Consider the following 115343-nt stretch of genomic DNA (forward strand, 5'->3'; position numbering starts at 1 on the left):
GCTTCACCGAGCACGAAACCGACGCCGGCAATCTCGAATGGCTGATCCGCAAGGACGGCTGCATGCACTGCGCCGAACCCGGTTGCCTGGCGGCGTGCCCAAGCCCCGGAGCGATCATCAAGCACGCCAACGGCATCGTCGATTTCGATCAGGATCACTGCATCGGCTGCGGCTATTGCATCACCGGTTGCCCGTTCAACATTCCGCGCATTTCGCAGAAGGATCACAAAGCCTATAAATGCACCTTGTGTTCGGACCGGGTCGCGGTGGGCCTGGAGCCGGCCTGTGTGAAAACCTGTCCGACCGGGGCCATCGTGTTCGGCACTAAAGAAGACATGAAAACCCACGCCGCCGAACGCATTGTCGATCTGAAAAGCCGTGGCTTCGAGAATGCCGGCCTGTATGACCCGGCAGGCGTCGGCGGCACGCATGTCATGTACGTTCTGCACCACGCCGACACGCCGTCAATCTACGCCGCGCTGCCCAACGACCCGGCGATCAGTCCGCTGGTGGGGCTGTGGAAAGGCATCAGCAAACCGCTCGCCCTGCTGGCGATGGGCGCCGCGGTGTTGGCCGGATTCTTCCATTACGTGCGCATCGGGCCGAACCGCGTCGAGGAAGATGAGCATCCGACGCCGCCCGACACCTCGGTGCATGTCGTCGACCCGGCGGTGCACACCTTCGACCCACGCGGGGAAGACCGGCCATGAGCAACAAGACGATCCTGCGTTACACCGCCAACCAGCGCACCAATCACTGGCTGGTGGCGATCCTGTTTTTCATGGCCGGGCTGTCGGGGCTGGCGTTGTTTCATCCTTCGTTGTTCTGGCTGAGCAACCTGTTCGGCGGCGGGCCGTGGACGCGGATACTGCATCCGTTCATGGGCGTGGCGATGTTTGTATTGTTCCTGGGGCTGGTGGTGCAGTTCTGGCGCGCCAACTTTTTCATCGCCAATGACCGCACGTGGTTGCGCCGCATCAATCGGGTCATGGTCAACGACGAACAAAGCGTGCCACCGGTGAGCAAGTACAACGCCGGGCAGAAGCTGCTGTTCTGGACTTTACTGCTGTGCATGCTGGGTTTGCTGTTCAGCGGGCTGGTGATCTGGCGCGCGTATTTCAGCGAGTACTTTGGCATCGCCACGATCCGCTGGGCGATGTTGCTGCATGCGCTGGCGGGGTTTGTGCTGGTGTTGAGCATCATCGTGCACATCTACGCCGGGATCTGGATCAAGGGTTCGATTGACGCGATGTTGCATGGCTGGGTCAGTCGCGCCTGGGCGAGGAAGCACCATGCACTGTGGTATCGCGAAGTGACTCGCGAGCCGATTGATAAAGACCCGAAAAAGGGCTGACATGCCAACCATTCTTGAGCCTGGAGAAATCGAAGCGGCAGCCACTTCGCCGCCGTTTCTGTATCTGCCCCCGCGCAATCTGTTCACCTTGCGTGCCCAGCGCCTGGAGCAATTGGCGCAGGGTCATCCGTTGGCCGATTATCTGCTGCTGATTGCCGGGTTATGCCGCGTGCAACAGCAGATCTTCGATGATCCACCGGCCACAGAACCGTTTGATAAGCAGCGGCTGGAAGTGTGCCGACAACACGGCATGCCGCCGTTCGCTGCCGACACCTTGATCCGCGAAGACACTTGGCAGCTTTACCTCGACGCCTTGCTGCAACGCTACGTCGCGCCGCAGCAACCAGCGGTGCTCGACGCGCTGACCAGTTTGCGCGTGGCCAGCGTCGGACAACTGCGTGCCTGGGCCGTGGCGCTGGTCAGCGGTCAATATTCACTGCTGCCGGCGGCACTGGTGCCGTTTCTCGGCGCGGCGCTGCAGGTCGCCTGGAGCCATTGGCTGCTCAGCGTACCCAACCTGCAACTGACGCCCGGCGACAGCCTCAGCCAATGCCCGGCCTGCGGATCACCGGCAATGGCCGGGGTGATTCGCCATCGCGGCAAACACAACGGTTTGCGCTATCTGGTGTGTTCGCTGTGCGCCTGCGAATGGCATGTGGTGCGGGTCAAGTGTGTGTATTGCGAGCAGAGCAAAGGCCTGAATTACCTGAGCCTTGAGGACGATCGCTACGCGGCCAATCAGGCGCCGTTGCGCGCGGAGTTGTGCCCCGGTTGCAACAGCTATCTGAAATTGTTGTATCTGGAAAATGACGCCGAAGCGGAAGCGCTGTCGGCGGATCTGAGTAGCCTGTTGCTGGACATGCGCCTGTCGCAGGACGGTTATCAGCGACTGGCGCCGAATCTGTTGCTGGCACCCGGAGACGAATGAATCCGGGGGCCACAGTTTGATCAGCGTTGGGAGGTAACGATCGAGAAATTACCCGGCGCTTTTTCCAGCAAACCGAGAAAGCGCACCAGATCGATTTTGCTGCCGTCCACCCGCAACTCGTCGGATGTCAGCGCCTCTTTCAGCCCGGCGCTGCCACCGAGCAGTTGCACGAACAGATTCTTGGTCACCGTCAGCGTCGCATTGGCATCCGCCACCGGCGCGGCTTGGCGATAGTGCAGCACGGCGTTCTCGATCCACAGCACGAAGGATTCGTGGGTGTCGGTCAGCACCAGATTCAACGTCAGGTTTTTACCCGCAGCCGCTGGCCCGTCGAGACTGGCGGCCATGGCTTCGAGGAAGCGCTCGGTCGGCGTTTGTTTCATCAATTCGAGCAAATCCGAACGACGCACGCCTTTGCTGGGCGGGCCGTTGCGCAATTCATCGGCGGCCGTCAGGTAGCTGTTGCGCCAGGTCGCCGATTCCGCCTGATAGCCCATTTGCTCGTAGGCACGCGCCAGCAATTCCTTGGCGGATTTGTCGTCGGGCGCGTCCAGCACCGCTTGATTGAGCAATTCAGCGACCCAGCGGTAATCGCCTTTGTCGTAGGCCACTTGGGCTGCCTGAACCACCTTGGCCGTGCCACCCATCAATGCAACGTAGCGCTTGGCGGCGTCTTTCGGTGCCAGGGGATTGAGGTTCGCCGGGTTGCCATCGTAGGCGCCGAGGTACAGCTGATAGATCGCTTTGACGTTGTGCCGCAGGTCGCCGTAATAACCACGGGTGCCGAAGTACGAGGCCAGCGAGTCGGGCAACTGGATCTGGTCGGCGATTTCGTTGGGCGTGTAGCCGGCGTTCATCAGGCGCACGGTCTGGTCGTGCATGTATTTGTAGACGTCGCGGTGTTTAGTGATGAATTCACGAATTCGCTCGTTACCCCAGATTGGCCAGTTGTGTTGGCCGAAATACACTTCGGTGTCACCCAGCTGATCCAGCGCGGTTTGCGTGTAATTAGACCAGAGCAGCGCATCGCGCACCTTGGCGCCACGGATCGGCAGCAAGTTGTGCATGGTCTGCGCGAGAATCTCCGCGCCGCCATAGGCCTTGCGCGCGGGTACGGAAAAGGTCAGCTCCGCCGGCGCTTCGGCACCGGGCATGTTGTGGAAAATCATGCTCACGCCGTCGAGTACCAGCTCCTGAGTCGGCTGATCGATGATCTGCGTCGGTGCAAGAATGCCGATGCTGCCGTAAGCGACGGTTTTGCCCAGCCCGGTATCGACCATGCCTTTAGCACCCGGCACGAGGTTTTTGCCGAACTGGTACATCGAACGGCGCGACATCGCCGGGCCGGCCAGTACGTTTTCGCTGGTGGCTTCTTCCATGAAGCCGGCCGGGGCGACGATTGGCAGCTTGCGTTGCGCCGCGTCTTCAACCGAGGTGACGCCTAGCACACCGCCGAAATGGTCGGCATGGTCATGGGTGAAGATGATCGCGGTCACCGGTTTGTCGCCGAGTTGCTCGCGAGCGAAGGCCAGCGCAGCGGCGGCGGTTTCCCTTGAGGTCAGCGGATCGACCACGATCCAGCCGGTCTGGCCTTCGATCAGGGTCATGTTGGCGATGTCGAAGCCGCGCAGTTGATAAATACCGTCAGTGACTTTGAACAGGCCGATCTGCGCATTGAGCATCGCATGGCGCCACAGGCTTGGATTGACCGTGGGCGGGGCCTTGCCGGCGACGAAGGTGAACGCATCGAAATCGATCAGGACGCTGCCGTCCGAGCCGAGGATTTTCCCGGTCGGGCGTGCGATGAAACCACGTTTGGCGTCGTCGAAATCCTTGGTATCGGTCAGGTCCAGGCCTTTGACCGAAGCTTCGATCACTGCTGCGGTCGCGGGTGTGGCATCGCCATTGGCCACGCTCACTTTGTGGTTGTCGCAGCCGCCGAGTGCAAGCAGCGTCAATGCGATGAGGGCAGGGCGGGTCGATCTCATTATTGTTGTTCTCTGTGGTCGAGTACGGCCCAGCGTAGGGCGACAGGTGTGATGTGGCCAATGCATTGTTTACATCCAGACAATGCGTGGCTAGCATCGGCGCCATGGATCTCAAACGTCTCAATCATCTGTTAGCCCTCGCCGAAGAACGCCATTTCGGCCGCGCTGCCGAGCGCGTGCACCTCAGCCAACCGGCCCTGAGCCGCAGCATTCAGGCGCTGGAAAACCAGACCGGCCAGCGCCTGTTTGATCGCGACAGCGGAGATGTGCGACCGACGCCGGCCGGGGAATTTCTGATTCAGCGTGCGCGACAATTACTGTTCGATGCGCGTTCGCTTGAGCGCGACATGGCGCTGTATGGCGACAGCCAATTGGGCAGCATCGCCTTCGGCGTCGGACCGTTTCCGGCGGCGATGTTGATGCACCAAGTGCTGCCGCGATTGCGTCTGCAGCATCCGCAGGTTTCGTTGCGCGTAGAGGTAAACAACTGGCAGATTCTCGAAGCGCGGCTGCGCACTGAGGCAATCGAGTTTTTCGTCGCCGACATCCGCAACTTTTCGGCTGATGAGGACTTGCTGATTCGACCATTGGGCCAGGTCTCGGCGGGATTCTTCGTGCGACCGCAGCATCCGCTGGCCGGGCGCGAAGTAACGATGAGAGAACTGCCAACCTACGGCGTCGCGACCACACGCCTGCCGGCGGTGGTGAAGACCGAGGCGCTGCCGATCATGGTCGAGTGTGATGATGTGGCGTTGTTGAAGTCCGTGGCGGGGAGCACCGATACGATCCTCGGCGTCATTCACGGGGCTGTGCTTGAGGATGTGCAGGCGGGCAGGTTGGTCGAGCTGCGGATTGTCGATAAGCCGGAGCTGCACTCGGAGATTGGCTTGGTTAGTTTGCCGAACAGAAGCCTTTCTCCGAGTGCGCGGTGTGTGATTGAGGCGATTGTTGTAGAGGTGGAGGGGGCCGTTGCCACTGGAATCGGTTAGGCAACGGTGGGGTCCTCAAACGTGGGCGCGAGCCCAACGGCTCTTCAATAGCATTGTGGCTCGTACTGGACGATATCGTTTAGGGAAATGAACCGAGACTTTGATTTCTGCGCCTTTGGTACCCACGCATCCAACTCATCATCTTTGATTTCAACGAGCACAATCTGGCCGCGCTGCAGAGCTTGCATCACTTCTGGGGAGGAGAATACAGCCTCTGCATCCAGAAAACTGCCTCGAAAGATCCAGACACCTGACTTTGGAGTATTTTGCTTGTCTGGACGTATTACCCACATTTCAAGTTTTCGCTGCTCCTGGCCGGGGATTGTCGTGAATAAGCCTTCCCCGTAGTCGCGAAGTGTGGGCACGTCGAAGCAGGCCACCTTTAAACGGGCTGTCAGCTCCGCCTGCGTTCCTTTGGGGAAGATGAAAACGAATGCCATGAGATAGCTCCTCAAAATGGTAATAAGCGCCTGCGCCCACTCATGCGCGCGGCATTCCTTGCTTTCGCTACGCCGGGCTGCCACAACGACAATCACCCCGCACATTTCGATCGTGATCCCTGCGCCACTTCTTGGCTACTGTCAGAAATACCAGTCTTTTAGATCAATACGGCATTTGAAACCGCTGTTCAATCTCGAACCCGAGTACACGTCCGTCGCTGCCGAGATGACCTCAATCCTCGCCGGGCAACTCAACCCTCGCCACTAACCCCGCGCTCGAGCGATTACGCAACGTCAGCTCGCCACCCTGTTCGCGCACAATCGCGCGGGCAGCCGACAGCCCAAGGCCTACGCCGCCAGTGTCACGATTGCGCGAGGTTTCCAGGCGGAAGAACGGGTCGAACACTCGCTGCAAAAACTCCTCGGGAATCCCCGGCCCGGCGTCGCTGACCTCGATGCAGATCAAATGCCCGTCACGACTCAGAACCGTGCGTGGTTGCGTCCCGTATTTCACGGCGTTTTCCAGCAGGTTGACGATCACCCGTTTGATGCCCAGCGGCCGGCCGTAATACACCAGATGTGGCGGGCCGCTGAAGTCGATGGCGATGTTCTGGTCGCGGTAGTCGTCGATGATGGTTTGCAGCAACTCCGAGAGATCGAACGCGGTGCATGGCTCGAGGTGCGTGTCTTCGCGGAAAAAGGCGAGTGCGGCATTGATCATCGATTGCATCTCTTCGATGTCGCGAATCATCTTGCGCTGGTAATCGAGGTCTTCCATGAACTCGCTGCGCAGGCGCATGCGCGTCAACGGCGCGCGCAAATCGTGGGAGATGGAGGCGAGCATGTGCGTGCGCTCGGCGATGAAATGCTGGATCTGCGCCTGCATCGTATTGAAGGCGATGATTGCCTGACGGATCTCGTGCGGGCCTTCGATGTGGATCGCCGGTGCCTTGATATCGCCGCCAAACCGGCGTGCGGCGTGCGCAAAACGCTGCAACGGGTTGGCCAGTTGCCGCGTGGCGATCCACGCCACCAGCAACGTGGCGACCAGCCCGAGGCCGATGATCACGGCAATCCGCAGGTTAAAGCTCAGGCCCCAGCTGCGTTGCGGCGGGGTGAACGATAGCCAGCTGTCATCGGCCAGCCGCACCAGCGCAACGTAGTGCGCCTGCGGATTGCCTTGCGGCCAGTCGTCGGGGTTGAACGCGTCGATCTGCCGGTTATCGCCGAGCAACTGCCGCAACGCCGGCACTTTGCCTGCTTCAACCGGGGCGCCGGTGCCGGGCAGGTCGAAATCCGCTCGATGGGCTTTCCACAACACGACCAGCGTCGGGCTGCTGGCTGCGCTGGCCAACTGCGCGCGTAACTCAGCAGGCGCCGCTTCGATCACCCGGGTGGTGGCGGCGATCTGCTCCAGCAGGCCGCTGCGCTCGATGGGCGGACGCGCCCAGATGCCTGCGACCTGTACGAACATGGCGTTGAGGATCAGCGAGGCGAGCATGGCCGCGACAATCGTCAAGGCGATCCGCCGCCGCAGGCTGTCGTGGCGCAACAGGCGCAGGATCACGAGCGGCTGACCTTGGCGGTAAACATATAGCCTCCATTGCGCACGGTGCGGATCAAGTCCGGGCGCTTGCTGTCGGGTTCGATCTTGCGCCGCAGGCGACTGACCTGCACATCGATGCTGCGATCAAACGCCTCGTGGCCCTGGCCGTGCGTCAGGTCGATCAGTTGTTCGCGGGTGAGGATGCGTTGCGGGTGCTCGAGAAACACCAGCAACAGATCGAATTCGCCGGCCGACACAGGGATCATCACGTGTTCGGGCGAGCGCAGTTCGCGGCAGGTGATGTCCAGATGCCAACCGGCGAAAGCAATGATTGGCCGTGAGGATTGGGTACTGCGAGGCGCCTGATCAGCGGCCCGGCGCTGCAAGGCACGCACGCGCGCCAGCAACTCCTGCGGGGCGAAGGGTTTGGTCAAATAGTCGTCCGCCCCCAGCTCCAGACCGACAATCCGATCACTCAACTCGGCCATGGCCGTGAGCATGATGATCGGGATGCCCATCTGCGCCCGAACCTTCTGGCACAGGCTCAGGCCACCTTCACCGGGCAGCATCAGGTCGAGAATGATCGTGTCCGGCCGGGCCTGCGCGATCGCCGCCCACATCGCCTCGCCATGCGCGGCCACTTCGACCTCATAGGCGTGCTGCACGAAGAACTTCTTCAGCAGGGAGAGAATTTCCACGTCGTCATCGACGATCAGCAGTCTGCTCACGTTGGCGCGATCCAGGAACCGAAAAAGAACGCATCTAAAAGCATTTCGCCGCCCCGGTCATTTATTTCAATCCTGCAACATTCCTTCCGTGCGGACATCAACGCGACATCGCCGGGCAAAAAACCTCGGGCAATCTGCGGGCATTCCATCCAAAGGAGGCTCACATGAAGTACATGAATAGCAGCTTTGGCACCAACGGCCACGGCGCCACGCGTCCGCTGATCCTGACCCAGCGCACCACCGCGCCGGGCCACGACACGCCGATGTTTTTCCAGGAGATCGGCCTCGGGCTGACCAGCGATCAGAGCCAACTGGTCATGCGTCGCTACTTCGAGCGCTTCAGCCCGGCGGGGGCGCAATGGGTGGAATACATCCACTCGATTTCGACGGTTGAATTCATCCACTGGATCATGGCGCACGGCCAGTTGCGCATCGAGTGTTCCGACAATACCCCGCACAAGAAGGAAACACATTGATGAGTAGCCATCGCTCACTGGCGCTGTTGTTCGCCGCCACGCTCGTGTCGGCATGCAGCAGTAAAAAAGTCCCCGTCGAGCCGCATACGGGTTTTCTGTCCAATTACAGCGTACTCAAGGAAGGGCAGACACCCTCGGGGCAGAAGGTGTTGAGTTGGGTCAGCCCGGCATTGGCGAACGGCCATTACACGAGTGTTTACCTGGCACCGAGCGAGTTTTATCCGAGGGCAGAACCTACAGAGCGGATCCCACAAAGCACGCTGTCCGGCGTGACCAGTTACTACGATGCCACGCTCAAGCAGGCGCTGGGCAAAGTGGTGCCACTGGTGTCGAAACCCGGACCGTACACGCTGATTGTGCGACCGGCGATTACCCAGGTTGCGGCCAGCACTCAAGGGCTGCGCTTTTATGAATGGCTGCCGGTCACGCTGGTCGCGGCGGGCGTAAGCACGGCCACCGGCATTCGTGATCGGGACAGTGAAATTGCCACCGAAGTGTCATTCCATGACGGTGCGACCGGGGAGGTCGTTGCAGAGGTAGTGCGTGCGGGCCTGGGCGTGCCACTGGAAAACGACAAGCAAGTGATGACGCCGGACAACGTCAAAAGCGTGCTCGATGGCTGGGCCACTGACTTGAGTCAGTCTTATGTCGCCGTGCGCAAAGCACGGGTGGTCGACATCCACTAACAGCTGTTACCTGAGGAAGCCAATCGAAGCGGTAAAAATGACCGCGCGTTATGTCGACCGACCGGAACTGCGTTCGGAGATTGGCTTGGTTAGTTTGCCTGACAGAAGCCTTTCTCCGAGTGCGCGGTGTGTGATTACCTTTAAGGGAATGTTCAATCCCGACGATTAACGGGGCTTTGGGTGGAGACTCACAGTTCCCCTAATCTTCCGAAAAGCTTCCCGTGCTACCTCCTCGCAAGATAACCCGGAATCGTCAACGGTTAAAAAGATCAAATTAGGCTTAGCTCCATACTTAGATCGGATTGAATCGGTCGGCATACTTCTGTCGACGAAAATAAATCCATGTTCCAGTAACATCTCTAATTCCATCTCACGAGTCCACGCTGCATATTCTGCGTCGGATTCCAACAGCTCATATTCGTAATGATCGCTATAGTCTCTCCAAGAAAGAGGAGGTAATCGTAATTGTTTCAACTTTTCATCCACATGCGCACGCGTAACTTGGGCTGGGGGGATTAGCACCAATGCCAATTTCTTTTCCATGTTATGTCTCTCCTTTAGTGGTTCGTTTTGTGCAGCAAGCACTTCTTCTGCCCTAACGAGGCTGCGCCCCGCGATCCTTTCGAACAACTGTCAGAAGTGATAGTTCTTCAGATCATTCCGAAATACGAAATCGTATTCGATATTCGATCAACCCTAAGTGCAAGTAGGTCTAGAGCGCTTCTAGTGCGGGATGCTCGCCGAGGTAGCAAAGCACGGGTGGTCGGCATCCACTAACATCATCAGGCGGATCTTCGAAGCGAAGCTGCGCCAAGGCGCCAGCGAGTCTGGCGCCACGACGGTTATGTTCGGGAGTGCCTGATGTCTGTGAGTGTTGCGCCGCGTTTACCTTCCATCGACAGTTTATTGCGCCACGCGGCGTGTCAGCCGCTGGCCGAGCGTTATGGGCGCGAGGCGTTGCTTGGGTGTTTGCGTCAGTTGCTCAATGAACTTCGATCCGACGTGCAGCAAGGTCAATTGACGGCGATTGAAATCAGCCCCGAAGTCCTGGCCGGACGCGTTGGCGAACGCCTGGCGATGCAAACGCGCAGCAACGTGCGCCGGGTGTTCAACCTGACTGGCACGGTGTTGCACACCAATCTCGGCCGCGCCTTGTTGCCTGAGGAAGCCATCGAAGCGGTGCAGATGGCCGCGCGTTATCCGCTGAATCTCGAGTTCGATCTGGCCAGCGGCAAACGCGGCGACCGCGATGATCTGATCGAAGGTTTGATCCGCGAACTGACCGGCGCCGAAGCCGTGACCGTGGTCAATAACAACGCCGCCGCCGTGCTGCTGACGCTGAACAGCCTCGGCGCGCGCAAGGAAGGCATCATCTCGCGCGGCGAGCTGATCGAGATCGGCGGCGCATTTCGCATCCCCGACATCATGGCCCGCGCCGGCGTGCGCCTGCACGAGGTCGGCACCACCAATCGCACCCACGCGCGCGACTATGCAGCGGCGATCAATTCGCGCAGCGGTTTGATCATGCGCGTGCATGCGAGCAACTACAGCATCGAAGGTTTCACTGCGCGGGTGCCGACTGCGGAGCTGGCCGAGTTGGCGCACAGTCACGGTTTGCCGCTGCTTGAAGACCTCGGCAGCGGCAGTCTGCTGGATCTGACCCGCTGGGGTTTGCCGGCGGAACCGACGGTGCGTCAGGCATTGCTCGACGGGGCAGACATCGTCACTTTCAGTGGCGACAAATTGCTCGGCGGGCCGCAGGCCGGGTTGATCGTCGGGCGCAAAGAGCTGATCGCGAAGATCAAGAAAAACCCGCTGAAACGCGCGCTGCGGGTCGACAAGCTGACCTTGGCCGCGCTGGAAGCGGTGCTCGGGCTGTATCGCGATCCGGATCGATTGGCCGAGCGCTTGCCGAGTCTGCGCCTGTTGACCCGAGCGCAAGCGGAGATTCTCGAGCAAGCCCGGCGCCTGCAACCGCCAATGGCGCAGGCGTTAGGGGAATCGTGGAATGTCAGCGCAATCCCGGCACTGGGCATGATCGGCAGCGGCAGCCAACCGGTGGCGCGGCTGCCGAGTGCCGCGCTGTGTTTGCGCCCGCACGTGTCGAAACGCTTGCGCGGGCGCTGTCTGTTGAATCTTGAAGCGGCGTTGCGCGCATTGCCGATTCCGGTGCTCGGGCGCATCGACGATGACGCGTTGTGGCTGGATCTGCGTCAGCTCGATGATGAGCCGGCGTGGCTCGCGCAACTCGGGCAGTTACAGACGTGATCGTCGGTACGGCTGGGCACATCGACCACGGCAAGACCTCGCTGCTGCAAGTGTTGACCGGGCAGTCCGGCGACCGTCGCCCGCAAGAACGCGAACGCGGGATGACCATCGACCTAGGTTATCTCTACGCCGAGCTGGCGCCAGGTGCGGGGCTGAGCGGATTTATCGACGTGCCGGGGCATGAAAAATTCACCCACAACATGCTTGCGGGCGCGCAGGGCATTGACCTGGTGTTGCTGGTGGTCGCGGCGGATGACGGCGTAATGCCGCAGACGCGCGAGCATCTGGCGATTGTGCAATTGCTCGGGATTCCGCGGGCGCTGGTGGCGATTACCAAGTGTGATCGGGTCGAGGCGGGCAGGGTGGAGGAGGTGCAGCGCCAGGTGCTGGATCTGTTGGCTGCCGGACCGTTTGCCGACGCGCCGCTGATCGCGGTTTCGAGCGTGACGGGCGAGGGCGTTGATGCGTTACGCGAGGCCTTGCTTCAGGCGCAGGACGAAGTTGCTGCGCGAAGTGTGACGGGCGGATTTCGTTTGGCCATCGACCGGGCGTTCAGTGTGGCCGGCGCGGGAATCGTGGTGACGGGGACGGCGTTATCCGGCTCGGTTAGCGTGGGCGAAAAACTCATGCTCGCGCCGGCAGGCAAAGCCGTGCGGGTGCGCGGGCTGCATGCGCAAAATCAAGCGGCCGAACAGGCTGTCGCCGGACAACGCGTGGCACTGAATATCAGCGCCGAGCGTCTCGAACTCGAGCACATTCATCGCGGCCAGTGGTTGCTCGCCGAATGGCTGCATGCGCCAACGCAAAGGCTGGATATCGAGTTCCAGTTACTGCCTGAAGAGCCGCGCAACTTCGAACACTTCCAACCGGTGCATCTGCACCTCGGCACACAAGATGTGATCGCGCGCGTGGCGTTGCTTGAAGGATCACGCCTGAATCCCGGCGAGCGCATGTTCGCGCAATTGTTGACGAACGCGCCGGTCCACGCGGTGAAGGGCGACCGGCTGATCCTGCGTGACCACAGCGCACAACGCACCCTCGGCGGCGGCATCGTCCTCGATCCATTCGCCCCGGCCCGCCAGCGCCGCAGCCCGGAACGCCTAGCGCAGCTGAAAGCGCTGGCGATCACCGCTGATCTCGAACAAGCATTGCCGAGCTTGCTCGAACACAGTCCCGGTGGCCTCGATCCGCAACGGCTGGCGCGCCAGTTCAACCGCCCGCGTGACGGTTGGACACTGCCAGAAAACGTGCGACAGATCGAAACCCGCCAAGGCCCGGCGCTGTTCAATGCGCAGCGTTGGGGCATTCTCAAGTTCACGCTACTGGAGCAACTGGCGCGCCTGCATGAGCAGGAACCCGATCAGATGGGGCCGGATCGTGATCGCCTGCGGCGTTTCAGCGGCTTGAACCTTGAACGCGCGACTTTTATCAGTCTGCTCGACGAATTGCTGGTTGCCGGTTCGATCAGTGCGAGCGGCCCGTGGCTGCACTTGCCCGATCATCAAGTACGCTTGAATGCCGACGACGAAAACCTCTGGCAACTACTGCAACCGTTGTTCGAAGACGCCGGTTTCGATCCGCCGTGGGTGCGCGATGTGGCCCATGCCGTAGGCCAGGACGACGCCACTGTGCGTCTGCTCCTGCGCAAACTGGCGCGGCTCGGCCTGATGCATCAAGTGGTGCGCGATCTGTTCTTCAGCGATATCACGCTGCGGCAAATAGCGGCGGTGCTGCTGCGCCTGGCTGAAGAAAATCCGCAGATCCAGGTCACAGCGTTCCGCGATGCGCTAGGCTTGGGGCGCAAGCGCAGTATTCAGATTCTGGAATACTTGGATCGTCTGGGGCTGACCCGGCGCATCGGTGATCGTCGGCAGATTCGCCTGGACAGCGCGCTGGCAACGTCCGTGGTCAACTGAGTTCAAGGAAGGCAATCGCGCCCGGTGGCGCGGCCGGGCTTCAAACCCGGTTGGGGACGGCATCCGTTCCCGGGCAGGTTCGACTCCGGCTGCCTTCCGCCAATCCACCGTCAAGCGCGAGTTCTTCGAACAGCTGGACGAGTTGTTCTGACTCAGAACCCCAGCGGGTACTGAATCACCACATACACCCGATCAATATCATCGCCGGCCTGAGCACCGTTCGCACGGTGCGAAACATGCGACAACTGCACCGACAGATCCTTCGCCGGCCCCGACTGCACAACGTAGTGCAGATCAGTATCGCGCTCCCAATGCCGGCCGCCGTCGCCTTGCTGCGGTTGGTAGTCACCGCTGTCCGCATCGAACGGGTTGTAGGCGCCGCCCTTGGGTGCGCGGGTGCCGTCGATGTGGCTGCCGGAAACGTAGCGGGTCATGAATTTCAGGCCGGGAATGCCCAACGCACCGAAGTCGAGATCGTAACGGGCCTGCCAGGAACGTTCGTTGGCGCCGTTGAAGTCGGCGTATTTGATCGAGTTGGCGAGGTAGATCGAGTCGCCGCCAACGAAATCGAACGGCGTGTTGCCATCGATGCGCTGCCAGCCGAGCAGCACGGCCTGCGCGCCAAAAGTGTATTTGCCGGACAGACTGAACGCGGTGTTGTCGATGGCGCCGGCCAGCGCCTGCCCGGTATCGCGGGTGTGATAGACGTTGGCGTCGAGCAGCACGCCGGACTGCTTGAAGTGCAGGTTGGCGTAATACTGGTGCCAGGTATCGCTCAGATCCGAGGCGTACAGCGCACCGCCGAGCGGGCTGTCGCTGAACAGATCGGCGCCGACGAAACTGATGCCGCCGGCCTCGGTATTGGCGCCGTAGCCGTAGAAATCGCCTTTACCGGATGAACTGTCCTGATTTTTGAATGCAGTGAAATGACCCGCGACCAGGTTCAGATTGTCGATTTCATGGCTGGTGAGCAGTAAACCCGTAGCGTATTCGGGTTGCAGGCGTTTGTCGGAGGTGTCGAATACCGGCGTTTCGACGGTCATTTCGCCGAAGGCGAGGGTAGTGCGCGAGGCCTTGATCTTGAGCGCGCCACCGGCGCTGGAGTACTCACTTTCGCTGCGCCCGTCGCTGTCTACCGGTAGCAGTCCCGTGCCGGAATGGCCTTTGCCGCCATCCAGTTTCAATCCGTAAAAGGCGTGAGCGTCCACCCCGAATCCAACAGTTCCTTCGGTGAAACCGGATGCGAAACTTCCGATAAACCCCTGAGCCCACTCCTGTTTATAGTTTTTGCCTGTAGGCGAGGGCGAGCGGTAGTCGTTGTTCAGGTAGAAGTTGCGGCTGAGCACTGCGGTTTGCGCATCGTCGAGAAAGCCGCTGGCCGACGCCGCTTGGGTCAAACCCGAAACCAACAGCGCCAGCGTGACAGGCGAATACGAAAAAACCTTCATGGGGGCGTGACCAGCAGTGGGGAAGTGCGCTGATAGTCGGAGACATTATGGTTCGACGATTGAGCGGATGTGCTGAGTGATGTCCATTGCCGGTATTCGTAAGCGGTCGTGGCCTTCGACGCTGAAACCCGCCAGCCAGAAATCAAGTTAAAGTGCTGATCAATTTCTGTTGATGCCTGAATCATGAATCGTCAGCTATTTGTTTCTCTCGATGGACCCAAGGGCACGGGTAAAACCACGCTGTTGGAGGCTGTTACCAAAGCACTGAGGGCCGAGAACAAAAAGGTCATCCGGCTTTGCGAGAAAAAAAGCGATCCCTTCAGAGGGGAAACGATGGCCCTCGTTAACCAATTCGTCAGACATCCAACCCGGGATCTGGAATTGAGGGTGTGTGAGCGCTTTGCAGATAGCCGTGCCTGGATGTCCGAGCACGTGCTGACCAGGCAGCCAGCAGACAGCATCATCCTGATAGATCGCTGGTATCCCTCCGATGCCGCGTTTCGCCGGATAGTGCCGTTTGCAGAAACTCTGCAGTTGAACATCGATCGCAACGTGCGCGTGCCAGACCTGCATGTCGGGGTTGTCACCGCCCCTGAGATTTCCTGGGCAAGGGCAGCGGAACGACGGCGTGGACTGAGCAGTACCGTAATGCACAAACTGGAAGAACAGGTCGCGAGCACCGCAGCGTTCGAGCAAGCGATTGCGGATCATGGCTGGATATTGTGCCGCAACGAAGGAACGATCGAAGACGCAACGATGCAGGTGATTTCCGAGATCTATAAAGTCCTTTGATGCAGGGGCAGGGGCGCACAGCCATGCCCGTGAACATATTCGGATGCGGCACAGCTACTCACATTTATGCGAAAAGGGGCGAAATAATTGCCGATCAAATATGTTCGCAGCCTCACTGGACGAAGGCGCACCCCGGACGCTAATCGTCACCTTGGATTGGCCTTGGCCTTTGTCGCTGGGGCAATCAATGCAGGTGGTTTCCTGGCGGTAAATCAATACACCTCGCATATGACCGGCATCGTCTCCGCAATGGCGGACAACAGCGTATTGGGAGCATACGGTTTGGTGCTGAGTGGCGCCGGAGCCTTGTTATCCTTCATCGCCGGTGCTGCATGCTCTGCGGTCATGGTCAATTACTCCCGACGAAGGCGAATGCACAGTGAGTTTGCATTGCCACTGCTGTTTGAGGCGGTTTTATTGATTGCCTTCGGCTTTCTGGGGGCGCGGCTGTCGACGGTAGATGGTTTGTTCGTATCCGTCACGGTGATGTTGCTGTGCTTCATCATGGGTTTGCAGAACGCGGTGATTACAAAAATTTCCAGGGCAGAGATTCGTACAACGCACGTCACCGGAATCATTACGGACATTGGCATCGAGTTGGGAAAACTGGTCTATAGGAATGCCGTGGATACATCCGGGCAACCTAAAGTCCTCGCAGATCGGGCCCGACTGAAAATCCTGATATTGCTGGCGTTGAATTTCTTTGCAGGCGGCATGGCAGGTGCTTTCGGGTTCAACTACATCGGGTATATCGCAACCATTCCGCTTGCGATGGTTTTGTTGACGCTGGCGATCGTGCCGGTTCTGGATGACGTCATACGCTTTGTTCGCCGCGCGATGCGCAGGTAGTACGCAGAAGTAATAACAACGGATTTACTGAATACGAGGCTGCAGCTCAAGACCGAGCAGGAGCGTGTCGCGATCGAGGCCGGTGAACTGGCGCCCGATAGCGATCTGTCAGCGTTATTTGCGCTTGAGCAAGTTCGGGTCGTTGCAGCGCTGATGCAGTTGCGTCACCCGCGCGGGCAGACCCGCTCCAAGCGCACGTTTATCGAGCGGGCACAGATGCAACAACTCTTCTTCGACGATGCGATTGCTCAGACCCAACTCCAGTTCCGGGCAATCGAGATCGAGCCAGTCACCGTGTTGCAGCGGGGTTTCGCTGTCAGGATGGCCCAGGCCATGAAACACGTAGTGAACCATGCCTGGCTGCAGGAACTGTTCGTGTTGTTCGAGGAATGCTTGGGTGTATTTGCGCAGTGAGTGCCATTCCTTCAGATCGATATCGTACTCGCGATAGGAGATTTGCCTTTCCTGACGCTCGATACGAGCGTTGATCGACAATCGACACTGCAACTCTCCAAGAATCATTGCCGGAGCCAGTGCGCATTCGCGAAGATACGCCTGGTTGGCGTCCGGCGAGTCGAGGTTGCCGAGCAGTGGATCGTGCACTTCGTTACCGATGGTGAATCCGACAAAGTGCAGTTTGCCGAAGGAGTCGACCATATAAATGCAGACGATTCCCGGTTCACTGGCAATGCTCAGCGCCTGATAAGGGATGTTGAGCGCCTCACCCTGCGTCTTGAGCAGACTGCCGTTGCCTTTGTAACTCCACGCCTGCTTTTTCGACATCGTCAGGCTGACCGTGCTGACCTGGGCGAGCAAGTTATTGCCGGGTTTGAGTGGTGGCTGCAGGTCGATGTCCTGGCTGCTGTCACTGGCGGGCAGATGCTTGAGATGCTCGGCCCAGCCGCGATGCCAGCGACTGCAATACTGCAATGTTTCATACAGCCCGCCCTGTTCGGGAAACATGCGCAGGTTCTGGCCCGTCTGGAAGTCGAACACACCGATGCCTCGGTGTTCATGCTGGCGAAGGTCGAGCAACATCAAATAGTGTCCCATGATCTCTAATCCTTGAGCGGTAGGCTGATCGGCAATGCGTTCGCGGCTGACAGGGCAGGGAGGGGTTGCAGATTGTCGCGCAGACCCAGCGACAACAGCAGGCCGCCGATGCTCCCGGCCAGTGCGACGTACAAAATCGATGGCAGGCCGAAATGCATGGCGGCGTAACCGGCGACGGCGGGTGACACGCCACCGCCAAGGATCTCGCCGAACCCGACGACAATGCCGGTGGCAGTGGGAAGCAGTGCAGGTGGCACCGACTCGCTGGTCAACGGCCCGACGGTCATGCAGATCAGGCTGAAGTTGAAGAAAGACAAAAGGAACAGCAGCAGAAATAACAACCCGGTAATGGCCGGGCTGATGATTAACAGCCCCACCAACGTTGCGCTGGTCATGAAGGAAACAATGACCACCGGTTTGCGTCCCAGTCGGTCCGACATCGCCGGAATGATCAACTGACCGATAAAACCACCAACACCCAAGGCGGATATCACGAAGGCCATCGACAGCGTTTCAAGGTGCATGAAGTCCGTGAGGTAACTGGGCAACATGGCACACAGTACGAACTGGCAAGTAAGAATGCAGAACATGATCAGGATGTTCAGGCTGACATTGCCGCTTTTAAAGGCACTCAACCAGTTCGCCCAAACCCTGCCTGAAGCTGGTTGCTGTTGTGCCGGCAAGGGCGCCGGTGTATAGATTTTCCACAAATAGCCGGCCAGCAGTAGACCGGGCAACGAGATAATCGCGAAAACCATGCGCCACGAATCGAATAGCTCCAACAGACTGGCAGCCAGCAATGGCCCCAGGCACAGTCCGAGAATCGGGAATAACGCCTGCTGGAAACCCAGATTCTGTCCGCGGCGCTGCGGATGCGAAACCTCATCGGTGACTATGATACTGGTCGGTGTGAACGCACCTTCGCAGAGACCCATCAGCCCGCGGATGACGACCAGCCCGAAAAGTCCTCCGGCCAGAGCCGACATCCCCGAGAGCAGCGACAGCACTGCAATTGAAAGGACCAGCACGGTCTTGCGACCCAATCGATCAATCACGTAGCCCGCGCCCAGGGCTGAAAAGCCCCAGGCGAAGGCCAGTGCTGCCGAGAGCATGCCGAGGTCCTGATAATCCAGCTGCAAGTCACGCATGATCACGGGAAACAGCGGCAAAATGATAAAGCGATCGAGCCCGACGAGGCCGAAACTCAAGGACAGCAGCAAAACCATCCGTCGTTCATATTGCCGCTTGGGCGGCGTAGCGAGATTGTCTCTGATCATCGTTCATCCTCCATGTGAAACCATTAATCAGGTGCAATGAAGGGTTTCCGAAGGAGGTCGAGAAACCGTGGCGTCGTACAGACCGCCAAGGTTTCTTGCAGACTCAAACGTGGCCCCGGCAAAACACGGGAATCAGGCTACCCATTCACCCACGGCCATTTCGGCGGTGAAGCCTGGGCCGAAAGCTGCCAGCATGCCGACATCGCCGGAGTTAAGACCCGACTCGAACTGTCGCTTGAGCACGTCGAAAACCACAACGCTGGCAATGTTGCCGGCTTCGGCGAGGCTGTTACGCGACTGCGAAACACGGTTCGAGGCAAGGTCCAGCTGCAGGACCAATTCGTCAAGAATCTTGCGGCCGCCAGTGTGGAAGATGAAGAAGTCGTTCTGCGCACAGTTCTGTTCAAGAGTGTCGTAGTTGAGTTTCTCCATAATCGGCGCGACATCTTTAATCGAGTTCATGACGGCTTTGTCCAGCGTAAAGTGGAAGCCGGTGTCCTTTACATCGTATTTGATGTAGTGCTCGCTCTTCGGCAGGAAGAAAGAGTTGGTGGAGCGGATCTTGAATCCTGACGCTTGATCATCAGCGCGCAATACGCAGGCAGATACGGCATCGCCAAAAAGTGCAGCGGAAATGAACGCGTGCAACTTGGTATCGTCAGGCTGATAACACAGCGACGAGAACTCCAGCGAGACAATCAACACATGATTACGCGAATCCAGTTTGGCGAAGTCATTCGCCCGGTTAATTGCTGCAGCACCGGCGACGCAACCGAGCTGGGCGATCGGCAACTGCACCGTAGAAGTTGGCAAGTCCAGATCGTTGATCAGGTGTGCGGTGAGTGACGGCATCATGAAGCCGGTGCACGAGGTGACCACTACCATACGGATGTCATTGGTCGTCAAGCCAGCGTTTTCAATGGCTTGGCGGGCAGCCACGGAAGACATCTGGCGGGCTTCACGCTCATAGACAATGCTGCGGTGAGTGAAGCCGGTGTGCACCGCCAGCTCTTCGATCGGCAGGATCAAATGCCGTTCGTTGACTTCGGTATTCTGGATCATACGTTTGGCCAGGGCCATGCGCGGATGGTCGCCGTGCAAGCTCTCCAGATGTTCAATCATCTGTTGCTGAGTGATCTTGTTCTTCGGGAACATTACGTGCGGGAGACAAAGAGTCGACATGATGAATCCTCGGCCATATATAGCCAATAATTAGTTTGGGAGTAATTCCCGGTTTAAAGTAACGGCAGTTTGCTACCCCCGAAGCAACAGGGGGTTAAATGCTTTTGGCTAATAAGTTATTTTTATAAGCAACGCAATTCTTGTTTTAATATTCGAGCGGTCGAGCATCAGTAACTAACGCTCGACCGTTTTATCTATACGTCCAATACAAACTTGTAGGCGTATTGCCAGGCCAGATTGCTTTCGCGCACATGTTTGCGTACGACCATGCGTACCGGCGCGCCGGTTTTCAGTTTTTCCGGATGAGTGATGTCAACGATTTCCGACGCGATCACCAAGCCATCGTCCAGACGAACCATCGCCATGCAGCGAGGCACTGTTTCGCCGTAGCCCATGGCGGCAAGGATCGGATTCTCGGCGTGAGCCATGACTTCGATCTTGCCGCTGCGGGCGCAGCGGTATGGTTTTACGTTGAGCGAATTGCAGGCGCCGCAAACAGTACGACGTGGGAAAAAGATTTCCTTGCAGTCTTCGCATTGACTGCCTTCCAGACGATATTTGCCGCCGTGTTCGCGCCATTCGCGAAGCATGCTGGCAGTGGTCATCCGATGAATCTGTTCGGGGTACATAGACATGGTCCGGCTCCTTAGTCGTTGGAAAGAACGATCACTGAGTTGTGGGCGGCATAACCTCCCAGGTTTTGCGACACGCCGATGCGTGCGCCCTTGACCTGGTTGTCGGATTCACCACGCAACTGACGGAACAGTTCGGTGATGTGCAGAATGCCGTCACAACCGGACGCATGACCGCGGCCAATGTTGCCGCCGTCGGTGTTCAATGGCAGCGGACCGTCAATGCCGATGCCGCCCTCCAGGACAAAATCACCGGCCTGACCCTGTTTGCAGACACCCATCGATTCCATCTGGATCAGACCCGCGCCGAGCAAGTCGTAGACCTGCGCGACATCGATATCCTTCGCGGTGATGCCGGCCTTTTTATAGGCGATTTCAGCGCAAGCGATGGAGTTGGCCGAGACGGCCATGCCGACATTTTTTGGCAGGCCCGGGTGATGCAGGGTCGGGTTGTGAAAACGCGTGCCGAAGTAATGGGAAACGCCTGTATAGGCGCATCCGCGAACGAATACTGGTTTGTCGGTGTATTTGTGAGCCAGGTGTTCGGCGACCAGAATCGCGCAACCGCTCGCTTCACCCCAAGCCAGCATCGAGCCGAAGGCTTCGCTGTTTTTCAGGGTATCGATAGATGGAATCGCATGGCCGAAGCGTGTGGCATTCGGGGTGTTGTGCGCATAAATACGCATCTGCCGGCCAAAGGTCGCCAACACATCAGCTTCACGCCCGGCATAACCGAACTTTTCAAAATATTCCGCCGTCGCCAGGGCAAAAGCGTCGGTGTGGGAAATACCCAGGAAGTAGTCGTACTCACATTCGGTACTGGAACCGATGTATTCGGCATAGTTGAAGTGGTCGGTCATCTTCTCGAAGCCGCCGACCAGAACAATGTCGTATTCCCCGGAGGCAATCATTTGATGGCCCATCTGGAACGACACGGAACTGCTGGTGCAGTTGGCAGTGCTCATGAACGTCGGCGCCGGGCTGATGCCCAACGTGTCGGAGATGGTCGGGCCGAGACCGCCATATTCCGAAATGCCCTCGCCGTGATAACCGTAGGCCACACCCTGGATTTCCCGAGGATGCATCCTGGCGTCTTTAATAGCTTTATATGCCGACTCGACGATCATTTCCTTGAACGTCTGCCGGACCCTGGAACTTCCCGGTTTCGGCGTATAGGCGGCCGAAACGATTGCAACACGACGTGCGCACATGTACATGCTCCTTGCGTAGACAGGCGAAATCAGAGGTAGGCGGTGAGGGCGTAGTCAGGTCGCAAATACTTGAACTCGTATTTGATGGAAGTGCCGTAATCCACGTACAGCTTGTTTTCAAGCGATTCGCGCAGTGGCTTGTTGCGCTTTTGGTAGGCCTCGATGGCAGGGGTAACCGTCAAGGCGATTGCGTCGCTGCCGGCACCGAAACCGTAAGACACCAGCAGGATTTTTTGACCGGGACGCGCCTGGTCGAGCACGCTGATCAAACCGAGTAGGGGGCTGGCAGCACCGGTGTCACCAACGCTGCTCGCGTAGATGCCGGGCTCGACCTGTTTCGGATTGAAACCCAGATGCTTGGCGAGGGAGTAGGGCGTGGACACCAGATTCTGCTGGAACACGACATAGTCGTAGTCCTGCGGGCAGGTGCGCAATTTGGCCATAATGCCTTCCGCCGCCCGGCGAGTCTGGTCTTCCAGACCGATGCTGTTTTTGTCCGAGCCAAGTCCCATCCCGGAGCGAATATAACGATCGCCTTGCGGGCGAATGTTGTCGGCGACATCGGCTGCACAAGAGAAATTGCCATCGAATTCTGCGATGACATTCTCCGTGCCCACCAATAAAGCTGCCGCACCGGCGCCCGCATAGGATTCGGTCAGATCACCTGGGGCGGTGTTGCGATTGATAGTGTCGGCGCCGATTGCCAGGGCGCTGCCGGTCATGCCGGAAGCGACCAGTGCCTGGCAAATCTGCAGCGCAGAAGTGCCGGATTTGCCCGCGAACTGGACGTCGGCGCAATAGGCGTCATAGCCGCAACCGAGCATTTCGAGGATGACAGAGGCCGAGGCGCGGGAGTCATAGGGGTTGGTGCAAGTGCCCAGATACAAAGCCTCGACGCTACTGCCGGGGGCCATATCCAGTGCACGTTGGGCGGCCAATACACCGAGAGTGATCACATCTTCATCAGGTTGAAGAACTGCTCTTTCGGCCACCCCCAACTGGTTTTGCACGAGATGGAGATCGGTGTTCTTCCAGACGTTAATCACTTCTTCGACTTTCAAGCGACAAACGGGAACGCCAGTGCCGTAGCTCACTATTCCTGCTTTTTTCACGTTCATTTTCCTTTTGATTCCATTCGCTGTCAGAAAACAAGGGTGTTGCGTCGCCGTATATCCTGAAACATACGGAAAACTATCTTTAAAGCCTCGCATATCGGAGTTTTGTCGTTTAGCCAGCAAAATCAGCGGTTTGGAGTTTCCGGACGGTTACCCAAAAAAGGGTGCTGATACTGCCACTTTGCCTCTCTCACTGCTATGATACGGAACGTATCGTTTCAGAATTAAAACTGCAGGCTTGATGGTGGTAGAGGACGCTTCCTTGCTCAGACATCCTGCTTGAGCAGTCGGAAACCCCTAAATTAACCAAAAAAGCCTGAAGCGAATTGATTGGAGTCAATGCTCAGCGCGTTTACGTCACTCGAAACGAAACGGACCGTTTCGTTGCGATTTTCGGAAATCCTATACCTTGCATTGTATTTGTCAAGCACCCTGCCTGGAGAATTTACTGTGGCTCGTACACCCTCTCGCAGCTCCATCGGATCCCTACGGAATCCCCACACGCACAAGGCGATCATCAGTTCGACGATTGAGATCCTCAAGGAATGCGGTTATTCGGGACTCAGTATTGAGTCGGTTGCCCGACGGGCGGGAGCGAGTAAACCGACGATTTATCGATGGTGGAGCAACAAGGCTGCATTGATCGCAGAAGTCTACGAGAATGAAAGCGAGCAGGTCAGAAAGCTTCCTGATCTCGGCTCATTAAAAGCGGATCTCGACTTTTTGCTGCACAATCTCTGGAAAGTCTGGCGTGAAACGATTTGCGGCGAAGCATTTCGCTGCGTTATCGCGGAGGCTCAGTTGGACCCTGTGACATTGGTTCAGTTGAAGCACCAATTCATGGAGCGCAGAAGGGAAATGCCGAAGAAGTTGGTGGAAAATGCCATCAGCAGTGGTGAGCTACCGAAGGACACCAATCGCGAACTTTTGCTGGATATGATCTTTGGATTTTGCTGGTACCGGTTGCTGACCGAGCAGTTGGAGATGGAGCAAGATATCGAGGAATTTACGACTCTTTTACTAAACGGTATCAGTTCGAAGGGGTGATTCTGGTTTTCGAGATGTTCCCCTTAGCCTTGCGCTGGGGGGAACATTTTTTTGCGGGTTCAGTCAGTGCCGAACTCTCGATACAGCTCTGGCAGGAAACTGGCCAGATGGTTGAATTCGCACAGGTCATGAACGGCGAATTCGTAGGCGAGGGTTTCCAGTTCCGCTTCGCCGAAACCGTTGGCCTCCATCAGTGCGGCAGCCTTTTCGGCACCAGGAAAACGCGACATCGACGGATGACTGCCGACCCAGTAGCGACTGGTGAGATAGAGGCCTTCCGGAGTTTCTTTGAACAGGTGCACCATCAGCGACACCGGCACCTCGGGTTGTTCTGCCAGGCTCATCAACGCGCTGACGCTACCGTCGATTTTCGCGTCTCGGTACAGATCGGCACGCAAGCCCAGTTTTTCCGGGTCCTGGAAGTGGATATGCAGGTGCATCAGACGATCGCCGACATATTCCGAGGCGCAGAAGGTATTGCCGTACAAGCGCTGTTCGAAACTCAGCGACGTCTGCTTGAGGCGTTCGTGATTGACGCAGGGATTGCTGACATGGGCATAAGGAAACCACAGGGTATAGCGTTCGGCTTCCAGCGGGTGCCACATGAACCACCATTTCAGCATCGCTGCGGTCGAGCCCGGGAAAAACTTGCGGCTCTGGACATACGCCATTGGCCCGGGCAGCAGGGCGTATCCCGATTCCTCGCTGACGAAGTCTGCCTCCAGCAACCGATTGATGTCCTCGATGCTCGGCGTCATGGTCTGTTCCAGCGGCAGTGGTCCTTGCTGGATCTTGCACACGGCGGAAAGGGGGACATTCATCTGCGCAGAGAAATACTTGGCGTAGGGCTTGTCCTTGATCGCCTCGCGATTGCGCAGGAATTGCTTCTGCATCGGCAGAGAGAAGTAGGTGAACGGGGTCATTACGCGCGCATCCATTGCGGTGTTTTCCTTTGGCTAAATGGCCTTGGACCTGACAACATTCGTCGCCAATATCCGTACCTATCGAGGTATGTAGGTGATTTGAAGCTAAGCTTCATAAAAATAAAAGTCAAATTTGAATTTGAGTTAATAGGAGTTCATGCTCGTGTCCGGTCCAAATCAGGCAGCCTCTCTACGTGCTCAGCGACAAGATGGCCGGGTGACCCGCCAGCACATTCTGGAGACAGCAGGGCAGTTGTTTGCCGATCTGGGGTATGCCAACACCACCAGCAAACAGGTCTGCGAGAACTCCAACTCGAACGTGGCGTCGGTCAATTATCACTTCGAGAACAAGGAGGGCCTGTACCGTGCCGTGCTGCTCGAAGCCCATGACCGTCTGCTCAGCATCGATATATTGTTCAGCTTGAGCCAGAGCCCTGCCTCTGCTGAGGACAAATTGCGTTTGATCATCACCGTCCTGATCGAGCGCGTGCGCAATCATCGAGATGCCTGGGCGCTCAAGGTGTTGAGCCGGGAATTGCTGTCGCCTTCGAGTCTGCTGCCCTCGGTGCTGGAGCAGCAGGCCTATCCAAAAGCGAAGGTGTTTCGCGGCATTCTTGGGCAGATCCTGGGCTTGCCGGACGATCACCCGACCACGCTGCATTGTGCGCTGGGCGTATTTGCGCCTTGTCTTTTCCTGTTATTGGCCCACGAAGCGTTGAGCGAGAACGTGCTGCCGGGACTGGAAATGGAACCCGCCGGGCTGATCGAGCACATGATGACTTACGCTCTCGCGGGCCTCAAAGCCGTGTCGGCGCAATAGCGAACGCGATCAGCGCTGCGCATCGAGTCGAGATCCAATGGCGGCTGGACGCGAGCACGGGAAATGAATAAAACCGTGAGGCGAAGAGAGCAATAGGTACAACTCGACGAGCGCCGATTTTTCCAGCGCTCGGCGATTTGGAGTGTGCCGTCCCGCAGCGAAGGGAGTTCCCTTCAGACACATGATTTAACATAATATACATTACACGTAACAACGTATTACAGGATTAGCCCAGTTGCACAGCAGATTTGAATCTGCGAAACGACTTCTGTCCCAGCCTCACAGCTTTTCCTGTTCAACCATCCGCACGTGTCAGCTGTTCAATCACCGCCTGATGCTGTGGATACTGCGCAATCAATTTCCGCCGATCACCGATCTGCATATCCGCAAAATCAAATCCCGGTGACACCGCTTCGCTGATCAAGCCAAAACCATCCGGTCCGTCTAGCAACCGTGAAGCTTTCCAGATTCCGCCAGGCACGTGCAGTTGTAATTGCTGGCCAGCCAGAATGTCACTGCCCATGATCAACGTCTGCAATGAACCGTCGGCGAAGATCAGGCTGTATTCGACAGGATCGCCCAGATGGAAAAAATGCAGGATGTCTGACTGGTTGAAATGAAACTGACCAACCGGCGATTGCTCGGTCAGCAGATAGTAAATCGACGTCATCAGATAACGTGGTCCGCCAGCGGTTTCGAGCGTGGCGCGCTGATCAGCCTGAAAGGTTCTGCGGAAATAGCCGCCTTCAACGTGAGGCTGTAATTCCAGCGCTCTGATGACATCTCCAGCGCTTGCTTGCTGACTCATGAGTTCCCCCTCCAATTCTGCTGTATATGCATTAGCTACACTAAATCGCCATTTAGTATAGCTATTAGTTATATCACCACATGACGCGTAACGCCGGCCATGAACGAGGGTCACAACGTGTAAGAAATCCCGACCTGAACGGTTCTTGGCGCCCCCGGATAGGCATAAACGTTACCGAACGCGCCTTCTTCATAATCGCGGTCGAATACGTTTTTGAGGTCCAGGTTGAGCCGAACCTTATCGTTGACTTTGTAGAAGCCCAGCAAGTCCACGACCGTATAACTGCCCATCGAGAATGCAGTGTTGGCCGTCTGCCCTGCGCGTTCATCGATGTACTTCAGACCGGTGCCGAGACCGAGGCCTTTGAGCGTGCCATCCTGGAATTCATACATGTTGAGCAGGCTGAAGCTGTTCTTCGGGATGTTCAACAGCCGCGTGCCAGAGCGCAGCACGTTGTCTTTGGTGACTTCGGCGTCGACGTAGGCATAGCCGCCGATCACCCGCCATTCGGGGGTGAGATTGCCGGCGACGTTGACGTCAAAACCACGGCTGCGCACTTCACCGGCGGCGACATTGAAGGTCGAGTCCACAGGATCGGTGGTCAGCACATTGCGCTTCTCGATCTGGTAGATCGCCGCGTCAACGCTTAACTGCTGATCCAGCGCTTCCCACTTGATGCCCATCTCGTATGACTTGCCCTTTTCCGGCGCGAAACCACCGCCAACGCGACTGGCACCGGTGTTCGGTTTGAACGAGCGCGCCGTGTCGGCGTACACCGCCAGCGTCTCGGTCAAGTCGTAGGTCACGCCGATGCGCGGAGTGACTGCATTATCACTGGCCTGCCAGCTCTTACCGGTCGGCACGTAAGTTTCGTAGTCATGTTCGAAGCGTTCGAAACGTGCGCCGGCGAGCACTTTCAGCTTGTCGGTCAGGGCCACTTGATCCTGCACGAACGCGGCGTATGTCTTGAGGTTTTCCTTGTCGTGCGTTGGCGTGCGGGTCAATGCCGGGCGCGGCTGGCCGTAGACCGGATTGAAGATGTCGATCGGGTAGGCACCGACCGCACCGCTGGAACGTTGAATGATCGACTTGTAGTCGTAATCTTCGTACTCGATGCCGGTGAGCAAAGTGTGCTGCAAACCGCCGGTAGTGAAATGGCCGGTCAGGTTGAGCTGCGTGTCCTTGTCGGTCCACTCCAGCTTGCGATAGTTGAAGTTGCGTCCCAGGGTCCGCCCATCAGCAGCGATGCCGTTGGCCTCGATTGCGTCGCCCTTGAGCGAACCGTCGAGCCACTGGAAGCCGCCGCCCAGCGTCCAGTCGTCATTGAGCATATGCTCGAAACGCAGCTGCGCCATGTTGTTGTCATTGTGCAATTTGCCGACATCTTTCTCGCCGAAAAACGTGTCGCGCGAGGCCGTGCCGATCTGTCGCGGATAGCGCGTCACGCCACGATCCAGCGGCGCGTTGTTGCGCATGAAATCGCCTTCGAAAATCAGCTTGGTCGCGTCGGTGGCCTGCCACGTGAGTACCGGCGTGATGCCGTAACGTTCGGTTTCAACATGATCGCGGAAGGTGTCGCCGCCCTCGCCGATCACGTTCAGTCGATAAGCCAGGCGACCGTCTTCGTCGAGCGGGCCAGAGGCGTCGAGCGTGCCGCGCTGCATCCCTTGATCATTCAACTGGCTGCCCAGCGTGACGGTACGCTCGGGCAGCGGCTGCTTGGACACCACGTTGAACGTTCCACCCGGATCGCCGCGGCCATAGAGCATGGTCGCCGGACCGCGCAGCACTTCGAGTCGCTCGATCGAGTTGGCATCTGGCATGTTCGGGTAACCGCGGTTGATCGGAAAGCCGTTGCGGTAAAACTCGCCGGTGGTGAAGCCGCGAACGGTAAACGTGGTCAGGCCCTGCCCACCGAAGTTGTTTGCCCGCCCTACTCCCCCGGCGTAATCCAGCGCGTCCTGCAAGCGGGTGGCACCCAGATCCTCGACCACATCCTTCGGGACCACGCTGATCGATTGCGCAGTTTCATGGATCGAGGTGTCGGTGCGCGTGGCGCTGGCCGAGCGCGTCGCGCGATAACCCTGCACCGGGCCATCGGCCCTTTCATAATTCGCGGCGCCGACAATATCGGTTGCGTCCAACTCAAGGGTTGCGGGGGCCACGTCCGTTTGTTCAGCCCATGAGGAAGACGAAAACGCTTGCAGCATGCAAAAGGAAAGCAGGGTTCGACGCATGAAAGAGACAACCTTTACGAATAGGCCAATACAGGAGGTAAATACGCCAACAAATACCCGTGCATGCTATACAAAACCATTCGCAATTAAAACGTATTCCCATTAACGCGGTAAAACCCTGCGGCGTTTATATCTTGGCCACCAGCGCATCGGCGATGCGAATGCTCAGTGCCGCAGCCGCGCTTGAGCGCTCGATCAAAAATCAACCGTAGCCGAAAGCAGATATGTCCTTGGCGTCGACAGCGTCAACCCTGGCTCACTGTCATCAGAAGCCCCGGCAGAACTCCAGTAGCGTTTATCCGCCACGTTCTCGACATTTGCGCGCAAGGTGATGTTCTTCTCATCCACCTTGAACGCATACCGCGCGCCCACATCCAGCCGCTCCCAGGCGTCGATTTCCTTGTTGTTCGACTGATCCAGATACTGCGAGCTGGAATAGATCCCGCGCCCGGTCAGCGTCAAACCCTGCACGTTCGGCACATCCCACTCGGCACCCAGATTGACGTTGTACTTGGGCGTCGCCGGCGCACGATTTCCGTCGAACGTACCGTTTCTGGTGTTGGTCAGCTCGCTGTCGATGTACATCACGCCGCCGAGTAGGCGAAAACCTTGCAGCGGCTCGCCGAACACCGTCACTTCCACACCGTTGTTCTGGCGTTTGCCATTCGGGCCGAAGACCCGCGTGACGGCGTTGGTTTCATAGGCCGGTTGCTTGATCCGGAACACCGCAGCCGTCAGACCAAATGTTCCAGCATCGTACTTGGCCCCAACTTCAACCTGACGACTGATAAACGGCGGGAAAATCTCGTCCTCATTGATTGAAGTCGATGGCGCAATCTTGCCCTGACTCAGGCCTTCCATATAGTTGGCGTACAGCGAGAATCGATCGGTGGCTTTGAACAGAATGCCAGCCGATGGCGAGACCTTTTCTTCATCGTAAGCCGTGGCGCCTTTGATGTTGTCGCTCCAGTCATCTACCTTGACCCGCTGCCAGCGCGCACCGAGTGTCAGCAGCAAACGGTCGTCAAAGAAGCCCATGGTGTCGGCCAGTGCCACGCCGCTGAAACGATTTTCGGTATAGACCTCGGCGTCTTGCCGTGTCGCTCGCACCGGTGTCGGTGTGTCCACAGGGTTATAGAGGTTGCTCGGCGACGCCGCATATCGCGCGCCGCCGTTTTCGAAGTCCATATAGAAGTTGCTGGCCGCCAGGTTGATCTCATGACTGACCGGCCCGGTGTGAAACCAGTTGCGCACGCCAGCGGTGGCCGTGCGCACATTTTCGTCGCGAGTAAAGTCACGCGGCTGCACGCTGAAATCGCCTGCGTTATTGGTGACTGAAACCGCATGGCGCAAGAATTCGTGATTACTTTTGCGCGCACCGACGCCGCCGTAAAGCATGGTCGAATCATTCACGTCGAACTCGGCGTTGAGCGTGCCGAAGGTGTCTTTGGTGCGCGCCTTGCTCCAGGCTTGCGCATAGTTGTGGCGCACGTCGCGGGCATTCGGAATCCGGGCATTCGCGCCGACTTGCACGCGCTCCTGCGGCGCATCGGTAGCGCGTTCGGTGTGGCCGACATCGGTCGATAAGCGCAGGCGCTCACCGCGAAAATCCAGGCCCAGCACCGCCATGTCGCGGTCGACACTCTGGTGATCCCATTCGGTATCGCCAGATTGCTTGACGCCGTTGAAGCGAATGCCGAACTTGCCGTCTTCACCAAAACGTCGGCCGATATCCACCGCGCCGCCCAACTGATTGTTCGACGCATAACTGCCGGTGAACGAGGTGATCGGCTTATCGCTCGCGCGTTTGGGCACCACATTGATGCCGCCACCCACACTGCCGCGCGGTGAGATGCCGTTGATCAGTTGGCTCGGGCCTTTGAGGATATCGACGCGATCAGCCATTTCCATGTCGATGGTGTAAGTCGGCAATATCCCGTAGAGACCGTTGTAAGCCACGTCACTGTTGAACAGGCTGAAGCCGCGAATGGTGAATTGCTCGTAACGCCCGCCGGCCGGATTGGTGGCGCGCACCGAGGGATCACTGGCGATCAGATCACCCAGCGTGCGCGCCTGCTGATTCTTCACCGCTTCGCTGGTGTAAGTGGTCATGCTGAACGGGGTTTCCATGAAATCGCGCGAGCCGAGCAAGCCTTGTGAACCGCGCCGCGCAACCTGGCCACCGGCATACACGTCGCCGCTGCCGGCGTCACTGGCGCCGAGGATCGAGGTCGGCGCCAATTGCAGGCTGCCGCCCTGCGGTGCCGGCAGCAGAATGTACGCTTGCTCGCCCACCGCTTGCAGCTGCAATCCGGAACCCAGCAAAAGCCGAGCGAAGCCCTCCTCCACCCCAAACTCGCCGGTCAAACCGTTGCTGTTACGCCCACTGACCAGTGCCGGATCCACCGACAGATTGACCCCGGCCAAACCGGCAAACCGCGTCAACGCAGCGCTCAAACTGCCGGCCGGCACCTGATAACTGCGGCGCGCGGCGGCGTCATCGGCCCAGCTCACTGGAATCAATAACGGACTGGCACTCAGGCTCAACATCAGGCTCAACTGCAACAACGGACGCAAACGGCTGGGGAATACTGCGGGCATTGGTAGAAGCTCTCGTTTTTAATTCACTTACCTGGAATGACCGGTGAGGCGAAAAAAAGGGACAGGCTTCACGCAATATTTTTTCGAGGGATCAGCGTTACCCAAAAACGCATGCGCGATTGCACCTCCAACGGCAGACTGGCAGCCAGCAACGCGAGCACGCGATCAGTGTTGTCGAGGCGGAAACTGCCGGTGATGCGCAAGGCCTCCAACGCCGGATCCCAACGCAGCAGCCCCGGCCGATAACGGCTCAGTTCGCGCAGGAAATCCCCCAGCGGCTGGTTTTGCGCAGTGAGCACGCCGCTGCGCCAGTCCGCCAGCATTCTGTCGTACGTGCCAATTGCACCGGCCCCACTGGCTTGCAGGCTGACCTGTTGCCCGCCGGTGAGCACCATCAACGGCCCATGCAGAGGTTGTAGCTGCACCGAACCACTGACCACCGACACCTGACAATCGCGCTCATTCAGGCGCACACAAACTTCACTGCGACTGGCGATAACGCTCCCATAAGGCGAACGAATCGTCAGCGCTGCAGTGCCCGGAACATTCAGTGCCATCTCTCCACGCACCAGCGTCAACACGCGCGTAGCGAGATCGACATTCACCGCGCTGTCGGTATTGAGCTGCAACGCACTGCCATCGGCCAACGGCAATTGCTTGCGCTCGCCGGTACTGGTTTGTAGATCGGCGCGCCACACATCCAGCGGCAGTTGCCGGCCGATCAACCACGCCGCCGGTACCAATGCAGCAACGCCAAGTGCACGTTTGATCGCCGCTCGGCGAGCCAGATCCGGACGATCCAGCGTGGCCATCGCCAACTGCGCCGGCAAGCCGGAAAAGCGCTGACGCAACGTCTGGACTTTCTGCCAGGCACTTTCATGGCGGCTATCGCTGCTGCGCCAGGTGTGCAGACGCACAAGATCGTCATCGCGCGCGTCCCCGGATTCCAGTAGCGCCAGCCACTGCGCCGCCGCGCGTGCGACTTCACGGGATTCGGCGGATGGCGCCGCGCGCATTACAAATCCACCAATAGACAGTGTTCGTAGGCTTGCGCCATATAACGTTTGATCGTGCGCTCGGAGACTTTCAGCCGCTCGGAAATCTCGCGGTAACCCAGACCTTCGAGCTGACTCAACAGAAACGCCCGGCGCACCGGCGCTGGCAATCCGTCGAGCAACTCATCCAGCGCTTGCAGGGTTTGCAGCAAAATCCAGCGCTGTTCCGGGGATGGCACGCAGGCTTCGGGAAGATTGGTCAACGCATCGAGGTACGCCTGCTCCAGGCTGCGGCGACTGTAGAAATTGCTCAGCAGGCGTTTGCCGATAGTCAGCAAATACGCGCGCGGTTCACGCATGTCGACGATTGAATGCGAACTGCCAAGTACACGCAAAAAGGTGTCCTGACTCAGATCCGCCGCATCCCACGCGTTGCCCATGCGCCGGCGCAGCCAGTTTTCCAGCCAGCCGCGATGGTCACGGTACAAGGTGTCCAGACTGTGATCCGGCGGCGTCGCTGCTTCAATCATCTCAAGAGACCCTGCGCGAAGGCTTAAATGAGACTGATTCTAATTAATGTTTCAGCGCAAAACCATGCTCATTTCTGACGATTACCATCAGCCGCGCTTCAGCGTCTCACTCGGCAATTCTTTGAACAGCGCGCGATAACTGCTGGAAAACCGCCCCAGATGCCAGAACGACCAGTTCATCGCCACCTCGGCCACCGTGGTTTCCGCAGCGCTACGCGCGAGCAATTCGCGCCGCGCGCTGTTTAGGCGGCGCAGGCGCAGCCACTGGGTCGGCGACATCCCCGTGTAAGCCTTGAACGTCTGTTGCAACTGGCGCAGTGAACCGCCGGCAACTTGCGAAAGCTCAAGCAGATTGAGGGTTTCTTCCGGCGAATCCGCCGCCCAGTCCCCCACGCGTTTCATGATCAGGCGTTCCTCTGCACGGCGCTGCATCGCACCACGATCCAGGCATATACAGGCGTTATCGAGGATAAACAGACAGTCTTCGAGCAACTGTTGAGTCAGGGCTTCGCGGGTCGGCGGATCGAGATTTTGCGTGAGTCGGGTCAGGGTCGAACTGAGCCAGCGACTGAACAACGCGTTCTGCCCGCCATTCAGCGGCGCCATGAACAAACCTTCGAGCCGCGCCACATCCAGACCGTGCTGACGGACGAACTCCGGGCCGAACACCACGGCGATTTCCTGATAATTCTCGGGGGTGATCCAGATGTTGCGGCTGTCTTCGTTGAGCAGATACAGCGCGTTGTCACTGCGATCAAAACAGAACGCCAATGAACCTTCCGGCGCGCTGAAATTCTGCTCGACGCGGGTGTTCATCTGCTCTTCGTAAACCTCCACGCCCTGCAAGTCCAGATAGCGGATCTGCCCGGCGAAATGCCCCGGCGACATCTGCTGGTACTGCTGGACCCAACCCGGTGTAGCGCGGATTTGCTCGGCGACATCGGCTGTATTGAAGGCTTGAACCTGTATTGGATTGCACGTCGTCATGGGTGATCCTGCGCACTCTTTTGGTGCGCTTTGGTGCTGCTGAAAGTGGATAGATGGAACCGCAAGGCACGCCCAAGATAGTCGTCAACGCGTCTCAGGGGAAGTGCAGGCGGATGAAACCACCCTCCCCCGGCGTTACACAAAACCAATAACGAGGTCTCTATGAATGCCCCTTTCGATCAGCTGTTCACGTGGCTGAAAGATCACAAGATTACCGAAGTCGAATGCGTGGTCAGCGACCTGACCGGCATTGCCCGCGGCAAGATTGCACCGACCAACAAGTTCCTCAATGAACGAGGCATGCGCCTGCCGGAAAGTGTGCTGCTGCAAACGGTAACCGGGGATTTTGTCGACGACGACATCTACTACGACCTGCTCGACCCGGCCGATATCGACATGATCTGCAAGCCGGTGTCCGACGCCGTGTACGTGATTCCATGGGCCATTGAGCCGACCGCCATCGTCATCCACGACACCTTCGACAAGTTCGGCAACCCGATCGAACTGTCGCCGCGCAACGTGCTGAAGAAAGTCTTGCAGCTGTACACCGACAAGGGCTGGAAGCCGATTGTTGCGCCAGAAATGGAGTTCTACCTGACCCAACGCTGTGAAGACCCGGACCTGCCACTCAAGGCACCGCTCGGTCGTTCCGGTCGCGCTGAAAGTGGTCGTCAGTCGTTCTCTATCGACGCGGCCAACGAATTCGATCCGCTGTTCGAAGACGTCTACGACTGGTGCGAACTGCAAGGTCTGGATCTCGACACGCTGATCCACGAAGACGGCCCGGCGCAGATGGAAATCAATTTCCGGCACGGCGACGCGCTGGATCTGGCCGACCAGATCACCGTGTTCAAACGCACCCTGCGCGAGGCGGCGCTCAAGCACAACGTCACCGCAACCTTCATGGCCAAGCCGATTGGCGACGAGCCCGGCAGCGCCATGCATTTGCACCAGAGCGTGGTCGATAGCGTCACTGGCAAACCGATCTTCGCCAACGCTGACGGCAGCATGAGCGAGTTGTTCCTGCACCATATCGGCGGCCTGCAAAAGTACATCCCGAAACTGCTGCCGATGTTCGCGCCGAACGTCAATTCGTTCCGCCGCTTCCTGCCGGACACCTCGGCACCGGTGAACGTCGAATGGGGCGAAGAAAACCGCACCGTCGGCCTGCGCGTGCCAACCTCTGGTCCGGAAGCCATGCGCGTGGAAAACCGCTTGCCCGGCGCTGATGCCAACCCGTATCTGGCGATCGCCGCGAGTTTGCTGTGCGGTTACATCGGCATGGTCGAGGGGATCGAGCCGAGCGCGGCCGTCGAGGGTCGGGCTTATGAGCGCCGCAACCTGCGCCTGCCGATCACCATTGAAGAAGCGCTGACGCAGATGGAAGAGTGCCCGACCGTGGCGCGTTATCTGGGCGATAAATTCGTTCGCGGTTATGTCGCGGTGAAGCGTGCCGAGCATGAAAACTTCAAGCGCGTGATCAGTTCGTGGGAACGCGAGTTCCTGTTGCTGAGCGTCTGAGCAACACCACCCAACCCTGTGGGAGCTGGCAAGTCGAATCGTCGAACCGCAGCTCCCACAGGAGAAAGTGCCACCTGAATAATCCAATAATTCCAAGAAGAGGTGTCGTTATGCGTCTATTGAAATCCCTGATCCCCGCCGCCCTGGCGTTGGCGTGCAGCGCTGCCGCCCACGCCCAACCGCAAGTCAGCGTCTACAACTGGACCGACTACATCGGCGAAACCACCCTCGCCGACTTCCAGGCCAAATCCGGGATCAAGGTCATCTATGACGTTTTCGACTCCAACGAAACCCTCGAGGGCAAACTGCTCGCCGGGCGTACCGGTTATGACGTAGTGGTGCCGTCCAACCACTTCCTCGCGCGTCAGATCAAGGCCGGCGCGTTCCTCAAACTGGATCGCGCACAGTTGCCGAACTGGAAAAACCTCGATCCGAAACTGCTCGCGCTCCTTGAGAAAAACGATCCGGGCAACCAGCACTCTGTGCCCTATCTGTGGGGTACCAACGGCATCGGCTACAACGTCGACAAGGTCAAGCAGGTGCTCGGCATCGATCACATCGATTCCTGGGCGGTGCTGTTCGAACCGGAAAACCTGAAGAAACTCAGCCAGTGCGGCGTGTCGATGATGGACTCGGCCGACGAAGTGTTCCCGGCAATCCTCAACTACATGGGCATGGACCCGCGCAGCGAAAATCCGGAAGACTTCAAAAAGGCTGAAGCCAAACTGCTGAGCATCCGCCCGTACATCACCTATTTCCATTCCTCGAAATACGTTTCGGACCTGGCTAATGGCGACATCTGCGTGGCCTTCGGTTATTCCGGGGACGTGTTCCAGGCCGCCAACCGAGCCAAGGAAGCCAACAACGGCGTGAACATCGCCTACGCGATTCCCAAGGAAGGCGCCAACCTCTGGTTCGATCTGCTGGCAATTCCTGCCGATGCCGGCAACGTCAAACAAGCCCACGAATTCATCAATTACCTGCTCGATCCGCAAGTGATCGCCAAGGTCAGCGCTTCGGTCGGTTACGCCAACCCGAACCCGGCCGCCAAGCAATACATGGACGCGGCGCTGGTGAACAATCCCGAGGTCTATCCGCCGCAAGAAGTCCTCGACAAGCTCTACATCTCCTCTACCCCGCCCCAGCCGATCATGCGTCTGATGACTCGTTCCTGGAGCAAAGTGAAGTCCAACCAATGAATCAGCACACCCAAGAACACGCACGCTCCTATTACGCCGCGTCCGCCCGGGCCAGCACGCCCTATCCGGTGCTGGATGGCGACTTGATCGCCGATGTCTGCGTGATCGGCGGCGGTTTCACGGGCGTCAACACCGCCATCGAACTGGCTCAGCGCGGCCTCAGCGTGGTGTTGCTCGAAGGCCGGCGCATCGGTTGGGGCGCCAGCGGGCGCAATGGCGGGCAGTTGATTCGCGGCATTGGCCATGAAGTCGAGGGCTTCACGCGTTATGTCGGCGAGGAAGGCGTGCGCTATCTGCACCGTGCGGGAATCGATTCGGTAGAGCTGGTGCGCCAGCGTATCAATGACAACGGCATCGAGTGCGATCTGCGTTGGGGCTTCTGCGAACTGGCCAACACCGAGGCCCAATTCGCCGCGTTCAAGGACGAGCAAGTCAGCCTCGCGCAGCTCGGCTATACACATGAAACGCGGCTGGTCGAGCCCGAGCAGATTCGCCAGCAAGTGGTGGACGCCAGCGTCTACAAAGGTGGGCTGATCGACATGGGTTCCGGGCACCTGCATCCGCTGGATCTGGTACAGGGCGAAGCGCGGCTGGCGGCGTCACTTGGCGTGCGCATCTTCGAACAGAGTCCGGTGCTGGAAATCATCCATGGCCCGACCGTGCAGGTGCGTTGCGCCGCCGGGACGGTGCGCGCCGGCAGTCTGGTACTGGGTTGCAACGCGCATCTGGATGAACTCGAACAGCAACTGACCGGCAAAGTCCTGCCGGCCGGCAGTTACATCATCGCCACTGAACCACTGTCGGAGGAACGCGCCGCACAGTTGATTCCACAAAACCTGGCGCTGTGCGACCAGAAAGTCGGCCTCGATTACTACCGACTCTCGGCGGATCGACGCCTGTTGTTCGGCGGTGCCTGCCACTATTCCGGACGCGATCCGGCGGATATCGCAGCCTACATGCGGCCGAAGATGCTCAAGTTGTTCCCGCAACTGGCAGACGTGAAAATCGACTATCAGTGGGGCGGCAAGATCGGCATCACCGCCAATCGTTTCCCGCAGGTCGGTCGGCTGAAACAGCATCCGAACGTGTTCTACGCCCAAGGCTATTCCGGCCACGGGCTGAACGTCACCCACTGGTGCGCCAAGTTGCTCGGCGAAGCGATTCACGCCGGTCACAGTCAGGGCATGGACGTGTTCAGCAGTGTGCCGCACATGACCTTCCCCGGCGGCCCGGCGTTGCGCTCGCCGCTGCTGGCTCTCGGTATGTTCTGGTATCGATTGCGCGAAATCCTCGGCTGAAGACACCTTCATATTTGCTCTATCGCCAAGCACTTCTATATTGATGAGGTGCTTTTGCGTTCCTGACGCTCAGTGCCTAACTCACCCTGGAGATCATGGATGCAGTCGTCAGCCACGGATAACCCGCGAACACCCGGCCAGGCGCCAATCAAAACCCGGCGGTGGAGCATTTCGCTGGTGTGGATCGTGCCGATTGTCGCGGTGCTGGTGGGCATTTCGCTGGTGGTGCACAACCTCATGCAGGAAGGCCCGACCATCGTCCTGACCTTCAAGACCGGCAGCGGCCTGACCGCCAACAAAACCGAAGTCAAATACCGCAACGTGGTGATCGGCCAGGTTACCGACGTCGAGCTGAGCAATGATCAGAAAAGCGTCGACGCCACGATCAAACTGTCCAAGCAAGCGGAAACCTTCACCCGCGAAGACTCGCAGTTCTGGGTGGTGCGCCCACGCATTGGTGCGGGCGGCGTTTCGGGCATAGACACCCTGCTCTCCGGCGACTACATCGGCGCCGACATCGGTCAGTCCAACACCCGCGCGAAACACTTCAAAGGCCTGGAAAACCCGCCGCCGATCACTTACGGCGAACCGGGCAAGCGCTTCAACCTGCACACCCAGGATCTGGGCTCGCTGGACATCGGTTCGCCGGTGTATTACCGCAAGATCCCGGTCGGGCAAGTGGTCGCTTATGCGTTGGATGCCGACGGTAAAGGCGTGACCATCGAAATCTTCATCCACTCGCCGAACGACGCCTACGTCACCGAAAACACCCGGTTCTGGAACGCCAGCGGCATCGACGTCAACTTCGGCGCCAACGGCCTCGCAGTAAAAACCGAATCGCTGTCGACGCTGCTGGTCGGCGGCATCGCCTTTCGCGCCCCGGATTACAGCCCAAACGATGTGGCTGCCACGGAAGAGAAAACCTTCGAACTGTTCGATGACCAGCAAGTCGCACTCGCCCCGCCCAATGGCAAGGCGCAATACCTGAGCCTGCGTTTCGATCAGTCATTGCGCGGGCTGAAGGTCGGCGCACCGGTTGAATTCCTCGGCATGGAAATCGGTCGAGTCGTGAGCATCAACCTTGATTTCGACGAGAAGAAACGCAGCTTCCCGGTCAACGTCGGCATCGTGATTTACCCGCAGCGGTTGGGGCAGGCCCACGTGAAAATGCTCAAGGTCCTCAATCACAATCCAGACGACGAAGCGGCTGGTGTGCGCCTGATCGGCACCTTCATCGACAACGGCCTGCGCGCTCAGGCGCGCAGCGGCAACCTGCTGACCGGTCAGCTTTACATAGGTCTGGATTTCTACCCGAAAGCCGAGAAAGTCGCGTTTGATCCGACGGCCCGGCCGATCAGCATCCCGACCATTCCCGGCAGTCTCGAACAGTTGCAGGAAAAACTCGAAGCGATGGTCAACAAGATCAACAAACTGCCGGTTGAGCGCATCGCCAGCAACCTTGACGGCAACCTGGTTGAGTTGCGCAAAGGCCTGACCCAGTTCAATGCCAAGACCCTGCCCGGCGTACAGAGCACGCTTGGTGAGGTGAGCAAAACCCTGCAATCGGCCAGTTCAACCCTGGCCGAAGACTCACCGCAACGCGAACAACTGACCCAGACCCTCGACGAACTCGGCCGCATGTCACGCTCTCTGCGTGAGCTCTCGGACTATCTGGGCCGGCATCCGGAATCGCTGATTCGCGGGCGTCCGGACAACGCTGCGCCGTTGGATCTCAAAGGCCCGCCACGCAATTGAGCACAGGAGCTGACCCATGGCTTTACCGCTGAAGATCACCGCGCTCGCGGCGTGCCTGTTGCTTGGCGCCTGTAGCAGCGCCCCGATCAGCTTTCATACGCTGACCCCGGCGCAACCGATGGCTGGCCGCGGCGGTTCGGAAATCGCCATCGAAGCCATCAGCGTGCCGCCGCAAGTCGACCGGCCGCAGATTGTCATTCGTGAGGGCAACAGCGGTCTGGCGATTCTCGAGACCGAATGGTGGGGCGCCAGCCTCGTTGATGAATTGCGCAGCGCGCTGGCCGATCAACTGGGCAACGCCGGCGGCCAGCGCAAAGTGTCGGTGCGCATCGATGTGCAACGCTTCGACTCGGTGCCTGGCCAGTACGGTTTGATCGACGTCAAATGGCGCCTGCGCGAGGCCGGCGCGGCTGAAAATGCCTGCCGTTCAACCTTGCAGACCCCGTCCGGCCCGAGCATCGATGAACTGGTGGCCGCTCAGCAGAACAACGTCAAACGTCTGGCCGCGCTGATCAGCCAGGCAGCCGCCAGCAACTCCCGCAACTGCCCTCCCGCGCATTGACCTTCACAGTTCGAAACGATCTACCGCGCGGCGCCGCTCATTGTCGTCGCGCACATCGTAGTTAGCAGTAGTCTGAATATTCGCGTGATGCGCGAGTTTCTGCGCAATCGACAGATCATGTTCCTCGATCACCCGCGTGATAAACGAGCGGCGGAAATCGTGCGGCATGATCTTCACCCCGACCTGCGTGCCACGCTGGCGGGCGATGTAGTAGATCGCGTGTTTGGTGATGCGCTCGCGAGTGATGTGGCTGCCCCGGCGGATGCGATTGAACAGGAATGGATCGTCGCTCTCGCCTTCCTTGAGTTGCGAACGACGCAGTTCCAACCAGTCATTGAGCTTGGCAAACGCCCAGGACGGCGCGTACTTGATCAGCTGTTTGTTGCCCTTGCCGGTCACGCACAAACTGCGCTCGGTGAAATCGACCTGATTCAAATCCAGATCCACCGACTCCGATTTGCGCATGCCGGTGCCATACAGCAAGGCAATCACCGCCGCATCGCGCAGCCCTTGCGGACGCGGGTCGGCAGCACAGACTTCCATCAATTCGTGAATCAAGCTGCGCTTCAAGTTGCGCCCCTGCGACAGGCGCGTGCCGGCGATGCCTTTGACCGAACGCATCTTCAACAGATGATCCTGGCTGATCAAACTCATGCGCCAGGCTTCGTTCATCACCCCGCGTACCGCGTTCACATACAGCGAAGAAGTATTCGGGGCGTAGTTGTCTTCGCGCAACGCGGCGACCAGCGCCACCACATCTTCCGGTTGCAGCGCGTGCCACGGAATGTCCTCGACATTCATGTCTTCAAAGCCGAGACGGTCGGCGGCGTCCTGCAATACGTAACGCATGGTCAGTTGGCTCGAAGGCGCCAGACGTGCCAGATAAACCGTCATCGGATTGCTCTTGAGGGAATCTGCGGGTACCACGGGTAAGTCAATCAAACGAAACGGCCTTGAATAATAAACAGTTCAACAAAACAACTAAAAATGGCAATAAAACTTCAATAAGTCCGGGCACTTCTGTAGGACTTTTCCGCGAAAAACGCCGATGAGCGGAAGAAGTCTGAACGCTGGCTGTAGAAGTTACAGAAACACGATTTGCCCACCGGTTTTTCATGTTCCTTTGACAAAAACGCGCCTAACCTTGATTACATCCAGTGGGCCCCGAACGGCTCACAACGTGCCGCCCGGGGGCGCAAAAGTCAATCAGGCATTCCCCGACCGGTATTCCAAACCCTTGAAAATACGTGTTTTTCAGACAATCGGCTGAAGGATGGCTGTCGCCCCGAGGTTCATATGAGTCAGGCGTTTCTCGCGTTTTCCCGCCCGAGTATCGGCGAAGAAGAAATAGCAGCGGTCGAGCAAGTATTGCGCTCGGGCTGGATCACTACGGGGCCAAAAAGTCAGGCACTGGAAGAACAGTTTTCGAACTATGTGGGGTGTCGGCATGCAGTGGCATTGTCATCGGCCACCGGTGCTATGCATGTAACTTTGCTGGCGCTTGGCATTGGCCCCGGCGATGAAGTGATCACCCCTTCGCAAACCTGGGTTTCGACCGCCAATATGATCTCGCTGATCGGCGCCACCCCGGTGTTCGTCGACGTCGACCGCGACAGCCTGATGACCGACGCCGCGCGCATTGAAGCGGCCATCACCCCGCGCACCAAAGCGATTATCCCGGTGCATTACGCCGGGGCCGCGTTTGATCTGGATCCGCTGTACGCCTTGGCCGACAAACACGGCATCGCGGTAATCGAAGACGCCGCGCATGCAGCCGGCACCCGCTACAAGGGCCGCCACGTCGGTGCGCACGGCACCGCGATTTTCTCGTTTCACGCGATCAAGAACATGACCTGCGCCGAGGGCGCAATGTTCGTCACTGACGACCAAGCCCTGGCCAATCGCGTGCGCATGCTCAAATTTCACGGTCTGGGCGTCGATGCCTACGACCGCATGACCCACGGCCGCAAGCCGCAGGCGCAAGTGATGGAGCCGGGCTTCAAATACAACCTGGCCGACATCAACGCCGCGATTGCCTTGGTGCAACTCCAACGTCTGGACGCGATCAACGCCCGCCGTAGCGAACTGGCCGCGCAGTACCGGCAAAAACTCCAAGGCCTGCCGGTGCAACCGCTCACCGTCCCGGATTACGCGCAACAGCACGCCTGGCACCTGTTCATCCTGCGCATCGACCGCGAGCGCTGCGGCATCGATCGCGAAGCCTTCATGCAAGGCTTGCAGGCGCAAGGCATCGGCACCGGCATCCACTTTATCGCCACTCATTTACACACATGGTATCGCCAGCGTGCCCCGGATCTGTACCTGCCCGATACCGAATGGAACTCGGCGCGTCTGTGCTCGATTCCACTGTTTCCCGACATGACCGACCACGACCTCGACCGGGTCGTCGCTGCCATTCAACACCTCGTAGGAAAACGCCCGTGAGACCTTATCCGATCCATTGCGTGTCGATCGTCATTCCGGTCTACAACGAAGAGCAAAGCCTGCCCGAGCTGCTGCGGCGCACGGCGGCGGCTTGTCAGCAATTGCGTCACGACTACGAAATCGTCCTGGTTGACGACGGCAGCCGCGACAACTCGGCGCAATTGCTCGAAGAAACCGCCAGCCGCGAAGACAGCCCGTTCGTGGCGGTGATCCTCAACCGCAACTACGGCCAGCACGCGGCGATCATGGCCGGTTTCGAGCAATCCAAGGGCGACGTAGTCATCACCCTCGACGCCGACCTGCAAAACCCGCCGGAAGAGATTCCGCGCCTGGTTGCCGAGGCTGAAAAGGGCTTTGATGTGGTCGGCACGGTGCGTGGCAATCGCCAGGATTCGGCGCTGCGCCGCTATCCATCGAAACTGATCAACCTCGCCGTGCAGCGCTCTACCGGCGTGGCCATGAGCGATTACGGCTGCATGCTGCGTGCTTACCGGCGCACGATCATTGACGCGATGCTCGCCTGCCGTGAGCGCAGCACATTCATTCCGATTCTGGCCAACAGCTTCGCCCGCCACACCAGCGAAATCACCGTGGCCCACGCCGAGCGCGAACACGGCGATTCGAAATACAGCCCGATGCGCCTGATCAATCTGATGTTTGACCTGATCACCTGCATGACCACCACCCCGCTACGCCTGCTGAGCATCGTCGGTTTTGCCATGGCCGGGCTTGGCGTGCTGTTTGCCGCCGCGCTGATCGTGATGCGTCTGGCATTCGGCGCCGGCTGGGCTGGCGACGGTTTGTTCGTGCTGTTCGCCGTGCTGTTCGTGTTCACCGGTGGCCAGTTCATCGGCATGGGCCTGCTCGGCGAATACCTCGGCCGGATGTACAGCGACGTGCGTGCGCGCCCGCGCTTCTTCATTGAAAAAGTCTTGCGTGGCCAGCCGGCGCCCCCGGCGCGTGCAATCACCGTTGACGGTCTCTCTTCCACTTCTGCCGATCAGGTTCTCTCATGAGTGCAAAAACAGTTGTCTTCGCCTACCACGACATTGGCTGCGCCGGCATCGAAGCGCTGCTCGCCAGCGGCTACGACATCGCCGCTGTGTTCACTCACGCTGATGATCCGCAGGAAAACGCCTTCTACGCTTCGGTCGCGCAACTGTGCGCCAATCAAGGCATCCCGGTGCATGCGCCGGAAGACGTCAACCATCCGCTGTGGATCGAGCGCATCGCCAGGGTCGACCCGGATTACATTTTCTCGTTCTATTACCGCAATCTGTTGAGCGAGCCGCTGCTAGTCACCGCGAAGAAAGGTGCGTTCAACCTGCACGGCTCGCTGCTGCCGCGCTACCGTGGCCGCGCGCCGGCCAACTGGGTGCTGGTCAACGGCGAGACAGAAACCGGCGTCACCCTGCACCGTATGGTCAAACGCGCGGATGCCGGCGCGATCATCGCCCAGCAACGGGTGGCCATCGAGCGCGCCGACACCGCGCTGAGCCTTCACGGCAAACTGCGCATCGCCGCGATTGACCTGCTGCGCGATGCGTTGCCAGCGATGCTCCACGGCAAACTCCGTGAAACCGCGCAGGACGAATCGCAAGCCACGGTGTTCGGTCGCCGCACCCCGGCGGACGGCAAACTGGTGTGGGCCCAACCGGCTGAACAACTGTTCAACCTGGTGCGTGCCGTCACCCAGCCCTACCCCGGCGCGTTCTGTGCTGTGGGCGAACACAAACTGATCGTGTGGAACGCACAAGTCGTCCACGGCAACCAAGGTCAGGCGCCGGGCCGGGTGATCAGCGTCAATCCGCTGCGCATTGCCTGCGGCGAGGATTCGCTGGTGATCAACGCCGGTCAGCGCAACGACAACGGCCTGTACCTGAGCGGCCCGCAACTGGCCAATGAACTGGGGCTGGTCGACGGTTCGTTGTTGCGCGGTGCTGAATCCGCGCGTGCGCCACGCCGCACGCGGGTGCTGATCCTCGGCGTCAACGGCTTTATCGGCAATCACCTGTCCGAACGCCTGCTGCGCGATGAGCGCTACGAAGTTTATGGCCTCGACATCGGCTCCGACGCCATCGAACGCCTGCGCAATCACCCGAATTTCCACTTCGTCGAAGGCGACATCAGCATTCACTCCGAGTGGATCGAGTACCACATCAAGAAGTGCGACGTGGTCCTGCCGCTGGTGGCCATCGCCACACCAATCGAATACACGCGCAATCCGCTGCGGGTGTTCGAACTGGATTTCGAAGAAAACCTGAAACTGGTGCGCTACTGCGTCAAGTACAACAAACGCGTGATCTTCCCCTCGACCTCCGAAGTGTATGGCATGTGCGAGGACGCCAGTTTCGACGAAGACACTTCGAATCTGGTGGTGGGTCCGATCAACAAGCAGCGCTGGATCTACTCGATCTCCAAGCAACTGCTCGACCGCGTGATCTGGGCCTATGGCCAGAAAGGCCTGAACTTCACCCTGTTCCGCCCGTTCAACTGGATGGGCCCGCGTCTCGATCGCCTGGATTCGGCACGTATCGGCAGCTCGCGCGCGATAACTCAGTTGATCCTCAATCTGGTGGAAGGCACGCCGATTCGCCTGTTCGACGGCGGCGAGCAGAAACGCTGCTTCACCGACATCGCCGATGGCGTTGAAGCACTGGCGCGCATCATTGATAACGACCATGACGCCTGCAACGGTCAGATCATCAACATCGGCAACCCGGACAACGAAGCGAGTATTCGTCAGTTGGGCGAAGAGCTGCTGCGTCAGTTCGAAGCGCATCCGCTGCGCCACAACTTCCCGCCGTTCGCCGGTTTCCGCGACGTCGAGAGCAAGGCGTTCTATGGCAGCGGTTATCAGGACGTGTCGCACCGCAAACCGAGCATCGCCAACGCCAAGCGCCTGCTGGACTGGACGCCGACCGTAGAGATGCGCGAGACCATCGGCAATACGCTGGATTTCTTCCTGCGCGAGGCCATGCTCGAAATCGCCGGACACTCCACCGAAGAAGCATATTGATGCAGGCCGGTTTGCGCATTGACGTCGACACCTTTCGTGGCACCCGTGAAGGCGTGCCGCGATTGCTCGACCTGCTCGATGAAGCGCAGATCAAGGCGACGTTTTTCTTCAGTGTCGGCCCGGACAACATGGGTCGGCATCTGTGGCGCCTGATCCGTCCGCAGTTCCTCTGGAAAATGCTGCGCTCCAACGCTGCCGGCCTGTATGGCTGGGACATTCTGCTGGCCGGCACTGCATGGCCGGGCAAGCCGATTGGCCGCGAACTCGGGCATCTGATGCGCCGGGCGCGGGATGCCGGGCATGAGATTGGTCTGCACGCCTGGGATCACCACGGCTGGCAGACCAATGCCGGCCGCTGGAGCGATGCGCAATTGATCGAGCAGATCCGTCAGGGCGTCGACACCCTCGGCGAGATCCTTGGCGAGAAGATCCAGTGCTCGGCGGCGGCCGGTTGGCGTGCCGACGAGCGCGTGATCGAAGCCAAACAGGCGTTCGGCTTTCGCTACAACAGCGATTGTCGCGGTACGCGGCTGTTCCGGCCGTTGCTCGCGGATGGTTCGGCGGGTACGCCGCAGATTCCGGTGGATCTGCCGACCTTCGACGAAGTGGTCGGGCCGCACCTGGCAGCGCAGGATTTCAACGCCTTCATCCTTGAGCGGTTCCGCGCGCAACAGCTCAACGTTTACACCATTCATGCCGAGGTCGAAGGGATTCTGATGGCCGAAGATTTTCGCCAGTTGCTGGCGGCTGCACGCCAGCGCGACATCCAGTTCCAACCGCTGGGTGATTTGCTCCCGGCGTTCCTCAACAGCTTGCCTGTAGGCCGCGTGCAGCGTGGTGCTCTCGAAGGTCGCGAAGGCTGGCTGGGAGTGCAAGGCGCATGAGTCAACGCTGGGCATTGCCGCTGTTGCCGGGGATTTTTCTGCTGGCCTGTCTGCTGCCGCTGGGCACCCATGGTTTGTGGATTCCCGACGAAACCCGTTACGCGCAGATCAGCCAGGACATGCTGCTCAGCGGCAATTGGGTGGCGCCGCATTTCATGAGCCTGCGCTACTTCGAAAAACCGGTGGCCGGTTACTGGATGATCGCCATCGGCCAATGGCTGTTCGGGCAGAATCTGTTCGGCGTGCGCTTCGCCTCGGCCCTGAGTACCGGGCTGAGCGTGTTGCTGTGCTTTGTGATCGCCCGGCGCTTGTGGAATGACCCGCGCAAAAGCTTCGTCTGCGCGTTGCTCTACATGAGTTTCACCATCGTTGCCGGTCAGGCCGGTTACGCCAATCTCGACCCGCAATTCACTTTCTGGGTCAACCTGAGTCTGGTGGCGCTGTGGTTCGCGCTCGACAGCCGCAGCGGTGGCAAACGCATGGCCGCGTGGGCGCTGGTGGGTCTGGCCTGTGGCATGGGCTTCATGACCAAGGGTTTCCTCGCCTGGCTGCTGCCGGTGTTGATCGCCGTGCCGTGGATGGTCTGGCAAAAGCGCTGGAAGGAGTTGCTGATCTACGGCCCGGTGGCGATTGCCGTGGCGATTCTGGTCAGCCTGCCGTGGGCCTTGGCGGTGCACGCGCAGGAACCGGATTACTGGCGCTTCTTCTTCTGGCACGAACACATCCGCCGCTTCGCCGGTGACGATGCCCAGCATGACGCGCCGTGGTGGTTTTATCTGCCGTTGCTGGTGGCGTTCAGTCTGCCGTGGGTCGGTCTGTTGCCGGTTGCGTTGAAGCAAGCGTGGCACACCCGGCGTGACGCGAGCATCGCGTTTCTTGGTTTGTGGCTGCTGATGCCGCTGGTTTTTTTCAGTTTGAGTAACGGCAAGCTCCCGACCTACATCCTGCCGTGCCTGTTGCCTTTGGCGCTGCTGCTCGGGCATACGCTGGCCGACCGTTTGCATCTGAAACAAGGCCGGGCCTTGGGCCTGAATGGTCTGCTCAACCTCGCGCTGGGCGTGCTCACCCTGATCGCGCTGGTCTATGTGCAACTGAAGCGCCCACTGTACGACCACGAACTGCATAGCCTGGTGCTGCTGTTCATCGGTCTGATCGGCTGGATCATCAGCAACCTGCTGCAAGCGTTCCGGCCGTTGCAATGCTGGGCGGCGCCAGCGCTGGGCAGCCTGCTGTTGATCGCTGTGCTGCCGGCGGCGCTGCCGAAATCGGTGGTGGCGAACAAGATGCCCGACCAGTTTGTCCTGACTCACAGCGCCGAACTCGCCGCCACCACGCACCTGTTGAGCAACGATCCGGGCGCCGCTTCGGCGTTGGCCTGGCGCATCAAACGCCCGCAAGTCGCGTTGTACAACACGATAGGCGAACTGAAATATGGCCTTGCCTATCCTGACGGCATTCAACAACGGGTCGACCCCGAACAGGTGCAACGGTGGATGCACGATGCGCGCAAGACTGGGTCGGTCGGCGTGGTGATGCGGATCAAGGGGCAAGGCGAACTGGACGAACTCGACAAACTGCCGAAGGACGGCACCCGTTATGAACAGGGCAATCTGGTGATCATGATTCTGCCCAAGGATGCGTCATGAGCCTGTGGCTGTTGTTGGCCGCGTGCCTGCTGACGTGCGTTGGTCAGGTCGCGCAGAAATACGCCGTGGAGAGCTGGCGCGGGGTTGAATTGCCGCTGAGCGCCAAGCTGTGTTCGCCGTGGCTGTGGCTCGCCCTCCTCGCTCTCGGTGCCGGGCTGCTGGTGTGGCTGCTGGTGTTGCAGCGCCTGCCGGTCGGCATCGCCTACCCGATGCTGAGCCTGAATTTCGTGTTCATCACCCTGATTGCGCGTTTGGTGTTTCGCGAACACATCGACCGCCAGCATTGGTTCGGTGTGGCGTTGGTGCTCGGCGGCGTGGCGCTGCTGGGGCAACACACATGAACCCGCGTCGCGGCATGACGTTCGCGCTGGGCAGCGTGCTGCTGGTCAGCGCCGCGCAACTGGGCATGCGCTGGAGCATGACGCGCCTGCCTGCGCCGCAAGACTGGCTGCCGTTGAGCAACCTCGATGTGACTGCGCTGACGGTAGTGATGGCGGCAATTTTCGCCTACGCCCTGTCGATGCTCTGCTGGCTGCTCGCCTTGCGCGATCTGCCGCTGGGCCGCGCCTATTCGCTGCTGAGCATCAGCTATGCGCTGGTGTACCTGCTGGCGGCGAGTCTGCCGCTGTTCAACGAAACCTTCAGTTTTTCCCGATCCTTGGGCGTGGCGCTGGTCATGCTCGGGGTCATCACGATCAATACCCGTTCGGCTCATACGACCCAACTCAGGAGTTCGCCATGAAAATCACAGTGTTTGGTAGCGGTTATGTCGGTCTGGTGCAGGCCGCTGTGCTCGCCGAGGTCGGGCATGACGTGGTGTGCATGGACATCGACGAGAAAAAAGTCGAGCTGCTGCGTCAGGGTCACGTGAGCATATTTGAACCGGGGCTGGCCAGTCTGGTGCGCGAAGGCCTGGAGGGCGGACGCCTGCAATTCACCACCGACGAACAACTTGCGGTGCAGCACGGGCAGGTCGCATTCATTGCAGTCGGTACGCCATCGCGTGATGACGGTTCGGCGGACCTGCGCTACGTGTTGTCGGTCGGTGACGCTATCGCTCGGCATCGTCAGCAGCCACTGATTCTGGTTGAAAAGTCTACTGTGCCGGTGGGCACTGGCGACACCTTGCGTGCGCACATCGACAAAGCCTTGCTCAAGGTCGGGCGGCTGTTGCAGTTCGATATCGTCTCCAACCCGGAATTCCTCAAGGAAGGCTCGGCGGTCGCCGATTGCCGCCGCCCGGACCGCATCGTCATCGGTTGCGAGCGCGAGGACGTGCGCGACGTGATGCGCGATCTGTACTCGCCTTTCAATCGCAATCACGACCGCATCATGTTCATGGATCTGCGCAGCGCCGAGCTGACCAAGTACGCCGCCAACTGCATGCTCGCGACCAAGATCAGCTTCATCAATCAGATTGCCGAGTTAGCCGAGCATCTGGGCGCCGACATTGAGTCAGTACGCCAGGGCATCGGCGCCGATTCACGCATCGGTTACCACTTCATCTATCCGGGTTGCGGCTACGGCGGTTCGTGTTTCCCCAAAGACATGCGCGCGCTGATCCACAGCGCGGAAGAGGCGCACTGCTCCAGCGATTTGCTGCAAGCGGTGGAAGCGATCAACCAGCGGCAGAAACACAAACTGTTCGAACGCATCAACGCGTTCTACAAGGGCGAATTGCGCGGCAAGACTTTTGCGCTGTGGGGCCTGGCCTTCAAACCGAACACCGACGACATGCGCGACGCACCGAGCCGAGTGCTTCTGGAATCGCTGTTCGCTGCTGGGGCCAGCGTGCGCGCATTCGACCCGGAAGCCATGCAGGAAACCCAGCATCTGTACCCCAACGAAGCGAAACTGATGCTGATGGGCACCCCGGAATCGGTGTTGCCCGGCGCCGACGCCTTGATCATCTGCACCGAATGGCAACAGTTCAAGGCGCCGGATTTCAGCCTGATTCAACAACGCCTGAACGCCCCGGTGATCTTCGACGGGCGCAACCTGTACGACGCCGAACGCCTGGCGCGCAACGGTTTCACCTACTTCGCGATGGGTCGCGGTGAATCGCGCAGCTTGCCGATTCCTCTACAGCAATGGCCCGCAGCTTGCGACGTCGCATGAAGCCCTTGTAGGAGCTGCCGAAGGCTGCGATCTTTTGATCTTCGTTTTCAAGATCAAAAGATCGCAGCCTCGGTTCCCGAGACAGCTCCTACCGGAAAAGGATATTCACCCGCTCGTGGCTACTTACTCGCCTCTGATTCGCCGCTTGATGCTCGCCTCACTGAGCATCGTCATGAGCCGTGCGTTGATCAGCCCGCTGCTCACACTGTTCCTCAGTAATAAACTCGGCCTCAACCCGCAAGATGTCGGCCTGTTGCTGGGCATCGCCGTGTTCAGCGCCACGCTGCTGTCGCTGTACGGCGGCTACATCATCGATCGACTGGACAAGCGCCAGTTGCTGATCCTGACCATGCTCTCCAGCGGCATCGGCTGGATCCTGCTGACCTTTGCGCAAAACCTGTATCTGGTGACGCTGATCCTGATCATCAGCGAAACCGCTTCAGCGCTGTTCCTGATCGGTTCGAAAGCGATCCTCAGCGAAAATCTGTCCATCGGCCAACGGGTCAAAGCCTTTTCAATGACCTACACCCTGACCAACATCGGCTACGCCATCGGGCCGATGATCGGCGTGGTGATCGCGGGGATTCAACCGACTGCGCCGTTTATCGTCGCCGGCCTCGGCGCCTGCGTCAGCATCTTTTTGCTGACCGGCGTCAAACGTGAAGCCAGTCCGATTGCCTCGGTCAGCCAGCCGCAAAGCTTCCTCAAAACCCTGATCATCCTGAAGAACGATCGCACGATGATCCTCTTCACTCTTGGTTGTCTGCTCAGCACCGTGGTGCACGGACGTTTCACCCTGTACCTGTCGCAGTACCTGCTGGTCACGCAAACCCAGCAAGGCACGCTGGACACCATGGCCGCCCTGCTCGCCTGCAACGCGCTGACAGTGATCCTGTTGCAATACCAGATCGGCCGCTTCCTCAAGCGTGAGCACCTGCGCTGGTGGATCGTTGGCGGCACTGCGCTGTTCGTGGTCGGGCTGATCGGTTTCAGCCTGGCCAACGGTCTGGTCGGCTGGTGCATCGCGATGTTCATCTTCACTTTGGGCGAAATGATCATTTACCCGGCAGAATTCCTGTTCGTCGACACGCTGGCGCCGGAGGAACTGCGCGGCAGCTATTACGGTGCGCAGAATCTGGCAGCCGTCGGTGGTGCGATCAGTCCCGTGATCTGCGGATTTCTGCTGATGCACTCGCCGCCACCGACGATGTTCTACGCCTTGAGTGCACTGGCGGCACTGGGTGGGTATTTGTGTTTTGTCAGCGGTCGCCGCGTTGCGGGAAAAATCAGTTGAATACAAAATAAATGCACTAAAGCAGCATTAATATGAATTTGTCAGCATCCAGTTTGCTTGGCACACTGTGCGCGTTCCTCCCCCAATAGTTGGAACAACTTCGAGGGCTTTCCGCATGCCGGACAAGTCCTTTTTTTTGCCCGGATTTTCTTGAGGATCCCGTTTTCATGCTCGCTCGCTGGTTGCCCGCCACCATCAACACCCGCCCCACCGAATGGAGCCGCGCCGCCATCGGCATGGCGTTGGGGACATTGTTCAGCGTGTGGGCGTGCAGTCAGGTGTTCGGCATCGAAGTCGCGTACCACCTGATCGGCCCGCTGGGCGCGTCGGCGGTGTTGTTGTTCGCCGTGTCGTCTGGCGCGTTGGCGCAGCCGTGGTCGATCATCGGCGGCTACCTGTGTGCGGGCGTGATCGCGTTGCTGGTGGCGCACGTACTCGGCCGCACCCTTGGCAGCGCGTGCCTGGCGGCGGGCATGGCGCTGATCCTGATGTGCTGGCTGCGCTGTTTACATCCTCCGGCCGGTGCGCTGGCGCTGACGCTGGTACTGGCCGATCCGGCAACCATCGCCCTCGACTGGAAAGCCATGGAGCCGGTAATGCTCGGCGCGGCATGCATGCTCCTGAGCGCCCTCGCCTATAACAACCTGACTCGGATCCGCTATCCGAAGCGTCCTGCCGAACCGGTGCCCTCTGTCACGCAGGTCGACATTCAAGCCATCACCGCCGACGACCTGAAACTGGCATTGGCCGACATGGAAGCCTTCATCGACATCACGCCCGAGGATCTGGAACAGCTGATCCACGCCAGTGAATTGCATGCCAAACGGCGTAGCATCAAAGCAGTCTTCTCCTGACCCATACACAAAAACCCTGTAGGAGCTGTCTCGTGCTACGAGGCTGCGATCTTTTGATCTGAAAATTCGCAGCCTTCGGCAATTATCTGGAGCAAACTCAGTCCGGCATCGAGCGGATAATATCGGCCAAATCATCCTTAGTAATTTCATTGGCCTTGATAGCTTCAGCAATGTCTTTTTTTGATAGTGGAAAACGTTTGAAAATCTCTTTCAACGTGTCTGCATCTACGTTCGTCAACCATAGAGGGTCAATTAGAGTGCCGCCATACTCCGGTTTCATTGGGACCTCATCACCCGCAATAATACCTTGGTGATTAAAGTAAACCATATAGCGGCTAAATCCCTCGGGGTAGCTTTGATCATAGTAAAGCGTAGTTCCCCGGGGCAACACATAATAATTTTCGTCGCCACTGCGTCCGGCAATCAGTAAAGGCTCTCTAATCTTAACCATGTCCATACTATGAGTCCTCATCAAACCATTAGAAACCACAAATATTAGCGTGCCAACGTTGATCAGCGTCGCTATCAGCAAAAAAACAAACAATCTATTTCTTGTAAACATTTTTCTTGTCATAGCGTGCCTCAGTATTGCCTTCGAGCATGGCCTGAAAATCTGCCGGCATGAATATTCCATCCCTAGGCGAGCTCTGAGTATGCGTTGCCTGCCTTTCCACCCACGAAAGCCCTCTCAATTCTGCATACAGCTCCGGGTTTTGTACGATCATTTTTCCTGAGGCTTTTGCGCCCTCAATGGTCATGGTCGTGCAATTGTTAGTGGTTGGCTGGTAACTTTCCGGCAAAAGATACCGGGTAGAGGTTGGGAATTTCATCCTCACCTCTTTTTTTCTCGCAATGACTCCAGCGAAGTGCTCATTCACCGCCTCTGCCTTTTTATTGTCAAGGTAATAAACAAAGCCCGTGGTCGTTCTGCCATAACGGTTTTCGTTAGCTATATATGCACTAAAAGAAGTCCACACGTTAAATATACCTTCCCCTTCACTCTTGAACGTTCCCCACACCAGCCCGTACCGCCCGAAGTCATACGTAATATCTTTACCACCCACAACAACACGCAAAGCTGCATGACCATATGTATGATCTTCTCCTTTCAGCGTGTAGGGGCCGCCGATCAGAATTTCCATATATGCACCTGACACTACCAACTGATTAGTTTTAGTAGTCTTTCCTGATGCACCCGTAGTTTTCGCTGCCTGCCTTGTACCCGCCATTTTCGTAGGCTGAACCATTAAAGACGTTCCATATCTTCAAGTTTCGGAAATTTTATGCTGCAACTTCCCCGCGGAATATTTGCCACGTGCACCAGTCCGTTTGCGTCGAGAACACCAGTGATCAACCTTCCATCAGGAAGTGTCAGTTCATATGCCTCGTTGGCAATAGGCTCGTCTCGCTCATTCAGTAACTGAAACTCGACGAAAGTTTTTTCTTTCAAAAACTGCGAAAAAAAGTTGCTGGCAGGCCCGCCGCCAGAATCACCTACGAAAGTGTCGGGAGAACCGGACGTGATCGTAGCCCCGCAAGCCGTCTGCGAACCGACATGTGCAACATCTTTCCCGAGTCCGAAAACGTGAGGAGCCCCCGTCGTGATCGGATTTGCGCCATGGATAGGGCATGAATAGATATCGCCCACCAAAGCAATGGGCAATGAATTGACGAAAATGGGACTTGATCCAGTGCTGATGTTTCCGCCGTGACTGCCTAGATCTCCAAGTCGCGCAACTGGCTTACCTGCCATCGTCCTACTCCTTTAAACATCAAGAACTGCGGATGGTACCCGATCTTCGACTGATGCTGAACGAGCGAAACTCGAACCGGAATCGGCCTACACAATAAGCGGGGGTTTCCGGCTCTGCTTTGGTTGACTGCCCCGTCCTCACTCCCTATCCTCGCGCCTGTCACGACTCATTCGTGAACGGGTTTGACGGCTCGGAATTCCAAGATGCGCATTGCCCTTCAATGTGTTCGTACACTCGTGTGTGCGAAACACCGCTTAATGGTGACTGTGTGCGGGGCACCTTCGGGTGCGCCGGGTGTTCTTGGACCGGTCCGTCAACCTGCACACAGTTGCCACCTATTCGTTTGACGGCGATGAAGTGGTAGTTCTCTGACTTCCAAGAGGCTACACCGATGACCGGTACAACCACACGATCCACTCCTTTCGCTCGCTGCGATCACGTCGACCATTATCTCCTCGCGGTGCAGACTGAGATCCCTCTGCTAGACACCCTTGAATACAGTCACGCGACTCAAGCTGGAGGTGAAGCATGAGCTCGCAGATATCGATGACACACAACGAAGACAGCATTCCGGTATTGCTCGTTTCTACTGAAGCGCCACTGGATGTACTGCACACTAGCGCAGCCAGTCGCTTTCTGGTCGCGACGCAGATGATGGAAAGTCTGGCCAGTCTGGATATTTCGTCTGCCAAGGGCGCCGATTTACAACAACTAGCCCATGCGGCGGCGATCCTGCTACGTGATGCGTGTGATGTGATGGACGTTCTGGGACGCCAGATTCAAAAGCTGGTCTGAGATAGAGAGTGGAATGGGCTGCGATCTTTTGACTTTGATTTTTCGAGATCAACAGATTGCAGCCTCGTTGCACGAGACAGCGGCTACATTGGCCTTTCTTCAAAGTAAATTTGCAGCATGGATATGGGCACATTGGTCCGTGGGCCGGCAGTCAGTTGTTCGGTATCGACGTGGTGGCGCACGCACTCGGTCCAGTGCTTGGCAGCGTGCCTCGCCTGTAATTCAAGCTTCAGACCAATGGCGGGTCGCTCACCTTGCCAACCGCCGACCACCAACTAGATTTCACCTTTGTACCGCACAGAGTTGTCTGCCTTTCACTTAGAAGTCTGGCCCGCCGTATTGCCCAGTAGCGATGACACAGGATGTCTGACTATGGAGAAAACTCACTTTAAGTGAGTGGCAAGGCTGGCTTCTCGCTTTGACAGCACCGTCCTCCCTCAGTATTCAGCGCACGCAGGTTGCCCGATTCAGGCACGCCTGCGTGCGCTGTGGTTTTCAGTCCTCCGTCTCTGGTGGTTTCGAACCCAATTCGAATCTACGAGGGAATCACGATGACCGAATCACTCCTGCAAATGCTCGACACGCCGTTGTTCGACGCCCGCATTCGTCACGACCTGCCATTGCGCGAATACATGGATCTGACAATCCAGCGGCTACGGCTGATCATGAAGTCCGGGCTCATTACCAATGACATGTGGCTGGGCCAGCCGCGGCAGAAGAAGTTTAGAGAGCTCAACGAATGCCTCGCCACTGTGGCGGCTTTCGACTACGCGTTGTATTCCTCGATCGTTGATCACTTGATTGCCGGTAACGCGCTCATCACCCAAGGCGATGCCGACCAAGTCCAACGTTATCGTCAGGAAATCATCGAGGTGGAGGCCATTTATGCTTTCGGCTGCACTGAAATTGCCAGCGGCAGCGACGTGCGCAATCTGCAGACCACCATGACGCTCGACCCGGTGGCGCAATGTCTGGTTCTCAATACTCCGACACCTTCTGCCTGCAAGTTCTGGATCGGTAATGCGTTGCACGCAGCGCAAGTGATGATGGTGTTGGCACGGCTGATCGTTGACGATAAAGACGAAGGCTTGCACTGGTTCCGCGTGCGCATCCGCGACAAGGAAAACGGCCCGTTGTCAGCCGGCGTCAAGGTCATGGCTTGCGACCCCAAGGGCGGAATTCACGCCAACCAAGTGGCGGGCATACGCTTTACCGGGATGAATATCCCGCTCGACGCGCTGATGCAAAAACATTCTCGATTCTCGCCTGAAGGGCAATTCAGCAGTGAAGTACCCCGCGAGCGACGCGCTACAGCCGCCATGGAAACCTTCATCCAGGAACGTGTTCTTCTATTGGCGGCAGCGCGTGGCAGTGCGGGGTTGTGCAGTTGGCTGCCCTACCGTTTCGTCACTCATAGAAAAACTGCAACCACCCGCCAGACCTTGATGAATAACCCGCTGGTCCGCCAGCGTCTGTACGAAGAACAGCTCAAGGCGCTGGCGCTCAAGCTTCTGGAGCAGGCGGTCCTGCGGCGCTTCGAAACGCTGTGGCATCAACCGGAAAAACGCAAGGAGCTGCATATCCTCGCGGCGGTCGCGAAAAGCGTCGGGACATGGATGGGCCACGACGTGATGGTTAAATGCCGGGAGATATGCGGCTCACAAGGTTTCCACCATCACAACCAGATCATCACGCAGTGCATCGACTGCGAGATCAGCAAAACCTTTGCCGGAGACAATTCAGTGCTGGCTTATCAGGTAGCCAGAGATACCGTGACCCGACCTCGGTTTGCCTCTCGTCCTGTGACCAACATTGCTCAACGGAGCGAGAAATCCATTGCCGAGCTGCTCAGCAATCCTGGGGAGGTTTCGCACCGTCAGGCTGTTGCACTGGCTTATGCGCGAGCACTGGACCTGGTGATCGAAGAGGCTGCACGCGATAAACGCGTGTCGTCGCAACTGCTGGAAGACCTGATCGCCGTGTTCGCGACGCAGCTGCGCGAAAGCGGGCTGGCTATCGCCAATGTGGATGTAAATCGCGCCACAGAAACGCGAATTGCATTGCTGGCCGAATGGCTCAAACCGCCAAAAGAACTGGTGACAGCGCCCATCGCTGATACGGACTACATCGAACAACTTACCTCCCCGTTGTACGCGTTCGACGCGAAAGAGCAGGCGCTGCTCGATTTCACCCATCGCGATACGGTGCGCAATCCCTATCCCGCCTATGCGCACCTGCGTAAACACGAGCCAATCTACTGGAGCGAGCAATTCAACGCCTGGTTCATGACCCGCTACAGCGACGTATCCGCAGCCCAGGGCGATTCGCAACGCTACTCCTCCGATCGCATGCAGCAATTGGTCGATGCCCAACTGCCACCCGACAAGCGCGAGAAAATGGCGCCGTTCGTCAAACTCGCTTCCGAATGGATGTATTCGCAGGATGGCGCCGCCCACAAGGCCAGCCGGCAGCTGCTCGGCAAAGCCTTCACACCTCGCGTTATCGAATCCTTGCATCAGACCATTCAGGCGATCACCGACAAGGAAATTGCCAAACTCAAAGGACGAACCGACCTGATGGCGAGGCTGCTCAACCGAGTACCGGCGCTGATTCTCGCCAAATTTTATGGGATCCCACTCAAAGACGCGTTGAAGCTCAGGAACTGGACCGACGACATTTTGATTTTTCTGGTGGGAAGTCTCGACCCCGACTACGGTCCCGAGCAAGCGCTCAAAGGGGTGGAGGAAATGTATGCCTATTTCGCAGAGGTCATCGCCCGGCGGCGCAAATGCCCCAAAGATGATCTGGTCAGCCACGTTCTGGAGGCCAGCGCAGGCAGCAACTCCAGTACTGACCAAGTGCTGGCGCAAATTGTTTTCATCCTGGTCGCGGGCTACACCACCAGTGCCGATCAGTTGTGTATCGGTTTGCTGCACTTGCTTGAGCATCCCGAACAAGTAGCTGCGCTGTTGGCAGATCCTGATCTGATTAAACCTGCCATCGAAGAAATGCTGCGCTTCGACTCGGCAGGATCTTTCAGCCATCGAGTGCTCAAGGAAGACGTGGCCATGCACGGCGTGACGATGCGCAGAGGTGAACTGGTGTACCTCATGCGCGGTTCTGCCAATCGTGACCGGTTAAAATTCCCCGACCCCGACCGCTTCGATATCAGGCGCTCGCATAACGCTCACTTCGCCTTCGGTCTTGGTGGACACTTTTGCATGGGCACTGCTCTGTTTCGCCTGGAAGCGAAAATCGTCTTCACCTCCCTGTTCAAACGCTTTCCGCAGTTGAGCCTGATTGCGCAAAAGCCCCCTGAATGGCGCACCAACAACCTGCAATTTCGCGGTTTGAAATCACTGCCCATCGACTTGGGCCAAGGAGTGGCGCAATGAAAATCCAACGAGTTTTTTCCGAAGCCCCCTGGGAATCCATGGCGGGTTATTGCCGAGCGATACGCGCCGGGAAGAGAATCCTGATGGGCGGCACGGTTGCCTTCAACAAGGACGGTAGCCCTTATAAGCCGGGGAACGCTTACAAGCAGACACTGCATTGTCTGAAGATTATCGAAAGGTCAATTCAACAGCTGGGCGTAGATAGGCGCAGCATCATCGGCATCCGTATCTACACCACCAGCATGAAACACTGGCCAGAGATCGCCAGGGCCCACAAAAAGTTCTTCGAGGGACATCCACCCACACTCATGTGCCTGGCGGTGAAGCAACTGATCACCAAACAATACGTGGTTGAACTCACCACTGAAGCAATCGCGCGGAAAGTGAAGTCATGAGTCCGTCCTCACCTGCCCACCCGACAGTCGAAAGCACTCGAATGGCACTGCGCACCACCATGGTGCTGCGCGTGACCGATCTGACGATCGACAATCACGGGCGGCCCCTGCCCTTGCGGATTTATCTGCCGCCCGGCCCGGGACCGCATGCAGTGCTGATGTTTTTTCATGGCGGCGGTTGGGTCACCGGCGATCTGGATACCCACGACGGTTTTTGCCGACTGCTGTGTGGATGGGCCGGATGCGCGGTGGTCGCGGTAGACTATGCACGCCCTCCGGAGCACGTGTTCCCCGCAGCTCTGGAGGATTGTTGCTGTGCAACGCAATGGGTGGTCGAACACGCCGCAGCCATCGGTCTGGATGCCTCGCGTCTGGCAGTGGGTGGTGGCGGCTCGGGTGGGGGACTTGCCGCTGTTATCTGCCAATGGGCACGGAAAAAGAGAAAGGTCCCGATTGCCTTTCAACTACTCCTGTATCCCTTGCTCGATTGCATCACCAACAATCCCAGCCATGAACACTTTGCTGAAGGCCATGGACTGACTGCCCAGATGCTTGAGTGGTATATCGCGCACTATGTGCCGCGAAGCATTGCGCGTGATGATCCAAGGGTGTCGCCAGTGCGCTGCAAAAATCTTCGCGGCTTAGCGCCGGCGCTGATTCTGACGTCGGGACAGGATGTTCTGCGGGACGAAAGCCGCAATTACGTTCAGCGACTCAAAGAGGCCGGTGTTGAGGTGCGACACCTCGAGTACGACAACATGCCGCACGGCTTCATCAACTATCCTGCGCAACATGATGAAGCCAGACAGGCATTGCTGCTTTGCGCCAGATCTCTCCAAGAGCATTTGCAAATCTCCTGAAGACTCAGAGGCCCGTGCGGGCAGTCCGGCCCCACTTTCGCAACGCTGCAAAAATGCACACTGCACCTGCACATATCCCGGTTGTACACGGCAAATTTGCACTGGTACGATCCGGCAACGCTCGCGCGCGAGCATTTGCATAAAAAACAATAAAAGCAGGGAGTTACTGATGACTGCTCAGGCTTCATCCCCGCGGACATCGTCCATGGATGCCACGCAACACGAAGTGCTGGCCGAGGTTCGCAATCACATCGGTCACCTGACCTTGAACCGCCCCGCCGGCCTCAACGCCATCACCCTCGACATGGTTCGCTTGCTGCAAAAGCAACTGGATGCCTGGGCGACTGACGCCAATGTGCATGCCGTGGTGCTGCGCGGTGCTGGCGAAAAAGCCTTCTGCGCTGGCGGCGACATTCGTTCGCTGTACGACAGCTATAAAAGCGGCGACACGCTGCATGAAGATTTCTTCGTCGAGGAATATGCCCTCGACCTGACGATCCACCACTACCGCAAACCGGTGCTGGCGCTGATGGACGGTTTTGTACTCGGCGGCGGCATGGGCCTGGTGCAAGGCGCTGACCTGCGGGTGGTCACCGAGAAGAGCCGTCTGGCGATGCCGGAAGTGGCCATCGGGTACTTCCCGGATGTCGGCGGCAGCTATTTCCTGTCACGCATTCCCGGCGAACTGGGGATTTATCTGGGCGTCAGCGGCGTGCAGATCCGCGCCGCCGATGCGTTGTATTGCGGTCTGGCCGACTGGTATCTGGACAGCAGCAAACTCGCCAGCCTCGACGAACAACTCGATCAGCTGGAATGGCATGACACGCCGCTCAAGGATCTGCAGAGTCTGCTCGCCAAAAACGCCGTGCAAACCTTGGCGGACCCGCCGCTCGAAGCGCTGCGCCCGGCCATCGACCACTTCTTCGCCCTGCCAGACGTGCCGAGCATGGTCGAGCAGTTGCGCGCGGTGACCGTCGCCGACAGCCATGACTGGGCGATCAGCACTGCCAATTTGCTGGTAACCCGCTCGCCGCTGGCGATGGGCGTGACTCTGGAAATGCTCCGTCGCGGCCGGCACCTGAGCCTGGAAAACTGCTTCGCCCTCGAACTGCATCTGGATCGCCAGTGGTTCGACCGCGGCGACCTGATCGAAGGCGTACGCGCCCTGATCATCGACAAAGACAAGACCCCACGCTGGAACCCGCCGACCTTGCAGGCGCTGCACGCCGAGCAGGTCGAGAGTTTCTTCCATGGATTCGCTGAGAGCGGGAGCTGAGCCATGCACGATCTCGAACTGACTGAAGAACAAGTGATGATCCGCGACATGGCCCGGGACTTTGCCCGTGGCGAAATCGCACCGCACGCGCAGGCCTGGGAAAAGGCTGGCTGGATCGACGACGCCCTGGTCGCGAAGATGGGCGAACTCGGTTTGCTCGGCATGGTGGTGCCCGAGGAATGGGGCGGCACTTACGTCGACTACGTGGCCTACGCGTTGGCGGTGGAAGAGATTTCTGCCGGCGACGGTGCCACTGGCGCGTTCATGAGCATTCACAACTCGGTGGGCTGCGGCCCGGTGATGAACTACGGCAGCGAGGAACAGAAACAGACCTGGCTGGCGGATCTGGCCAGCGGCGCGGTGATCGGTTGCTTCTGCCTGACCGAACCGCAAGCCGGTTCCGAAGCGCACAACCTGCGCACCCGCGCCGAACTGCGCGACGGTCAGTGGGTGATCAACGGCGCCAAGCAATTTGTCAGCAATGGCAAACGGGCGAAACTGGCAATTGTGTTTGCGGTGACCGATCCGGATCTGGGCAAGAAAGGTATTTCGGCGTTTCTGGTGCCGACCGATACACCGGGGTTCATCGTTGACCGGACGGAACACAAGATGGGCATTCGCGCGTCTGACACCTGCGCGGTGACGCTGAACAATTGCAGCATTCCCGAGGCGAATCTACTCGGCGAGCGCGGCAAGGGGCTGGCCATCGCGCTATCCAATCTCGAAGGTGGACGTATCGGCATTGCTGCGCAGGCATTGGGCATTGCGCGTGCGGCATTTGAAGCGGCGCTGGTGTATGCGCGGGATCGGGTGCAATTCGGCAAGGCGATTATTGAGCATCAGAGCATCGCCAACCTGCTGGCGGACATGCAAATGCAGATCAACGCGGCGCGCTTGTTGATCCTGCATGCGGCGCGTTTGCGCACCGCCGGCAAGCCTTGTCTGTCGGAGGCTTCGCAGGCGAAGTTGTTTGCTTCGGAAATGGCCGAGAAGGTCTGTTCTTCGGCGATCCAGATTCATGGCGGGTATGGGTATCTGGAGGATTACCCGGTGGAGAAATACTACCGGGATGCGCGGATTACCCAGATTTATGAAGGGTCGAGCGAGATACAGCGGATGGTGATTGCTCGCGAACTGAAGAACTACCAACTGTAAAAAGCAAAAGCATCGCTGGCAAGCCAGCTCCCACAGTGATTGAGGTCGTTCACGAATATTATGTTCGACGCGGAACCTGTGGGAGCTGCGGTGCGACGATTCGACTTGCCAGCGATGGCGTCAGTCGGCGCGCAGCATTACTTGCCTTGGAACTCCGCAGGACGCTTGGCGACAAATGCCGCCATTCCTTCCTTCTGATCCTGCGTCGCAAACGCCGCATGGAATACCCGGCGCTCAAAGCGCACGCCTTCAGCCAGGTTCACTTCGAACGCACGATTCACGCTCTCCTTGACCATCATCGCAATCGGCAACGACTTGCTGGCAATCACCGCCGCGACTTTCAGCGCTTCATCCAGCAACTCATCACTCGGCACAATCCGCGCGACGATGCCGCAGCGCTCGGCTTCCACCGCGTCGATCAAACGTCCGCTGAGGCACATTTCCATAGCCTTGGCCTTGCCCACCGCACGGGTCAGGCGCTGGGTGCCGCCCATGCCCGGCAGCACGCCGAGGTTGATTTCCGGCTGACCGAATTTGGCGTTGTCGCCCGCCAGAATGAAGTCGCACATCAGCGCCAGTTCACAGCCGCCGCCCAAGGCAAAACCGTTAACGGCCGCAATGATCGGCTTACGCCGGTTGGCCACGCGGTCGCTGTCGCTGAACAGATCGTCCATGTAGATCTGCGGATAAGTCAGGTCGGCCATTTCCTTGATGTCGGCGCCAGCGGCGAAGGCTTTTTTCGAGCCGGTGATGACGATGCAACCGATGTTCGAATCAGCTTCCAGACCGTCCAGCGCGTGATTCACTTCGCTGACCAATTGCGCGTTCAAGGCGTTCAGCGCCTGCGGGCGGTTCAAGGTAATCAGGCCAACCCGGCCATGGATTTCCAGCAAAATCGTTTCGTAAGTCATGAGCAAAATTCCTTGTCAGAGATTGCGCGAAATAACCATGCGCTGAATGTCGCTGGTGCCTTCATAGATCTGGCAGACGCGCACGTCGCGGTAGATGCGCTCCAGCGGGAAGTCGTTGAGGTAACCGTAACCGCCCAGCGTCTGCAATGCCATCGAACAAACCTTTTCGGCCATTTCCGAGGCGAACAGTTTCGCCATCGAGGCTTCGACCAACGCCGGTTGTCCGCTGTCGCGCAGAGCAGCGGCGTAATGCACCATTTGCCGGGCGACGGCGATCTGCGTGGCCATGTCCGCCAGGCGAAACGCCACGGCCTGATGTTCGATGATCGGCTTGCCGAAGGTGTCACGCTCGCGGGCGTAATCACGCGCTGCTTCGAAAGCGGCGCGGGCCATGCCCACCGATTGCGCAGCGATGCCGACGCGTCCGCCTTCGAGGTTGGCCAAGGCGATTTTGTAGCCTTCGCCCTCCTCGCCCAAACGGTTGGCGACCGGCACTTTGATGTCTTCGAACAGGATTTGACAAGTGTCCGACGCATGCTGGCCAAGTTTGTCTTCGACACGCGCGACTTTGTAGCCGGGTGAATCGGTTGGCACGATGAACGCGGTGATTCCACGTTTGCCAGCGCCTGGATCAGTCACGGCAAACACAATCACGATCCCGGCATTCTGTCCGGAAGTGATGAACTGTTTGCAGCCGTTCAGCACGTAGTGATCGCCCTCCAGCCGTGCGCGGGTTTTCAGGCTGCTGGCATCGGAACCGGCCTGCGGTTCGGTCAGGGCGAAGGCGCCGAGCATCTTGCCGCTGGCCAGCGGTTTGAGGAAGCGTTCGCGCTGTTCGTCATTGCCGAACTTGAGGATCGGCACGCAACCCACCGAGTTGTGCACGCTCATGATCGTCGAGCACGCGCCGTCGCCGGCAGCGATTTCTTCCAGGGCCATGGCGTAAGCCAGGTAACCGGTGTCACAACCGCCCCACTGCTCCGGCACCAGCATGCCGAAGAAGCCCAGCTCGGCCATTTCGCCGATGGCTTCCTTGGGGAAGCGGTGTTCGCGATCCCACTCGGCGGCGAACGGTTTCAGCCGCTCCTCGGCAAACTGCCGGGCCATGTCGCGGATTTGTTGTTGGTCTTCATTGGCAATCATGGTCAATCCTTAATCCAGGTTCAGACACACTCGACGGCCATGGCCGTGGCTTCGCCGCCGCCGATGCAGATCGCCGCGATCCCGCGTTTCAGGCCTTTCTGGCGCAGCGCCGAAAGCAAGGTCACCAGAATCCGCGCACCGGATGCGCCGATCGGATGGCCGAGCGCACAGGCGCCGCCGTGCACATTGAGCTTCTCGTGCGGGATGTCCAGATGCTTCATTGCAGCCATGGCAACCACGGCAAACGCTTCGTTGACTTCAAACAGATCAACCTCGGCCAGCGACCAACCGGTTTTCTTCACCAGTTTGTTGATCGCACCGATTGGCGCCACCGGAAACAAGCCCGGCGTATCCGCAAACGCTGCATGACCGTGAATCACCGCCAGCGCTTTCAAACCGAGTTTCTGCGCGTGCGACTGGCGCATCAGGACCAGTGCCGCAGCACCGTCGGAGATCGAGCTGGAGTTCGCAGCTGTCACCGTACCGCCATCGCGGAACGCGGGTTTCAGCGAGGCGACCTTGTCCAGTTTGGCTTTCGGCGGTTGTTCGTCGTTGCTGATCAGCACTTGTTCCTTGCCGACGGTGACGGTCAACGGGACGATTTCGTCCTTGAAGCTGCCGTCCTTGATCGCTTGCTGCGCGCGGGTGGTCGAGGCGATGGCAAACGCGTCCTGGGCCTCGCGGCTGAACTCGTTGCTGTCGGCGCATTCCTCGGCGAAGGTGCCCATCAGGCGACCCTTGTCGTAGGCGTCTTCGAGGCCATCGAGGAACATCGAATCGAGCACTTTGCCGTGGCCCATGCGATAACCGCTGCGTGCGCGATCAAGCAGATACGGCGCATTGGACATGCTTTCCATGCCGCCCGCGATCACTACATCGGCGCTGCCGGCAAGCAGCATGTCGTGGGCCAGAATGGTCGCTTCCATGCCCGAGCCGCACATCTTGTTCAGGGTGGTGCAACGGGTGGACTTATCCAGCCCGGCACCCAGTGCGGCCTGACGTGCCGGCGCCTGGCCGAGGCCGGCGGGCAGCACGCAACCGAACAGCACCTCATCGACTGCATCGGAAGAAACACCGGCGCGTTCAACCGCAGCCTTGATCGCCGCTGCACCGAGTTGCGGCGCGGTCAGGCTTTTCAGTTCGCCCTGGAAACCGCCCATCGGGGTGCGTACGGCGCTGACGATGACAATCGGATCGTGGGAAATGGTCATGACAAATCCTCCTTACTTGGCGGCCATACGCAAGGCGCCGTCGAGACGGATCACCTCGCCGTTGAGCATGCTGTTTTCAATGATATGCCGCACCAGCGCGGCGTACTCGACAGGCTTGCCCAGACGCGGCGGGAACGGCACGCCAGCGGCCAGGGAATCGCGGACTTCCGGGGTCATGCCGGCCATCATCGGCGTTTCGAAAATGCCCGGCGCGATGGTCATCACGCGGATGCCGAAGCGCGCCAGTTCACGGGCGGCCGGCAGAGTCAGACTGGCGATTGCGCCTTTCGACGCGGCATACGCGGCCTGACCGATCTGGCCGTCGAACGCTGCCACCGAAGCCGTGTTGATGATCACGCCGCGCTCGCCGTCGGCATTGGCTTCACTTTCGGCAATCGCCGCAGCGGCCAGACGCAGCATGTTGAAGCTGCCGATCAGGTTGACATTGATCACCTGCGCGAAGCTCGCCAGCGCATGCGGACCGTTCTTGCCGAGGATCTTCTCGCCACGCACGATGCCGGCGCAATTGACCAGCCCGTTGAGGCTGCCGAAGGCTTTGACGGTCGCCTGCACGGCGGCTTCGGCGGCGGCTTCGTTGCTGATATCGGCAACCACGCTGTGCGCGCCGAGGCGTTCGGCTTGCGCGGCCACCGCTTCGGCATTCATGTCCACCAGCATCACTTTGGCGCCGGCATTCACCAGCAATTCAGCGGTGGCCGCACCGAGGCCGGACGCGCCGCCAGTGACGATAAAAACCTTGTTCTCGATCTGCATGAGTGTTTCCTTCGATTCAAGCTGAAACGTTGTGCGCCGCGGCCTCTTGAGCCTTGGCGATTTCCTGGTTGCGCAAGATAAAGCGCTGCAATTTGCCGCTTGGGGTTTTCGGCAACTCGCTGAGAAATTCGATTTCACGCGGGTACGAATGCGCGGCCAGACGCTTGCGCACGTGTTGGCGCAGTTCTTCGGCCAGCGCGGGTTCGGCGCGATATTGCGGGTTGAGCACGACGAAGGCTTTGACCAGTTCGGTGCGCTCCGGATCGGGCTTGCCAACCACGGCGGCTTCGATTACTGCCGGGTGTTCGATCAGCGCGCTTTCGACATCGAACGGCCCGACGCGATAGCCCGAGGTGGTGATCACGTCATCGCTACGCCCGACGAAGCTGATGCTGCCGTCCGGGTTCCATTCCACGGTGTCGCCGCTCAGGTAATAGTTGCCGACGAAGGCTTTGGTCGGCGCGCCGGCATAACCGGCGAACCAGCACATCGGCGATTGCGTTCGGTCGATGGCGAGAATCCCCGGCTGACCGACGCCGAGTTCGTTGTTCTGTTCATCAAGCACCACGATGCGATGGCCCGGCGAGGCGAAACCGGCTGCCCCCACATGGATCGGGTGTTCGAGGCCGTGGTGGTTGCACAGCACCATGCCCAGTTCGGTCTGGCCGTAGTGATCATGGATGACCACGCCGAGGTTGTCGGCGAACCAGCGAATCACTTCCGGGTTCAGCGGCTCGCCGGCGCTGCTGACGATGCGCAATTTGCCCTTGATCGAACGGGCGGATTGATCGCCGCCGGCGATCAGCAAACGGTAGGCGGTCGGGGAACCGGTGAGGTTTGTGATGTTGTACTTGTTGATCACCCGGCAGGTGCTTTCGAGGGTGAACGGGCCATCGTAAAACGTGATTGGATGCCCCATCGCCAACGGCCCGGTGACGCCGAAATAGATTCCATAAGCCCAGCCCGGATCAGCGACGTTCCAGAATGCGTCTTCGGGGCGCAGATCTACCGCGTCGCGGGTGTAGCTCTGGAACGCGACGATGGCCTTGAGCGGCACCGACAGCGCTTTCGACGGGCCTGTGGTGCCCGAGGTGAACATCAGCAGAAACGGATCTTCGCCCGTGAGCATGACCGGTTCGCAGACGTTGGAATGATTGGCCAGCTCGGCCCAGAAACTGAAATCGCCACGCACGATGCCCTGGCCCTTTGGACCGCCGACGGTGACCACGGTCGGGCAATCGGCGACCTCGGTGAGTTTCGGCCGATTCACTGCATCGCTGACCACCATTTTCGCGCCGGAACTGTTCAGGCGATGTTCCAGCGCTTTCGGGCCGAACGCCGTGAACAATGGCTGATACACCGCGCCGATGCGCCAGGTGGCGAGCACGGTGATGAGTAATTCGACATTGCGCGGCAGCAGACCGGCAACCTTGTCGCCCTTCTGCACGCCTTGCGCGAGGAGGAAATTGGCGAAACGCGCGGCTTGCTCTTGCAGATCGCTGAAGGTGTACGTCGCACTGGCGCCGTCACGCCCCTCCCAGAACAGCGCAATGCGCCCCGGCAATGCGTGACGGTCACAACATTCGACGCAGGCGTTCAGCGCCTCGAGCGTACCGCTGAGCGCGGCGTCGACGGTGTGCTGATAATTGAACTGTGCGGTAGCAGACAAGTGATCGCGCATTGCCAGAATCCCTCTGTGTTTTTATTAGGTTGGGGAACCTTGAACAGCAGAGAGATAGTCGCGCCGCGCAGCGGTGGCGGCAATGGTCAAAGCCATCAAAGTGGATGACTGGTTTGGCCAAGGTTCAGGTGATGTATCGCCTGGACTGGCGCTATCGCTAGCAGGCTAGCTCCCACAGGGGAACGCATTTCAAATGTTGGAGCTAGCCTGCTAGCGATGGCGCCGGATCAATCGGCGTCGTTGAGGATCAGGCTGCGGTAATGCCCGGGATTGGAGCCGGACCATTTGCGAAACGCCTTGTAGAACGAGCTCGCATCGGCGAACCCCAGCCGGGTGGCGATCTCGGCGAAACTGATGGTCGGCTCTGCCAGCCAGGTGATAGCCAACTCCTTGCGTACACTGTCCTTAAGTCCTTGATAGGTCTGGCCTTCTTCAGCCAGGCGCCGGCGCAAGGTCGAGGCCGACATGCACAGTTGCTGCGCCAAGGGTTCAGTTTCCGGCCATTGCTCGGCGGGCAACTGGCGCAGATCCAGCTTGATGCGGCTGGCCAGACTCTCCGGATCGCGGTACTTCACCAGAATGTTCGCCGGCGCATGCGCGAGAAAGCGCTTTAATTCGTCGGCGCTGCGCTTGATCGGCAGCTCCAGGCAGTCGGCCGCAAAGATCATCCGCGTGCGCGGCCGATCAAAACGCAGGTTTTCGGAGAACATCACCCGGTAGTCAGCGCAGAAATCCGGTTCGGGACAGCGCAGCTCAATTGCCAGAATCGGAATCCGCCGCCCCGCCAGCCAGCAAGCGACGCCATGCACGATCATCCAATAGGTGAAGTAGGTGAAGGCGCGACGCGGCTCGGGGTCGTCTTCCAGCAGCACGATTTCCGCCAGACTTTGCTGGTGCACCAGCTGCGCCGGCAATTGATCGAGCATCAGCGACAGGAAACTCAGCCCGCTGCTCAAACCGGCCGCCAGATTCGGTTGCGCCATCGCACTGCGGCAGAGAAATTCCAGGCTGCCGGACTTGAGCTTGCGCGGGTCCATGCCAAAGAACTCGTCATCGCCGCGCCGGGCCAAGAGGCGCCACAGTCGCGCGTAGTTCGAGGCTGGTACGCGGCCGTTATCGCTCAGCAGCAGCGCCGGATCGATGCCGACCTTGCGCAAGACTTCGTCCGTGGCCGCGCCCGGCGCGCAACTTTGCAACAGTGCTTCGCGCACCAGTTGAATGGCGATGGTGTCTTTTTCCGACATGGAGCGCGGCAATTCCTGTGCTGGTGCGAATGCCGTGCATCTTAACGCAGCACTCAAGCACAACCCACACCCCTGTGGGAGACCGGCTCCACATGAGAATGGTTGTTCTTCAGAGTTGTTCAGCTTAGGTTCAGGTTAATGTCAATCAGTACCATATGGGAATGAGTGTCATTATGTTACAACTTAGCCACCTAACTAAATCACCTGTGGTGGCCAATGCTCGTCCCGTTTTTGATCATGCTGCGCGAAGGCATTGAAGCCGCGCTGATCGTTGGCATCATCGCCAGTTACCTGCAACAGACCGGCCGCGGCCAATGGATGCCCGCCGTGTGGATTGGGGTTTTCCTTGCGGCGGCGCTGGCATTGCTGGTTGGCGGTGGCCTGGAACTGGTCAGCGCCGAGTTTCCGCAAAAGCAGCAGGAACTGTTCGAAGGCGTGGTCGGGCTGGTCGCCGTGGGCATTCTCAGTTCGATGGTGTTCTGGATGCGCAAGGTTGCGCGCTCGATCAAGCATTCGCTGCAAGCCTCGCTGGATCACGCGCTGACCTCATCCAGACATCAAGTGTTTGCGCTGATCGCCATGGTGTTCTTCGCCGTTGCCCGTGAAGGTCTGGAAACCGTGTTCTTCCTGCTCGCGGTGTTCCAGCAAAGCGAAGGCGCCGCAGCGCCAATCGGTGCGTTGCTCGGACTGATTCTGGCGATCATCGTCGGTTTCCTGATCTACAGCGGCAGCATGCGCCTGAATCTTTCGGCGTTTTTCCGCTGGACCGGGCTGTTCATTCTGGTGGTGGCCGCCGGGATTCTCGCCAACTCGGTGCAGGCGCTGCATGAAGCCGGGGTGTGGAATCACCTGCAAACCGTGCTCTTCGATTTCAGCGCGACGCTGCCGATGGATGGCCCGTTGGGTTCGGTGCTGGCCGGCATGTTCGGTTATCAGGATGCGCCGACCGTCAGCACCCTCGGTGCGTATGTGATTTATCTGCTGGTGGCACTGGTGATGTTCTTCATGCCGGCACCGGAGCCTTCTGCGCAATCGTCTTCCGTTTCCAGCCAATAAGGCCATTCATGTCAAAGCCTAATATCCCCCAAGCCTCCCCTCCCCGTGCCTTGCGCTGGGCGGTGGCCGGTTCGGTGGTCGTGATGATCGCGGCCGGTGGCCTGTTCTACTACGCCGCGCAACTGGCGGCAGCCAAGCGTGAGCACAATCGTGACGAAGTGGTGGTCAACATCCATCCGCACAGTTGCGAGCCGAACGCTTTGACCGTGCCGGCCGGGCGCGCGAGTTTCCGCATCGTCAACCGCTCGGATCGTGCGGTGGAATGGGAAATTCTCGACGGCGTGCTGGTGGTCGAAGAACGCGAGAACATCGCGCCAGGCCTGAGCCAGGTGATCAACGCCAACCTGCAACCGGGAGACTACGCGATCACTTGTGGCCTGCTGAGCAACCCGCGCGGCACCTTGCACGTGACGCCGACTGCCGCCTCGGATGCCGCTGCCAAAGCCAAGCCGTCGATGGTCGCGTTCATCGGGCCGCTCTCGGAGTTTCGCGTTTATCTGGCGAGCCAGAGCAGCGCGCTGATCAAAGCCGTGAGCGCGCTCAATCAAGCCATCGAGAGTGGTGATCTGGCGCAGGCGCAAGCTTTGTACCTGCCGGCCCGCGCCGCGTATCAGCGCTTGGCCCCGGCCGCGCAACGTCTGGCCGAGCTGGACAACAGCATCAACGCCCGCGCCGATTACTTCGAAAAGCGCGAACAGGATCCGGGCTTCACTGGCTTCCATCGCATCGAATACGCACTGTTCAAGCAACGCGATCTCGACGGTCTTGCGCCGATCGCCAAGGGCCTGCTCAGCGACGTCACCAGCCTCAAACAGCAGTTGCTCGCCCAATCGCTACCGCCGGAGCAACTGATGGAAATCGTCGTGCGCAATCTCAACACGTTGGCCGACGTACGCGCCGCCAGCGGTGAAGAAGAACGCTACAGCCACAGCGACCTCAACGGCTTCGCGGCCAATCAGCAGACTGCGCACAAAGTCGTCGATCTGCTGCGTCCGCTGCTAGCGAAATCCGCTGCTGATTTGCTGCCAAAGATCGACAGCGCACTGGCTGATTTCGACACGACGCTGAACAGCTTCAAGGTCAACGACGGCTACGCCAGTTACGACAGCGTCAGCGCTGAGCAACGCCAGCAGCTCGCCGACGAGGCCAAAACTCTGGCCGATGCGCTCGATGCAATTGATCCCGCCCTCGGCCTCTCCGGCCTGTAAGCAGAAGACCATGACGATGAAAGATTGCGAACACTTCAACCTGCAACGCCGCCGCATCTTGATGGGCATGGGCGCCGCAGGTGTCGCATTGGCCGGTTCCGCCCTGAGCTGCCCGGCGATGGCCGCCGCGCCTGCGCAAGTCACCGAAGCCCCGAGCAGCGACAAAACCGAAGACCGTCACGACTTTTATGGCACACGCCAGACCGGCATCGTCACCCCGCGTCCAACCTCCGGGATGCTGGTGTCGTTCGATGTGTTGGCCAGCGACCGCGAAGATCTGGAGCGGCTGTTTCGCACCCTCAACCAGCGCATCGCGTTCCTGATGACGGGTGGCCCGGTCGCACAGATCGATCCGAAACTGCCGCCGCCGGATTCCGGCATCCTCGGTCCGGTGGTCACTCCGGATAACCTGACTATTACCGTCTCGGTCGGCGAATCGCTGTTCGACGAACGTTTCGGCCTGGCCTCGGCCAAACCCAAGCGTCTGGTGCGCATGGTCGGTTTCCCCAACGATGCGCTGGACCCGGATTGCTGTCACGGCGACCTGAGTCTGCAGTTCTGCTCGAATAGCGCCGACACCAACATCCACGCCCTGCGCGACATCATCAAGAACCTGCCGGATCTGCTGCTGGTGCGCTGGAAACAGGAAGGCAGCGTGCCGCCGCAAGCCCCGGCCAAACCCGGTGCGCCGGCGCAATCGGCGCGCAACTTTCTCGGTTTTCGCGACGGCTCGGCCAACCCTGATTCGAACGACGGCAAGGCCATGGATCGCATCGTCTGGGTGCAACCCGGCAGCGATGAACCGGCGTGGGCGACGCATGGCAGCTATCAAGCGGTGCGCATCATCCGCAACTTCGTCGAACGCTGGGACCGCACGCCGTTGCAGGAACAGGAAAGCATTCTTGGCCGGGTGAAAACCACTGGCGCGCCAATCGGCGGCCAGCATGAAGCCGAGGTGCCGGACTACAGCAAAGACCCCGAAGGCAAGTTGACCAAGCTCGACGCGCACATCCGCCTGGCCAACCCGCGCACTGCCGCGAGCCAGGCCAATCTGATCCTGCGCCGCCCGTTCAACTATTCCAACGGTGTGAACAAGAACGGCCAGCTCGACATGGGCCTGCTGTTCATCTGCTATCAGGCCGACCTGGAAAAAGGCTTCATCACCGTGCAGACCCGCCTCAACGGCGAGCCGCTGGAGGAATACCTCAAGCCAGTTGGCGGCGGTTACTTCTTCACGCTGCCGGGCGTCACGGGCGACACGGACTTCATCGGTCGCTCGCTGCTCGATGCCACACAAGTAAAAACCACCGCCTAATCAACGACAAGAGCCGCCCCCATGAAAAAGACGCCACTCGCGCTATTGCTGACCCTCGGTTTGCTCAACACCCCGCTCTCGGCTTTTGCGGCGACGGCGCCGCTGGATCTGGTGGGGCCGGTTTCGGACTACAAGATCTACGTCACCGAACAGCTGGATGAACTGGCCAGCCACACTCAGCAATTCACCGACGCGGTGAAGAAAGGTGATCTGGCCACTGCACAAAAGCTCTACGCACCGACCCGCGTGTATTACGAGTCAATCGAGCCGATCGCCGAGCTGTTCAGTGATCTCGATGCGTCCATCGACTCACGCGTCGACGACCACGAGAAAGGCGTGAAAGCCGAAGATTTCACCGGGTTCCACCGCATCGAATACTCGCTGTTCTCGGAAAAAAGCACCCATGGCCTGAACGACCTGGCTGACGGTTTGAACAAGGACGTCAAGGATCTGCAAACCCGCGTAGCCGGCCTGACCTTCCCGCCTGAGAAAGTCGTCGGCGGCGCTGCTGCGCTGCTGGAAGAAGTTGCGGCAACCAAGATCTCCGGCGAAGAAGACCGCTACAGCCACACCGACCTGTACGACTTCCAGGGCAACATCGACGGCGCGAAGAAAATCGTCGACCTGTTCCGCCCGCAGATCGAGACGCAGGACAACGCCTTCATCGCCAAAGTCGACAAGAACTTTGCGGCGGTGAACAAGATTCTGGCCAAGTACAAGACCAGAGATGGTGGGTTTGAGACTTATGACAAGGTCAAGGACAGTGATCGCAAGATGCTGGTCGGGCCGGTGAATACCCTGGCTGAAGACCTTTCCACGTTGCGTGGGAAGTTGGGGCTGAACTGATTTCTTTAGCGTCTGATGGGACCTCATCGCTGGCGAGCCAGCTCCCACAGTGACAGCGTCGTACGCAAATGCTGTCAACGATACAAAACCTGTGGGAGCTGGCTTGCCAGCGATGGCGTCAGAGGCCTTGGTACATCTACCGAATTTGTTTAGAGAATCCGGTACAGCAACCGCTCAACCCGCACGCGACTCACGCGCTTGAGAAACTTGGCCACTTCCGCCGGGTAATCCGGCAGCGCTTCCAGATCCCCGAACTGAGCAATCCGCTTGGTGTGCACGAAGATGTTCTCCAGTTCCGCACGCCGCGGCTCGATCCATTCGCCTTTCGGGTCATCAATCAACAACGCGTTTTCCAGATCCAGACGGAACGCCCGTGGATTGAGGTTGTTGCCGGTGAGCAAGGTGTAACGCTGATCGACCCACATACCCTTGAGGTGATAGCTGTTGTCGCCCTCATGCCACAAGTGCAGGTTCAACTGACCGCTGTCGATGTTGCGCTGATGACGCTTGGCGAAGCGACGCAGGCTGATTTCGTATAGATAAGGCAACGCCGCGATCACCTTGAATGGCTCGGTCGGCGGGATGTAGAAATCGTTGGCAGTCTTGTCGCCGACCACGATGTCGATCTTCACCCCACGGGCCAGCGCACGGTTGACCTCGCGGATCACCCCCAGCGGCAGGTTGAAATACGGGGTGCAGATGGTCAGTTGTTTCTGAGCGCTGGCAATCAGCTCGAGAATCACCCGGTTCAGCGGATTGTTCTTGCCCACGCCGAGCAGCGGACTGACCGACAGGCCCGCACGCTCAGTGCTGCCGGCCGTGGTGTCGTAGGTCGCATGCTTGAGGCGGCTGCGCAAGTCGCCGATGTCGTTGCGCAGACTGCGGGTGGTCGGCAGGTTCGGCAGATCGAGGCGATGCACTGCCTTGGATTCGATCAGACCGTGCTTGACCAGGTGATGCATCGAGTCCGCGAGTTCGCGGCTCTGCAACACGTGATAACGGTCGAAACGGTACTTGTCGAATTTGTGCAGATAGACATTGTTCAGGCTGGCGCCGCTGTAAACCACGCAATCGTCGATCACGAAGCCTTTCAAGTGCAGCACGCCGAACAGCTCGCGAGTCTGCACCGGCACGCCATACACCGGCACTTCACTTTGGTGAGTGCGGGTCATTTCCTGATACCACGCCGAATTGCCCGGCTGCTTGCCGGCGCCGATCAATCCGCGTTGCGCGCGCAGCCAGTCAACCACCACAGCGATTTCCAGCTCTGGGCGCTTGAGTTTGGCGGCGTGCAAGGCATCGAGGATTTCCTGACCGGCCTCATCGTTTTGCAGATACAGGGCAACGAGATAGATGCGCTGAGTCGCCTGAGCGATCTTTTCCAGCAGGCAACGCCGGAACTCGGCGGCGCCGGGAAGGATGGTCACGGCCTCGGCGGTCAGCGGAAAGCTGCGCAGTTTGGGCAGCAGAGAGCGTTTGAAAAGCAACGGCATAAGGCTCGCAAAAGGTCGAATCCGAAGAACCCGAGAGCTTACACCATCAACTCCTTCGGGTCTTGTGAGTGACTGTAATGGCCACATCGCCAGCAGGCTGGCCACAGTGGGAACTGGGTACATCAGCTAGATACTGGTCGGGTCGGAGGCCGCCATCGCTGGCAAGCCAGCTCCCACAAGGTTTAGGTCCACCCAAAAACCGCACTTCGCTTCTCACCACTCAACACAATGAGCGTTAGCTCGAGTACCGCTCTTGATCGCGAGCGCCCGTCGGCCGGCTGAGTGGAGGGATTGATCCGGGGGTGGGAGCGCAGCGACGTTTGGCGCAGCCAAACACATCGAGAGGAGGTGCAGCGCAGCAAACCGGAGGCGATGCCCCCGGATCAATCCCGGAGCGAAGGAACCCGAGCCACAGCGAGGGCCGAACGTCAGGGCAAAGCCTTTTGGGTTACCTTTTCGGCGTTTGGAAAAGGTGACCCGCCGTAAGGGCGGAACCCTAAGCCGCCATAACCGCAGCAACGGCTATGCACCCAGCCAGAAACAACCCCAAAGCCTGAAAAAAGCCATTTCAGAATCAGCGCTTGACCAAGGAGAACGCACGTTCTACTGTTTGTCACATGAACGATATTACTGAAAACGCAACCCGCGACATCATCCTCGATGTCACCGAAAAGTTGATCTATAAAAGTGGCATCGCCGCCACTGGCATGGATCTACTGGTGAAAACCGCCGGTGTCTCGAGAAAAAGCATCTACCGCTATTTCGCCAACAAGGAAGCGCTGACCGTCGCCGCCCTGCAACGCCGCGACGTACGCTGGATGCAGTGGTACCGAAACGCCGTCGATCAGGCAGAAACCCCGGTCGATCGCCTGCTCAACCTGTTTACCGTACTCAAGGCCTGGTTCGCCTCGGAAGGCTTCCGTGGCTGCGCGTTCATCAACACCAGCGGCGAGACCGGTGACCCGCAGGATCCGGTGCGTCAGGTCGCCAAAGAGCACAAACAGAAGGTGCTCGACTACGTGTGCGAGTTGTGTACCGAACATGGCGCCGAAGACCCGCAGTTGCTGGCCAAGCAACTGCTGATCCTGATTGACGGCGCCATTACCGTAGCGCTTGTGATGGGTGATCACAGTGCCGCCGATAATGCGCAATGCATGGCGCGAAAGTTATTGGACCTGTAATGCCTTAATAAGCCTGACAAGTTGTTCAACAGTTCACTGATCGGGAGATTGAATATGTCTACTGCAGCCGAAGTGCGTCCGCCATTGCCGCCGTTCAACCGAGAATCGGCGATTGAAAAAGTTCGTCTGGCCGAAGATGGCTGGAACTCCCGCGACCCTGAGCGTGTGTCGCTGGCCTACACCCTCGACACCAAGTGGCGCAACCGCGCCGAGTTCGCCAATAACCGCGAAGAAGCCAAGGCGTTCCTCACCCGCAAATGGGCGAAAGAGCTGGATTACCGTCTGATCAAGGAACTCTGGGCCTACTCGGACGCGCGCATCGCCGTGCGATATGCCTACGAATGGCACGACGACTCGGGCAACTGGTTTCGCTCCTACGGCAACGAAAACTGGGAATTTGATAAGCAAGGCCTGATGTTCCAACGCTATGCCTGCATCAACGACATGCCGATCAAGGAAAGCGAACGCAAATTCCACTGGCCACTGGGCCGGCGCCCGGATGATCACCCGGGGCTGTCTGACCTCGGTCTCTAAGTTCACTCCCGCCCCTGTAGGAGCCGTGTAGGAGCCGTGTAGGAGCTGTCGAGTGCAACGAGGCTGCGATCTTTTGACTTTGTTTTTCAAAAGACAAGATCAAAAGATCGCAGCCTCGTTGCACTCGTCAGCTCCTACAGGGATTTGGCTGAAGCAGGTGTAACGGGTCGCCGCCGCTTCTGGAAATGCGTAACATGCCCGCACTCCCCCGCCGCCCTGCCGAATAAGCCGATTCCATGCCTTTCGAACTCAGCGTTGACCTCACTACCCTGGCCATTCTGGCCGTTGTTGCTTTCGTTGCCGGATTCATCGATGCCATCGCTGGCGGCGGCGGGTTGTTGACCACGCCTGCATTGCTGACTGCCGGCCTGCCGCCGCATCTGGTGCTGGGCACCAACAAGTTGAGTTCGACCTTCGGCTCGGCCACCGCCAGTTTCACCTTCTACCGGCGCAAGCTGTTTCATCCCCGGCAGTGGGTGCACGCGATTGTCGGCACCCTGGTCGGCGCGTTGACCGGCGCTGTCGTCGCGCATTACCTGCCGGCGGAATGGCTGAACAAGATGCTGCCGGTAATCGTCTTCGCTTGCGGGCTATATCTGTTGTTCGGCGGCACGCCAAAAGCGCCGCTGGACAGCGATGCACCGATCAAGAAGAAATGGCAATCGACTCAAGGCTTCAGCCTCGGTTTCTACGATGGCGTGGCCGGTCCCGGCACTGGCGCATTCTGGACGGTCAGCAGTCTGCTGCTGTACCCGATCGATCTGGTGAAAGCCAGCGGCGTGGCGCGCAGCATGAACTTCGTCAGCAACATTGCGGCGCTGTCGGTATTCATCTTTTCCGGTCAGGTGGACTGGATCATCGGCCTGAGCATGGGCCTGTCGGTGATGGTCGGCGCGTTCTTCGGGGCGCGCACCGCGATCAGCGGCGGCGCCAAGTTCATTCGGCCGGTGTTCATTACCGTGGTGTTGGGGCTGACCGTGCGTCTAGCCTGGCAGCACTGGTTCAGCGTGGCCTAAACGCCGCGCCACGTAGACGTCGATCAGGTAACGGGCAATCGAGCGTGACGCCGGTAACGGCGGCAGCTCATGCACGTTGAACCACTGGGCGTCTTCGATCTCGTCTTCCTGACAGACAATCTCGCCCCCCGCGTATTCGGCATGGAAACCCAGCATCATCGAATGCGGGAACGGCCAGCACTGGCTGCCCAGGTACTGAATGTTCTTCACCTCGATCTGCACTTCTTCACGCACCTCGCGAATCAGACAATCTTCCGCCGACTCGCCCGGTTCGGCGAACCCGGCCAGCGTGCTGTAGACGCCCGATACGAAACGCGGTGAGCGCGCCAGCAAGACTTCATCACCACGCGTCACCAGCACAATCATGCTCGGCGAAATCCTTGGATAACTGCGCAGGTCGCACGGTTGGCAATACATCGCCCGCTCGCGCGGCACTTGCGTCATCGCCTGACCGCAATTGCCGCAGAAGCGGTGTTCACGCGCCCAGGTGCCGATTTGCGCGGCATAACCCAGCACTTTGTAAATCGTGTGATCACCTTCGAGCATGAATGCGCGCAGGCCTTTCCAGCTACAACCCGGCACCTCGCTGCTACTGCGCAACTCCAGCAGATACACCGGCTCGCCATCGAGATGGCCAATGCCGTGTTCGGCCAGAACCGACAAGTCCTGCCGCTTGAGCCATTCGCGCGGGAACAGCACGCCGTTGTCGTCGAACAGAAAGCCTTCGGGGCTGCGCGCCACGGCCCAGCCGCCGGGTTGATCGGTGTCCAGTACTGCAGTGATCCAGCGAGATGTCATGGTTTCTCAGTCCAGAAATTCGGGTTTCTGTTTACTCATATGGGCGGCCATGGCCACCCGCAAGTCGGTGGATTGCAACATGGCGGCGTTCCAGGTGGCAACGTACTCAAGACCGTCGTCGATGCGATGGTCGCGCATGTAGCTGATCATTTCCTTGGTGCCAGTCACCGCGATGGGCGACTTGCTGGCAATCTCGCGAGCAATGTCCATCACGCCTTCGATCAGGCTGTCCTTGTCGCTGTAGACGCGATTGACCAGCCCGATACTGCGCGCCTCGTCAGCGCCAAAGGTGCGACCGGTGTAAGCCAGTTCACGCAGCATGCCGTCACCGATGATCCGTGGCAACCGTTGCAAAGTGCCAACATCGGCGGCCATGCCGATATCGATTTCCTTGATCGAGAATTGCGCGTCTTCGGCAGCGTAGCGCATGTCACACGCGGCGATCAGGTCGATGGCGCCGCCCAGGCAATAGCCCTGAATTGCGGCGAGCACTGGTTTGCGGCAGTTATCGACGGCATTGAACGAGGCTTGCAGGGTGAGGATTTTGCGTCGCAGCAGGCGCGCGTTGCGACCGACGTCTTTGCCCAGTTCATTGGCCACACCGGCGAGCATCATCAGGTCGATGCCCGAAGAAAAATGTTTGCCGGCGCCGCTCAATACCACCACGCGTACTTCGTCGGTGTCATCGATCCACTGAAACACCTCGACGATCTCGCTCCAGAACGCGGCGTTCATCGAGTTGATCTTTTCCGGGCGGTTGATCTGCACATGAGCGATGTTGTCAGCCAGTTCGACGCTGAAAGCGGTGTATTGAGTCATGGCAGAAATCCTTTACCGTTCTGAAAATGAGGCCAGAACTATAACAAGGCAGCAGCACGGTGGTTCGGCCAAAAACGGGACTCGGTGCGAGGTCGGGTTGTCCTGCCTGCCCCTGACAAATAAATGAATAGAATTTCAACCCGTGGTGTTCAAAGTAAAGGTAACCCACCGTGGAGCCTTGCCCATGAACATCCGTTCCGTTATGTTCGCCGCCCCGTGGCTGCTGGCCGCAGCTTTGTCGAGCAGTCTGGCGTTTGCCAGCGACGAAGAAGCGCCAGTCAAGAAGCCTGAATGCTCGAAAGGTCAGGTCTGGGACAGCAAGACGCAGAAATGTGTATTGCAAACCAGCAACCTGCTGCCGGACGTGATGGTTGCGCCCGGAAAACTTGAAAAAACAGACAGTTAATTTGCGGAGCTCATCATCTTCAGCGATCAGGCCTTCAGAGCCGAACTCGGGCAGCATCTGGCGCGTTTGTGGCGCTATGGTCTGCTGCTGTCGCGCAATCGGCATGTGGCCGAAGACTTGGTCCAGGCCACATGCTTGCGCGCTTTGGAGCAGGCGGGCCGCTATGTGGCCGGTACGCGCATGGATCGCTGGTTATTGAGCCTCCTGCACTCGATCTGGCTCAACGAAGTGCGCGAGCGCCGTGCGCAAGACGCGAACACCGAAGGCTGGCTGAGTGAGTACGCTGCGCAAATCGACGGTATGGCAGTGCAAGTGATCTGCCGAGTCGATGCGTTGCCCGAATTCCAGCGCGAGACTGTGTATCTGAGTTACGTCGAAGGCTTCTCGTATCAGGAAGTCGCCGACATCCTGCAAGTGCCTATCGCTAGCGTAATGAGCCGCCTGGTCGCCGCACGTCTGAAACTCGCCGAATATCCACCGGAGGTCGTCGATTAACACCCTGTCGGATGAGCAACTGGTGACGTACCTGGACGCTGAAATTGACGCTGAGCTGCGTAACCGGATTGACGCGGCCATTGCTGACGATCCGCTGCTCAGCCTGCGCGTGCAATGGCTGGATCGCAGCAGCTTGCCGTTCAAGCACGCCTACGATGAGTTGGCCCGGCAGGCGCCGCTTGATCGTCTGCAAGCGCGGCTTGATGCGACGCCCTGCCCCAAGCCTCCGAGCAACCTGCGACGCTGGTTGATCGCTGCGGCCGCCGTCGGCCTGTTGCTGCTCGGTGCGGCAGCTGACCACTTGTTTGTTCGCTGGCTTGCTTGATCTCGAAAACGCTCACTATGCTAGGTCGGTGATTATCCAAGGAGGACGATTCATGCCAATTTCGCCACGCGCTGCATTGCTGGTCATCGATGTGCAAAACGACTTCACTCCGGGCGGCCAGTTGGCAGTGCCCGAAGGTGACCTGATTGTCCCGCTGATCAACCGCCTCGCCGCGCAGTTCAAACAAGTGATCATTGCCCAGGACTGGCACCCGCCTGGCCACGCCTCGTTTGCGTCCAGCCATCCCGGACGCCAGCCATACGACGTGATTCAGCTGCCTTACGGCGAGCAAAAGCTGTGGCCGGAGCATTGCGTGCAAGGTACACGCGGTGCCGAATTTCATTCCGGGCTGGACTTGCCGCATGCGCAGTTGATCATTCGCAAGGGTTGCAATCCTGACATCGACAGCTATTCGGCGTTTCTCGAAGCGGACCGGGTGACCACCACAGGGCTTGCCGGCTACTTGAAAGAGCGCGGCATCGACACGGTATACATGGTCGGACTGGCGCTGGATTTCTGCGTGATGTTTTCTGCGCTGGATGCGCGGTCGGCGGGGTTCAATGCGTTTGTTGTACTCGACGCCTGTCGGGCGATTGATATTAATGGTTCGCTGGAACAGGCCATCGAGCGCATGCAGATATCCGGGGTCGGATTGATCCAGTCCACCGACATTCCCCACAACTGACCCACACTCCCCCTGTAGGAGCTGTCGAGTGCAACGAGGCTGCGATTTTTTGATCTTGTCTTCGCAAAAGCAACGTCAAAAGATCGCAGCCTTCGGCAGCTCCTACAGGTGGTCCGGTGTCAACACGGAGTTGGCAACCAAAGCCTGAACCGCGCCCCACCCAACGGTGAATTCTCCACCGTCAATGTCCCGCCCTGTGCTTCCAGCGCTCGCCGGCTGATCGCCAGCCCCAGACCAAACCCGCCCGTGGCCCGATCCCGGCTGCGGTCCAGTCGATAGAACGGCTCGAAGATCCGCTCGCGCTCATCATCCGGAATGCCGATGCCGTCATCATCGACCCAGATTTCACAACCTTTCGGACACACCTGCACACCCACCTGAATACGCTTTTCGCAGTAGCGCATGGCATTGCGCAGCAGGTTTTGCAGGGCGCGTGCGGTCAGGCGTGGATCGAGCGAGAAGCGTTCCAGCTGCCCATGCAACAACACGTCGATAACGATTTCGGCAGATTCTTGTTCATCGTCGACACTGCCGAGAATGCTGTCGATAAACTCGTCGAGCGACACTTCAACCTGTTCCGGCAGCTGTGCCGGGTTCTGCAAGCGGCTGTAGGACAGCAGTTCCAGCACCAATTCATCCAGTTCGCGAATGTGCGCGACCAGGCCTTGCAGACGTTCGCGACTGGCAGTCGGCAAGTCATCGGACAGCGCCAGTGCCAGACCGAAATCGAGGCGCGTCAACGGTGTGCGTAGCTCATGCGACACGGCGTTAAGCAAGTCGCGTTGTTGGTTGAGCAGGTTTTCGATATCCCCCGCCATGGTATCGAACACATTGGCCAGGCTGCCGATGTTCGAACTCGATCTGATCTGCGTGCGCTCGCTCAAATGGCCCTTGCCGAAACGCTCGGCGGTGCCTTTGAGGCGCTCCAGATCGCGCCAGTGCGGGCGCAACCACAGCAACAGGCACGCGAGCATGGTCGCGCCAATCAGCACGTTGATGCTCCAGTACAGCAAATTCACGTCCATCGGATCCGGCGGCACGACCATTTGCACCACAGTTTGGTCGTTCAGCGGCGTGACCGCGAGCGTGCGCCAGCCCCAGTCGCCAATGCGTACCACGTTTTCGCCGAGGCGCAGGCGCTCGAGCTCCGGCGTGGTGAAGCCAGCTTCATCGATGCGTGCGAGGACGATGTGCAGCGGCTGGAAATCCTTGTCCATCGACGCCGCCAGCGCCGGCCACTGATCCTGCGGCACGGCGTGAAACTGCTTGGTGATCAGCGATTGCAGGCCACGGGAATAATCGAGGTTGTAGGTGACGAAGCGATCGCGGAACGCCATGACCACCAGATCCGGCACCAGATAGATCGCCGCGCTGTAGGAGACGATCGTCACCAGGTACAGGCGAAACAGGATTCTGAACATCGACTCAGCATTCCCACTCGGAACGACTGAACAGATAACCCTTGCCCCACACGGTCTTGATCTTGCGCGCTTCGCCAGCGTGGTCGTCGAACTTGCGCCGCAGCTTGGAAATCGCCACATCCACCGAGCGGTCGGTGCCGTTGAACTCGATACCGCGCAGGCGTTGCAGGATCTGGTCGCGACTCAGCACTTCGCCGGCGTGGCGGGCCAGCACCACCAACAAGTTGTATTCGCCGCTGGACAGCTCCACCGGTTGGTCGCGCCAGGACACCGTGCGCTCGGACAGATCGATACACAGGTTGCCCATGACAATGCGGTCGTTGACGGTCATCGGCTCGCCAAGACTGCTGCGGCGCAATAGAGTGCGCACGCGCGCCAGCAACACGCGCGGTTCGCAAGGCTTGGTGACGTAATCGTCGGCGCCCATTTCCAGGCCCAGCACCTGATCGTGGCTGTCGTCGCGGGCGGTGAGCATCAGGATCGGCAGCGTCGCCGAATCGGCGCGTAACAGGCGACAGACCTGCAAGCCGTCGAGGCCCGGCAGCATCAGATCGAGGATCACCAGATCCGGCGGATTGAGCCGCGCCCGCTCGCGCACATGATCGCCACGGCCGATCACGCTGACGGAATAACCGTTGCGTTCCAGGTAGCTGGAAATCAGTTCGGCGAGGGCGGTGTCGTCTTCGACCAGCAGGATGTTCGGCATGGGGCTTAACAGTCACAAAAGAATTCAAGGCCTGAAGGATATACGCGCTCGCTCGTAACTGAGTAAAACCCTTACACAATTTCACACAGCAGCTACAAAGCTTCACCGCTACCCTCGGCGACTGTCCGTAGGATGCGGCCATCAATATTGGGGGTTGTACATGTCGAAGAATCTGCTGGCCGGGCTCGGCCTGATCGCATTGGCGCTGACGCTGAGTGCCTGTGATAAAGCCTCGAACGCCGAAGAACAGGCGCCACCGGCCACCGTACGCATCGAAACCCTCGAAGCCCGCCCCCTGTCGATCAGCAGCGAGCTGAGCGGGCGCATCGCTGCGCCGCGTATCGCCGAAGTCCGCGCTCGGGTTGCCGGTGTGGTGCTGCAACGCACTTACCGCGAAGGCAGCGACGTGAAGAAGGGCGACGTACTGTTCCGCATCGATCCGGCGCCGTTCAAGGCTGACCTCGACAGCGCCGAAGCCGCGCTGCGCAAGGCCGAGGCCAATGCGTTTCAGGCGAAATTGCAGGAACAGCGTTACGCCCAGTTGATTGATGATCAGGCCATCAGCGCTCAGGATTACGACAACGCCCGCGCTGCCGCACGCCAGACTGCCGCCGACGTCGCCGCGAACAAGGCTGCGGTCGAACGAGCGAAACTCAATCTCGGTTACGCCACCGTCACCGCACCGATTTCCGGGCGCATCGGCCGCGCATTGGTCACCGAAGGCGCATTGGTCGGGCAGAACGAAACCACGCCGCTGGCACTGATTCAGCAGTTGAACCCGATCCACGCTGACCTGACGCAGTCCACTCGTGAACTTAACGAGTTGCGCCGTGCCTTCCGCTCCGGCCAGTTGCAGCAGGTCGGTCAGGGTCAGGCCAAAGCCACGCTGATTCAGGACGACGGCAGCCTGTACCCGCTGCCGGGCAAGTTGCTGTTCACCGACATCACGGTCGATCCGGGCACTGGCCAGATCATTCTGCGCAGCGAATTCCCTAATCCAGACCTCGATCTGCTGCCCGGCAGTTTCATCCGCGTTCGGGTGGAACAAGCGGTGATCCAGCATGGCCTCACCGTGCCGCAGCGCGCCGTGCAGCGGGACAGCGCCGGCATCGCCCAGGTGCTGACGATTGACGAGCAAATGCGCGTCGCCGTGCAACCGGTGCAACTCGGCGCGGTGCAAAACGACCGCTGGATCGTTACCGGCGGCTTGAAGGCCGGCGACCGCATTGTCATCGAAGGCCTGCAACACGCGCGCGCCGGCGAAATCGTGCAGATCGACGACACCCCTCTTCCACTTGCCCAGACCTCTGGTCAGTAAGCAGGACGCTTTTATATGCCGCAGTTCTTTATCGACCGCCCGGTGTTCGCCTGGGTGGTTGCACTGTTCATCCTGTTGTCCGGTGCGCTGGCCATTCCGCAATTGCCGGTGGCGCAGTACCCCGACGTCGCGCCGCCGCAGATCGAAATCTACGCCGTGTATCCGGGCGCCTCGGCGCAGACCGTCGACGAAAGTGTGGTCAGCCTGATCGAGGAAGAGCTAAACGGTGCCGACCACCTGCTGTATTTCGAATCGCAAAGCAGCCTTGGCAGCGCCACCATCAAGGCGACCTTCCAGCCGGGCACCAACCCGGAAATGGCCCAGGTCGACGTGCAGAACCGCCTCAAAGTGGTCGAGTCGCGCCTGCCGCAAGCGGTCAATCAGCAAGGCTTGCAGGTGGAGAAAGTTTCCGCCGGCTTCCTGCTGCTGATCAGCCTGACCTCCAGCGATGGCAAACTCGACGACGTAGCGCTCAGCGATTACCTCGCGCGCAACGTGATGAACGAGATCAAACGTCTGGACGGCGTCGGCAAGGCCCAGTTGTACGGCGCCGAACGCGCGATGCGTATCTGGATCGATCCGCAGAAGCTGATCGGTTTCAATCTGACCCCGGCCGACGTGAATGCCGCGATTGTTGCGCAGAACGCTCAAGTCTCGGCCGGCAGCATTGGCGACTTACCGAACCCGAACACTCAGGAAATCACCGCGACGATTCTGGTCAAAGGCCAGCTATCGACGCCGGATGAGTTTGCCGACATCGTGCTCAAAGCCAATCCCGACGGTTCCACCGTGCGCATCAAGGATGTGGCGCGGGTCGAGATCGGCAGTCAGGAATATCAGTTCGGCACTCGCCTGAACGGCAAACCGTCCACCGCCGTCGGCGTGCAATTGTCGCCGGGCGCCAACGCGCTGAGCACTGCGACACTGGTGCGGGCAAAGATGGATGAGCTGGCGCGCTACTTCCCTGCGGGCGTGGAATACAAGATTCCCTACGACACCTCGCCGTTCGTCAAAGTCTCGATCACCAAAGTGGTCTACACCCTTGGCGAGGCAATGCTGCTGGTGTTTGCGGTGATGTTCCTGTTCTTGCAGAACATCCGTTACACGCTGATTCCGACGCTGGTGGTGCCAGTTGCGCTGATGGGCACCTTTGCGACGATGCTGGCGCTGGGGTTCTCGATCAACGTGCTGACCATGTTCGGCATGGTGCTGGCCATCGGCATTCTGGTGGACGACGCCATCGTGGTGGTGGAAAACGTCGAACGGATCATGGCTACCGAAGGCCTGTCACCGAAAGAAGCCACGCGCAAAGCCATGCAGCAGATTACCGGCGCGATTATCGGCATCACCCTGGTGCTGGTGGCTGTATTCATTCCGATGGCGTTCATGCAGGGTTCGGTCGGGGTGATTTACCGGCAGTTCTCGCTGTCGATGGCCACCTCGATCCTGTTTTCGGCGTTCCTCGCGCTGACCTTGACCCCGGCTTTGTGCGCAACGTTGCTCAAGCCACTGGCCAAGGGCGAACACCATGAAAAAACCGGCTTCTTCGGCTGGTTCAACCGCCGCTTCGAGCAACTGACTGACCGCTACCAGAGCTGGGTCGGCTATGCGTTGAAACGCACCGGGCGTTACCTGCTGATTTACGGCGTGCTGTTGATTGGCTTGGGCCTGTGCTTCGCGCGCCTGCCCTCCTCTTTCCTGCCGGTCGAAGATCAGGGTTACACCATCACCGATATCCAGCTGCCACCGGGCGCGACCAAGAATCGCACCGTGCAAGTGGCCGAGCAGCTCGAAGCGCACAATAGTGGCGAGCCGGGCATCAGCGACAGCGTGGTGATTCTTGGCTTCAGCTTCTCCGGCAGCGGCCAGAACGCGGCGCTGGCATTCAGTACTTTGAAGGATTGGTCGGAGCGTGGCAGCGATGATTCGGCGAGTTCGATTGCGGATCGCGCCAACATTGCTCTGAGCCAGATCAAGGACGCCATGGCGTTCTCGGTATTGCCGCCGCCAGTTGACGGTCTCGGCACCTCCAGCGGTTTCGAATTCCGCTTGCAGGATCGCGGCGGTCTTGGCCACGCGACATTGATGCAGGCACGCACCGAACTGCTGGCCGCCGCCGAAAAAAGCCCGGTACTGATGAACGTGCGCGAAAGTGCGCTGGCCGAAGCGCCGCAAGTGCAGCTTGAGGTGGATCGCAAGCAGGCTAATGCCCTAGGCGTCTCGTTTGCTGACGTCGGTAACGTGCTGTCCACCGCAGTCGGTTCATCGTACGTCAACGACTTCCCCAATCAGGGGCGTATGCAACGCGTTGTGGTGCAAGCCGAAGGCGACCGCCGCAGTCAGGTCGATGACTTACTGAAAATGCATGTGCGCAACGATGCCGGAAAAATGGTGCCGCTGTCGGCATTCGTCAGAGCCACATGGACCCAAGGCCCGGCACAGTTGACCCGCTACAACGGCTACCCGGCGATCTCGATTTCCGGTGAGCCGAAACCCGGTCACAGCACCGGCGAAGCGATGGCGGAAATCGAACGACTCGTCGCACAAGGCCCGAAAGGTCTGGGCCAGGAATGGACCGGATTGTCGTTGCAGGAACGCTTGTCCGGCAGCCAGGCGCCGATCTTGCTCGGTCTGTCGCTGCTGATCGTGTTCCTGTGTCTGGCGGCGCTGTACGAGAGCTGGTCGATTCCGACGTCGGTATTGCTGGTGGTGCCGCTGGGCGTGCTCGGTGCTGTGCTGGCGGTGTCGTTGCGCGGGATGCCCAACGATGTGTTCTTCAAAGTTGGCTTGATTACGATCATCGGTCTGTCGGCGAAGAACGCGATTCTGATCATCGAGTTCGCCAAGAGTCTGTATGACGAAGGTCACGACCTGATTGATGCCACGCTGCAAGCAGCACGCCTGCGCTTGCGACCGATCGTCATGACTTCGCTGGCCTTCATTCTCGGAGTGGTGCCGCTGGCGATTGCCACGGGCGCGAGTTCGGCGAGCCAGCAGGCGATTGGCACCGGGGTAATTGGCGGGATGATTACGGCGACGCTGGCGGTGATTTTTGTGCCGGTGTTCTTTGTCGTAGTCATGAAGCTGGTGCGTAAATATTCTGGCAAGAATGAACATTCGTCATAAAAAAATTGGTGGTTATACCTGTCAACTTTGGCAGGTTCGCTGATCGCCTTTAGCCTTTAGGCTGGCTCCTGTCACATCAGACTAATTAAGCAGGAGCTACTCATGACAAATGTAAGGGGCAATGCAAGTGGCTTTTTGAAAGCCACGACAACCGATCCCGAACTTCAGAAGTTTGACGCAGAAGAAATGTTTTATTCCGTGGTAGGGGGGCGCTCCTTGCAGGGGTGGGCTTCTTTGTCAGCTTGGCCGAACGAGCGAAGAAACATCGCCTTCAACTTCGTTGACGGCGGTGACATCCCCAACCAGACCTTCGATTTCGCCACCAGTCCCGAGGTTTCAGCCACGTGGTGGAAAAGTACATCCGGCAGTAGCGAGTCTCCCTATTACGCGAATAGCGGTACCGTTACTGTCAGTGTCAACGCCGCCACAGATACAGCCACGGCAAAGTTCCACTTCACTGCCGTAGCACCGAATGGCAAAGACCAGGTTACGGTTGCCGGAGAGCTGGATCTCGCGCCGAACGACCAAGGGAGCGTCAACCTATGACTGCCGCACTTACAACATCCGCAGGCACTCTGACTGCTGATGTCGATGGACTGGAACCGCCGGTGAAAGATAGCTATTCAGCGGAAACAGTACAGCTCACTGCGCAGTTCGATTCATCCTTCAAGCAACAGGCCTGGACTGCTCGGGGGGAATGGTGGATTGATGGCCGTCCGAGACGGAGTCTGAGCATTGTTTTAAACGTGGCACAAACCGCCAGTTTGAATACCGTCTACGACTTCAAGGCCGACTCCCATCTGGTCAGTGCAGTATTCGTGGAAAGACTTGCAGTTGGCGTGGATCCGTTTTACCAGGCGATCCAAGGCTCCGTTACCTTTCTCGGTTTTCCGGCTACCGGTTCGGACAAGGGGCAAATAGAAGCCATGTTCGGATTCCTTGGCCAGAACGCAGACGCGGTTCCGAAAACCGTGACGGTTTTCAATGGCAAGCTTCAGATCCAAAACTGACGGACTCATGAGTCCGCCCTGCTGTAACAAAAAACCTTGAGCTTCCGTCCATGCTGACAAAGCCTCAAGGTTTTTTGTTCAGCAGCCCAACGCCTGCCAAACTCGACACCCATGCTATGGTTCGCTCGACGCCGTCACCACAGAGCCCTCCATGCGCTTCTTCGCCCTCACCCATCCTCGCCTCTCTGCCGCCGCCCTGCTCGGCGTCGCCGTCGGCCTGCTGGCTCCCGCCGAATCCATCATCAGCAAAATTCTCATCGGCTGGAACGCCGGGGTCTGGACCTACCTGATCCTGATGCTCTGGCTCGCCGGCCGCGCCAAGGCGCCGGACGTCAAACGCATCGCCGAAGTCGAGGACGAAAACGCCGGGCTGGTGTTGTTCGTAGTATGCATTGCAGCGCTCGCCAGCCTGGCTACCATCGCTTTCGAACTGGCCGGCAGCAAGAATCTGGATACCACGCAAAAACTGCTGCACTACGGCTTCACTGCGCTGACAGTGATCGGCTCATGGCTGCTGATCGGGGTGATTTTCTGTGTGCACTACGCGCGGCTTTTTTACACCTGGAACGGCAAGGAGCCAGCGTTGCGTTTCGCTGAAGGACTGACCACGCCCAATTACTGGGACTTTCTGTACTTCTCGTTCACCATCGGCGTGGCCGTGCAGACGGCGGATGTCGGTGTGGCCACGCGGGACATGCGCAAGATCGTTTTGGCGCAGTCGTTGATCGGGTTTGTGTTCAATACGGCGATTCTGGGGTTCTCGATCAATATTGCTGCTGGATTATTTGGCTGACCGTTGCGCCGTAGATTATCCCGAGACAAAAAAATGCCCCAGCATTGCTGGGGCAGTTATGTCACTTGATCAGAAGAAGCGACTCACTCTCAAGCTGACGTTCCAGTCTTGGGAGACCGTATTGCCTTGACTGCCCCCGGCTTCACCTGCGACTTGCCAGGTGCGCTGAGCGGCCGTCCACTTTAACCCTGCTCGGTAATCAACCGAGTTGCTGGCACGATCATCATCAAAACTGTCATCGTTGATCTTGACCCGGTTAGCTTTTACAAACTCATGATTAGCCCCCAATGACACACTAGGCTCCAGCTCGCCACCGCTTACCAAGCTAATTAGACGCCCCCCTCGGACGCCGACGTTGCCCTGCACCGAACGCATGGTGTCAGCCTTGACTTCGAGGCCATTGTCCAGCTGATAACTATCGCTTTGAGTCACACCCGTTGACACACCGAGTTGAGGCTCGACAAACCAGTCGTTTTCGAAGCGAATGTGTTTACCCACTGCCAACGAACCGCTCGCGCCCAAAGCTTTGTAATCACCCTTGGCCCGCGTGCCGTCACTCATGGTGACCTTGGCCTTGTTGTCGAACTGATTGATCTTGATCATTGCGTTGACGAAGACGCCAGTTTCCTGATCGAACGTGCTTCCGTAAACGCCAGCGTTCACGCTGTCGACCGTCGCTTTGGAACCGAACTTGAGATCCATGTCCGTGCGGCTTGTGCCGACGAATCCGCCGACTACAACATCTCGACCGCCGAACACCACAGTCGTATCGGCACCACCGGTGATCCCGGTCTGGTTCTGGGTGTAGCCGTCGCCATAGGCATTCTTGACGTTATATTGATTGCCATAGGTACGCACCCAGACGCTGTTGCTCAACTTGCTTGTGTCGCTGTCACTGGCAGCACGTAGCGAAGCATCGGGTCGGACACTGAGGCCACGATCACCAATCTGCGTATTGAGCATGTTCATTTCCGCATTCAACACACTGCGTGCACTGCCAGCCAGGGCCAGGGCGGTATTGGTCGAGGTACTGACGGTTTCCTTGTCCGGGTTGAGGTACAGGCCCTGCCCTTCCTGCTTCAGCCGATAGACGAACGTTCCGGCATCCACTGTTTCCTTCCCGCCTAGCTTGAAGCTCGCATCACCGGACGCGATGTTGCCGACCTTGAGCGGTTCTGCGGTGACGGGCGTGGTGCCAGTAGCGGCTATCTGCAACTGGAATTGGCCGCTCGCACGCTCCGTCACGTTGAGGAAATCAGTGCTCAGATTCCCAAAGTCGGAACGCATATGAATGGAGCCGGTACCCGAGAGTTCGCCGACAGTCAGTTGCCGAAATGGTCCATCTGAGCTCAATCGCACAACACCGTCGTTCAGTGCAAGGCTGCGCACGGTGCTGTCGTCCGTCAAGTTCCACTGCGACCCGCTGTTGATGCTGATATTGCCGGAATTGTTGATCTGCCCGGTGAGTACCGAGTTGTTGTCCAGCATCACGATGCCATTAGTGGCGCTGTTAATGTTACCGGTCAGTGTGCTGGCATTGTTCAGCGATAGGCTCGCGACATTGTCGGCGTTACCGTTGATGGCAGAACCATTGTCCAGCACAACAGCGCCATTGATGTCGCTGTTGACGTTACCGTTGAGCATGCTGCCATTGTTCAGGGAAAGGTTGGCGACATTGTCGACGTTGCCATTGATGGCCGATCTGTTGTCCAGGCTGACTGCGGTTGCGGTACCCGCGACCGCTTGTACGTCGCCGTTCAAGGTGCTGCCGGTGTCGAATCTGGACTGGGTGACGTTTTGCAGGTTGCCGTTGAGGGTGGCAGCGTTCTGCATCAACAATGCAACGGTGCTACCGGTCTCGGCAATCACATCGCCGGTCAAGGTGCTGGCATCGACATTGAAGTTGGCGGTGGAACGGTTGATCGCTTGCAACACCGAGCCATTGCCGCCGACCAGTTCGGAACTGCCACTGACATTAATGGTGGCCACAGTCCCGGCATTCCCGGAGGAGCCAAGAATGATGGCCGATCCGGTTCCGCCGGTGACGCGGGTGTTATTCAGCATCACGTTGCTGGCGTTGACGCCGGTGTTGTCCGTCACGATTTGCAGACCGTCCTGTCCGCCAGTAATCGTGCTGCCCGTGGCGGACAGCGTAGCACCGCCCAATTGCACGCCGTAACTGGTGGCGCCTGTGCCGACGACTGTCGAGTCCGTGAGATTCAGTACAGCGAAACCCACAACGTTCGCACCGCCAGGAACACCGGTGATGACGCTATTGCCTGTGACGGTTGCAGAGGACGATGCTGGAGTATTGATATTACGTCCCAGGATAAGCCCGAAACTATTGGTGCTGGTAAGGGTACTGTTATCAATCGTGGCAGAGCTGTCACTAAGGGACAACGCCCCCCTGCCGGTCGAGCTGTTAACCGCTGCGCCTGACAAACTCAGCCGGGAAGCATCACGTGCTTCGATCCGCTGGCTTTGACCACCATTGAAAACAACGTTGGCCGCTTGCGAAGTAATAGAAAGGGCGTTTGCGTTAGTGATCGTCAGGGTTCCACCCTGGGAGACCGTCCATTCTTCGGGCGCCGGAGGATTGGTGACCGTCTCACTTTCTCCGGGATTCAGTATTCTGGCCTGCACATTAGATGAAACGAGAATAATTGCCGCAAACAAACAGCTGTTAGCTACAAATGGGTTCAAGCGAAAAGGTATTGGCATGAATACTCCGAACCGCGAACAAATTTAAAAGCGACTTTTCTGACAAACAGCCAGGAAAGCGCCACAAAAAACGTCCGACATACTAATCAGCAATCTACTTGCAAGATGTAGGAATAATCCTCAACTCAGTAGGACTTATCTGCAAACGGAGAAGGAAACCTGACCCTTGATCTTCAGAAAACAATCAATATCGCGGAAGAGGGGAATCTCTCCCGCGATAACTTCCCTCAAGATTCAACCATCACGTTGCCGGCACAGCAGTTCGGTCGCAGTAATCTCCGCTCGAAGTAATAGTGTCGAGTTTTTTGATGAGCTCAATCGACGTTTGAACCCCGCCGATGTTTGCGGTGTACCACAACTTGATCCAGGCAACCGCATTGTGTTTGGGTTGTGCAAGTTTGAAGATTGCAGCAGTACCAACGCTTGCAACATCTGGAGTGCCAGCAGCCAGTATCGTATACGGCTGGGAGTCTGCCGTGCCAGGGATCAAGGCCGTTGCCGTCGCATTGCTATGTGCTTCCATATGTACAGTAATAACCGTGTTGACCGGCAGATTGACGGCATCCTTGGGAATGCCAAGTGCCAACGTCCAGTTAGTGACCGCATTGTTCATTGCGAAACAGTCACACTGGTCTTTTAACGGATTACGGATCCGGATGGTTGGTTGCAGCAAATCGATTTTCTTGCCACTGACCGCTACATCTTGTGGCGGAGAACTGATGACGTTTTTATCAATACCGGTTTTCTGGCGTGTCCAGTGGGCTTTTACGCTTGGCGTTGGCAGGCCGCCAATAGTGATTGCCGGGACAGTAACGCTGAACGTTGTCATGTCACTGAACGGTGAAACTTCATCGACATACTTGCCATCCAGGTAGAACTTGGCGGTTTCAGTCGAGCTCAGCGGTGGATCAGCAAGTGCCAACGTCACTTCAATTTTCCCCGGTTTATCACGATCCCCCGGTTGCAAGTCGTTAGCTGTATTGGAAGCACCAGTAGTGACTGGCAAGGCAAAAGCCGGGTTGACCACTCCAGGTAACTCCGGGTACAGCCCCCCTGCGGGATAAAGATTCACCCAGAAGAACCGCTCCGGAGAAGCGAACGTATTGGTGCCACGAACAACCTCAGCCCAGATCTTGAATTCCGCGGCATCTTTGTACGCACCGAAAAGATCGGCGAAGAGTCCTGTATAGGACAAGGGAAACGTTACGTCCGCATTCGTGATGGGCATCGGGCCCAGCATCTGGAAGTTTGTAGGGTCCAAAGCATCTTCTACGTTCACCTGAACTTGGTCGCCCGGTTCCAGATTATCGATGAACGCCCGTCTAACGATCGAGGAAATAGGCTCTTCAGAGCCGTCAGCCTTGAGGAAGTTATCCAGGTAGATCGTGGTGGTTTCATTGGGATCAGTTGCGGGCACCAACGGGGCTTCGCGTAAAACCGGATCCAGCGCGAGCCCAAGTGTCAACAAGGCCGCGGGGGCGGAACTGGCGCTTTTGTTCCCCACATGGTCTGTCCAGAAGAAGTGACCCATCACCCGCCCGTTCTTGTGTTTGCGCAGTTCTGTACTGGGTACCTGGATAGCGCCTGAGGCCGGAACGACAGCATCAAATACCACGGTATCCACAATGTTCGGAGCCACGCCCGAAACCAGATGGAGTTCCAGCTTGTCATCAAGTCGACGATTCGGATACCCAACGCCGAAAACCAGTTGCAGGTTCGTGTTTGCCGCATCCTGCATCCAGGTTTCGTTGACGAGTCGTTGCGCATCAATCGGTGCATTGGTGAACTGAGCGTCAGGCGTTGGCGCGGTCAGTCGTTTGGAGGGGTACTTGAGCCCGAAAGGTGGGTTTTCGTCAATGACGACTGTTACAACATTCGATGGGTCATCGGTGCCCGCCCCGTCCTTGTAAACCAGTACTTGCACTTCGTAAGTGGTTGGAGTCGCGGGTTGAGGCAAATCCGGTAGAAGCGCCTTGGGTATTTCAATCAACATAGGGTCGGTACGATCGGAAATCGGCCCCAATACTCCGTAAAATATTTTTTTGAGTGGCTGCCCGTTGGCGCCGGCCCAGACATCATAGTCATCATCCGGCAATGGTTGGGAGAACGCAGCGAGTTTGATGATGACCTTTCCAGTATCCAGCTGACTCTTTGGAATATAATCATCTGCGATCGTATCCACCGTAATCGCCGTCGCATAAATACCATTCACGCTTGCACCCACTGTTGGCGGATTAGCTCTTGCTTTAAACGTTACTTGCTGTTGAGCAGTCATTTGCATTACTCCTTCATTGAACCCGGACGGGCTACTTTGACCAGGCGTTACCTGATCGATCTTCACGAATGATCCTTCTGATTCGGCAATAAGCCGACCACCTCGCAATAATTGACAAACAACAGTTGCGGAATCGTTATCGAACAGCGGAAATATGTGTTTCGGATACGGCACAATATGGTCGAACCCATTGGCTATCTCGTTTGCAGAGAGCGTTTTATCCCAAACGCCATAAGTACCGGCCACCTCCGCCCCACTGCCGTTCAGGGACGAATATCCTCGCCATGTAACTTTTGCGACATCACCGGAAACAGCGACGTTACTGAAATCCGGAATTCTGACGGTCGCGCCGCTGGTCAAAGGAGGTTTGGTGTTGTTATTCAAATACCCCCAAAGCGTCGCATGAGGAAACCAGGGTAACCGCAGTTTTATAAGCGGTGAGTGATCGATGGTAAGCTGCCGTTTCGGCGAGAAATCGTCATTTCCGCCGGAGCCTTTCCAGACTTCGTAATAGAGAAATACGATGCCGTCGGTGGCCAAGTGTCGAGGCGTCAAATCGAAATACAGAAAAGGATCAGTCAGGGGCGTCGGATAAACAACGTCATAAAGTCTTTGTTCTACACCGTTTTGACTCAAGATCACCCACAGGTTGTCGTTGGGTTCCGGTAGCAACCAATACGGAATAACAATTCGAGTTCCGTTTCGCAGAATCTCGCGAGGAACATGACCTTCCAGATCGCTATCGTCGATCCCCTCAACGGAAAGTGGCAGCAGTGCCAATACGCCTATGGGTGTTCTGGAGGCTTGAGTGAATGGCATCGAAGTCATTTTTACTCCACCGGCTCATACGAAAGTTTGCGGAAATTCCGTTACTCAATTCGTGTTTGGTGAAAGAAATTAGGCGCTTCAACGCGGATATTTCCTACTGTCAGATCTGACAGGTTTTACTACCGTCTGTCGGATTCGCGGGTCAGATTCCTCGACAGTGAACGCATCTTCACTTGACGCAAGCGGAGACATTGGTGTCTCCTGAAACCGGTTTCAGACAATAAGAAGACTCAACCGTGAACGATTTCTCCGCCGCCCAGCGCAGCCGCGTCACCATGCTCGACGTCGCCGAACACGCCGGCGTGTCCAAGGCCAGCGTCTCGCGCTTCATCGGTGATGATCGCGCCATGCTTTCCGATGCCATTGCCCAGCGCATCGAGCAATCCATTGCCGCACTCGGCTACAGCCCGAATCAGATGGCCCGTGGCCTGAAACGCGGCCGCACCCGACTGATCGGCATGCTGGTGGCCGATATCCGTAACCCTTATTCGATTGCCGTGATGCACGGGGTGGAAACCGCTTGCCGTGCGCATGGCTACAGCCTGGTGGTGTGCAACACCGACCGCGATGACGAGCAGGAACGTCAGCACCTTGCGCTGCTGCGCTCCTACAACATCGAGGGGCTGATCGTGAACACCCTCGGCCATCACCGGAATGAGCTGCATGAGTTGCAGCGCGAGATGCCGTTGGTGTTGGTGGACCGCAAGGTCGATGGGCTGGACAGCGATATGGTCGGATTGAACAACCCGCAGGCCATTGAGATGGCGCTGGATCATCTTGAGTTGCGTGGCTATCGGGAGATCTTGCTGATCAGCGAACCATTTGACGGCACCAGTTCGCGCATCGAGCGGGTTGCGAGTTTTCAACAGCAGATTGCACAGAGGCCAGGCTTGAGCGGCGCGGTGCTGGAAACCGGGCCGCAGCTTCCTACAGAAATTCACACCTTTTTAAACGCATCTGGCGACAAACCGAAAGCGCTGTTCTGCGCAAACGGCGTGGCGGCGCTTGCCTGTACGCTGGCCTTGAGGGAGATCGGCGCCCGGTTGTTTGAGGATGTCGGGTTGATCGCACTGGATGATCTGGATTGGTACCCGTTGGTAGGGAGCGGGATTACTGCGTTGGCCCAGCCAACGGCCGAGATTGGTGCGCGGGCGTTTGAGTGTTTGCTCAAGCGCTTGCGTGGCGATACTGAGGCGGTTCGGACATTGGATTTTGCGCCGGTGCTGGTTGAGCGTGGGTCGACCCGTGAAGTTGGCGGTGTCTGATCTGACGCTATCGCTGGCAAGTCGAATCGTCGCACCGCAGCTCCCACAGGTTCAGAGATGTACCAAGCCTTTGTGTACGACCCGGACACTGTGGGAGCTGGCTTGCCAGCGATGAGGCCGTAAAGGACAACACAGAAACACCTGATATTTTTTTGCATAAAAATGAAACCGGTTTCAGAGGTCAATAACAATGAATAAACCTGCCGTTTCCATCAGCCTGTCCAGCTACGGTGCCGAGCTTGTGCGCCTTCGCGGCCAAGGCTCATTCATCGAGGTACTGGCCGCCGCTGGCGCCAATCGCATCGAGTGGCGCGAAGAGTTGCTCACCAACGAAGTGTCCGGGCAATTGGCCGCTGCTGCTCAAGCGCAAGGCCTGCAAAGCATCTATTCCTCGCCCAGCGAATTGTGGCTGGCCGGTCAGGCGCGGCCCAATCCCGAGTTGATCACCGCGCTGCAAAACGCCGAGGCGTTCGGCTCGAAGTGGCTGAAAGTCTCGCTGGGATTTTTCACCGACAACTGCGATCTGCAAACCCTCGCGCAAATCATCCAGCAAAGTCCGGTGCAGCTTTTGGTGGAAAACGACCAGACCCTGCACGGCGGACGTATTGAACCGTTTCAGCGTTTCTTCGCCGCTGTCGAGCAACACAATTTGCCGGTCAAGATGACTTTCGACATCGGCAACTGGCAGTGGCAAGACCAGTCCGCCGCCAGTGCCGCGCGGCTGCTCGGCCGCCACGTCGGCTATGTGCACTGCAAAGCCGTGAACCGCCGCGCCGACGGCAAACTGGTGGCGGTGCCGCCGGCCGCCACTGACCTGCATCTGTGGGAACAACTGCTGCGGCACATGGACCAAGGCGTCATGCGCGCCGCCGAATATCCATTGCAGGGCGATGACCTGGTGCAACTGACCAGCGAACACGTCGCCGCCCTCGCCCGCCTCGGCCAATCCCGTCTGGAGCCTGCTCATGTCTGAGATCGATATTCTGTCGTTCGGCGAAACCATGGCCATGTTTGTCGCCGAACAGAGCGGTGATCTGGCGGCGGTCGGCGAGTTTCACAAAAGGATTGCCGGGGCCGACAGCAACGTCGCCATCGGACTTTCGCGGCTGGGCTTCAAGGTTGCGTGGTTGAGCCGGGTTGGCGCTGATTCGCTTGGGCGATTCGTGGTCGAAACGCTCGCGCGCGAAGGTCTGGATTGCAGCCATGTCGAAGTCGACGAGGCACACCCCACCGGGTTTCAGCTCAAGTCGCGCAGTGACGATGGCAGCGATCCGCAGGTCGAGTATTTCCGCCGTGGCTCGGCGGCCAGTCATCTATCGCCGCAATCGATTACGCCGACATTGCTCGGTGCTCGGCATTTGCATGCCACTGGTATTCCGCCCGCGCTGTCGGCTTCGGCGCGGGAAATGTCTTTGGAGCTGATGACGCGCATGCGCAATGCCGGGCGCAGCGTTTCTTTCGACCCGAATCTGCGTCCGAGTCTATGGGCCAGAGAGCGCGAGATGATCAGCGAGATCAACCGCCTCGCCGCCCTCGCCCACTGGGTTTTGCCGGGGTTGAGCGAAGGCCGTTTGCTCACCGGGTTTGATGATCCAGCCGACATTGCCGCGTTTTATCTGGATCAAGGCGCCGAAGCTGTGGCGATCAAGCTCGGGCCACAAGGCGCGTATTACCGTACGCAGCTCGATCAGGGTTTTGTTGCCGGGGTGCCGGTGGCGAAGGTGGTCGATACGGTGGGTGCCGGTGACGGGTTTGCGGTCGGGATGATCAGTGCGTTGCTTGAACATCAGAGTTTTGCCGAGGCCGTGAAGCGTGCGAACTGGATTGGCAGTCGGGCGGTGCAGAGTCGGGGGGATATGGAGGGTTTGCCGACTCGATCTGAAATGTGCCGTGAATTTGAGGCCGCCATCGCTGGCAAGTCGAATCGTCGCACCGCAGCTCCCACAGGGGTTGCTGGTGTTCCCTCAATCTTTGAAACAGCTGAAATACCTGTGGGAGCTGGCTTGCCAGCGATGAGGCCCTGACAGACAACAGTTTTTTTGAACCTGCTGCGACAAAAACAACAAGCTCAGGAGCAACACCATGAAAACCGCAACCCTCGCCGCCCGCCGCTGGTGGTACATCATGCCCATTGTGTTCATCACCTACAGCCTGGCGTATCTGGATCGCGCCAACTACGGTTTCGCCGCCGCCTCCGGCATGGCCGAAGACCTGATGATCACCCCGGGCCTGTCATCGCTGCTCGGCGCACTGTTCTTCCTCGGTTACTTCTTCTTCCAGGTGCCCGGGGCGATCTACGCGCAAAAGCACAGCGTGAAGAAGCTGATCTTCGTCAGCCTGATCCTCTGGGGCGGCCTCGCCACCCTGACCGGCGTGGTTTCCAACGCGTATTGGCTGATCGTCATTCGCTTCATGCTCGGCGTGGTCGAAGCCGCCGTGATGCCGGCGATGCTGGTCTATCTGTGCCACTGGTTCACCCGCGCCGAACGCTCACGCGCCAACACCTTTCTGATCCTCGGTAATCCGGTGACCATGCTGTGGATGTCGGTGGTCTCGGGTTATCTGGTGCAGCATTACTCGTGGCGCTGGATGTTCATCATCGAAGGCTTGCCGGCGGTGCTCTGGGCATTCATCTGGTGGAAACTGGCCGATGATCGTCCGGCCGAGGCCAAGTGGCTCAGCGCTGAGGAAAAGCATGATCTGGAAAGTGCTTTGGCCGCTGAACAGGTCGGGATCAAAGCGGTGAAGAACTACGCCGAGGCGTTCCGTTCGCCGAAGGTGATCATTCTGGCGTTGCAGTTCTTTTGCTGGAGCATCGGCGTTTACGGTTTCGTGTTGTGGCTGCCATCGATCCTCAAGGCCGGCGCGCAAATGGACATGATCGAGGCCGGTTGGCTGTCGGCGTTGCCGTATCTGGCGGCGGTGATCGGAATGCTGCTGGTGTCGTGGGGTTCGGACAAATTGCAGAAGCGCAAACGCTTCGTCTGGCCGCCGCTGCTGATCGCCTCGGTGGCGTTCTACGGCTCCTACGCGTTGGGCGCAGAACATTTCTGGTGGTCGTACACGCTGCTGGTGATCGCCGGCGCCTGCATGTACGCGCCTTACGGGCCGTTCTTTGCGATCGTCCCGGAGATTCTGCCGGCCAATGTCGCCGGCGGCGCCATGGCGCTGATCAACAGCATGGGCGCGCTGGGTTCGTTCGGCGGCTCGTATCTGGTCGGCTATCTGAACAGCTCCACGGGTTCGCCCGGCGCTTCGTATTTGCTGATGAGCGGCGCGCTGATGTTTGCCGTGGTGCTGACGATTTTCCTCAAGCCCGGCGCCAGTGACCGGGTAGTTGCCAAGCCGGTTGCGCCACGTCCGCTGCCGGCCCATTCCTGAATTTATAGAGAGGTGCCCGCGATGAACAAGCAGGTTGTGTTGTACAAAAAACTGTCGCCGGCGCTGATGGCGCGGCTGCAAGAACAGTTCGACGTGACGCTGATCGAAAGCCTCGACGCCGATGGCCTGATGAAGCTGCGTGATGCCCTGCCCGGCGCCCACGGTCTGCTCGGCGCGAGTCTGAAACTGGATGCAGCGTTGCTTGATCTGGCGCCCAGGCTGGAAGCGATTGCCAGCGTCTCGGTGGGCGTCGACAACTACGACATCGACTACCTGACCCGGCGCAAAATCGCCCTGAGCAACACCCCGGACGTGCTCACCGAAACCACTGCCGACACCGGTTTCGCGCTGATTCTGGCCAGCGCCCGGCGTGTGGTAGAACTGGCGAACATGGTGCGCAACGGTCAGTGGCAACGCAACATCGGCCCGGCGCACTTCGGCACCGATGTGCATGGCAAGACGCTGGGCATTATCGGTATGGGGCGGATTGGCGAAGCGCTGGCGCAGCGTGGGCATTTCGGCTTTGGCATGCCGGTGATTTATCACAGTCAGTCGCGTAAACCGGCGGTTGAGGAGCGTTTCGATGCGCAATACCGCAGTCTTGAAGATTTGTTGCAGCAGGCAGATTTCGTTTGTCTGACCTTGCCGCTGACTGCGCAGACTGAAGGTTTGATTGGCGCGGAGCAGTTTGCGTTGATGCGTCCGGAAAGCATCTTCATCAACATCTCGCGCGGCAAGGTTGTCGATGAGGCGGCGTTGATTGACGCACTGAGTAATGGGCGGATTCGCGGGGCCGGGCTGGATGTGTTCGAGCGCGAACCGTTGAATCAGGATTCGTCGTTGTTGCAGTTGGATAACGTGGTGGCGACGCCGCATATGGGTTCGGCGACGCACGAGACGCGTGAAGCGATGGCGCGTTGTGCGGTGGAAAATCTGTTGGCGGCGTTGAGTGGGGAGAAGCCTGCGAATCTGGTGAATCCGGCGGCTTGGCAGGGCTGAGATTCGCGGTGTCTGTTCTGGCCTCATCGCTGGCAAGCCAGCTCCCACAGGGATTTGTGTTGTTCACAAATCATATGGACACCAAGGAAACTGTGGGAGCTGGCTTGCCAGCGATGGCGCCAGCACTGTCACCACAAAAACATCAAGCACTCCGAACCTGGAGCAACTGCGCCGCACACAGCGCTATCCGCGCACAGGCATCCGCCAGCTTCACCCGATCCACCACCAGCCCGATGCGAATATGCCCCGCCGCACTCGGCCCGAACGCTTCCCCCGCCAACACCGAAACCCCATACCCCTCCAGCAAGCGCTCCGCAAAATCCTGCGCTCCAAGCCCGGTTTCGCGCACATCGACCATCACGAACATGCCGCCATCGGGCTGGATCGGGTACAACCCCGGACAGCCGCGCAAGCGCTCGCACACCAGATCCCGACGCAGCCGATATTCCTCGCGCATCTGCGTCACTTCCGGAAGATCTTTTTCGAACGCCACCTGCGCGGCTTTTTGCACAAAATCCGGCAGCCCGAACAACATACTCAGTGACAGGTTTACCAAATGTTCGGCCAGGGTTTTCGGCCCAATCACCCAGCCGATGCGCCACCCGGTCATCGCATGGGATTTCGACAGACTATTGATAGTCGCAGTACGCTCGGCCATGCCCGGCAAACTCGCCGGGCTGACGTGTTCGCCTTCATAGAGGAGGTCGCTGTAAACCTCGTCGCTGATCAGCCACAGGTCATGGCGAATGCACAGCGCAGCCAGTTCCTGCCAGATCAACAGCGACAAACTCGCGCCGGAGGGATTGTTCGGACTATTGAGCAACATCGCCCGAGTCTTGGATGTGATACGCGCCGCAACATCCGCCGGATCCACGCGAAAACCGTTTTCCGGGCGCACCGGCACCGGAATCACGCTTGCCCCGCACGCGCCGAACACGCCTTCATAGGTGACATACATCGGCTCGGCGACAATCACTTCATCACCCGGATCGAGCAAACATTGCGCCACCGAATACACCGCGCATTGCGCGCCCGGCAGCACGATCACATGCTCGGCATCGACGACCTGACCGCTGCGCCGCTGATGGCGCTCGGCGATGCGCGTGCGCAGCTCAACCCGGCCGCGTACTTCGGAATAATGCGTGTCGCCAGCCAACAGACTATCGATGGCGCCGTGAATGATCGGCAACGGCGTATCGAAATCCGGATCGCCCACCGACAGCAGCAACACATCGATACCTTGTGCACGTAACTCCAGCGCCCGGTCATGAATCCGCCAGGCCGCTGCACCCTCCCCGGCAATACGTTGGGTCAAGGCTGAAAAGCGCATGTACGTCTCCTGATCGCGCGGTGTCCAGCCTTCACCCTAGGTCAAATCACAAACCGCGCCACCATCGCATTCAAATCCACCGCCAGGCGCGACAGTTCGTGGGTCGCGGCGCTGGTTTGATTGGCGCCGGCGGCCGATTGCGTGGCGAGGTCGCGGATGTTTACCAGGTTGCGATCGACTTCGCGCGAGACCTGCGCCTGTTCCTCCGAAGCGCTGGCGATTACCAGATTGCGCTCGTTGATCTGGTGAATCGACTGCGTAATCTGCTCCAGCGCGACGCCGGCAGCGCGGGCCATTTCCAGCGTGGATTGGGTGCGCTGGTTGCTTTGCTGCATCGAGTTGACCGCTTCGCCGGTACCGTTCTGGATGCCGGCGACCATTTTTTCGATTTCCTGAGTCGACTGCGCGGTGCGATGCGCCAACGCGCGCACTTCGTCTGCGACCACGGCGAAACCGCGCCCGGCTTCACCGGCACGCGCCGCTTCGATCGCGGCGTTAAGTGCCAGCAGGTTGGTCTGTTCGGCGATGGCGCGGATTACGTCGAGCACTTTGCCAATGTCGCGACCTTGTGCAGCGAGGCCTTCGATCATTTGCGCGGTGTTCTGCACGTCGTGGGTCATGGTCTGGATCGCGTCGACGGTTTTCACCACTTGATCGCGACCTTCGCGCGCGGCGTGGGTCGACTGGTTTGAGGCTTCGGAGGTTGACACGGCATTGCGCGCGACTTCTTCCACCGCTGCGGTCATTTCGTTGACGGCGGTGGCGGCTTGTTCGATTTCATTGTTCTGCTGTTGCAGACCACGCGAAGCTTCTTCAGTCACGGCGCTGAGTTCTTCGGCAGCGGCACCCAGTTGCGTGGCGGAACCGGCAATCTGTTCGATGGTTTTGCGCAGATTGGTCTGCATTGCCGACAAGGCTTCGAGCAGGCGCGCCGGCTCGTCGTTGCCATCAACCTCGATGGCTTTGGTCAGGTTGCCGCCAGCAATGGTTTGCGCAGCGAGCACGGCGCGGTTCAACGGGGTGACGATGCTGCGAGTCAGCAGCCAGGCCAGAAGAACGGTCAGCAATGCAGCGATCACGGCCACGCCGATGATCCCGGTGATGGCGCCACTGTATTGCTCGCCGGCATGATTCGACGCGGTTTTGGCGTCAGCAGCGTTGAACGCGATCAGCTTGTTCAACTGCTCGCCCATCTGATCGGTGCCGTCCTTGATGCGCGTGTTGATCAAGCTACGCATCTCGTCAACCTTGCCTTGGCGCGACAGCTCCAGCATCTGGTTTTGCGCTTGCACGTAGTTGTCCAGCGTGTTCGAGAATGTCTGATACAGCGCACGTTCTTCCGCGCCTGCCGGCAATGCCGCATAACTTGCCTGTGCACTGCGCACCTTGTCGACCAGCACGCCAATGCGCGTTTGCGCCTCCTGCAGAGCCGCCGGTTCGCGGTTGACCAAAACCCGGAACGAGAGAATACGCAAGCGCAGGACGTTTTCGGTGACCACGCTGAGCTGGCTGACGCTTGGCAGTTGGGTCTGCTCCATGTCGATGGAGGCCTGACGAATGACGCCCATGCGATTGACGGCGAAAACACCGAGGACAATCACCAGCAAGGCGATAAAGGCAAAACCGAGGAAGGCACGCGGCGCGATATTCAGATTACGCAAGGACATAGTTGGACTCTCGGATGATAGAAACTACGAGCGTCCCTGCCCTGATCACTGGCCCGTGGGGTGGGCTTCAGTCCGGCGTCACTGTTTCAGGAAGTCTTGTGTGCGCCTGTTAGCTGTATCGGCCAGGCTTGAGGAAATTCGCAGGTACAGATGAAATATTTTTCACGAATACAGCCATGAAACCCTGTGGCGAGGGGATTTATCCCCGTTGGGGCGCGTAGCGCACCCCCATCGAGACAACGCTGCAGGTCAGACCGACCGAGCGTGCACGTTTTACGACTGCTGCGCAGCCGAACGGGGATAAATCCCCTCGCCACAGGATATGCGCGCTGTTCAGTTGTTGCCGGTCGCTATGCGCCAGACCCGCGCAATGTCAGTCGCACGTTCGCGCAACAACCGCGGCACTTCTGCGCAGGCTTGTTCCAGAGTCATTGGGCCACTGGTGACCGCGAAAGCCGCGTCGATGCCGTGTTCGTAAAGCTCCTGATAACCCTCGCCCAAAGTACCGGCAATGACGATCACCGGCACGCCGTGTTGCTTGGCGATGCGTGCCACGCCGAACGGCGTCTTGCCACGCAGGGTTTGCGCATCGAAGCGCCCTTCTCCGGTAATGACCAGATCCGCGCCTTCGACTGCTTCGGCCAGGCCGACCAGTTCCGCAACCACCTCAACTCCAGCCTGAAACTGCGCGTCGAGAAACGCCTTGGCGGCAAAACCCAGGCCGCCGGCCGCACCGCTGCCCGGTTCGTCGCGCACATCTTTTCCCAGCGCCTGCGCACAGAGTTCTGCGAAGTGGCCCAGCGCCTGATCCAGTTGCTGTACCTGTACCGGCGACGCGCCTTTTTGCGGGCCGAAAATCGCCGAGGCACCGTGCGCGCCACACAGCGGATTGTTGACGTCGGCGGCGATGTCGAAACGCACTTGCGCCAAACGCGGATCGAGTTCGCTCAGATCGAGTCGCGCCAGTTGTGCCAACGCCAGACCACCGGGCACCAGCGATTGGCCTTGAGCGTCGAGCAACTTCACACCCAGCGCCTGCATCGCACCGGCTCCGCCGTCATTGGTGGCGCTGCCGCCGATGGCCAGAATCACCCGTTGTGCGCCGGCATCCAGCGCCGCGCGGATTAGCTCGCCAGTGCCGAAGGTGCTGCTGATGCACGCATCGCGTTGGGTCAGTGGCACCAGTTGCAGACCGCTGGCCTCGGCCATTTCGATGATCGCGGTGTGGTTGTGCGGCAACCAGCCCCACGCCGCATCAACCGCTGCGCCCAGCGGACCGCGCACCCGAGTGCGACGCAGTTCGCCTTCGCACGCGGCGAGAATCGACTCGACCGTGCCCTCGCCGCCATCCGCCATCGGGCACTTGGCGATTGTGGCGTGCGGCCAGACCTGCACCAGGCCCAAAGCAATGGCCTCGGCAACGCCTTGGGCACTCAGGCTGTCCTTGAACGAATCGGGGGCGATGACGATTTTCATGCGAATTCTCCAGTTCCAATGCTCCTCATCCTGCCAGTCGGCATGGGCATTGACGCCTGTCGGCTGCACAAATCGGGTTGGCGTTTTTTGTTCTTTTCTACAAAGGCGCTGGAATCGAGGCTGAATGTCCCGCCGCCATCTGGCAAGCCAGCTCCCACAGGGATCTTCAGCGAACAAAAAATTTGTGTACAACTCCAAACCCTGTGGGAGCTGGCTTGCCAGCGATGGCGGCCTCAAGAACACCTCACACAATGGAATCGGTTTGGGGCAGCAGTTGCACACCGAGATACAGCGCCAGCATCCCGTCCAGGCGCAGCGGATCGACCCCGCTAAGCTCGGCAATCCGCTCCATGCGGTAGCGCAGGCTGTTGCGATGAATCCCCAGCGCATCCGCACAGGCCTGACTCTGGCCGTCGTGCTCGCACCAACTGCGCAGCGTCGCCAGTAGCTGACCGTTGCTGTCCTTGGCGATGACCTTGCGCAGCGGCTTGAGCAACTCGTCAAGCGCATCATCATTGCGATGGCGCCAGAGCATCACCGGCAGGCGATAGCGCGTGAGATTGAGCAATCGCGAGCGCGGCAGCACTTCACGACCATAGGCCAGCAAATCCGCCACGCGCCGGTAACAGCGGCGCAACCCGGTCAGCCCATCAGCCTGCCCGCCGACGGCGATACGCAAGATGTTCCAGCCCAGACCGTCGAGCTTTTCCAGCAAGCGCTCATGCTCGATCGTCTGACTCGCCGGTCGACACCACAGCAGCGACGATTTCGCCGAACTCACGCACCAACTGTCCGGATAGCGCGAAATCAGCCACGCACTCAGCGCCTCGACCGTTTGCCCCGGTGCGTGCTCCAGACCCAACTCGAACAGATACGGCACTCGCGTCAGCTGCGGCTTGAGGCCCAATTGCTGCGCCTCATCCAGCAATCGCGGTGAATCGCCTGCTTCGGTCAGCAGCAACGCGAGCAGATCATCACAACGCTGACGCCGCCATTGCTGTTCAGCCTGTTGATTGCGCTGGCCGACGAGCATTTCGGCGGTCATGCGCACCAGCTCCGCGTAAGTGCGCAGCAGCTCCGGCTCGCCGGTGATGCCAAGAACGCCGATCAAGCGCTGATCGAGCAACAACGGCAAGTTGATCCCCGGCTGCACACCTTTCAAATGCACGGCGGTCTGCGCGTCGATCTCCACCACCCGGCCGTTGGCCAACACCAGTTGCGCACCTTCGTGGCGGGTGTTGATGCGCTCCGGTTCGCCGCTGCCGAGGATCAAGCCCTGGCTGTCCATGACGTTGACGTTGTACGGCAAAATAGCCATGGCCCGGTCGACGATGTCCTGAGCGAGGTCGTGATCGAGTTCGAACATAGCGGCGGGAATCCTTTTAAACAGGCGCGGACGGTTGGTCACCCGCACAGGGTCTGGCGGCAAACCCTGTGCTCAGGCACAAAGACAATCCGGCCACAGGTGGCCGAGACTCTCAGGGCGATCAACGTTACCCTTTGCATCGCAAAAAATCATAATAAAGAGAGAGCCGCTATGTCGCAGAGCGCCGCAGCTACCCAGACCATCGTTGACGATAAAAACGCCGTCTACAAACGCATCACCCTGCGTTTGATCCCCTTCATTTTCATCTGCTACTTGTTCAACTACCTCGACCGGGTCAACGTTGGATTTGCCAAACTGCAGATGCTCGACGCACTGAAATTCAGCGAAACCGTCTACGGCCTCGGGGCCGGGATCTTCTTCATCGGCTACGTGCTGTGTGGCGTGCCGAGCAACCTGGCACTGAGCAAATTCGGCCCACGGCGCTGGATCGCGCTGATGATGATCACCTGGGGCACGCTGTCGACGTGCCTGCTGTTCGTCACCACACCGACCGAGTTCTACACCTTGCGCCTGTTCACCGGCGCGGCCGAAGCCGGGTTCTTCCCTGGCGTGGTGTTGTATCTCTCGCAATGGTTCCCGACCTTCCGCCGAGGCCGGATCATGGCGCTGTTCATGTCGGCGATCCCGGTGTCCGGCCTGCTCGGCAGTCCGTTTTCCGGCTGGATCCTCAACCACTTCGCGGCCGGCCAGGGCGGCCTCGCCGGCTGGCAGTGGATGTTCCTGCTGCAAGGTATTCCGACGGTGATTCTGGGTGCGCTGGCGTATTTCCTGCTCAGCGACAGCTTCGCCAACGCCAAATGGCTGACCCCGCATGAGCGCGCAGTGCTCGAGGCGGATCAGGCTGAAGACTTGGCCAACAAACCGAAAACCACCACTGATTCACTGCTCGCGGTGTTCAAGAACCCGGCCATCTGGGCCTTCGGCCTGATCTACTTCTGCATCCAGAGCGGCGTGTACGCGATCAACTTCTGGCTGCCGTCGATCATCAAGAACCTCGGTTTCAGCGACAACCTGGTGATCGGCTGGTTGAGCGCCATTCCGTATTTGCTCGCGGCGGTGTTCATGCTGCTGGTCGGGCGCTCGGCGGATCTGCGCAAAGAGCGCCGCTGGCATCTGGTGGTGCCGATGTTGATGGGCGCTGTCGGTCTGGTGATCGCAGTGAATTTTGCCGCGAATCCGGCGATCGCGATTCTCGGTCTGACGATTGCGACCATGGGCGCACTGACCGGGCTGCCGATGTTCTGGCCGGTGCCGACGGCGATGTTAAGTGCAGGTGCGGCTGCGGGTGGGCTGGCGTTGATCAACTCCATGGGGCAGATGGCCGGGTTTTTGAGTCCTTATCTGGTGGGTTGGGTCAAGGACACGACCGGGTCTACGGATGCGGCTTTGTATCTGCTGGCGGGGGTTATTGTTGCTGGGAGTTTGTTGGCGTTGAGGATGACGCGGACGTTGCGGGTTTAAGCTTTAGCGTAGATACAGACACGGCCCTTTCGGGCCGTGTTTCTTTTTGGTCGCTCCCACGCACAGACTGGCAACGAGCAAAATGGGTAATGATCTGCTTCTCGACTCAATTTCGAAAACGTATAAAAACCTGTCAGAAATTACAGGTGTCTGAATTGTCGTTCACGCCGAAGCTGGTACTTCTTGAAGATCTCAAAGGAGTACGGCAATGAGCACTGATAGCAGCAGTTTTGGATTTGGTTCGCTTTATGAAATCACCACAGCCTCTGGCGTGGTGTCTGGAGTTGTGAAAGAAGCAGGTCCTGATGCTATTTCGGTTGGGCCGGATTTGATAGTTGTCCCGTACGAGGACATCCTCAGCTTCCAAAAGGTTGAAATCCGAGCAAAGATGCAAAGGGAAATTACAGCTTTGAAGCCGTCGTCGATGAAGTGAGGCTAAAGCCTGACTTATGGCCAAAAGACGCTCCGAATAAATCGGAGCGTTTGCTTTAGACACTGTCAATGCGATTACACAGAAACTGGTTTTTAGCAGTTTCAAAACATTCGGTGTGGCTGATATCCGCCCCCCTCACCCCAGCCCTCTCCCCCAAGGGGGCGAGGGGGAAAGGGAGCAGATCTCTATGCTTTTCAAAACCTGAGTTCGACTGGATATTTCAGGTCAATGTAGCTTATACATCCAACTCAGTCAGTCCCCTCTCCCTCCGGGAGAGGGTTAGGGTGAGGGGCCCTTGCCTTTCAACCAGGCACCGCCAACTCCAGATTATCCAACGCCCGGCTAACCGACAGCTCCCCCAACATAATCAACTGCGCAATCCCCAACAAAATATGCCGATGCGGCCCATCGACCAGTGCGGCGAAGTCGTTGGCCATGACTTTGGCCGAGGTCAGGGTTTCGCAGGCATTGGCCAGCAGTTCTTCGTTCTGAATGCCCGGGGCGATGATGTAGATGGTGTTGGGTTTGAGCAGCGGTTTTCGCGGGGCGAACGGATTGAGGTAATGGTCGAGAGCGCGCTCGGCGGCTTCGTGGAATTTCTTCGAATCCAGGGTTTCGTAGGGGAACGTTGTGTCGGTTTCTGGTGGGTTGGATGTTGGTTTGATCATGTTTGAATCTCCAAATCAGAAAAAAGGAGCCATCAAACTTCGCTACCAAACGAAGGGGTGGTGGCCATACACGGGTTGGTAGACCGGTGACTTGGAGAACCGGCGCGCTCGAAAGCGCCCCGCGCATGGCCACCATAAAAACACGAACGACCAGCGTCCCTATATGGCGAGTTGCGCAACTGCACAAGCCAGCGGATTCTGGCTTACGTGTAGGCAACGGCGCAAGGTTGTGTAGCCTGAGTGCGTGTCATGAAATGTCCCTTTAAACGGCAGGCTTAAACGTTTCGTTATGGCTGAAGTCGTACCTCCCATCACAGCCCCAGACGTCGGCAAAGAAATTCGTCTCGCCATCCAAGACATCGGCCTCACATGGGGACGAGGCACCAAGCAGTCCATACGTGCGGCTGCGTGACGGTATTAAATGAATAGTCTCCCCTTAAATATCCGTGCCAACGACCGAAAGTACCACACGTCCAAGTATGATCGGTACGGACCGGAGGTACGTAGGTTCGCAAGAGATCGCTTCTGAAAACGCCGTTATACGTATGGATCCCTCCAAGTGAGCGCATCCATTGTTCTGCTTCCATGGGTGTCAATCCAGTGGGACTGACTTCCAATTTGAATTTGTTGGTCACTGCAGCAAGGAAAGATAAAGTAGTGCCTTCCTGATCGGTCGCATAAATGGTTGCTACGCCACCTTTCAATCCGCTGACCTTACCGCCTGCCGTTACCGAAGCAGTCAAAGGATCCGATGACGCCCAGTCGATAGGTGGCACACCTCCCGTCGGCAAACGAAGCCCCGTATTGCCAATCGAGTCCTCACCTGTTTTAGCCCACCCATCCACCTTCACCGAAAATCCGTTCAGTTTCATCTGCGTCCGATCAATACTAAACGCCAACCGCTGAACCGCCCAAGGTTCCGACACCAGCTGATTCCCCTCCTTTTCCCGGGCAGTCAACACATGCAGCCCCACCGCAATCGATATCGCGGTGCTCGTCCATTTGTAATCAGTGCCCGTGCGGACTTCCTCGACAAACGTCGCACCATCAAAAATCTCCAATAGAGCGCCCGCCAGTGCCGCCCCTTGGAGGATTATCTTGTTGTGGGAAACGGGACCACCGTTCTCCAACTCAATGCCAGCCAGGTCTTTGGCCGAGGTTATGACCGGCGCCAGGATGACCCGCGCGCTCGCCACTCGAGATCGCGCGATGACTGTGTCTTCCCTTACTTGCTCGTAACTGACCCTGACCACGCTGTCGGCAATGACCTTGCCGTTGGGAATCATCAATTTCTGCACGAACGGGATGCGCACGACGGGGGCTTCAACTTCGTGCTCCACCGGCGCGCCGCCGGAGTTCGGTGCTGCCACATACTTCACCCGAATGACGTCATTCACCGCCCATGGCGGGCTCAGTACATGTACCTGGATGGTCAGGTCTTTGGCACCGAGTTTGTTCTTGTCAATGGTTTCCGGGGCATCATTGGGATCATCCGGATCTTCGGTGATATCAGGTGCCAGCAAACGCACACCCTGCATATCAACAGTTACTAACACGCGTCCCGACCATGGGCAATCCGGGTCAGGCCCATTGCCGACTTGATCGTCGACCGTGTAGTTGAAAACGGCCTGTGGATCGTCCTTGACCTGTTCAAGATCAGCTTTTGTCAATGTGAGACAAATTCGTAGGGGGGCGGCTGTCGGCGTCAAGGGCGCCTCATCCGCGGTAACCTTGCGGAATACATCATGGCCGTTGCAGTTCAGGCGAATGGTGTTAAATGCTCCACAATAGGTGTATTCGAAACAAACGTGTACACCTTGCTCGGCGCGATCCGCATCGATTCCATAGTCCAGCACATCCTGCGGGAAAATCAGCTTGAGCTCGGAATGCCCCGGACCACCGGGGACGCGATTCTCCTTGCCGGGCCGAATACCGTAATAAAGTACTCGCAGCGGTGGTTCGGAGGTGCCTTGGTTCTGACTGCCTCTGGTCACGGTGTAAGTCAACTCATTGATGATATCTGCACCGGATAACAGCTTGTTTTTAGGGATATACAGAATGACTGCATCATCCGTGGACTGGGTTTGAGTGCTGGCGATATTCAGTTCGCCGTTCAAATTCAGAGATACAGTGTCCAGCGGAGCTTGCCCATCGTAAGGATCGACCCTCACTTTTGCCCCCATAGGGGTCAGGTCGTAATAATTGATGGCAATGCCACAATCTGCCCCCACGACCGATTTGTTGCTGTCGACCGGATCGGGTGGATAGAGCACAAGCACGGCGTTGTCGCTATCTGGTTGTTCCAATGTTTCTGTGTTCATGGCAACGCTCCTGAGTCATCGGAAATCTCACCCAGATACTCTCTGGTCTCAAATGAAATAAGAGCTGATCCTGAAGTCCGTTCGCTACTGTCAGATCTGACAGTGGCGACAAGTGGTTGTCTGTTGTCGTTTGATGTCTGTGGCTAGAGTTTTTACCCCAACCTGACTTTCCGGTGCTTTCGACAAATCAGATTGCCCTCCACAACGCTTCTGGTATTTGATAAAAGCTTTCCCACCGACCAAAAGGATTTCGGCATGAGCTATCGCACACTGGGCCACTCGGGGTTGCAGGTGTCCACCCTGACCCTCGGCACGATGATGTTTGGCGAACAGACCAGCACGGAAGAATCGCTGCGCATCATCGACAAGGCCTGGGATCAGGGCATTAATTTCATCGACACGGCTGACGTCTACACCAATGGCCGCTCGGAAGAGATCGTCGGCGAAGCCATCGCCGGCAACCGGCATGAGTGGGTGGTGGCGACCAAAGTCGGTTTCGGTCCTGTGGACGGCGTGCCGAACCGCAGCGGTTTGAGCCGCAAGCACATCTTCAATGGTCTGGACGCCAGCCTGACCCGACTCGGCACCGACTATCTCGACATCTATTACCTGCACCGCGAAGACCACAACACCCCGCTTGAAGTGAGCATTTCGGCGATTGGCGATCTGATTCGTCAGGGCAAGATCCGTTACTGGGGCCTGTCGAACTATCGCGGCTGGCGGATTGCCGAGGTGATTCGTGTCGCTGACAAACTCGGGGTTGATCGCCCGGTGATCAGTCAGCCGCTGTACAACATCGTCAACCGTCAGGCCGAAACCGAGCAGATTACCGCCGCGCAAACCTATGGTTTGGGCGTGGTGCCTTACAGCCCGCTGGCCCGTGGCGTGCTCAGCGGCAAGTACGCGCCGGATGTCACGCCGGACGCCAACAGCCGCGCCGGGCGTCAGGACAAGCGCATTCTGGAGACCGAATGGCGGGTTGAATCGCTGCGCATTGCCCAGCAGATTCAGCAGTACACCGAAGGTCGTGGCGTCGGGATTGTCGAGTTCGCGATTGCCTGGGTGTTGAATAACGCTGCGGTGACCTCGGCGATTGTCGGGCCGCGCACTGAGCAACAGTGGGACGCGTATACCAAGGCGCAGCAAGTGAGGATTACTGCTGAGGATGAGGCGTTTATCGATTCGCTGGTGACGCCGGGGCATGCATCGACACCAGGATTCAACGATGTGAGTCATTTCGTGTCGGGGCGTAAACCGTATCGGAGCTGAAACATTCATGCGCCGGGGCGATTGAAAAAATGCTGCGACATCGCTGATAGCCGATACAATTCGCTTTTTTCATGGAATTGAGCGCGATCTAACGAGATCAGTCGATTGCTCGTTCGCGAATGTGCAGGGATCAGCAAATGTTCAATCGCCCTTTCGGGTTTACGTCCAGGCCTTTGCGCGGGATGTGGTTCAAGACGCTCGGCGGTAATAAGGCGTCTGCTACCGCCCCTTCCACCGCAGCATCGTCTGCCGTCGGGCCTCGAAAACCTGGCATTGAGTACCGTGCGGACATTGACGGGCTGCGCGCAATCGCCGTTCTGCTGGTATTGATTTTTCACGGCGGTTTGACCTTGTTTCCGTCAGGCTTTATCGGCGTGGATATCTTCTTTGTGATCTCGGGTTATCTGACCACCTCGATCATCATGAAGTCGCTGGATAACGGAACGTTCAGCTTCTCGGGGTTCTACACGCGACGGATCTGGCGCTTGCAACCGGCAGTCATCGCGTTGTTGCTGACAACATTGGCAATCGCAACGTTGCTGTACTTGCCCGATGACTACATCGACTTGCTCAAGAGCGAAAAGTACACGTCGCTGCTTCTTTCAAACCAGTACTTTTCCAAAGCGACATCGGGCTATGCCACCCCGGATGCGGCGACCCTGCCACTGCTGCACACCTGGTCACTGGCCATAGAATGGCAGTGGTATCTGGTCTTGCCCCTGGGCATCTGGCTACTCAATCGCTCTGTGCCGAAACAAGCCTTCAAGGCGGCTGTGCTCGGTTTGACCGTGACGGCAATGGCGCTGGCTTTGTACTGGTCTCATGCCCTCGCGGACAAAAACTACTACTTCTTCACTGCCCGGATTTTTGAATTGATGATTGGCTCTTGCGCAGTCATCTTCAGTGCGCAGAAGTTCAGGCTCAATCGTTTGAGCGCGTCTTTAATGTGTGCGCTGGCGCTTGCCACGATTGTCTATTGCGCGACACGGGACAATATCCTGACCGGGTTTCCGGGCTACCACGCCATAGCGGTTTGTCTCGCTACCGCAGCATTGCTGTTCAGGGGGCTTGGCGACGCGAGCATTACGTCCAAAGTACTGGCATTCAAACCGTTGGTATTTATCGGCACCCTCTCCTACTCCCTGTACTTGTGGCACTGGCCGATTCTGGCGTTCATGAGTTATATGGGCATCACGCTTACGCCGTTGCTGAAAGTGGTCTACTTCGTCGCGACCTTCGCCCTTGGTTACCTGTCCTTCGTGCTGATTGAAAACAGATTTCGAAAAGCTCGGGCTGGCTTTGGCAAGACTCTGTTGCTGCTGATGATTGTGCCCGCGATCGGGCTTTCGCTGCTTTACGCTGCCAGCGTTAAACATGACGGATGGCCAAACCGTTTCGGTGATGGTTCGAGTAACGTGTTCAGCGATTTGAAAGCGGCAGTCCCCGCCAACCGCGAGGACTGTCTGGGTGCCAGCGACGGAGCTGATGCCTGCATATTCGGCGCCCCGCAGTCAGCCCCACGGGTTTTCCTGATGGGCGATTCGTTCTCCAATCACTACTGGGGTTTTGTCGATACGCTGGCCAAAGACGCCAATCTTTCGGTACTCGCGCAGGCCTACCCGACCTGCCTGGCACTGCCAGGGATCTACCTCTACAACTGGTCCAAATATAAGAACACGTTATATAAAAAGTGCCACGACGCCACTCAACGCTACTACGACATCGTCGCGAAAAACCATTTCCAGTACGTGATCGTCGGTCAGAACTGGGAAGCCTATCTCACTGCGCAGATCGTCACGAAACTCGATGACCCGCGCAGCCCCGAACTGTCCCTTGAACGTCTGAACGTGGCGATTCACCAAGCTTTGGACATCATCGTCAAATCGGGTGCAACGCCGGTTTTCCTGAAAAACACGCTGCCAATGCCGCCCGGTATCAACGAGTGTTTGCTACAACGGGTGAAATTGCGCGGGCTGATGGGCAGTGCCGAACAAAGCAGCCAATGCACGTCAGTACCATGGTCTGGCGATGAAGATCCGGTGCTCGCCAAACTGTTCAGTGATCTGCAGGCTGAATATCCAGGCTTGTTGATCATTGACCCGCGAGGTGTGCAATGCATTGACGGCACTTGCATGACGAGCGTCAATGGTTTGCCGGTTTACCGCGACATCGGTCACTTGACGGATTACGCCTCTTACAAATTCGGCGAAATGCACATCAAGCGCTTCAGTAATCCGTTGAGAACTGCTCAATGAATGAGGTCCGTCAGCTAAGCTGATGTTGGGAATATTGAGCA

Annotated in this window: 99 protein-coding genes, 1 tRNA gene and 2 pseudogenes (1 of these 102 cut by a window edge); 59 read left to right on the forward strand and 43 right to left on the reverse strand. The window is 58.5% G+C overall.

Going from position 1 to position 115343, the window contains the following annotated elements; all coding sequences use genetic code 11:
- The 3 genes in view from fdxH to fdhE are tightly spaced (at most 1 nt apart) and all read left to right on the forward strand, a layout consistent with a single transcriptional unit that may run on beyond the window.
- Window positions 1-710: the 3' portion of a formate dehydrogenase subunit beta gene (gene fdxH, locus ACP7EE_RS08600; RefSeq protein WP_426234213.1), read on the forward strand. Its footprint begins 226 nt before the window's first position; only the last 710 of its 936 coding nucleotides appear in the window; its start codon lies beyond the left edge, outside the window; it ends in the stop codon at window positions 708-710.
- Window positions 707-1354, forward strand: coding sequence for a formate dehydrogenase subunit gamma (locus tag ACP7EE_RS08605; RefSeq protein ID WP_426234214.1), 648 nt, complete (start codon window positions 707-709; stop codon window positions 1352-1354). Before fdxH ends, ACP7EE_RS08605 begins: the two co-directional genes overlap by 4 nt.
- A 1-nt stretch (window position 1355) precedes the next feature.
- A complete protein-coding gene (gene fdhE / locus ACP7EE_RS08610) occupies window positions 1356-2282 on the forward strand; it encodes a formate dehydrogenase accessory protein FdhE (protein WP_426234215.1) in 927 nt (308 codons plus the stop codon).
- Window positions 2283-2302: 20 nt separating this feature from the next.
- Here the strand turns inward: fdhE and ACP7EE_RS08615 are convergent, their stop codons facing one another.
- Window positions 2303-4270, reverse strand: a complete 1968-nt coding sequence (locus ACP7EE_RS08615; protein WP_426234216.1) for an alkyl/aryl-sulfatase — start codon at window positions 4268-4270, stop codon at window positions 2303-2305.
- A gap of 104 nt (window positions 4271-4374) precedes the next feature.
- Between ACP7EE_RS08615 and ACP7EE_RS08620 the strand changes: the two genes are divergently transcribed.
- A complete protein-coding gene (locus tag ACP7EE_RS08620; RefSeq protein ID WP_426234217.1) occupies window positions 4375-5259 on the forward strand; it encodes a LysR family transcriptional regulator in 885 nt (294 codons plus the stop codon).
- A gap of 44 nt (window positions 5260-5303) precedes the next feature.
- Here ACP7EE_RS08620 and ACP7EE_RS08625 read toward each other — a convergent pair whose 3' ends face one another.
- The 3 genes from ACP7EE_RS08625 to ACP7EE_RS08635 form a co-directional block, all read right to left on the reverse strand.
- Window positions 5304-5699 carry a hypothetical protein gene (locus ACP7EE_RS08625; RefSeq protein WP_426234218.1) on the reverse strand — a complete coding sequence of 132 codons (396 nt, stop codon included), beginning with the start codon at window positions 5697-5699 and terminating at the stop codon, window positions 5304-5306.
- Window positions 5700-5931: 232 nt separating this feature from the next.
- Window positions 5932-7266, reverse strand: coding sequence for an ATP-binding protein (locus ACP7EE_RS08630; RefSeq protein WP_426234219.1), 1335 nt, complete (start codon window positions 7264-7266; stop codon window positions 5932-5934).
- The gene (locus ACP7EE_RS08635; protein WP_426234220.1) at window positions 7263-7973 is read right to left on the reverse strand and encodes a response regulator; all 711 of its coding nucleotides are present in this window, start codon (window positions 7971-7973) and stop codon (window positions 7263-7265) included. Before ACP7EE_RS08635 ends, ACP7EE_RS08630 begins: the two co-directional genes overlap by 4 nt.
- Window positions 7974-8137: 164 nt before the next feature.
- On the opposite strand from ACP7EE_RS08635, the gene ACP7EE_RS08640 reads away from it, so the two are divergent.
- Window positions 8138-8449: a hypothetical protein gene (locus tag ACP7EE_RS08640; protein WP_426234221.1), complete on the forward strand. Its 312-nt coding sequence runs from the start codon at window positions 8138-8140 to the stop codon at window positions 8447-8449.
- Complete coding sequence (locus ACP7EE_RS08645; RefSeq protein ID WP_426234222.1) at window positions 8449-9135, forward strand: DUF3313 domain-containing protein; 687 nt, start codon at window positions 8449-8451, stop codon at window positions 9133-9135. The genes ACP7EE_RS08640 and ACP7EE_RS08645 overlap by 1 nt, the downstream gene beginning before the upstream one ends.
- 165 nt (window positions 9136-9300) lie before the next feature.
- Here the strand turns inward: ACP7EE_RS08645 and ACP7EE_RS08650 are convergent, their stop codons facing one another.
- On the reverse strand, window positions 9301-9678 hold the full coding sequence (locus ACP7EE_RS08650; protein WP_426234223.1) for a hypothetical protein: 378 nt from the start codon (window positions 9676-9678) through the stop codon (window positions 9301-9303).
- Window positions 9679-9996: 318 nt separating this feature from the next.
- Between ACP7EE_RS08650 and selA the strand changes: the two genes are divergently transcribed.
- The 3 genes from selA to ACP7EE_RS08665 all read left to right on the forward strand — a co-directional run bounded on the left by selA (window position 9997) and on the right by ACP7EE_RS08665 (window position 13421).
- Window positions 9997-11403 carry an L-seryl-tRNA(Sec) selenium transferase gene (selA, locus tag ACP7EE_RS08655; protein ID WP_426234224.1) on the forward strand — a complete coding sequence of 469 codons (1407 nt, stop codon included), beginning with the start codon at window positions 9997-9999 and terminating at the stop codon, window positions 11401-11403.
- Complete coding sequence (gene selB / locus ACP7EE_RS08660; protein ID WP_426234323.1) at window positions 11400-13319, forward strand: selenocysteine-specific translation elongation factor; 1920 nt, start codon at window positions 11400-11402, stop codon at window positions 13317-13319. The genes selA and selB overlap by 4 nt, the downstream gene beginning before the upstream one ends.
- 6 nt (window positions 13320-13325) lie before the next feature.
- A tRNA-Sec gene (locus tag ACP7EE_RS08665) sits at window positions 13326-13421 on the forward strand.
- 50 nt (window positions 13422-13471) lie between these two features.
- Here ACP7EE_RS08665 and ACP7EE_RS08670 read toward each other — a convergent pair.
- A complete protein-coding gene (locus tag ACP7EE_RS08670) occupies window positions 13472-14767 on the reverse strand; it encodes an OprD family porin (RefSeq protein ID WP_426234225.1) in 1296 nt (431 codons plus the stop codon).
- A 183-nt stretch (window positions 14768-14950) separates the two neighbouring features.
- Here ACP7EE_RS08670 and ACP7EE_RS08675 point away from each other — a divergent pair, with 183 nt between their 5' ends.
- Both ACP7EE_RS08675 and ACP7EE_RS08680 read left to right on the forward strand, forming a co-directional pair.
- Window positions 14951-15559: a dTMP kinase gene (locus ACP7EE_RS08675; protein ID WP_420650707.1), complete on the forward strand. Its 609-nt coding sequence runs from the start codon at window positions 14951-14953 to the stop codon at window positions 15557-15559.
- Window positions 15560-15646: 87 nt separating this feature from the next.
- Complete coding sequence (locus ACP7EE_RS08680) at window positions 15647-16408, forward strand: YoaK family protein (protein WP_426200725.1); 762 nt, start codon at window positions 15647-15649, stop codon at window positions 16406-16408.
- A 114-nt stretch (window positions 16409-16522) separates the two neighbouring features.
- On the opposite strand, the gene ACP7EE_RS08685 is transcribed toward ACP7EE_RS08680, so the two are convergent.
- The 6 genes from ACP7EE_RS08685 to ACP7EE_RS08710 form a co-directional block, all read right to left on the reverse strand.
- A complete protein-coding gene (locus ACP7EE_RS08685) occupies window positions 16523-17461 on the reverse strand; it encodes a fumarylacetoacetate hydrolase (RefSeq protein WP_426234226.1) in 939 nt (312 codons plus the stop codon).
- A gap of 5 nt (window positions 17462-17466) precedes the next feature.
- Window positions 17467-18738 carry an MFS transporter gene (locus ACP7EE_RS08690; protein WP_426234227.1) on the reverse strand — a complete coding sequence of 424 codons (1272 nt, stop codon included), beginning with the start codon at window positions 18736-18738 and terminating at the stop codon, window positions 17467-17469.
- A gap of 132 nt (window positions 18739-18870) precedes the next feature.
- Window positions 18871-19920, reverse strand: coding sequence for a type III polyketide synthase (locus tag ACP7EE_RS08695; protein ID WP_420650704.1), 1050 nt, complete (start codon window positions 19918-19920; stop codon window positions 18871-18873).
- A gap of 194 nt (window positions 19921-20114) precedes the next feature.
- The gene (locus ACP7EE_RS08700) at window positions 20115-20555 is read right to left on the reverse strand and encodes a Zn-ribbon domain-containing OB-fold protein (RefSeq protein WP_426200718.1); all 441 of its coding nucleotides are present in this window, start codon (window positions 20553-20555) and stop codon (window positions 20115-20117) included.
- A gap of 11 nt (window positions 20556-20566) precedes the next feature.
- Window positions 20567-21763: a thiolase family protein gene (locus tag ACP7EE_RS08705; protein ID WP_277757822.1), complete on the reverse strand. Its 1197-nt coding sequence runs from the start codon at window positions 21761-21763 to the stop codon at window positions 20567-20569.
- Window positions 21764-21792: 29 nt separating this feature from the next.
- Window positions 21793-22881 carry a hydroxymethylglutaryl-CoA synthase gene (locus ACP7EE_RS08710; RefSeq protein WP_426200714.1) on the reverse strand — a complete coding sequence of 363 codons (1089 nt, stop codon included), beginning with the start codon at window positions 22879-22881 and terminating at the stop codon, window positions 21793-21795.
- Between the two features lie 447 nt (window positions 22882-23328).
- Here ACP7EE_RS08710 and ACP7EE_RS08715 point away from each other — a divergent pair, with 447 nt between their 5' ends.
- A complete protein-coding gene (locus ACP7EE_RS08715) occupies window positions 23329-23925 on the forward strand; it encodes a TetR/AcrR family transcriptional regulator (protein ID WP_420650701.1) in 597 nt (198 codons plus the stop codon).
- 59 nt (window positions 23926-23984) lie between these two features.
- Here ACP7EE_RS08715 and phlG read toward each other — a convergent pair whose 3' ends face one another.
- A complete protein-coding gene (gene phlG, locus ACP7EE_RS08720) occupies window positions 23985-24863 on the reverse strand; it encodes a 2,4-diacetylphloroglucinol hydrolase (protein ID WP_426234228.1) in 879 nt (292 codons plus the stop codon).
- A gap of 142 nt (window positions 24864-25005) precedes the next feature.
- Here phlG and ACP7EE_RS08725 point away from each other — a divergent pair, with 142 nt between their 5' ends.
- Window positions 25006-25668, forward strand: a complete 663-nt coding sequence (locus tag ACP7EE_RS08725) for a TetR/AcrR family transcriptional regulator (RefSeq protein ID WP_426200709.1) — start codon at window positions 25006-25008, stop codon at window positions 25666-25668.
- Between the two features lie 295 nt (window positions 25669-25963).
- Here the strand turns inward: ACP7EE_RS08725 and ACP7EE_RS08730 are convergent, their stop codons facing one another.
- The 6 genes from ACP7EE_RS08730 to ACP7EE_RS08755 form a co-directional block, all read right to left on the reverse strand.
- Complete coding sequence (locus ACP7EE_RS08730) at window positions 25964-26476, reverse strand: cupin domain-containing protein (protein WP_426234324.1); 513 nt, start codon at window positions 26474-26476, stop codon at window positions 25964-25966.
- Window positions 26477-26586: 110 nt separating this feature from the next.
- On the reverse strand, window positions 26587-28713 hold the full coding sequence (locus ACP7EE_RS08735) for a TonB-dependent siderophore receptor (RefSeq protein WP_426200705.1): 2127 nt from the start codon (window positions 28711-28713) through the stop codon (window positions 26587-26589).
- A 195-nt stretch (window positions 28714-28908) separates the two neighbouring features.
- Window positions 28909-31314 (reverse strand): TonB-dependent receptor, encoded by a 2406-nt coding sequence (locus ACP7EE_RS08740; RefSeq protein ID WP_426234229.1) that lies wholly within the window; start codon window positions 31312-31314, stop codon window positions 28909-28911.
- A 68-nt stretch (window positions 31315-31382) separates the two neighbouring features.
- Window positions 31383-32330, reverse strand: coding sequence for a FecR domain-containing protein (locus ACP7EE_RS08745; RefSeq protein ID WP_426234230.1), 948 nt, complete (start codon window positions 32328-32330; stop codon window positions 31383-31385).
- Window positions 32330-32839: a sigma-70 family RNA polymerase sigma factor gene (locus ACP7EE_RS08750; protein WP_426200699.1), complete on the reverse strand. Its 510-nt coding sequence runs from the start codon at window positions 32837-32839 to the stop codon at window positions 32330-32332. Before ACP7EE_RS08750 ends, ACP7EE_RS08745 begins: the two co-directional genes overlap by 1 nt.
- An 87-nt stretch (window positions 32840-32926) precedes the next feature.
- The gene (locus ACP7EE_RS08755; protein ID WP_426234231.1) at window positions 32927-33826 is read right to left on the reverse strand and encodes a helix-turn-helix domain-containing protein; all 900 of its coding nucleotides are present in this window, start codon (window positions 33824-33826) and stop codon (window positions 32927-32929) included.
- A gap of 162 nt (window positions 33827-33988) precedes the next feature.
- Here ACP7EE_RS08755 and ACP7EE_RS08760 point away from each other — a divergent pair, with 162 nt between their 5' ends.
- From ACP7EE_RS08760 to ACP7EE_RS08780, 5 genes are all read left to right on the forward strand, one after another.
- Window positions 33989-35347 carry a glutamine synthetase family protein gene (locus ACP7EE_RS08760; RefSeq protein WP_426200695.1) on the forward strand — a complete coding sequence of 453 codons (1359 nt, stop codon included), beginning with the start codon at window positions 33989-33991 and terminating at the stop codon, window positions 35345-35347.
- 110 nt (window positions 35348-35457) lie between these two features.
- Complete coding sequence (locus tag ACP7EE_RS08765) at window positions 35458-36546, forward strand: polyamine ABC transporter substrate-binding protein (RefSeq protein WP_426200693.1); 1089 nt, start codon at window positions 35458-35460, stop codon at window positions 36544-36546.
- Complete coding sequence (locus ACP7EE_RS08770) at window positions 36543-37844, forward strand: NAD(P)/FAD-dependent oxidoreductase (protein WP_426234232.1); 1302 nt, start codon at window positions 36543-36545, stop codon at window positions 37842-37844. Before ACP7EE_RS08765 ends, ACP7EE_RS08770 begins: the two co-directional genes overlap by 4 nt.
- 99 nt (window positions 37845-37943) lie before the next feature.
- Window positions 37944-39599 carry an intermembrane transport protein PqiB gene (locus ACP7EE_RS08775; RefSeq protein ID WP_426234233.1) on the forward strand — a complete coding sequence of 552 codons (1656 nt, stop codon included), beginning with the start codon at window positions 37944-37946 and terminating at the stop codon, window positions 39597-39599.
- 16 nt (window positions 39600-39615) lie between these two features.
- Window positions 39616-40161, forward strand: coding sequence for a PqiC family protein (locus ACP7EE_RS08780; protein ID WP_426234234.1), 546 nt, complete (start codon window positions 39616-39618; stop codon window positions 40159-40161).
- 3 nt (window positions 40162-40164) lie between these two features.
- Here ACP7EE_RS08780 and ACP7EE_RS08785 read toward each other — a convergent pair whose 3' ends face one another.
- A complete protein-coding gene (locus ACP7EE_RS08785) occupies window positions 40165-41055 on the reverse strand; it encodes a site-specific integrase (protein ID WP_426234235.1) in 891 nt (296 codons plus the stop codon).
- A gap of 402 nt (window positions 41056-41457) precedes the next feature.
- Here ACP7EE_RS08785 and arnB point away from each other — a divergent pair, with 402 nt between their 5' ends.
- From arnB to ACP7EE_RS08835, 10 genes are all read left to right on the forward strand, one after another.
- Window positions 41458-42606 (forward strand): UDP-4-amino-4-deoxy-L-arabinose aminotransferase, encoded by a 1149-nt coding sequence (gene arnB / locus ACP7EE_RS08790; protein ID WP_426234236.1) that lies wholly within the window; start codon window positions 41458-41460, stop codon window positions 42604-42606.
- Window positions 42603-43622: an undecaprenyl-phosphate 4-deoxy-4-formamido-L-arabinose transferase gene (arnC, locus tag ACP7EE_RS08795; protein WP_426234237.1), complete on the forward strand. Its 1020-nt coding sequence runs from the start codon at window positions 42603-42605 to the stop codon at window positions 43620-43622. The genes arnB and arnC overlap by 4 nt, the downstream gene beginning before the upstream one ends.
- On the forward strand, window positions 43619-45625 hold the full coding sequence (gene arnA / locus ACP7EE_RS08800) for a bifunctional UDP-4-amino-4-deoxy-L-arabinose formyltransferase/UDP-glucuronic acid oxidase ArnA (protein WP_426234238.1): 2007 nt from the start codon (window positions 43619-43621) through the stop codon (window positions 45623-45625). Before arnC ends, arnA begins: the two co-directional genes overlap by 4 nt.
- On the forward strand, window positions 45625-46509 hold the full coding sequence (arnD, locus tag ACP7EE_RS08805) for a 4-deoxy-4-formamido-L-arabinose-phosphoundecaprenol deformylase (protein WP_426234239.1): 885 nt from the start codon (window positions 45625-45627) through the stop codon (window positions 46507-46509). The genes arnA and arnD overlap by 1 nt, the downstream gene beginning before the upstream one ends.
- Complete coding sequence (gene arnT / locus ACP7EE_RS08810) at window positions 46506-48155, forward strand: lipid IV(A) 4-amino-4-deoxy-L-arabinosyltransferase (RefSeq protein WP_426234240.1); 1650 nt, start codon at window positions 46506-46508, stop codon at window positions 48153-48155. The genes arnD and arnT overlap by 4 nt, the downstream gene beginning before the upstream one ends.
- A complete protein-coding gene (gene arnE / locus ACP7EE_RS08815; RefSeq protein ID WP_426234241.1) occupies window positions 48152-48496 on the forward strand; it encodes a 4-amino-4-deoxy-L-arabinose-phosphoundecaprenol flippase subunit ArnE in 345 nt (114 codons plus the stop codon). The genes arnT and arnE overlap by 4 nt, the downstream gene beginning before the upstream one ends.
- Window positions 48493-48897 carry a 4-amino-4-deoxy-L-arabinose-phosphoundecaprenol flippase subunit ArnF gene (arnF, locus tag ACP7EE_RS08820; protein WP_426234242.1) on the forward strand — a complete coding sequence of 135 codons (405 nt, stop codon included), beginning with the start codon at window positions 48493-48495 and terminating at the stop codon, window positions 48895-48897. Before arnE ends, arnF begins: the two co-directional genes overlap by 4 nt.
- On the forward strand, window positions 48894-50273 hold the full coding sequence (locus ACP7EE_RS08825) for a UDP-glucose dehydrogenase family protein (protein WP_426234243.1): 1380 nt from the start codon (window positions 48894-48896) through the stop codon (window positions 50271-50273). The genes arnF and ACP7EE_RS08825 overlap by 4 nt, the downstream gene beginning before the upstream one ends.
- Before the next feature lie 115 nt (window positions 50274-50388).
- Window positions 50389-51567, forward strand: a complete 1179-nt coding sequence (locus ACP7EE_RS08830; RefSeq protein ID WP_426234244.1) for an MFS transporter — start codon at window positions 50389-50391, stop codon at window positions 51565-51567.
- 167 nt (window positions 51568-51734) lie between these two features.
- Window positions 51735-52421 (forward strand): HPP family protein, encoded by a 687-nt coding sequence (locus tag ACP7EE_RS08835; RefSeq protein WP_426234245.1) that lies wholly within the window; start codon window positions 51735-51737, stop codon window positions 52419-52421.
- Window positions 52422-52518: 97 nt separating this feature from the next.
- On the opposite strand, the gene ACP7EE_RS08840 is transcribed toward ACP7EE_RS08835, so the two are convergent.
- From ACP7EE_RS08840 to ACP7EE_RS08850, 3 genes are all read right to left on the reverse strand, one after another.
- Window positions 52519-52878 (reverse strand): hypothetical protein, encoded by a 360-nt coding sequence (locus tag ACP7EE_RS08840; protein ID WP_426200669.1) that lies wholly within the window; start codon window positions 52876-52878, stop codon window positions 52519-52521.
- Between the two features lie 88 nt (window positions 52879-52966).
- Window positions 52967-53563: a hypothetical protein gene (locus tag ACP7EE_RS08845; protein ID WP_426234246.1), complete on the reverse strand. Its 597-nt coding sequence runs from the start codon at window positions 53561-53563 to the stop codon at window positions 52967-52969.
- A gap of 104 nt (window positions 53564-53667) precedes the next feature.
- Complete coding sequence (locus ACP7EE_RS08850; protein WP_426234247.1) at window positions 53668-54174, reverse strand: PAAR domain-containing protein; 507 nt, start codon at window positions 54172-54174, stop codon at window positions 53668-53670.
- A 529-nt stretch (window positions 54175-54703) separates the two neighbouring features.
- Between ACP7EE_RS08850 and ACP7EE_RS08855 the strand changes: the two genes are divergently transcribed.
- The 6 genes from ACP7EE_RS08855 to ACP7EE_RS08880 all read left to right on the forward strand — a co-directional run bounded on the left by ACP7EE_RS08855 (window position 54704) and on the right by ACP7EE_RS08880 (window position 62051).
- Window positions 54704-54970, forward strand: coding sequence for a short-chain dehydrogenase (locus ACP7EE_RS08855; protein WP_426234248.1), 267 nt, complete (start codon window positions 54704-54706; stop codon window positions 54968-54970).
- 551 nt (window positions 54971-55521) lie between these two features.
- On the forward strand, window positions 55522-58365 hold the full coding sequence (locus ACP7EE_RS08860; protein WP_426234249.1) for a cytochrome P450: 2844 nt from the start codon (window positions 55522-55524) through the stop codon (window positions 58363-58365).
- Window positions 58362-58760: a Rid family hydrolase gene (locus ACP7EE_RS08865; RefSeq protein WP_426234250.1), complete on the forward strand. Its 399-nt coding sequence runs from the start codon at window positions 58362-58364 to the stop codon at window positions 58758-58760. The genes ACP7EE_RS08860 and ACP7EE_RS08865 overlap by 4 nt, the downstream gene beginning before the upstream one ends.
- Window positions 58761-58801: 41 nt before the next feature.
- On the forward strand, window positions 58802-59620 hold the full coding sequence (locus ACP7EE_RS08870) for an alpha/beta hydrolase (protein ID WP_426234251.1): 819 nt from the start codon (window positions 58802-58804) through the stop codon (window positions 59618-59620).
- Between the two features lie 169 nt (window positions 59621-59789).
- Window positions 59790-60896 (forward strand): enoyl-CoA hydratase/isomerase family protein, encoded by a 1107-nt coding sequence (locus ACP7EE_RS08875; RefSeq protein WP_426234252.1) that lies wholly within the window; start codon window positions 59790-59792, stop codon window positions 60894-60896.
- Between the two features lie 3 nt (window positions 60897-60899).
- The gene (locus ACP7EE_RS08880; protein WP_426200654.1) at window positions 60900-62051 is read left to right on the forward strand and encodes an acyl-CoA dehydrogenase family protein; all 1152 of its coding nucleotides are present in this window, start codon (window positions 60900-60902) and stop codon (window positions 62049-62051) included.
- A gap of 137 nt (window positions 62052-62188) precedes the next feature.
- Here the strand turns inward: ACP7EE_RS08880 and ACP7EE_RS08885 are convergent, their stop codons facing one another.
- The 6 genes from ACP7EE_RS08885 to ACP7EE_RS08910 all read right to left on the reverse strand — a co-directional run bounded on the left by ACP7EE_RS08885 (window position 62189) and on the right by ACP7EE_RS08910 (window position 69015).
- The gene (locus ACP7EE_RS08885) at window positions 62189-62962 is read right to left on the reverse strand and encodes an enoyl-CoA hydratase (RefSeq protein ID WP_426234253.1); all 774 of its coding nucleotides are present in this window, start codon (window positions 62960-62962) and stop codon (window positions 62189-62191) included.
- A gap of 15 nt (window positions 62963-62977) precedes the next feature.
- Window positions 62978-64105, reverse strand: a complete 1128-nt coding sequence (locus tag ACP7EE_RS08890) for an acyl-CoA dehydrogenase (RefSeq protein WP_426234254.1) — start codon at window positions 64103-64105, stop codon at window positions 62978-62980.
- Window positions 64106-64125: 20 nt separating this feature from the next.
- The gene (locus ACP7EE_RS08895; protein ID WP_426234255.1) at window positions 64126-65316 is read right to left on the reverse strand and encodes an acetyl-CoA C-acyltransferase; all 1191 of its coding nucleotides are present in this window, start codon (window positions 65314-65316) and stop codon (window positions 64126-64128) included.
- 12 nt (window positions 65317-65328) lie between these two features.
- Window positions 65329-66090, reverse strand: coding sequence for an SDR family NAD(P)-dependent oxidoreductase (locus ACP7EE_RS08900; protein ID WP_426234256.1), 762 nt, complete (start codon window positions 66088-66090; stop codon window positions 65329-65331).
- Between the two features lie 16 nt (window positions 66091-66106).
- Complete coding sequence (locus ACP7EE_RS08905) at window positions 66107-67771, reverse strand: AMP-binding protein (protein ID WP_426234257.1); 1665 nt, start codon at window positions 67769-67771, stop codon at window positions 66107-66109.
- A 227-nt stretch (window positions 67772-67998) separates the two neighbouring features.
- On the reverse strand, window positions 67999-69015 hold the full coding sequence (locus ACP7EE_RS08910) for an AraC family transcriptional regulator (protein WP_426234258.1): 1017 nt from the start codon (window positions 69013-69015) through the stop codon (window positions 67999-68001).
- A gap of 216 nt (window positions 69016-69231) precedes the next feature.
- On the opposite strand from ACP7EE_RS08910, the gene efeU reads away from it, so the two are divergent.
- From efeU to efeO (ACP7EE_RS08930), 4 genes are read left to right on the forward strand one after another with little or no spacing between them, the layout of a single operon-like run.
- Window positions 69232-70071: an iron uptake transporter permease EfeU gene (gene efeU, locus ACP7EE_RS08915; RefSeq protein WP_426234259.1), complete on the forward strand. Its 840-nt coding sequence runs from the start codon at window positions 69232-69234 to the stop codon at window positions 70069-70071.
- Between the two features lie 8 nt (window positions 70072-70079).
- Entirely contained in the window at window positions 70080-71279 is a 1200-nt protein-coding gene (efeO, locus tag ACP7EE_RS08920; protein ID WP_426234260.1) for an iron uptake system protein EfeO, read from the forward strand.
- A gap of 16 nt (window positions 71280-71295) precedes the next feature.
- On the forward strand, window positions 71296-72594 hold the full coding sequence (efeB, locus tag ACP7EE_RS08925) for an iron uptake transporter deferrochelatase/peroxidase subunit (protein WP_426234325.1): 1299 nt from the start codon (window positions 71296-71298) through the stop codon (window positions 72592-72594).
- Window positions 72595-72615: 21 nt separating this feature from the next.
- Window positions 72616-73440 carry an iron uptake system protein EfeO gene (gene efeO / locus ACP7EE_RS08930; protein ID WP_426234261.1) on the forward strand — a complete coding sequence of 275 codons (825 nt, stop codon included), beginning with the start codon at window positions 72616-72618 and terminating at the stop codon, window positions 73438-73440.
- A 149-nt stretch (window positions 73441-73589) separates the two neighbouring features.
- On the opposite strand, the gene pssA is transcribed toward efeO (ACP7EE_RS08930), so the two are convergent.
- Window positions 73590-74933 (reverse strand): CDP-diacylglycerol--serine O-phosphatidyltransferase, encoded by a 1344-nt coding sequence (pssA, locus tag ACP7EE_RS08935; RefSeq protein ID WP_426234262.1) that lies wholly within the window; start codon window positions 74931-74933, stop codon window positions 73590-73592.
- A gap of 617 nt (window positions 74934-75550) precedes the next feature.
- Between pssA and ACP7EE_RS08940 the strand changes: the two genes are divergently transcribed.
- The 3 genes from ACP7EE_RS08940 (at window position 75551) to ACP7EE_RS08950 (ending at window position 77664) form a co-directional block, all read left to right on the forward strand.
- Window positions 75551-76114, forward strand: a complete 564-nt coding sequence (locus ACP7EE_RS08940; RefSeq protein WP_426234263.1) for a TetR/AcrR family transcriptional regulator — start codon at window positions 75551-75553, stop codon at window positions 76112-76114.
- A 54-nt stretch (window positions 76115-76168) separates the two neighbouring features.
- On the forward strand, window positions 76169-76648 hold the full coding sequence (locus tag ACP7EE_RS08945; RefSeq protein ID WP_426205936.1) for a DUF1348 family protein: 480 nt from the start codon (window positions 76169-76171) through the stop codon (window positions 76646-76648).
- 236 nt (window positions 76649-76884) lie between these two features.
- Window positions 76885-77664, forward strand: a complete 780-nt coding sequence (locus ACP7EE_RS08950; protein ID WP_402812180.1) for a TSUP family transporter — start codon at window positions 76885-76887, stop codon at window positions 77662-77664.
- On the opposite strand, the gene nudC is transcribed toward ACP7EE_RS08950, so the two are convergent.
- Window positions 77632-78462: an NAD(+) diphosphatase gene (gene nudC, locus ACP7EE_RS08955; protein ID WP_426234264.1), complete on the reverse strand. Its 831-nt coding sequence runs from the start codon at window positions 78460-78462 to the stop codon at window positions 77632-77634. The two genes, ACP7EE_RS08950 and nudC, sit on opposite strands and share 33 nt — an antisense overlap.
- 6 nt (window positions 78463-78468) lie before the next feature.
- On the reverse strand, window positions 78469-79281 hold the full coding sequence (locus tag ACP7EE_RS08960) for a crotonase/enoyl-CoA hydratase family protein (protein ID WP_426205922.1): 813 nt from the start codon (window positions 79279-79281) through the stop codon (window positions 78469-78471).
- 184 nt (window positions 79282-79465) lie between these two features.
- On the opposite strand from ACP7EE_RS08960, the gene ACP7EE_RS08965 reads away from it, so the two are divergent.
- From ACP7EE_RS08965 to pncA, 4 genes and pseudogenes are all read left to right on the forward strand, one after another.
- On the forward strand, window positions 79466-79687 hold the full coding sequence (locus ACP7EE_RS08965; protein WP_426205921.1) for a hypothetical protein: 222 nt from the start codon (window positions 79466-79468) through the stop codon (window positions 79685-79687).
- A gap of 57 nt (window positions 79688-79744) precedes the next feature.
- A complete protein-coding gene (locus ACP7EE_RS08970) occupies window positions 79745-80182 on the forward strand; it encodes an RNA polymerase sigma factor (RefSeq protein WP_426234326.1) in 438 nt (145 codons plus the stop codon).
- Window positions 80178-80498, forward strand: a pseudogene (locus ACP7EE_RS08975) (transcriptional regulator); the annotation flags it as partial. The gene ACP7EE_RS08970 and the pseudogene ACP7EE_RS08975, both read left to right, overlap by 5 nt.
- 61 nt (window positions 80499-80559) lie before the next feature.
- Window positions 80560-81192, forward strand: coding sequence for a bifunctional nicotinamidase/pyrazinamidase (gene pncA / locus ACP7EE_RS08980; RefSeq protein ID WP_426234265.1), 633 nt, complete (start codon window positions 80560-80562; stop codon window positions 81190-81192).
- Window positions 81193-81311: 119 nt separating this feature from the next.
- Here pncA and ACP7EE_RS08985 read toward each other — a convergent pair whose 3' ends face one another.
- Both ACP7EE_RS08985 and ACP7EE_RS08990 read right to left on the reverse strand, forming a co-directional pair.
- The gene (locus ACP7EE_RS08985; protein ID WP_420649061.1) at window positions 81312-82613 is read right to left on the reverse strand and encodes an ATP-binding protein; all 1302 of its coding nucleotides are present in this window, start codon (window positions 82611-82613) and stop codon (window positions 81312-81314) included.
- 4 nt (window positions 82614-82617) lie between these two features.
- Window positions 82618-83319: a response regulator gene (locus ACP7EE_RS08990; RefSeq protein ID WP_420649062.1), complete on the reverse strand. Its 702-nt coding sequence runs from the start codon at window positions 83317-83319 to the stop codon at window positions 82618-82620.
- 160 nt (window positions 83320-83479) lie between these two features.
- On the opposite strand from ACP7EE_RS08990, the gene ACP7EE_RS08995 reads away from it, so the two are divergent.
- The 5 genes from ACP7EE_RS08995 (at window position 83480) to ACP7EE_RS09015 (ending at window position 89566) form a co-directional block, all read left to right on the forward strand.
- Entirely contained in the window at window positions 83480-84637 is a 1158-nt protein-coding gene (locus tag ACP7EE_RS08995) for an efflux RND transporter periplasmic adaptor subunit (RefSeq protein WP_426234266.1), read from the forward strand.
- Between the two features lie 15 nt (window positions 84638-84652).
- Window positions 84653-87763 (forward strand): multidrug efflux RND transporter permease subunit, encoded by a 3111-nt coding sequence (locus ACP7EE_RS09000; protein ID WP_426234267.1) that lies wholly within the window; start codon window positions 84653-84655, stop codon window positions 87761-87763.
- Window positions 87764-87865: 102 nt separating this feature from the next.
- Entirely contained in the window at window positions 87866-88309 is a 444-nt protein-coding gene (locus ACP7EE_RS09005; RefSeq protein WP_426234268.1) for a hypothetical protein, read from the forward strand.
- Window positions 88306-88773: a hypothetical protein gene (locus ACP7EE_RS09010; RefSeq protein WP_426234269.1), complete on the forward strand. Its 468-nt coding sequence runs from the start codon at window positions 88306-88308 to the stop codon at window positions 88771-88773. Before ACP7EE_RS09005 ends, ACP7EE_RS09010 begins: the two co-directional genes overlap by 4 nt.
- Window positions 88774-88924: 151 nt before the next feature.
- A complete protein-coding gene (locus ACP7EE_RS09015) occupies window positions 88925-89566 on the forward strand; it encodes a DUF1345 domain-containing protein (RefSeq protein ID WP_426205914.1) in 642 nt (213 codons plus the stop codon).
- Window positions 89567-89635: 69 nt separating this feature from the next.
- On the opposite strand, the gene ACP7EE_RS09020 is transcribed toward ACP7EE_RS09015, so the two are convergent.
- Both ACP7EE_RS09020 and ACP7EE_RS09025 read right to left on the reverse strand, forming a co-directional pair.
- Window positions 89636-92287: an autotransporter outer membrane beta-barrel domain-containing protein gene (locus ACP7EE_RS09020; protein ID WP_426234270.1), complete on the reverse strand. Its 2652-nt coding sequence runs from the start codon at window positions 92285-92287 to the stop codon at window positions 89636-89638.
- Between the two features lie 241 nt (window positions 92288-92528).
- Entirely contained in the window at window positions 92529-95390 is a 2862-nt protein-coding gene (locus ACP7EE_RS09025; protein WP_426234271.1) for a hypothetical protein, read from the reverse strand.
- Between the two features lie 236 nt (window positions 95391-95626).
- Between ACP7EE_RS09025 and ACP7EE_RS09030 the strand changes: the two genes are divergently transcribed.
- From ACP7EE_RS09030 to ACP7EE_RS09050, 5 genes are all read left to right on the forward strand, one after another.
- On the forward strand, window positions 95627-96655 hold the full coding sequence (locus ACP7EE_RS09030; RefSeq protein WP_426234272.1) for a LacI family DNA-binding transcriptional regulator: 1029 nt from the start codon (window positions 95627-95629) through the stop codon (window positions 96653-96655).
- Window positions 96656-96845: 190 nt separating this feature from the next.
- Complete coding sequence (locus tag ACP7EE_RS09035; RefSeq protein WP_426234273.1) at window positions 96846-97628, forward strand: TIM barrel protein; 783 nt, start codon at window positions 96846-96848, stop codon at window positions 97626-97628.
- A complete protein-coding gene (locus ACP7EE_RS09040; protein ID WP_426234274.1) occupies window positions 97621-98679 on the forward strand; it encodes a sugar kinase in 1059 nt (352 codons plus the stop codon). Before ACP7EE_RS09035 ends, ACP7EE_RS09040 begins: the two co-directional genes overlap by 8 nt.
- 58 nt (window positions 98680-98737) lie before the next feature.
- Window positions 98738-100036 carry an MFS transporter gene (locus ACP7EE_RS09045; protein ID WP_426205906.1) on the forward strand — a complete coding sequence of 433 codons (1299 nt, stop codon included), beginning with the start codon at window positions 98738-98740 and terminating at the stop codon, window positions 100034-100036.
- 21 nt (window positions 100037-100057) lie between these two features.
- Window positions 100058-101035, forward strand: coding sequence for a 2-hydroxyacid dehydrogenase (locus ACP7EE_RS09050; RefSeq protein WP_426234275.1), 978 nt, complete (start codon window positions 100058-100060; stop codon window positions 101033-101035).
- Between the two features lie 142 nt (window positions 101036-101177).
- Here ACP7EE_RS09050 and ACP7EE_RS09055 read toward each other — a convergent pair whose 3' ends face one another.
- The 5 genes and pseudogenes from ACP7EE_RS09055 to ACP7EE_RS09075 form a co-directional block, all read right to left on the reverse strand.
- A complete protein-coding gene (locus tag ACP7EE_RS09055) occupies window positions 101178-102365 on the reverse strand; it encodes a pyridoxal phosphate-dependent aminotransferase (RefSeq protein WP_426234276.1) in 1188 nt (395 codons plus the stop codon).
- Window positions 102366-102406: 41 nt separating this feature from the next.
- Window positions 102407-102955: a methyl-accepting chemotaxis protein gene (locus ACP7EE_RS09060; RefSeq protein WP_420649212.1), complete on the reverse strand. Its 549-nt coding sequence runs from the start codon at window positions 102953-102955 to the stop codon at window positions 102407-102409.
- 309 nt (window positions 102956-103264) lie between these two features.
- A pseudogene (locus ACP7EE_RS09065) lies at window positions 103265-104032 on the reverse strand (MCP four helix bundle domain-containing protein); the annotation flags it as partial.
- A 333-nt stretch (window positions 104033-104365) separates the two neighbouring features.
- Window positions 104366-105508 (reverse strand): glycerate kinase, encoded by a 1143-nt coding sequence (locus ACP7EE_RS09070; protein ID WP_426234277.1) that lies wholly within the window; start codon window positions 105506-105508, stop codon window positions 104366-104368.
- 244 nt (window positions 105509-105752) lie between these two features.
- Window positions 105753-106874 carry a sugar diacid recognition domain-containing protein gene (locus ACP7EE_RS09075; RefSeq protein WP_426234278.1) on the reverse strand — a complete coding sequence of 374 codons (1122 nt, stop codon included), beginning with the start codon at window positions 106872-106874 and terminating at the stop codon, window positions 105753-105755.
- A gap of 171 nt (window positions 106875-107045) precedes the next feature.
- On the opposite strand from ACP7EE_RS09075, the gene ACP7EE_RS09080 reads away from it, so the two are divergent.
- Together ACP7EE_RS09080 and ACP7EE_RS09085 are read left to right on the forward strand one after the other, a co-directional pair.
- Entirely contained in the window at window positions 107046-108356 is a 1311-nt protein-coding gene (locus ACP7EE_RS09080; RefSeq protein WP_426234279.1) for an MFS transporter, read from the forward strand.
- 208 nt (window positions 108357-108564) lie between these two features.
- A complete protein-coding gene (locus ACP7EE_RS09085; protein WP_426234280.1) occupies window positions 108565-108789 on the forward strand; it encodes a hypothetical protein in 225 nt (74 codons plus the stop codon).
- Between the two features lie 302 nt (window positions 108790-109091).
- On the opposite strand, the gene ACP7EE_RS09090 is transcribed toward ACP7EE_RS09085, so the two are convergent.
- Together ACP7EE_RS09090 and ACP7EE_RS09095 are read right to left on the reverse strand one after the other, a co-directional pair.
- Window positions 109092-109457, reverse strand: coding sequence for a DUF6124 family protein (locus tag ACP7EE_RS09090; RefSeq protein WP_426234281.1), 366 nt, complete (start codon window positions 109455-109457; stop codon window positions 109092-109094).
- A gap of 365 nt (window positions 109458-109822) precedes the next feature.
- A complete protein-coding gene (locus ACP7EE_RS09095) occupies window positions 109823-111778 on the reverse strand; it encodes an Ig-like domain-containing protein (protein WP_426234282.1) in 1956 nt (651 codons plus the stop codon).
- A 255-nt stretch (window positions 111779-112033) separates the two neighbouring features.
- Between ACP7EE_RS09095 and ACP7EE_RS09100 the strand changes: the two genes are divergently transcribed.
- Both ACP7EE_RS09100 and ACP7EE_RS09105 read left to right on the forward strand, forming a co-directional pair.
- Entirely contained in the window at window positions 112034-113047 is a 1014-nt protein-coding gene (locus tag ACP7EE_RS09100) for an aldo/keto reductase (RefSeq protein ID WP_426234283.1), read from the forward strand.
- Window positions 113048-113229: 182 nt separating this feature from the next.
- A complete protein-coding gene (locus tag ACP7EE_RS09105) occupies window positions 113230-115302 on the forward strand; it encodes an acyltransferase family protein (RefSeq protein ID WP_426234284.1) in 2073 nt (690 codons plus the stop codon).
- The last annotated feature ends 41 nt before the right edge of the window (window positions 115303-115343 follow it).

The sequence above is a fragment of the Pseudomonas sp. TWP3-2 genome (assembly GCF_049897765.1).
Taxonomy (GTDB): Bacteria; Pseudomonadota; Gammaproteobacteria; order Pseudomonadales; family Pseudomonadaceae; genus Aquipseudomonas.

Bases quoted from the DNA above. Each gene is read 5' to 3' on its own strand.
- ACP7EE_RS08605 (WP_426234214.1), top strand. From the start codon at position 707: ATGAGCAACAAGACGATCCTGCGTTACACCGCCAACCAGCGCACCAAT.
- fdhE (WP_426234215.1), top strand. From the start codon at position 1,356: ATGCCAACCATTCTTGAGCCTGGAGAAATCGAAGCGGCAGCCACTTCG.
- ACP7EE_RS08615 (WP_426234216.1), bottom strand. From the start codon at position 4,270: ATGAGATCGACCCGCCCTGCCCTCATCGCATTGACGCTGCTTGCACTC.
- ACP7EE_RS08620 (WP_426234217.1), top strand. From the start codon at position 4,375: ATGGATCTCAAACGTCTCAATCATCTGTTAGCCCTCGCCGAAGAACGC.
- ACP7EE_RS08625 (WP_426234218.1), bottom strand. From the start codon at position 5,699: ATGGCATTCGTTTTCATCTTCCCCAAAGGAACGCAGGCGGAGCTGACA.
- ACP7EE_RS08640 (WP_426234221.1), top strand. From the start codon at position 8,138: ATGAAGTACATGAATAGCAGCTTTGGCACCAACGGCCACGGCGCCACG.
- ACP7EE_RS08645 (WP_426234222.1), top strand. From the start codon at position 8,449: ATGAGTAGCCATCGCTCACTGGCGCTGTTGTTCGCCGCCACGCTCGTG.
- ACP7EE_RS08650 (WP_426234223.1), bottom strand. From the start codon at position 9,678: ATGGAAAAGAAATTGGCATTGGTGCTAATCCCCCCAGCCCAAGTTACG.
- selA (WP_426234224.1), top strand. From the start codon at position 9,997: ATGTCTGTGAGTGTTGCGCCGCGTTTACCTTCCATCGACAGTTTATTG.
- ACP7EE_RS08670 (WP_426234225.1), bottom strand. From the start codon at position 14,767: ATGAAGGTTTTTTCGTATTCGCCTGTCACGCTGGCGCTGTTGGTTTCG.
- ACP7EE_RS08675 (WP_420650707.1), top strand. From the start codon at position 14,951: ATGAATCGTCAGCTATTTGTTTCTCTCGATGGACCCAAGGGCACGGGT.
- ACP7EE_RS08685 (WP_426234226.1), bottom strand. From the start codon at position 17,461: ATGGGACACTATTTGATGTTGCTCGACCTTCGCCAGCATGAACACCGA.
- ACP7EE_RS08690 (WP_426234227.1), bottom strand. From the start codon at position 18,738: ATGATCAGAGACAATCTCGCTACGCCGCCCAAGCGGCAATATGAACGA.
- ACP7EE_RS08695 (WP_420650704.1), bottom strand. From the start codon at position 19,920: ATGTCGACTCTTTGTCTCCCGCACGTAATGTTCCCGAAGAACAAGATC.
- ACP7EE_RS08700 (WP_426200718.1), bottom strand. From the start codon at position 20,555: ATGTCTATGTACCCCGAACAGATTCATCGGATGACCACTGCCAGCATG.
- ACP7EE_RS08705 (WP_277757822.1), bottom strand. From the start codon at position 21,763: ATGTGCGCACGTCGTGTTGCAATCGTTTCGGCCGCCTATACGCCGAAA.
- ACP7EE_RS08710 (WP_426200714.1), bottom strand. From the start codon at position 22,881: ATGAACGTGAAAAAAGCAGGAATAGTGAGCTACGGCACTGGCGTTCCC.
- phlG (WP_426234228.1), bottom strand. From the start codon at position 24,863: ATGGATGCGCGCGTAATGACCCCGTTCACCTACTTCTCTCTGCCGATG.
- ACP7EE_RS08725 (WP_426200709.1), top strand. From the start codon at position 25,006: ATGCTCGTGTCCGGTCCAAATCAGGCAGCCTCTCTACGTGCTCAGCGA.
- ACP7EE_RS08730 (WP_426234324.1), bottom strand. From the start codon at position 26,476: ATGAGTCAGCAAGCAAGCGCTGGAGATGTCATCAGAGCGCTGGAATTA.
- ACP7EE_RS08735 (WP_426200705.1), bottom strand. From the start codon at position 28,713: ATGCGTCGAACCCTGCTTTCCTTTTGCATGCTGCAAGCGTTTTCGTCT.
- ACP7EE_RS08740 (WP_426234229.1), bottom strand. From the start codon at position 31,314: ATGCCCGCAGTATTCCCCAGCCGTTTGCGTCCGTTGTTGCAGTTGAGC.
- ACP7EE_RS08745 (WP_426234230.1), bottom strand. From the start codon at position 32,330: ATGCGCGCGGCGCCATCCGCCGAATCCCGTGAAGTCGCACGCGCGGCG.
- ACP7EE_RS08750 (WP_426200699.1), bottom strand. From the start codon at position 32,839: ATGATTGAAGCAGCGACGCCGCCGGATCACAGTCTGGACACCTTGTAC.
- ACP7EE_RS08755 (WP_426234231.1), bottom strand. From the start codon at position 33,826: ATGACGACGTGCAATCCAATACAGGTTCAAGCCTTCAATACAGCCGAT.
- ACP7EE_RS08760 (WP_426200695.1), top strand. From the start codon at position 33,989: ATGAATGCCCCTTTCGATCAGCTGTTCACGTGGCTGAAAGATCACAAG.
- ACP7EE_RS08765 (WP_426200693.1), top strand. From the start codon at position 35,458: ATGCGTCTATTGAAATCCCTGATCCCCGCCGCCCTGGCGTTGGCGTGC.
- ACP7EE_RS08770 (WP_426234232.1), top strand. From the start codon at position 36,543: ATGAATCAGCACACCCAAGAACACGCACGCTCCTATTACGCCGCGTCC.
- ACP7EE_RS08775 (WP_426234233.1), top strand. From the start codon at position 37,944: ATGCAGTCGTCAGCCACGGATAACCCGCGAACACCCGGCCAGGCGCCA.
- ACP7EE_RS08780 (WP_426234234.1), top strand. From the start codon at position 39,616: ATGGCTTTACCGCTGAAGATCACCGCGCTCGCGGCGTGCCTGTTGCTT.
- ACP7EE_RS08785 (WP_426234235.1), bottom strand. From the start codon at position 41,055: ATGACGGTTTATCTGGCACGTCTGGCGCCTTCGAGCCAACTGACCATG.
- arnB (WP_426234236.1), top strand. From the start codon at position 41,458: ATGAGTCAGGCGTTTCTCGCGTTTTCCCGCCCGAGTATCGGCGAAGAA.
- arnA (WP_426234238.1), top strand. From the start codon at position 43,619: ATGAGTGCAAAAACAGTTGTCTTCGCCTACCACGACATTGGCTGCGCC.
- arnD (WP_426234239.1), top strand. From the start codon at position 45,625: ATGCAGGCCGGTTTGCGCATTGACGTCGACACCTTTCGTGGCACCCGT.
- arnT (WP_426234240.1), top strand. From the start codon at position 46,506: ATGAGTCAACGCTGGGCATTGCCGCTGTTGCCGGGGATTTTTCTGCTG.
- arnE (WP_426234241.1), top strand. From the start codon at position 48,152: ATGAGCCTGTGGCTGTTGTTGGCCGCGTGCCTGCTGACGTGCGTTGGT.
- arnF (WP_426234242.1), top strand. From the start codon at position 48,493: ATGAACCCGCGTCGCGGCATGACGTTCGCGCTGGGCAGCGTGCTGCTG.
- ACP7EE_RS08825 (WP_426234243.1), top strand. From the start codon at position 48,894: ATGAAAATCACAGTGTTTGGTAGCGGTTATGTCGGTCTGGTGCAGGCC.
- ACP7EE_RS08835 (WP_426234245.1), top strand. From the start codon at position 51,735: ATGCTCGCTCGCTGGTTGCCCGCCACCATCAACACCCGCCCCACCGAA.
- ACP7EE_RS08840 (WP_426200669.1), bottom strand. From the start codon at position 52,878: ATGGACATGGTTAAGATTAGAGAGCCTTTACTGATTGCCGGACGCAGT.
- ACP7EE_RS08845 (WP_426234246.1), bottom strand. From the start codon at position 53,563: ATGGAAATTCTGATCGGCGGCCCCTACACGCTGAAAGGAGAAGATCAT.
- ACP7EE_RS08850 (WP_426234247.1), bottom strand. From the start codon at position 54,174: ATGGCAGGTAAGCCAGTTGCGCGACTTGGAGATCTAGGCAGTCACGGC.
- ACP7EE_RS08855 (WP_426234248.1), top strand. From the start codon at position 54,704: ATGAGCTCGCAGATATCGATGACACACAACGAAGACAGCATTCCGGTA.
- ACP7EE_RS08860 (WP_426234249.1), top strand. From the start codon at position 55,522: ATGACCGAATCACTCCTGCAAATGCTCGACACGCCGTTGTTCGACGCC.
- ACP7EE_RS08865 (WP_426234250.1), top strand. From the start codon at position 58,362: ATGAAAATCCAACGAGTTTTTTCCGAAGCCCCCTGGGAATCCATGGCG.
- ACP7EE_RS08870 (WP_426234251.1), top strand. From the start codon at position 58,802: ATGGCACTGCGCACCACCATGGTGCTGCGCGTGACCGATCTGACGATC.
- ACP7EE_RS08875 (WP_426234252.1), top strand. From the start codon at position 59,790: ATGACTGCTCAGGCTTCATCCCCGCGGACATCGTCCATGGATGCCACG.
- ACP7EE_RS08880 (WP_426200654.1), top strand. From the start codon at position 60,900: ATGCACGATCTCGAACTGACTGAAGAACAAGTGATGATCCGCGACATG.
- ACP7EE_RS08885 (WP_426234253.1), bottom strand. From the start codon at position 62,962: ATGACTTACGAAACGATTTTGCTGGAAATCCATGGCCGGGTTGGCCTG.
- ACP7EE_RS08890 (WP_426234254.1), bottom strand. From the start codon at position 64,105: ATGATTGCCAATGAAGACCAACAACAAATCCGCGACATGGCCCGGCAG.
- ACP7EE_RS08895 (WP_426234255.1), bottom strand. From the start codon at position 65,316: ATGACCATTTCCCACGATCCGATTGTCATCGTCAGCGCCGTACGCACC.
- ACP7EE_RS08900 (WP_426234256.1), bottom strand. From the start codon at position 66,090: ATGCAGATCGAGAACAAGGTTTTTATCGTCACTGGCGGCGCGTCCGGC.
- ACP7EE_RS08905 (WP_426234257.1), bottom strand. From the start codon at position 67,771: ATGCGCGATCACTTGTCTGCTACCGCACAGTTCAATTATCAGCACACC.
- ACP7EE_RS08910 (WP_426234258.1), bottom strand. From the start codon at position 69,015: ATGTCGGAAAAAGACACCATCGCCATTCAACTGGTGCGCGAAGCACTG.
- efeU (WP_426234259.1), top strand. From the start codon at position 69,232: ATGCTCGTCCCGTTTTTGATCATGCTGCGCGAAGGCATTGAAGCCGCG.
- efeO (WP_426234260.1), top strand. From the start codon at position 70,080: ATGTCAAAGCCTAATATCCCCCAAGCCTCCCCTCCCCGTGCCTTGCGC.
- efeB (WP_426234325.1), top strand. From the start codon at position 71,296: ATGAAAGATTGCGAACACTTCAACCTGCAACGCCGCCGCATCTTGATG.
- efeO (WP_426234261.1), top strand. From the start codon at position 72,616: ATGAAAAAGACGCCACTCGCGCTATTGCTGACCCTCGGTTTGCTCAAC.
- pssA (WP_426234262.1), bottom strand. From the start codon at position 74,933: ATGCCGTTGCTTTTCAAACGCTCTCTGCTGCCCAAACTGCGCAGCTTT.
- ACP7EE_RS08940 (WP_426234263.1), top strand. From the start codon at position 75,551: ATGAACGATATTACTGAAAACGCAACCCGCGACATCATCCTCGATGTC.
- ACP7EE_RS08945 (WP_426205936.1), top strand. From the start codon at position 76,169: ATGTCTACTGCAGCCGAAGTGCGTCCGCCATTGCCGCCGTTCAACCGA.
- ACP7EE_RS08950 (WP_402812180.1), top strand. From the start codon at position 76,885: ATGCCTTTCGAACTCAGCGTTGACCTCACTACCCTGGCCATTCTGGCC.
- nudC (WP_426234264.1), bottom strand. From the start codon at position 78,462: ATGACATCTCGCTGGATCACTGCAGTACTGGACACCGATCAACCCGGC.
- ACP7EE_RS08960 (WP_426205922.1), bottom strand. From the start codon at position 79,281: ATGACTCAATACACCGCTTTCAGCGTCGAACTGGCTGACAACATCGCT.
- ACP7EE_RS08965 (WP_426205921.1), top strand. From the start codon at position 79,466: ATGAACATCCGTTCCGTTATGTTCGCCGCCCCGTGGCTGCTGGCCGCA.
- pncA (WP_426234265.1), top strand. From the start codon at position 80,560: ATGCCAATTTCGCCACGCGCTGCATTGCTGGTCATCGATGTGCAAAAC.
- ACP7EE_RS08985 (WP_420649061.1), bottom strand. From the start codon at position 82,613: ATGTTCAGAATCCTGTTTCGCCTGTACCTGGTGACGATCGTCTCCTAC.
- ACP7EE_RS08990 (WP_420649062.1), bottom strand. From the start codon at position 83,319: ATGCCGAACATCCTGCTGGTCGAAGACGACACCGCCCTCGCCGAACTG.
- ACP7EE_RS08995 (WP_426234266.1), top strand. From the start codon at position 83,480: ATGTCGAAGAATCTGCTGGCCGGGCTCGGCCTGATCGCATTGGCGCTG.
- ACP7EE_RS09000 (WP_426234267.1), top strand. From the start codon at position 84,653: ATGCCGCAGTTCTTTATCGACCGCCCGGTGTTCGCCTGGGTGGTTGCA.
- ACP7EE_RS09005 (WP_426234268.1), top strand. From the start codon at position 87,866: ATGACAAATGTAAGGGGCAATGCAAGTGGCTTTTTGAAAGCCACGACA.
- ACP7EE_RS09010 (WP_426234269.1), top strand. From the start codon at position 88,306: ATGACTGCCGCACTTACAACATCCGCAGGCACTCTGACTGCTGATGTC.
- ACP7EE_RS09015 (WP_426205914.1), top strand. From the start codon at position 88,925: ATGCGCTTCTTCGCCCTCACCCATCCTCGCCTCTCTGCCGCCGCCCTG.
- ACP7EE_RS09020 (WP_426234270.1), bottom strand. From the start codon at position 92,287: ATGCCAATACCTTTTCGCTTGAACCCATTTGTAGCTAACAGCTGTTTG.
- ACP7EE_RS09025 (WP_426234271.1), bottom strand. From the start codon at position 95,390: ATGACTTCGATGCCATTCACTCAAGCCTCCAGAACACCCATAGGCGTA.
- ACP7EE_RS09035 (WP_426234273.1), top strand. From the start codon at position 96,846: ATGAATAAACCTGCCGTTTCCATCAGCCTGTCCAGCTACGGTGCCGAG.
- ACP7EE_RS09040 (WP_426234274.1), top strand. From the start codon at position 97,621: ATGTCTGAGATCGATATTCTGTCGTTCGGCGAAACCATGGCCATGTTT.
- ACP7EE_RS09045 (WP_426205906.1), top strand. From the start codon at position 98,738: ATGAAAACCGCAACCCTCGCCGCCCGCCGCTGGTGGTACATCATGCCC.
- ACP7EE_RS09050 (WP_426234275.1), top strand. From the start codon at position 100,058: ATGAACAAGCAGGTTGTGTTGTACAAAAAACTGTCGCCGGCGCTGATG.
- ACP7EE_RS09055 (WP_426234276.1), bottom strand. From the start codon at position 102,365: ATGCGCTTTTCAGCCTTGACCCAACGTATTGCCGGGGAGGGTGCAGCG.
- ACP7EE_RS09060 (WP_420649212.1), bottom strand. From the start codon at position 102,955: ATGATCGAAGGCCTCGCTGCACAAGGTCGCGACATTGGCAAAGTGCTC.
- ACP7EE_RS09070 (WP_426234277.1), bottom strand. From the start codon at position 105,508: ATGAAAATCGTCATCGCCCCCGATTCGTTCAAGGACAGCCTGAGTGCC.
- ACP7EE_RS09075 (WP_426234278.1), bottom strand. From the start codon at position 106,874: ATGTTCGAACTCGATCACGACCTCGCTCAGGACATCGTCGACCGGGCC.
- ACP7EE_RS09080 (WP_426234279.1), top strand. From the start codon at position 107,046: ATGTCGCAGAGCGCCGCAGCTACCCAGACCATCGTTGACGATAAAAAC.
- ACP7EE_RS09085 (WP_426234280.1), top strand. From the start codon at position 108,565: ATGAGCACTGATAGCAGCAGTTTTGGATTTGGTTCGCTTTATGAAATC.
- ACP7EE_RS09090 (WP_426234281.1), bottom strand. From the start codon at position 109,457: ATGATCAAACCAACATCCAACCCACCAGAAACCGACACAACGTTCCCC.
- ACP7EE_RS09095 (WP_426234282.1), bottom strand. From the start codon at position 111,778: ATGAACACAGAAACATTGGAACAACCAGATAGCGACAACGCCGTGCTT.
- ACP7EE_RS09100 (WP_426234283.1), top strand. From the start codon at position 112,034: ATGAGCTATCGCACACTGGGCCACTCGGGGTTGCAGGTGTCCACCCTG.
- ACP7EE_RS09105 (WP_426234284.1), top strand. From the start codon at position 113,230: ATGTGGTTCAAGACGCTCGGCGGTAATAAGGCGTCTGCTACCGCCCCT.